Annotated in this window: 88 protein-coding genes and 2 pseudogenes; 43 read left to right on the top strand and 47 right to left on the bottom strand. The window is 64.9% G+C overall.

Features of this window, described 5'->3' with window-relative positions; genetic code table 11:
- Positions 1 to 81: 81 nt before the first annotated feature.
- The 3 genes and pseudogenes from F3J44_RS30350 to tam form a co-directional block, all read left to right on the top strand.
- Positions 82 to 318, top strand: a pseudogene (locus tag F3J44_RS30350) (hypothetical protein); the annotation flags it as partial.
- A gap of 68 nt (positions 319 to 386) precedes the next feature.
- Positions 387 to 1,445: pseudogene (locus F3J44_RS11285) on the top strand (TonB-dependent siderophore receptor); the annotation flags it as partial.
- A gap of 87 nt (positions 1,446 to 1,532) precedes the next feature.
- Positions 1,533 to 2,309, top strand: a complete 777-nt coding sequence (gene tam, locus F3J44_RS11280; RefSeq protein WP_167272380.1) for a trans-aconitate 2-methyltransferase — start codon at positions 1,533 to 1,535, stop codon at positions 2,307 to 2,309.
- Between the two features lie 92 nt (positions 2,310 to 2,401).
- On the opposite strand, the gene F3J44_RS11275 is transcribed toward tam, so the two are convergent.
- Positions 2,402 to 3,271, bottom strand: a complete 870-nt coding sequence (locus F3J44_RS11275; protein WP_167272379.1) for a LysR substrate-binding domain-containing protein — start codon at positions 3,269 to 3,271, stop codon at positions 2,402 to 2,404.
- 244 nt (positions 3,272 to 3,515) lie between these two features.
- Here F3J44_RS11275 and F3J44_RS11270 point away from each other — a divergent pair, with 244 nt between their 5' ends.
- The 5 genes from F3J44_RS11270 to F3J44_RS11250 all read left to right on the top strand — a co-directional run bounded on the left by F3J44_RS11270 (position 3,516) and on the right by F3J44_RS11250 (position 9,710).
- Positions 3,516 to 4,832, top strand: coding sequence for an MFS transporter (locus tag F3J44_RS11270; protein WP_167272377.1), 1,317 nt, complete (start codon positions 3,516 to 3,518; stop codon positions 4,830 to 4,832).
- Between the two features lie 14 nt (positions 4,833 to 4,846).
- Complete coding sequence (locus F3J44_RS11265) at positions 4,847 to 6,238, top strand: FAD-dependent oxidoreductase (RefSeq protein WP_167272374.1); 1,392 nt, start codon at positions 4,847 to 4,849, stop codon at positions 6,236 to 6,238.
- A 95-nt stretch (positions 6,239 to 6,333) separates the two neighbouring features.
- Complete coding sequence (locus F3J44_RS11260) at positions 6,334 to 7,044, top strand: YebC/PmpR family DNA-binding transcriptional regulator (protein WP_167272372.1); 711 nt, start codon at positions 6,334 to 6,336, stop codon at positions 7,042 to 7,044.
- Between the two features lie 121 nt (positions 7,045 to 7,165).
- Positions 7,166 to 8,110 carry a LysR family transcriptional regulator gene (locus F3J44_RS11255; protein WP_167272369.1) on the top strand — a complete coding sequence of 315 codons (945 nt, stop codon included), beginning with the start codon at positions 7,166 to 7,168 and terminating at the stop codon, positions 8,108 to 8,110.
- A 187-nt stretch (positions 8,111 to 8,297) separates the two neighbouring features.
- Entirely contained in the window at positions 8,298 to 9,710 is a 1,413-nt protein-coding gene (locus F3J44_RS11250; protein ID WP_167272366.1) for a DOPA decarboxylase, read from the top strand.
- A 120-nt stretch (positions 9,711 to 9,830) separates the two neighbouring features.
- Here the strand turns inward: F3J44_RS11250 and F3J44_RS11245 are convergent, their stop codons facing one another.
- Entirely contained in the window at positions 9,831 to 11,204 is a 1,374-nt protein-coding gene (locus F3J44_RS11245) for an MFS transporter (protein WP_167064989.1), read from the bottom strand.
- A gap of 480 nt (positions 11,205 to 11,684) precedes the next feature.
- On the opposite strand from F3J44_RS11245, the gene quiC reads away from it, so the two are divergent.
- The 3 genes from quiC to F3J44_RS11230 all read left to right on the top strand — a co-directional run bounded on the left by quiC (position 11,685) and on the right by F3J44_RS11230 (position 25,783).
- Positions 11,685 to 13,592: a 3-dehydroshikimate dehydratase QuiC gene (gene quiC / locus F3J44_RS11240; protein WP_167272364.1), complete on the top strand. Its 1,908-nt coding sequence runs from the start codon at positions 11,685 to 11,687 to the stop codon at positions 13,590 to 13,592.
- 1,673 nt (positions 13,593 to 15,265) lie between these two features.
- Positions 15,266 to 16,861 (top strand): ShlB/FhaC/HecB family hemolysin secretion/activation protein, encoded by a 1,596-nt coding sequence (locus F3J44_RS11235; RefSeq protein ID WP_167064983.1) that lies wholly within the window; start codon positions 15,266 to 15,268, stop codon positions 16,859 to 16,861.
- 39 nt (positions 16,862 to 16,900) lie between these two features.
- On the top strand, positions 16,901 to 25,783 hold the full coding sequence (locus F3J44_RS11230) for a filamentous hemagglutinin N-terminal domain-containing protein (protein WP_205299828.1): 8,883 nt from the start codon (positions 16,901 to 16,903) through the stop codon (positions 25,781 to 25,783).
- 144 nt (positions 25,784 to 25,927) lie between these two features.
- On the opposite strand, the gene F3J44_RS11225 is transcribed toward F3J44_RS11230, so the two are convergent.
- Positions 25,928 to 26,176 carry a CsbD family protein gene (locus F3J44_RS11225; RefSeq protein ID WP_167064978.1) on the bottom strand — a complete coding sequence of 83 codons (249 nt, stop codon included), beginning with the start codon at positions 26,174 to 26,176 and terminating at the stop codon, positions 25,928 to 25,930.
- Positions 26,177 to 26,278: 102 nt separating this feature from the next.
- Between F3J44_RS11225 and F3J44_RS11220 the strand changes: the two genes are divergently transcribed.
- Together F3J44_RS11220 and F3J44_RS11215 are read left to right on the top strand one after the other, a co-directional pair.
- Positions 26,279 to 26,872 (top strand): chalcone isomerase family protein, encoded by a 594-nt coding sequence (locus F3J44_RS11220; protein WP_205299827.1) that lies wholly within the window; start codon positions 26,279 to 26,281, stop codon positions 26,870 to 26,872.
- Between the two features lie 3 nt (positions 26,873 to 26,875).
- On the top strand, positions 26,876 to 27,397 hold the full coding sequence (locus F3J44_RS11215) for a DUF3833 domain-containing protein (protein WP_167272361.1): 522 nt from the start codon (positions 26,876 to 26,878) through the stop codon (positions 27,395 to 27,397).
- Between the two features lie 7 nt (positions 27,398 to 27,404).
- Here F3J44_RS11215 and F3J44_RS11210 read toward each other — a convergent pair whose 3' ends face one another.
- The 5 genes from F3J44_RS11210 to F3J44_RS11190 all read right to left on the bottom strand — a co-directional run bounded on the left by F3J44_RS11210 (position 27,405) and on the right by F3J44_RS11190 (position 33,107).
- Positions 27,405 to 28,631, bottom strand: a complete 1,227-nt coding sequence (locus F3J44_RS11210; protein ID WP_167272358.1) for an MFS transporter — start codon at positions 28,629 to 28,631, stop codon at positions 27,405 to 27,407.
- A 252-nt stretch (positions 28,632 to 28,883) separates the two neighbouring features.
- On the bottom strand, positions 28,884 to 30,104 hold the full coding sequence (gene glcF / locus F3J44_RS11205) for a glycolate oxidase subunit GlcF (RefSeq protein ID WP_167272354.1): 1,221 nt from the start codon (positions 30,102 to 30,104) through the stop codon (positions 28,884 to 28,886).
- A gap of 9 nt (positions 30,105 to 30,113) precedes the next feature.
- Complete coding sequence (gene glcE, locus F3J44_RS11200; RefSeq protein ID WP_167272351.1) at positions 30,114 to 31,166, bottom strand: glycolate oxidase subunit GlcE; 1,053 nt, start codon at positions 31,164 to 31,166, stop codon at positions 30,114 to 30,116.
- Positions 31,166 to 32,665 carry a glycolate oxidase subunit GlcD gene (gene glcD / locus F3J44_RS11195; protein ID WP_167272348.1) on the bottom strand — a complete coding sequence of 500 codons (1,500 nt, stop codon included), beginning with the start codon at positions 32,663 to 32,665 and terminating at the stop codon, positions 31,166 to 31,168. The genes glcE and glcD overlap by 1 nt, the downstream gene beginning before the upstream one ends.
- Positions 32,666 to 32,789: 124 nt before the next feature.
- The gene (locus tag F3J44_RS11190) at positions 32,790 to 33,107 is read right to left on the bottom strand and encodes a DUF2388 domain-containing protein (RefSeq protein WP_167064960.1); all 318 of its coding nucleotides are present in this window, start codon (positions 33,105 to 33,107) and stop codon (positions 32,790 to 32,792) included.
- Positions 33,108 to 33,547: 440 nt separating this feature from the next.
- Between F3J44_RS11190 and F3J44_RS11185 the strand changes: the two genes are divergently transcribed.
- The 3 genes from F3J44_RS11185 to F3J44_RS11175 are packed head-to-tail and all read left to right on the top strand — an operon-like array spanning position 33,548 to position 37,290.
- Positions 33,548 to 34,900, top strand: a complete 1,353-nt coding sequence (locus tag F3J44_RS11185; protein ID WP_167272345.1) for an MFS transporter — start codon at positions 33,548 to 33,550, stop codon at positions 34,898 to 34,900.
- A 16-nt stretch (positions 34,901 to 34,916) separates the two neighbouring features.
- On the top strand, positions 34,917 to 35,906 hold the full coding sequence (locus F3J44_RS11180) for a LysR family transcriptional regulator (RefSeq protein ID WP_167272342.1): 990 nt from the start codon (positions 34,917 to 34,919) through the stop codon (positions 35,904 to 35,906).
- Positions 35,893 to 37,290 (top strand): aspartate ammonia-lyase, encoded by a 1,398-nt coding sequence (locus F3J44_RS11175; RefSeq protein WP_205299826.1) that lies wholly within the window; start codon positions 35,893 to 35,895, stop codon positions 37,288 to 37,290. Before F3J44_RS11180 ends, F3J44_RS11175 begins: the two co-directional genes overlap by 14 nt.
- 190 nt (positions 37,291 to 37,480) lie before the next feature.
- Here the strand turns inward: F3J44_RS11175 and F3J44_RS11170 are convergent, their stop codons facing one another.
- From F3J44_RS11170 to F3J44_RS11160, 3 genes are all read right to left on the bottom strand, one after another.
- Positions 37,481 to 37,918 carry a hypothetical protein gene (locus tag F3J44_RS11170; RefSeq protein ID WP_167272336.1) on the bottom strand — a complete coding sequence of 146 codons (438 nt, stop codon included), beginning with the start codon at positions 37,916 to 37,918 and terminating at the stop codon, positions 37,481 to 37,483.
- Positions 37,919 to 37,951: 33 nt separating this feature from the next.
- Complete coding sequence (locus F3J44_RS11165) at positions 37,952 to 40,093, bottom strand: M60 family metallopeptidase (RefSeq protein ID WP_167272334.1); 2,142 nt, start codon at positions 40,091 to 40,093, stop codon at positions 37,952 to 37,954.
- Positions 40,094 to 40,169: 76 nt separating this feature from the next.
- A complete protein-coding gene (locus tag F3J44_RS11160; protein ID WP_167272332.1) occupies positions 40,170 to 40,712 on the bottom strand; it encodes a GNAT family N-acetyltransferase in 543 nt (180 codons plus the stop codon).
- A gap of 108 nt (positions 40,713 to 40,820) precedes the next feature.
- Here F3J44_RS11160 and F3J44_RS11155 point away from each other — a divergent pair, with 108 nt between their 5' ends.
- Positions 40,821 to 41,444, top strand: a complete 624-nt coding sequence (locus tag F3J44_RS11155) for a glutathione S-transferase family protein (RefSeq protein ID WP_167064939.1) — start codon at positions 40,821 to 40,823, stop codon at positions 41,442 to 41,444.
- Between the two features lie 98 nt (positions 41,445 to 41,542).
- Here the strand turns inward: F3J44_RS11155 and F3J44_RS11150 are convergent, their stop codons facing one another.
- The 6 genes from F3J44_RS11150 to F3J44_RS11125 all read right to left on the bottom strand — a co-directional run bounded on the left by F3J44_RS11150 (position 41,543) and on the right by F3J44_RS11125 (position 48,759).
- The gene (locus F3J44_RS11150; RefSeq protein WP_167272330.1) at positions 41,543 to 42,646 is read right to left on the bottom strand and encodes a sigma-54-dependent Fis family transcriptional regulator; all 1,104 of its coding nucleotides are present in this window, start codon (positions 42,644 to 42,646) and stop codon (positions 41,543 to 41,545) included.
- A 9-nt stretch (positions 42,647 to 42,655) separates the two neighbouring features.
- The gene (locus F3J44_RS11145) at positions 42,656 to 43,840 is read right to left on the bottom strand and encodes an acyl-CoA dehydrogenase family protein (RefSeq protein WP_167272328.1); all 1,185 of its coding nucleotides are present in this window, start codon (positions 43,838 to 43,840) and stop codon (positions 42,656 to 42,658) included.
- Between the two features lie 9 nt (positions 43,841 to 43,849).
- A complete protein-coding gene (msuE, locus tag F3J44_RS11140; protein ID WP_167272326.1) occupies positions 43,850 to 44,410 on the bottom strand; it encodes an FMN reductase in 561 nt (186 codons plus the stop codon).
- A 249-nt stretch (positions 44,411 to 44,659) separates the two neighbouring features.
- Positions 44,660 to 45,508: an ABC transporter permease subunit gene (locus F3J44_RS11135; protein WP_167272324.1), complete on the bottom strand. Its 849-nt coding sequence runs from the start codon at positions 45,506 to 45,508 to the stop codon at positions 44,660 to 44,662.
- Entirely contained in the window at positions 45,505 to 46,521 is a 1,017-nt protein-coding gene (locus tag F3J44_RS11130; protein WP_167272321.1) for an ABC transporter substrate-binding protein, read from the bottom strand. The genes F3J44_RS11135 and F3J44_RS11130 overlap by 4 nt, the downstream gene beginning before the upstream one ends.
- Positions 46,522 to 46,614: 93 nt before the next feature.
- A complete protein-coding gene (locus F3J44_RS11125) occupies positions 46,615 to 48,759 on the bottom strand; it encodes a methyl-accepting chemotaxis protein (protein WP_167272319.1) in 2,145 nt (714 codons plus the stop codon).
- Between the two features lie 359 nt (positions 48,760 to 49,118).
- Between F3J44_RS11125 and F3J44_RS11120 the strand changes: the two genes are divergently transcribed.
- The gene (locus F3J44_RS11120) at positions 49,119 to 50,438 is read left to right on the top strand and encodes a Na+/H+ antiporter family protein (protein WP_167272317.1); all 1,320 of its coding nucleotides are present in this window, start codon (positions 49,119 to 49,121) and stop codon (positions 50,436 to 50,438) included.
- Positions 50,439 to 50,441: 3 nt separating this feature from the next.
- Here the strand turns inward: F3J44_RS11120 and F3J44_RS11115 are convergent, their stop codons facing one another.
- Entirely contained in the window at positions 50,442 to 51,449 is a 1,008-nt protein-coding gene (locus F3J44_RS11115) for a FecR family protein (protein WP_167272316.1), read from the bottom strand.
- A gap of 258 nt (positions 51,450 to 51,707) precedes the next feature.
- Here F3J44_RS11115 and F3J44_RS11110 point away from each other — a divergent pair, with 258 nt between their 5' ends.
- The 4 genes from F3J44_RS11110 (at position 51,708) to F3J44_RS11095 (ending at position 55,909) form a co-directional block, all read left to right on the top strand.
- Positions 51,708 to 52,181, top strand: coding sequence for a MarR family winged helix-turn-helix transcriptional regulator (locus F3J44_RS11110; RefSeq protein WP_167272315.1), 474 nt, complete (start codon positions 51,708 to 51,710; stop codon positions 52,179 to 52,181).
- 30 nt (positions 52,182 to 52,211) lie between these two features.
- On the top strand, positions 52,212 to 53,405 hold the full coding sequence (locus F3J44_RS11105; RefSeq protein WP_167064894.1) for an HlyD family efflux transporter periplasmic adaptor subunit: 1,194 nt from the start codon (positions 52,212 to 52,214) through the stop codon (positions 53,403 to 53,405).
- Entirely contained in the window at positions 53,402 to 54,937 is a 1,536-nt protein-coding gene (locus F3J44_RS11100; protein WP_167064890.1) for a DHA2 family efflux MFS transporter permease subunit, read from the top strand. Before F3J44_RS11105 ends, F3J44_RS11100 begins: the two co-directional genes overlap by 4 nt.
- Positions 54,938 to 55,162: 225 nt before the next feature.
- Positions 55,163 to 55,909, top strand: a complete 747-nt coding sequence (locus F3J44_RS11095) for an SDR family oxidoreductase (RefSeq protein ID WP_167272314.1) — start codon at positions 55,163 to 55,165, stop codon at positions 55,907 to 55,909.
- A 10-nt stretch (positions 55,910 to 55,919) separates the two neighbouring features.
- On the opposite strand, the gene F3J44_RS11090 is transcribed toward F3J44_RS11095, so the two are convergent.
- The 6 genes from F3J44_RS11090 to F3J44_RS11065 form a co-directional block, all read right to left on the bottom strand.
- Entirely contained in the window at positions 55,920 to 57,983 is a 2,064-nt protein-coding gene (locus F3J44_RS11090) for a PAS domain-containing sensor histidine kinase (RefSeq protein WP_167272313.1), read from the bottom strand.
- An 87-nt stretch (positions 57,984 to 58,070) separates the two neighbouring features.
- Positions 58,071 to 60,137, bottom strand: coding sequence for a PAS domain-containing sensor histidine kinase (locus tag F3J44_RS11085; RefSeq protein WP_167272312.1), 2,067 nt, complete (start codon positions 60,135 to 60,137; stop codon positions 58,071 to 58,073).
- A 74-nt stretch (positions 60,138 to 60,211) separates the two neighbouring features.
- Positions 60,212 to 62,275 carry a PAS domain-containing sensor histidine kinase gene (locus F3J44_RS11080; protein WP_205299825.1) on the bottom strand — a complete coding sequence of 688 codons (2,064 nt, stop codon included), beginning with the start codon at positions 62,273 to 62,275 and terminating at the stop codon, positions 60,212 to 60,214.
- Between the two features lie 57 nt (positions 62,276 to 62,332).
- Positions 62,333 to 63,742, bottom strand: coding sequence for a GntR family transcriptional regulator MpaR (gene mapR, locus F3J44_RS11075; protein ID WP_167064878.1), 1,410 nt, complete (start codon positions 63,740 to 63,742; stop codon positions 62,333 to 62,335).
- Positions 63,743 to 63,781: 39 nt separating this feature from the next.
- Complete coding sequence (gene ccoG, locus F3J44_RS11070) at positions 63,782 to 65,152, bottom strand: cytochrome c oxidase accessory protein CcoG (RefSeq protein WP_167272311.1); 1,371 nt, start codon at positions 65,150 to 65,152, stop codon at positions 63,782 to 63,784.
- A 122-nt stretch (positions 65,153 to 65,274) separates the two neighbouring features.
- A complete protein-coding gene (locus tag F3J44_RS11065; RefSeq protein ID WP_167064872.1) occupies positions 65,275 to 65,514 on the bottom strand; it encodes a DUF3203 family protein in 240 nt (79 codons plus the stop codon).
- 214 nt (positions 65,515 to 65,728) lie between these two features.
- Here F3J44_RS11065 and F3J44_RS11060 point away from each other — a divergent pair, with 214 nt between their 5' ends.
- Complete coding sequence (locus tag F3J44_RS11060) at positions 65,729 to 66,247, top strand: MgtC/SapB family protein (protein ID WP_167064869.1); 519 nt, start codon at positions 65,729 to 65,731, stop codon at positions 66,245 to 66,247.
- 532 nt (positions 66,248 to 66,779) lie between these two features.
- Here the strand turns inward: F3J44_RS11060 and F3J44_RS11055 are convergent.
- From F3J44_RS11055 to F3J44_RS11045, 3 genes are all read right to left on the bottom strand, one after another.
- Positions 66,780 to 67,685 carry a hydroxymethylglutaryl-CoA lyase gene (locus F3J44_RS11055; RefSeq protein WP_304622149.1) on the bottom strand — a complete coding sequence of 302 codons (906 nt, stop codon included), beginning with the start codon at positions 67,683 to 67,685 and terminating at the stop codon, positions 66,780 to 66,782.
- Positions 67,686 to 67,698: 13 nt separating this feature from the next.
- Positions 67,699 to 68,097, bottom strand: coding sequence for a MerR family DNA-binding transcriptional regulator (locus F3J44_RS11050; protein ID WP_167064861.1), 399 nt, complete (start codon positions 68,095 to 68,097; stop codon positions 67,699 to 67,701).
- A gap of 184 nt (positions 68,098 to 68,281) precedes the next feature.
- Positions 68,282 to 69,160, bottom strand: coding sequence for a helix-turn-helix domain-containing protein (locus F3J44_RS11045; RefSeq protein WP_167272310.1), 879 nt, complete (start codon positions 69,158 to 69,160; stop codon positions 68,282 to 68,284).
- 130 nt (positions 69,161 to 69,290) lie between these two features.
- Here F3J44_RS11045 and pobA point away from each other — a divergent pair, with 130 nt between their 5' ends.
- From pobA to F3J44_RS11030, 3 genes are all read left to right on the top strand, one after another.
- Positions 69,291 to 70,478 (top strand): 4-hydroxybenzoate 3-monooxygenase, encoded by a 1,188-nt coding sequence (gene pobA / locus F3J44_RS11040; protein ID WP_167272309.1) that lies wholly within the window; start codon positions 69,291 to 69,293, stop codon positions 70,476 to 70,478.
- Between the two features lie 145 nt (positions 70,479 to 70,623).
- Complete coding sequence (gene ggt / locus F3J44_RS11035; protein ID WP_167272306.1) at positions 70,624 to 72,417, top strand: gamma-glutamyltransferase; 1,794 nt, start codon at positions 70,624 to 70,626, stop codon at positions 72,415 to 72,417.
- A gap of 58 nt (positions 72,418 to 72,475) precedes the next feature.
- Positions 72,476 to 73,366, top strand: a complete 891-nt coding sequence (locus F3J44_RS11030) for a LysR substrate-binding domain-containing protein (RefSeq protein WP_167068913.1) — start codon at positions 72,476 to 72,478, stop codon at positions 73,364 to 73,366.
- A 106-nt stretch (positions 73,367 to 73,472) separates the two neighbouring features.
- Here F3J44_RS11030 and F3J44_RS11025 read toward each other — a convergent pair whose 3' ends face one another.
- Positions 73,473 to 75,326 carry an ABC transporter ATP-binding protein gene (locus F3J44_RS11025; protein ID WP_167272302.1) on the bottom strand — a complete coding sequence of 618 codons (1,854 nt, stop codon included), beginning with the start codon at positions 75,324 to 75,326 and terminating at the stop codon, positions 73,473 to 73,475.
- Positions 75,327 to 75,451: 125 nt separating this feature from the next.
- Between F3J44_RS11025 and F3J44_RS11020 the strand changes: the two genes are divergently transcribed.
- Positions 75,452 to 75,943: a GNAT family N-acetyltransferase gene (locus F3J44_RS11020; protein ID WP_167068907.1), complete on the top strand. Its 492-nt coding sequence runs from the start codon at positions 75,452 to 75,454 to the stop codon at positions 75,941 to 75,943.
- A 111-nt stretch (positions 75,944 to 76,054) separates the two neighbouring features.
- Positions 76,055 to 77,956 carry a potassium transporter Kup gene (locus tag F3J44_RS11015; protein ID WP_167272299.1) on the top strand — a complete coding sequence of 634 codons (1,902 nt, stop codon included), beginning with the start codon at positions 76,055 to 76,057 and terminating at the stop codon, positions 77,954 to 77,956.
- 110 nt (positions 77,957 to 78,066) lie between these two features.
- Here the strand turns inward: F3J44_RS11015 and F3J44_RS11010 are convergent, their stop codons facing one another.
- Positions 78,067 to 80,259 (bottom strand): multicopper oxidase family protein, encoded by a 2,193-nt coding sequence (locus F3J44_RS11010; protein ID WP_167272296.1) that lies wholly within the window; start codon positions 80,257 to 80,259, stop codon positions 78,067 to 78,069.
- A 223-nt stretch (positions 80,260 to 80,482) separates the two neighbouring features.
- Here F3J44_RS11010 and F3J44_RS11005 point away from each other — a divergent pair, with 223 nt between their 5' ends.
- Positions 80,483 to 81,361 carry a LysR substrate-binding domain-containing protein gene (locus F3J44_RS11005; protein WP_167272293.1) on the top strand — a complete coding sequence of 293 codons (879 nt, stop codon included), beginning with the start codon at positions 80,483 to 80,485 and terminating at the stop codon, positions 81,359 to 81,361.
- A gap of 4 nt (positions 81,362 to 81,365) precedes the next feature.
- On the opposite strand, the gene F3J44_RS11000 is transcribed toward F3J44_RS11005, so the two are convergent.
- Positions 81,366 to 82,583, bottom strand: coding sequence for an amidohydrolase family protein (locus tag F3J44_RS11000; RefSeq protein WP_167272290.1), 1,218 nt, complete (start codon positions 82,581 to 82,583; stop codon positions 81,366 to 81,368).
- A 408-nt stretch (positions 82,584 to 82,991) separates the two neighbouring features.
- On the opposite strand from F3J44_RS11000, the gene F3J44_RS10995 reads away from it, so the two are divergent.
- The 8 genes from F3J44_RS10995 to F3J44_RS10960 all read left to right on the top strand — a co-directional run bounded on the left by F3J44_RS10995 (position 82,992) and on the right by F3J44_RS10960 (position 89,844).
- Positions 82,992 to 84,140, top strand: a complete 1,149-nt coding sequence (locus tag F3J44_RS10995; protein ID WP_167272286.1) for an MFS transporter — start codon at positions 82,992 to 82,994, stop codon at positions 84,138 to 84,140.
- A 62-nt stretch (positions 84,141 to 84,202) separates the two neighbouring features.
- The gene (locus F3J44_RS10990; protein ID WP_205299824.1) at positions 84,203 to 84,430 is read left to right on the top strand and encodes a hypothetical protein; all 228 of its coding nucleotides are present in this window, start codon (positions 84,203 to 84,205) and stop codon (positions 84,428 to 84,430) included.
- Between the two features lie 215 nt (positions 84,431 to 84,645).
- Complete coding sequence (gene pstS / locus F3J44_RS10985) at positions 84,646 to 85,674, top strand: phosphate ABC transporter substrate-binding protein PstS (protein ID WP_167272280.1); 1,029 nt, start codon at positions 84,646 to 84,648, stop codon at positions 85,672 to 85,674.
- Positions 85,675 to 85,745: 71 nt separating this feature from the next.
- Positions 85,746 to 86,711 (top strand): phosphate ABC transporter permease subunit PstC, encoded by a 966-nt coding sequence (pstC, locus tag F3J44_RS10980; RefSeq protein WP_167272277.1) that lies wholly within the window; start codon positions 85,746 to 85,748, stop codon positions 86,709 to 86,711.
- Positions 86,711 to 87,604: a phosphate ABC transporter permease PstA gene (pstA, locus tag F3J44_RS10975; protein WP_167272275.1), complete on the top strand. Its 894-nt coding sequence runs from the start codon at positions 86,711 to 86,713 to the stop codon at positions 87,602 to 87,604. The genes pstC and pstA overlap by 1 nt, the downstream gene beginning before the upstream one ends.
- Positions 87,605 to 87,654: 50 nt before the next feature.
- On the top strand, positions 87,655 to 88,440 hold the full coding sequence (gene pstB / locus F3J44_RS10970) for a phosphate ABC transporter ATP-binding protein PstB (protein ID WP_205299823.1): 786 nt from the start codon (positions 87,655 to 87,657) through the stop codon (positions 88,438 to 88,440).
- A 97-nt stretch (positions 88,441 to 88,537) separates the two neighbouring features.
- Positions 88,538 to 89,236 (top strand): hypothetical protein, encoded by a 699-nt coding sequence (locus tag F3J44_RS10965; protein WP_167068873.1) that lies wholly within the window; start codon positions 88,538 to 88,540, stop codon positions 89,234 to 89,236.
- Positions 89,236 to 89,844, top strand: coding sequence for a hypothetical protein (locus tag F3J44_RS10960; protein ID WP_167272272.1), 609 nt, complete (start codon positions 89,236 to 89,238; stop codon positions 89,842 to 89,844). Before F3J44_RS10965 ends, F3J44_RS10960 begins: the two co-directional genes overlap by 1 nt.
- A 121-nt stretch (positions 89,845 to 89,965) precedes the next feature.
- Here F3J44_RS10960 and F3J44_RS10955 read toward each other — a convergent pair whose 3' ends face one another.
- From F3J44_RS10955 to F3J44_RS10890, 14 genes are all read right to left on the bottom strand, one after another.
- Positions 89,966 to 90,586 carry a TetR/AcrR family transcriptional regulator gene (locus F3J44_RS10955; RefSeq protein ID WP_167068867.1) on the bottom strand — a complete coding sequence of 207 codons (621 nt, stop codon included), beginning with the start codon at positions 90,584 to 90,586 and terminating at the stop codon, positions 89,966 to 89,968.
- A 103-nt stretch (positions 90,587 to 90,689) separates the two neighbouring features.
- Positions 90,690 to 91,781 carry an endonuclease/exonuclease/phosphatase family protein gene (locus F3J44_RS10950; RefSeq protein ID WP_205299822.1) on the bottom strand — a complete coding sequence of 364 codons (1,092 nt, stop codon included), beginning with the start codon at positions 91,779 to 91,781 and terminating at the stop codon, positions 90,690 to 90,692.
- 15 nt (positions 91,782 to 91,796) lie between these two features.
- Positions 91,797 to 92,762 carry a S1/P1 nuclease gene (locus F3J44_RS10945; RefSeq protein WP_167272270.1) on the bottom strand — a complete coding sequence of 322 codons (966 nt, stop codon included), beginning with the start codon at positions 92,760 to 92,762 and terminating at the stop codon, positions 91,797 to 91,799.
- Between the two features lie 12 nt (positions 92,763 to 92,774).
- On the bottom strand, positions 92,775 to 94,016 hold the full coding sequence (locus F3J44_RS10940) for a phosphopentomutase (protein WP_167272267.1): 1,242 nt from the start codon (positions 94,014 to 94,016) through the stop codon (positions 92,775 to 92,777).
- Positions 94,013 to 95,335 carry a thymidine phosphorylase gene (deoA, locus tag F3J44_RS10935; protein ID WP_167272264.1) on the bottom strand — a complete coding sequence of 441 codons (1,323 nt, stop codon included), beginning with the start codon at positions 95,333 to 95,335 and terminating at the stop codon, positions 94,013 to 94,015. Before deoA ends, F3J44_RS10940 begins: the two co-directional genes overlap by 4 nt.
- Positions 95,335 to 96,111 (bottom strand): deoxyribose-phosphate aldolase, encoded by a 777-nt coding sequence (gene deoC, locus F3J44_RS10930; RefSeq protein WP_167068852.1) that lies wholly within the window; start codon positions 96,109 to 96,111, stop codon positions 95,335 to 95,337. The genes deoA and deoC overlap by 1 nt, the downstream gene beginning before the upstream one ends.
- Positions 96,112 to 96,143: 32 nt before the next feature.
- Positions 96,144 to 97,403, bottom strand: coding sequence for a NupC/NupG family nucleoside CNT transporter (locus F3J44_RS10925; protein WP_167272261.1), 1,260 nt, complete (start codon positions 97,401 to 97,403; stop codon positions 96,144 to 96,146).
- Between the two features lie 35 nt (positions 97,404 to 97,438).
- Positions 97,439 to 97,855 (bottom strand): cytidine deaminase, encoded by a 417-nt coding sequence (locus F3J44_RS10920; protein WP_167068847.1) that lies wholly within the window; start codon positions 97,853 to 97,855, stop codon positions 97,439 to 97,441.
- The gene (locus tag F3J44_RS10915; RefSeq protein ID WP_167272258.1) at positions 97,845 to 99,554 is read right to left on the bottom strand and encodes a bifunctional UDP-sugar hydrolase/5'-nucleotidase; all 1,710 of its coding nucleotides are present in this window, start codon (positions 99,552 to 99,554) and stop codon (positions 97,845 to 97,847) included. The genes F3J44_RS10920 and F3J44_RS10915 overlap by 11 nt, the downstream gene beginning before the upstream one ends.
- 16 nt (positions 99,555 to 99,570) lie before the next feature.
- Entirely contained in the window at positions 99,571 to 100,212 is a 642-nt protein-coding gene (locus tag F3J44_RS10910) for a MotA/TolQ/ExbB proton channel family protein (RefSeq protein ID WP_167068841.1), read from the bottom strand.
- Positions 100,213 to 100,276: 64 nt separating this feature from the next.
- On the bottom strand, positions 100,277 to 102,592 hold the full coding sequence (locus F3J44_RS10905; RefSeq protein WP_167272255.1) for a TonB-dependent receptor: 2,316 nt from the start codon (positions 102,590 to 102,592) through the stop codon (positions 100,277 to 100,279).
- 65 nt (positions 102,593 to 102,657) lie between these two features.
- Positions 102,658 to 103,413: an energy transducer TonB gene (locus tag F3J44_RS10900; RefSeq protein WP_167068835.1), complete on the bottom strand. Its 756-nt coding sequence runs from the start codon at positions 103,411 to 103,413 to the stop codon at positions 102,658 to 102,660.
- Between the two features lie 3 nt (positions 103,414 to 103,416).
- Complete coding sequence (locus F3J44_RS10895) at positions 103,417 to 103,824, bottom strand: biopolymer transporter ExbD (protein ID WP_167068832.1); 408 nt, start codon at positions 103,822 to 103,824, stop codon at positions 103,417 to 103,419.
- A gap of 368 nt (positions 103,825 to 104,192) precedes the next feature.
- Complete coding sequence (locus F3J44_RS10890; RefSeq protein ID WP_167068829.1) at positions 104,193 to 105,131, bottom strand: LysR family transcriptional regulator; 939 nt, start codon at positions 105,129 to 105,131, stop codon at positions 104,193 to 104,195.
- Between the two features lie 156 nt (positions 105,132 to 105,287).
- Here F3J44_RS10890 and F3J44_RS10885 point away from each other — a divergent pair, with 156 nt between their 5' ends.
- The 4 genes from F3J44_RS10885 (at position 105,288) to F3J44_RS10870 (ending at position 109,578) form a co-directional block, all read left to right on the top strand.
- Complete coding sequence (locus tag F3J44_RS10885; RefSeq protein WP_167272252.1) at positions 105,288 to 105,959, top strand: epoxyqueuosine reductase QueH; 672 nt, start codon at positions 105,288 to 105,290, stop codon at positions 105,957 to 105,959.
- Between the two features lie 179 nt (positions 105,960 to 106,138).
- On the top strand, positions 106,139 to 107,242 hold the full coding sequence (locus F3J44_RS10880; protein ID WP_167272250.1) for a polyamine ABC transporter substrate-binding protein: 1,104 nt from the start codon (positions 106,139 to 106,141) through the stop codon (positions 107,240 to 107,242).
- 36 nt (positions 107,243 to 107,278) lie between these two features.
- Positions 107,279 to 108,697: an aminotransferase gene (locus F3J44_RS10875; protein ID WP_167068820.1), complete on the top strand. Its 1,419-nt coding sequence runs from the start codon at positions 107,279 to 107,281 to the stop codon at positions 108,695 to 108,697.
- Between the two features lie 53 nt (positions 108,698 to 108,750).
- Positions 108,751 to 109,578 (top strand): helix-turn-helix transcriptional regulator, encoded by an 828-nt coding sequence (locus F3J44_RS10870; RefSeq protein WP_167272247.1) that lies wholly within the window; start codon positions 108,751 to 108,753, stop codon positions 109,576 to 109,578.
- A gap of 101 nt (positions 109,579 to 109,679) precedes the next feature.
- Here the strand turns inward: F3J44_RS10870 and F3J44_RS10865 are convergent, their stop codons facing one another.
- The 3 genes from F3J44_RS10865 to F3J44_RS10855 form a co-directional block, all read right to left on the bottom strand.
- Entirely contained in the window at positions 109,680 to 110,183 is a 504-nt protein-coding gene (locus F3J44_RS10865; protein ID WP_167272244.1) for a heme-degrading domain-containing protein, read from the bottom strand.
- Between the two features lie 124 nt (positions 110,184 to 110,307).
- Complete coding sequence (locus tag F3J44_RS10860) at positions 110,308 to 111,891, bottom strand: rhodanese-related sulfurtransferase (RefSeq protein WP_167272241.1); 1,584 nt, start codon at positions 111,889 to 111,891, stop codon at positions 110,308 to 110,310.
- On the bottom strand, positions 111,888 to 112,496 hold the full coding sequence (locus tag F3J44_RS10855; protein WP_167068808.1) for a cysteine dioxygenase: 609 nt from the start codon (positions 112,494 to 112,496) through the stop codon (positions 111,888 to 111,890). Before F3J44_RS10855 ends, F3J44_RS10860 begins: the two co-directional genes overlap by 4 nt.
- Before the next feature lie 297 nt (positions 112,497 to 112,793).
- Between F3J44_RS10855 and F3J44_RS10850 the strand changes: the two genes are divergently transcribed.
- Positions 112,794 to 113,729, top strand: a complete 936-nt coding sequence (locus F3J44_RS10850; RefSeq protein WP_167272238.1) for an ABC transporter substrate-binding protein — start codon at positions 112,794 to 112,796, stop codon at positions 113,727 to 113,729.
- Positions 113,730 to 113,809: 80 nt separating this feature from the next.
- Positions 113,810 to 115,129 carry an LLM class flavin-dependent oxidoreductase gene (locus F3J44_RS10845; protein WP_167272235.1) on the top strand — a complete coding sequence of 440 codons (1,320 nt, stop codon included), beginning with the start codon at positions 113,810 to 113,812 and terminating at the stop codon, positions 115,127 to 115,129.
- Positions 115,130 to 115,343: the final 214 nt, after the last annotated feature.

Here is a 115,343-nt window from a genome sequence, read left to right as displayed (position 1 = left end):
ATTTTCAAAGCGACATCAACTTTGCCAACGGGCCAACCGCCATCTCCATGAAGTCACTTGAATCGTTGAGATGGGGATCGTATGGGTAACTCGTTTTCACCGCTGGCCGTGCTGGCCAGCTGCCTGATGGCCAGCGTGGCGGCGCAGGCGCAGGAAGCCACATTCGCCGTGGACATTCCGGCGCAGCGCCTGGACCGCTCACTGAACGAACTGGCGCGCCAGACCGGCAGCCGCATCCTGTTCGCCACCGACACCGCCGAACGCCAGCAGGCCAGGGCGGTGCAAGGCCAGATGACGGTCGAGCAGGCGTTGCTGCACTTACTGGCCGGCAGCGGGCTCAGCGCCCAGCGCGCGGGCGAGGGTTACCTGGTGGGCTCGGCCGCGAGCATGAACTGGTGCTGGGCTATAACTTCTCCCGCTACCAGAACCACCACGACCCGCTGCGCGGCACCTCGATCGAAGGCAACCGCGTCAACTTCTACACCTGGGACAACTACTCCAGTGAACCCAATACCGGGGTCGGCAAGCTGTACGACGGCGATACCAGCATTTACCAGAGCGGCGCCTACCTGGCGACGCGCTTGCGGCCCACCGACAACCTGTCGCTGATCCTCGGCACCCGGGTCAGTAACTACCGCTATCGGTACGACTTGGAGTACGTGGTCAACCCGGCCCTGAACAAGGTCACCGCCAACCGCGACAGTGGCGTCATCACCCCCTACGCCGGCATCGTCTACGACCTGGATGACGTGCATTCGCTGTACGCCAGCTATACCAGCATCTTCAAGCCACAGACGGTCCGCGACGCCAGCGGCAGCACCCTCGACCCACGCGAAGGCGACAACTACGAGGTTGGCCTGAAAAGCGAATACTTTGGCGGGCGCCTGAACACCAGCATCGCCGCCTTTGAAATCAAGCAGGACAACCTTGCCGAAGTCGACCCCGGCAAGGTCGTGCCCGGCACCACCACCTCTGCCTACCGTGCCATTTCCGGTGCCACCACCCGCGGCTTCGAGGTCGAAGCCTCGGGCGAGTTGCAACCGGGCTGGAACCTCAGCGCCAGTTACAACCACAGCATCACCAAGGACGCCGACGGCGAGCGGGTCAACAGCGTGTTTCCAGCCAACATGGTCAAGCTGTGGACCACGTACCGCCTGCCAGGGGCGCTGGAGCCGCTGACCGTAGGCGGTGGCATGAACTGGCAGAGCGGGATTCACTTCACCGCAACCCCCGCGGACCAGGGCAAGACGGTCAAGGCCACCCAGGGCCAGTTCGCGGTGTTCAACCTGATGGCGCGCTACCAGTTCAACGAGCAGCTGTCGACCACGCTCAACGTCAACAACCTGTTCGACAAGAAGTACCTGAGCGCGTTGGATACCACGTTCTACAGCGGATACTACGGCGACCCGCGCAATGTCATGGTGACCACCCGCTGGGACTTCTAAGGGCAGGGCAGGAATTCTTCGCGGCATGCCCGCGAAGAGGCCCAAGTGGCTTATGCTCAAGCCATCGTCCGTCAACAGGAGCCGCCCATGGCCTGGTCCGCCACCCAGTATTCGCTGTTTGAAGATGAACGCACCCGCGCCGTGCGCGACCTGCTCGCCGCCGTGCCGCCACGCCCGGTGCGCCACGCCACCGACCTGGGCTGTGGCCCGGGCAATTCCACCGAAGTGCTGCTGCAGCGCTGCCCGGACGCCCAGGTAACGGCGCTGGACAGCGACAAGGACATGATCGACAAGGCCCGTGATCGCAAGCGCCTGCACATTCCGCGGGTGCGCTGCGAGATCGCCGACATCAGCGACTGGTCGGCCGCCGAGCCGCAAGACCTGATCCTGGCCAACGCCTCGCTGCAGTGGGTGCCTGACCACGGCTCGCTGTACCCGCACCTGGTGCGCCAGCTCAGCGAGGGCGGCAGCCTGGCCGTGCAGACTCCGGACAACCTGGACGAGCCAGCCCACCGACAATTGCGCGACATTGCCAGCCGTGGGCCCTGGGCGGAAAAATTCGCCGGGTTCCAGTTGCCGCCGCGGCATAACGCGGCGTTCTACTACGACCTGCTCAGCCCACTGTGTGCGCGGGTGGATGTGTGGCGCACCACCTACCACCACCCGCTGGCCGGCGGCGCCGAGGCGGTGGTGGAGTGGTTCAAGGGGTCGGCGTTGCGGCCTTACCTGGCCAAGTTGGATGCCGAGGATCAGCAAAGCTTCCTGCAGATGTACCTGCAGGCCATGCAGCAGGATTACCCGGCGGCCACCGATGGCAAGGTGTTGCTGCCGTTTCCGCGGTTGTTCGTGATTGCTACGCGTTGAGTCGTTTGCCTGTGCGGGCCCATTCGCGGGGCAAGCCCGCTCCTACAAGGGCGCGCTAGCGGGCTTGCCCCGCGAATGGGCCGGCACAGGCGCTAAAACGTTTCCTGCACCATCTGCAAAAAGGTCGCCACCACCCGCCGCGAACGCTGCTCGCTCAGGCACACCAGGGTTTCGGTCAGGTGCCGCTGGCAATCGATGATGGGCAACGCGCACACCCGCGCATCGGCGCCGAACTCGGCCGCCGACACCACCCCCACGCCAATCCCCACCACCACCGCTTCCCGCGCCGCCTCCCGGCCTTCCACCTGAATCGCTGGGCGAATCCGCAGCCCGGCCCGCTGCATCTCTTCCTCCAGCGTCTGGCGCGTCACCGACCCCGGCTCGCGCAGCACCAGCGGCGTGTCATCCAGGTCGGCCAGGCTGATCGCGCCACGGCTGGCCCACGGGTGGTTGTGCGAGACAAACGCCACCATCGGGTCGCGGCGCAGTGGCACGCAGTGCAGCCGCTCGTCATCCACATCCCGCCCCAACAGCGCCAGGTCGGCCTGGTAGCTGAACAGCCGGGCCAATGATTCGTCGGTGTTGCCGGTTTCAACCTTTACCTGGATGCCCGGGTAGCGCTGGCAGAAGCGGGCGATCTGCGGCAGCACGTGCACCGGGGCATCCACCGCCAGCACCAGGCTGCCGGTGTGCAGGGCGCTGGAATCCTGCAGCAGGTCGTGGGCCTCGGCTTCACAGGCGAACAGGCGCTGGCTGATGCCCAGCAGGCGTTCGCCCAGGTCGGTCAGTTGCACCGACCGCTTGTTGCGGTGAAACAGCAGCACGCCGAAGCGCTCCTCCAGCTTGCGCACCTGGTCGGACACCGCAGGTTGGGTAAGAAACAGCTTCTGCGCAGCGCGGGTGAAGCTGCCGTGCACGGCCACCGCGTGGAATGCCTTGAGTTGAGCGTGGGACACCGACATGACCACTCCAATAACAAGCTGAGCTTATGTGTGAAATACGATAAATCGATTTTATTTATCAGTCAGCAACTGTTTCCATACCTTTCAACCCACGGCCGCCGCCACAAGCAGCGGCCGGGCCATGGCCCGCACACCGGCGCCATCTGACCAGATGACGAGCCCCGTCATGCAGTGCGCAACACAACAACAAGACAGGCGTTTTTTCACAATCTGCCGGCACACATGAGCAAGAGGTCAGAGTCACATGAACCAATCCCTAGCCGCGTTCAAACGCTGGCGCATCCAGATTTTCGCGATTACCTGGCTGGCCTACGCCGCCTTCTACTTCACCCGCAAGGCCTTCTCGGTGGCCAAGCTCGGCATCGCCGAAGACCCCACCTTCATGCTCGACAAAGCCGCCATGGCCAACCTTGACGGCATCTACCTGGCCGCCTATGCCGTGGGCCAGTTCACCTGGGGCATGCTCGCCGACCGCTTCGGTCCGCGTGTGGTGGTGCTGGGCGGGCTGTTGATTTCCGCTGTCGCCGCCGTGGTGATGGGCAGCTACGCCACCTTCCCGATCTTCGCCACCTGCATGCTGATCCAGGGCCTGGCGCAATCCACCGGCTGGGCTGGGTTGTGCAAGAACATCGGCAGCTTCTTCCCCGCCTCCCAGCGTGGGCGGGTGCTGGGGCTGTGGAGTTCGTGCTACGCCTTTGGCGGCTTGGTCGCCTCGCCGTTCGCCGGCTGGTGGGCCTACACCCTGGTCGGTACCTGGCATGCGGCGTTCTTCTCCAGTGCCGCGGTGGTGGCCGCGGTGGCCGTGCTGTTCTTCCTCCTGCAGCGCAACAAACCCGAAGATGTCGGCCTGCCGGCGGTGGAGCCGGAACCCCAGAGCATGGCCCCGGCCGGCAACCTGTGCAGCGTGTGGGCGCCGCTGCGCGAGATCCTGCGCAACCGCACGGTGCTCACCCTGGGCATGGCGTACTTCCTGCTCAAGCCTGCGCGCTACGCCATCCTGCTGTGGGGCCCGGTGATCGTGTTCGAGCAGATGCCGTTGGTGGGCAAGGTGGGCGCGGCGATCATCCCCACCGCGTTCGAACTGGCCGGCCTGCTTGGCCCGATCATCATCGGCCTGGCCTCGGACAAACTGTTCGGCGCCCGGCGCATGCCGGCCTGTGTGATCAGCCTGGTGCTGCTGACCGTGACCCTGGCGGCGTTCATGGCGGCGATGCACAGCGGCAGCATCGTGCTGGTGGTGGCCCTGTTGTTCGTCATGGGCCTGACCCTGTACGGGCCAGACTCGATGATCAGCGGCGCGGCGGCGATCGACTTCGGCACGGCCAAGGCCGGCGCCACGGCAGCCGGCTTCGTCAACGGCTGCGGCTCGGTGGGGGCGGTGCTCGGCGGCCTGCTGCCGGGGTACTTCGACAGCGTCACGGTGTTCCTGGTGTTCGCCGGTTGCGCGCTGTTCTCGGCCCTGGTGCTGCTGCCGCACTGGAACAGCCGCCCGGCGCACGCGCCCCAGGCCAATGACGTGGCCCCCAACACCAGCATGGCGATCAAGCCACTGCGTACCTGAAGGAAAGCAAGCGAATGAGACCCTTTTGGCTGCAACAGGCCCTGGATTCGGAGCAGGACGCACTGTGCCCGCCACTGCAAGGCGATGCCCGCTGCGACGTGTGCATCGTCGGCGGTGGCTACACCGGGCTGTGGACGGCGCTGATGCTCAAGGAGGCGGTGCCAGCGCTGGACGTGCTGCTGATCGAGGCCGATATCTGCGGTGCCGGTGCCAGTGGCCGCAATGGCGGCTGTGCGTTGTCCTGGTCGGCCAAGTATTTCACCCTCGAACGCCTGTTCGGGGTGGCCGAAGCGGTGCGCCTGGTGCGTGAGTCCGAGCGCAGCATCGGGGCCATCGGGGCGTTCTGCGCGGCCAATGGCATCGACTGCGACTACCGCCTGGACGGCACCCTGTACACCGCCACCAACCAGGCCCAGGTGGGCAGCACCGATGCGGTGATTGCCGCGTTGCAGCAAAAGGGCATCAATTCCTTCGAGCGCCTGCCGCTGGGCCAGGTGCAGCGCCTGGCAGGTTCGGCGCGCCACCTGGAAGGCTGGTTCTCGCCGGCCGCCGCTACCGTGCAACCGGGCAAGCTGGTGCGCGGCCTGCGCCGGGTAGCCTTGCAGCGCGGGGTGCGCATCCATGAAGGCACGGCCATGACCGGCCTTGAACACGGCGCGCCGGTGCAGGTGCGCACGCCCCATGGCAGCGTGCGTGCCGACCGGGTGGTGCTGGGCCTCAACGCCTGGATGGCCCGGGCATTCCCACAGTTCGAGCGCAGTGTGGCGATTGTCTCCAGCGACATGGTCATCACCGAGCCGTGCCCGGCGTTACTGCGCGAGATCGGCCTGGATACCGGCGTAAGCGTGCTCGATTCACGGATTTTCGTGCACTACTACCACAACACCTCCGACGGCCGGCTGATGCTGGGCAAGGGCGGTAATACCTTCGCCTACGGCGGGCGCATGTTGCCGGTGTTCGACCAGCCGTCGCCGTACCGGCCGCTGTTGCGCGAACGCCTGGGCGAGTTCTTCCCGGCCCTGGCCCAGGTGCCGCTGGCGGCCAGCTGGAACGGCCCGTCGGACCGGTCGGTGACCGGGCTGCCGTTTTTCGGCAAGCTGGACGGGCAGGGCAACGTGTTCTATGGCTTCGGCTACTCTGGCAGCGGGGTAGGGCCCTGCCACATGGGCGGGCAGATTCTCTCGTCGCTGGCGCTGGGCATGGACAACCCATGGACCCGCTCACCCCTGGTCAAGGGGCCGTTGGGGCTGTTCCCGCCAGAGCCCATTCGCTACCTGGGCTCGCTGATGGTGCGCAATGCCATCCGCCGCAAGGAGCGCGCCGAAGACCGCGGTGTGCGGCCGCGCCGGCTGGATGTGGGCTTGGCGCGTTTTGCCGCTGCTGCCGGCAAGGCCGACAAAGCGTGAGATTACTTGTCGATCCGCTGCCCGAGGGCGTATAAACTGCTCCCACTTTTGGCCGGTCGCTTCCTGAACTGGCCGCTGAAACAAAGAGAGTCGACATGGGCGCACAGTGGAAAGCCAAACATAGAGAAACAGCTGCCAATGCCAAGGGCAAGATCATGGGCAAGCTGTCCAAGGAAATCCAGATCGCAGCCCGCTCGGGCGCCGACCCGGAGATGAACCCGCGCCTGCGCCTGGCCATCGTCCAGGCCAAGAAGGCCTCGATGACCCGCGAGACGCTGGAGCGCGCCATCCGCAAGGGTGCCGGCCTCGACGGCGACGCCGTGCAGTACTCGGCGGTGAGCTACGAGGGCTTTGCCCCGCACCAGGTGCCGCTGATCGTCGAGTGCCTGACCGACAACGTCAACCGCACCGTGGCGCAGATCCGCGTGCTGTTCCGCAAGGGCCAGCTCGGTGCCAGCGGCTCGGTGGCCTGGGACTTCAACCACGTTGGCATGATCGAAGCCACCGCCGAAGGCGATGCCGACCCGGAAATGGCCGCCATCGAAGCCGGTGCCCAGGACTTCGAAGAGGGTGAAGAAGAGGGTTCGACCCTGTTCATCACCGACACCACCGACCTGGACGCGGTGCAGAAGGCGCTGCCGGAGCATGGCTTCACCGTGACTTCGGCGAAGATCGGCTATACCCCGAAGAACCCGGTGAGTGCGGCCAGCCTCAGTGCTGAAGCGCTGGCTGAGGTGGAAGCGTTCCTGGAAGCGATTGACGAGAACGATGACGTGCAGAACGTCTACGTTGGGCTGACCGCTTAATCGTTGGGGCCGCTTTGCGGCCCATCGCGACCTGGCGGTCGCTCCTACCCGTCTCGTAGGAGCGACCGCAGGTCGCGAAGCGAGGGTGAAACCCTCGCCAGCACCCCAGGGCCGAACACCGATGAACCCCACCTTCGCTTCCCTCAGCCTCGCCCACCTGCGCACCCTCGACTGCCTCCTGCAGCTCAAGAACCTCAGCCATGCCGTCGACCGCCTGGGCGTCAGCCAGTCGGCCCTGAGCCGCCAGCTGGCCCACCTGCGCCAAGCCTTCGACGACCCGTTGCTGGTGCGCCAGGGCCGCGGCTACGTGCTCAGCGAGCATGCCGAAGCCTTGGTCGAACCCCTGCGCCAGGTGCTCGAAGAACTCCAGGCCCTGCGCCAACCCGCCACCTTCGACCCGGCCCGCTGCGAGCGCCGCTTCTGCCTGGCCGCTTCCGACTACGTGGCCGAGCACATGCTGCCGTTGCTGGTGGCGGCCCTGGAACAGGAAGCGCCCGGCGTGTGCATCGACTACCGCACCTGGCAGGCCGGGCAGTATGCCTTGCTGGCCAGTGGCGAGATCGACCTGGCGACCACCCTGTTCGATGAGTCGCCGCCCAACCTGCATGGCCGTCTGCTGGGTGAAGACCGGGCGGTGTGCCTGATGCGCCAGGACCACCCGCTGGCTGCCCTGGCGGTGCTGGGGCAGGACGATTACTTGTCCTGCAAGCATGTGCGCATTTCTGGCGGTGGCGACAAGGACAGTTTCATCGACCGCCACCTGCGCGCCCAAGGCTTGCAGCGGCGGGTCAGCCTGGAGGTGCCGTTTTTCTCGGCCACCGTGCAGGTGATCGGCAACAGCCAGGCCCTGGCCACCGTGCCTGAGCATATCGCCCGGCAATTGTGCCGGTTGCATGGCCTGGCGTGGCGGCCCCTGGGGTTTGTGGCGCATACCCAGCGCTATTGGGTGGTGTGGCACCAGCGCCTGCAGGCCTCGGCCGAACACCGCTGGTTGCGCAACCGGGTGTTCGAGCTGTGGCGCCAGTCGCAGTTCGGGGTGCAGGGCGGGGTTGCGGGTTTGCCATAGGAGGTATGCACGAAGCGGGGTTATTCGCCTGGCGCCAGGCGCCTAGACTGGGGGCATTGTGTTGCCAGTACCGGCCCTTTCGCGGGGCAAGCCCGCTCCTACAAGGGGAGCGCATGCCTTTGTAGGAGCGGGCTTGCCCCGCGAAAGGGCCGGTACAGGCAACAACCCACCCCCAGGAGCCCCGCACGTGACCCCAGAACAATTCCGCCAGTACGGCCACCAGCTGATCGACCTGATCGCCGACTATCGCCAGTCCGTGGGCGAGCGCCCGGTCATGGCCCAGGTCGAGCCCGGTTACCTCAAGGCGCAACTGCCGCAAGGCGCGCCGCAGCAGGGCGAACCCTTCGACGCCATCCTCGCCGACGTCAACCAGTTGCTGATGCCGGGCCTGTCGCACTGGCAGCACCCGGACTTCTACGGCTACTTCCCCTCCAACGGCACCCTGTCATCGGTGCTTGGCGATTTCCTCAGCACAGGCCTTGGCGTGCTCGGCCTGTCGTGGCAGTCCAGCCCGGCACTGAGCGAGCTGGAGGAAACCACCCTCGACTGGCTGCGCCAGTTGCTCGGCCTGTCGGGCCAGTGGAGCGGGGTGATCCAGGACACCGCGTCCACCAGCACCCTGGTGGCCTTGATCAGCGCCCGTGAGCGCGCCACCGACTACGCGCTGGTGCGCGGCGGCCTGCAGGCCGAAAGCAAGCCGCTGATCGTCTACGTCAGCGCCCACGCCCACAGCTCCGTCGACAAAGCTGCGCTGCTGGCCGGGTTCGGCCGTGCCAACATCCGCCTGATCGCCACCGATGCGCAGTTCGCCATGTGCCCGCAAGCGCTGCACGCGGCTATCGAGCAGGACCTGGCCGCCGGCAATCAGCCGTGCGCGGTGGTCGCCACCACCGGCACCACCACCACCACGGCCCTCGACCCGCTGCGCCCGATTGGCGAAATTGCCCAGGCCAACGGCCTGTGGCTGCACGTGGACTCGGCCATGGCCGGCTCGGCGATGATCCTGCCGGAATGTCGCTGGATGTGGGACGGTATCGAGCTGGCCGACTCGGTGGTGGTCAACGCCCACAAATGGTTGGGCGTGGCCTTCGATTGTTCGATCTACTACGTGCGCGACCCGCAGCACCTGATTCGGGTGATGAGCACCAACCCCAGCTACCTGCAATCGGCGGTGGACGGGGAGGTGAAGAACCTGCGTGACTGGGGCATCCCGCTGGGGCGCAGGTTCCGGGCGTTGAAGCTGTGGTTCATGTTGCGCAGTGAAGGGGTGGAGGCTTTGCAGCAGCGCTTGCGCCGGGACCTGGACAATGCCCGTTGGCTGGCGCAGCAGGTTGAGGCGACGGTGGGCTGGGAAGTGCTGGCGCCGGTGCAGTTGCAGACCTTGTGCATCCGCCATCGGCCGGCGGGGTTGCAAGGGGAGGCGCTGGATGCCCATACCCGGGCGTGGGCCGAGCGGTTGAATGCATCCGGGGTGGCGTATGTGACGCCGGCGACGCTGCAGGGGCAATGGATGGTGCGGGTGTCGGTGGGGGCGTTGCCGACCGAGCGGGAGCATGTGCAGAAGCTTTGGGTCAATCTGCAGCGCGTGGTTGCTGGCTGACATCGCAGGGGCTGCGTTGCAGCCCATCGCGACCTGCGGTCGCTCCTACGGGGGAATGCGAGCCCTGGTAGGAGCGACCGCAGGTCGCGATAGGGCCGCAAAGCGGCCCCATACGCACTCTCAGTGGCTCACCGCCTGAAAGCTGCCTTTACGGCTGGCTTCGAACGCCGCCTTCTCCATCGGCTTGGCCTCAGGGTTGCCCAGGTCTTCCATCGCCAAGCGGTGGGTTTCCGGTGCAATGTAAGCTGCCAGGGCACACACGCAGGTAATGAAGAACGCCAGCCCACCCACCACCAGCGGAATGTTTTCCGAACCCGGTGGCGCCACCAGGGCGAACAGTGCTGGCAGCATTGCGGTCAGCATGGTGCCGATGTTCTGGGCAATGGCCATGGCCGAAACGCGGTAGCGGGTATGGAACAGCTCTGGGTAGAAACTTGGGAATACCGCGTTGTAGCCCTGGTACACCATGCCCCACATTACGATCGAGGCGGCGAAGGCCAGCGGCACGTTCTGGATGCTGATCGCATACAGGTAGACGAAGGCCAGCAGGCCCGAGCCCAGGCAGCCGGCGATCATGGTCGGGCGACGGCCGATCTTGTCCGACAGGTTGCCCACGAACGGAATCACCAGCACCGCGACGATGTTGCCCACCACCGGAATCCACAGGTACACGCTCTTGTCGAAGCCGATGCCATAGGCCGGCTGTACCGCGTAGGCCGCGCCGAAGATGGTGGCAACCACCGGAATCACGTTCATCAGGGCCATGAACATCACCAGCACCATGTGCTTCCAGCTGTGGCGGAAAGCTTCGCTGATCGGCGACTTGGCCACCTTGTCCTGCTTTTCCTCCTTCACGAAGGCCGGGGTTTCATGCACTTCCTTGCGGATGATGAAGCCTGCGATCAGCACCACGGCGCTCATCAGGAACGGAATGCGCCAGCCCCAGTCGTTGAAGGCTTCACTGGGCATGAAGTAGGCCAGCGGCAGGAACACCGCCGCCGCCAGCACCTGGCCGGCCTGCACGCCCTGCAGGGTGAAGCTGGCGTAGTAGCCACGCCGCCCGAACGGGGCATGCTCCATGATCATGGAACTGGCACCGGAAATTTCACCGGCCACGGCAAAGCCCTGGACCAGGCGCAGCACCACCAGCAAGGCCGGGGCCAGCAGGCCGATGTCGTGGTAGGTAGGCAGCAGGCCGACGGCCATGGTCGACAGGCCCATCAGGAACATGCACAGCAGCAACACGTTCTTGCGCCCACGGGTATCGCCCCAGTGGCCAAGCACGAAGGCGCCGACCGGGCGTGCCAGGTAGCCCACGCCATAGGTGGCCAGCGAGGCAATGATGGCCATTTTCGGGTCGGTGTTGGGGAAGAAGATCTGCGGGAAAATCAGTGCCGCAGCCTGGGCATAGATGAAGAAATCGTAGTATTCGAGTGCCGAGCCAATCCAACCGCTGGCGGTCGCTTTCTTGGCTTGGGAGCTTGAGTGAGCCATCGTTGTCTCCGTTGTTCTTGTAGGTCGCCGCACGGCTGGCCTCGCCTGTGGGGGCGGGCAGTGGGGTGCGATCGCTTGTCGGGAGTAAGGCGTGCGTTATAGCGCGGGCGATCGCAGGCGGTGTCTGCAATGGATGGACGAACGAGCAGGTGCGGATCGCAAGGCGATGGAGGTGTGCATAGGTCGGTACCCGAATTTATTGAACTTATTATGTTGTGACGTTGGGCGAGTCTGCGCAGGTTCCGCCGAACGCCATCAGGGCAGAAAGGGGCGGTCGGTGTGCCTGCGTCTGGGTTCATGTTTGCCTAGGGATGACGCTGAATCAATTCGTCGAAATCGGTTTTGTGCGGTAATCGAACGCAAAACTAACCATTCCGTACAAACAGATTGCCGGGTCGACTTTACCCGCGAATAATCGACTGTGCCAGAAACCCATTGCGGTTTCGGCCCGTCGTCCGTCCAATAACAAGGAACTTCCCCATGCAGCGTTCGATAGCCACCGTGTCCTTGAGCGGCACCCTGCCGGAAAAGCTCGAAGCCATCGCCGCCGCCGGTTTCGACGGCGTCGAGATCTTCGAGAACGACTTGCTGTACTACGCCGGTAGCCCCCGCGAAGTGCGGCAGATGTGCGCCGACCTGGGCATTGCCATCACCCTGTTCCAGCCGTTCCGTGATTTCGAAGGCTGCCGCCGTGACCGCCTGCAGAAAAACCTCGACCGTGCCGAGCGCAAGTTCGACCTGATGCAAGAGCTGGGCACCGACCTGGTGCTGGTGTGCAGCAACGTCCAGGCCGATGCCTTGGGCGAAGAACAACTGTTGGTCGATGACCTGCGCCTGCTCGCCGAGCACGCCGGCAAGCGTGGCCTGCGCATTGGCTACGAAGCCCTGGCCTGGGGCCGTCACGTCAATACCTACCAGCAAGTGTGGAACCTGGTGCGCCAGGCCGACCATGCTGCCCTCGGTGTGATCCTCGACAGCTTCCACACCTTGTCGCTCAAGGGCGACCCGGCCGCGATCCGCGATATTCCCGGTGACAAGATCTTCTTCGTGCAGATGGCCGATGCGCCGATCCTGAACATGGACGTGCTGGAGTGGAGCCGCCACTTCCGCAACTTCCCGGGCCAGGGCGAAATGGACCTGGCCGGTTTCCTCGCGCCGATCCTCGCCACCGGCTACCGCGGCCCGCTGTCGCTGGAAATCTTCAACGATGGCTTCCGTGCAGCACCGCCACGGCAGAACGCCGCCGATGGCCTGCGCTCGCTGCTGTATCTTGAAGAACAAACTCGCCTGCGCCTGGCAGAAGAGGGCACCACCCTGGAGCCGGGCGTGCTGTTCACCCCACCGGCCGCCAGTGTCTACGACGGCGTTGAGTTCCTGGAGTTCGCTGTCGACGAGGCGGTTGGCGCCCGGCTGGGTAGCTGGCTCACGCGCCTGGGCTTTGCCGAAGCCGGCAAGCACCGCAGCAAGGATGTGCGCCTGCTGCGCCAGAACGACATCAATATCGTGCTGAACGCCGAGCCCTATTCCTTCGGCCACAACTTCTTCGAGGCCCATGGCCCTTCGCTGTGCGCCACCGCCCTGCGGGTGAAGGACGAGCACGCCGCCTTGCAGCGCGCCACTGATTTTCGTGGCCAGCCGTTCCGCGGCCTGGTTGGCCCCAACGAGTGTGAAGTGCCTGCCGTACGCGCACCGGATGGCAGCCTGATCTACCTGGTGGAGCAGGGCAAGGAGGGGCAATCGCTGTATGACACCGATTTCCGCCTGAACCCGGCTGCTGCGGCCAGTGGTGGCCTCAAGCGTATCGACCACATGGCCCTGGCGCTGCCGGCTGAGTCGCTGGACAGCTGGGTGCTGTTCTACAAGAGCCTGTTCGACTTCGCCGCCGATGACGAGGTGGTGCTGCCCGACCCCTATGGCCTGGTGAAAAGCCGGGCGCTGCGCAGCCAGTGCGGCAGCCTGCGCTTGCCGCTCAACATCTCCGAGAACCGCAACACCGCCATTGCCCATGCCCTGTCGAGCTACCGTGGTTCGGGCGTGCACCACATCGCCTTCGATTGCGAGGACATTTTCAGCGAGGTGGCGCGGGCCAAGGAATCGGGCGTGCCGTTGCTGGAAATTCCGTTGAACTACTACGACGATTTGGCGGCGCGGTTCGACTTCAACGACGAGTTTCTCAGTGAGTTGGCGTACTACAACGTGCTGTACGACCGTGATGCCCAGGGCGGTGAGCTGTTCCACGTGTACACCGAGCCGTTCGAGGAGCGTTTCTTCTTCGAGATCATCCAGCGCAAGGGCGGGTATGCCGGGTATGGCGCGGCGAACGTTGCGGTGCGCCTGGCGGCCATGGCCAAGCGGCGCAGTGGGGCACCGCGCAAGCCGGTGCTGTGAGGGTATTAGGCGCATGCCTGTAGGGGTGTGGCGCATGCCTGTGGTTGTAGGCGCATGCCTGTAGGGTTGTGGCGCCTGTGAGATCGAGCGCCGCCCGCGCGGCGCTTCGCGAGCTGCGCTCGCTCCTACGTTTGTTTCGGGCCAGTTATGCCTGTGACAGGTTCGCGCGACCGCCTGGTTTGTACGGCGCGATACCGTGCCATGCGCCAAGGCGTTCGCGCGCAAATCCCCCAGGCCCCATTGGCCCGAAACAAACGTAGGAGCGAGCGTAGCTCGCGAAGCGCCGCACGGGCGGCGCTCGATCTCGACCGCAACCCAAATCTCAAACCATGCCCCCCAGGCCCACCAAATAACCGCGACAACCCGCCTGGTGAAAAGTTTCAGTCACACTTAATTTCTTCTGATCTTCCCGATATTCGGTCACCGCAAAAGTGCAATTCTTTTGCCATCATCACAGAATGTCCGAGTGAGTACATTCCCGTGGTATGCCATATTCCCACCCCTCCCGCCTTCACACACTTCTTCACAATTGCTGGCAGCCTAATATCAAAATCTGTGAACCTCATCACTAATAACGATTTGGAATTACTGTAATAGCAACCCTGCATTCACAGAACTGAAGCAATCCATTTGCGTTCCTCTGGCCTGTATTGTCTGACAATCGAATGCCTGACATTGCCGCCACCTCTCCTCCAGGTGGTCGGACGACCCCGCCCAGGCCCGCCGGGCCGCAGCCATTGCTCCGCGCTGGGCAAGGCCATTCCATCCGCGTATCTAAGTGCTGCCTTGCCTTGGTATTACATGACTGCGCAAGATCACTCTCTCGCGGTCATTTTTATGAGTGAATGCGTTATGCGTTGCTTCAAGTTATACGCGGGGAAGATGGGCGTCACCTACCGCGATGCGCTAAAGGCGATTCATTAAGCCGAATAATTACCGTGTTGCGCGTGCCCGTAAAGATGCGAATGAATGAGTTGAAAATTAAGTTTAATAGGGTGGGTGATTTAAATGTGCTGTTGTATCGCAGTGTGTAAGTTTGCTTGTGCCTGCCGACCTATTACACACAAATACTCATATGAATTAACCACCACGCCGGACGCGCCCCCCAATCACCCGTATGTTTCAGATTTTTGACGGCAGCGAACTGCTCCCCCGCGCCGGCCCTGCCGCTTAAGCCCACACCCTGCAGGGGCTCAAGGCGTTACCCGGCAAAATGCTTAGTTACCTATCGAGTCGGTGCATTAATTGTTAGTGCGCTGTAAAAATGCGTCTCTTAAAGCGCGTCAAATAAACCGCGTCAAAAAATAGTTCACAACTAGTGATTGACCGTTATTACTAACAACGCTATTAATGCGGCGCTCACCCTAGACCATGCTATTGGTCACTGCTGCGATGGACCCGCGGGGGGAGTGCTAAAGAACTTTGCGTGCAAGCCTGGTTGAGGCCGCTTGTGTGTGCCCAACAAAAAAATTGACTGGCTGAGACTTTTCGGCCGGGGCGCGCTTTCGCCCGAAGTTTTAACAACGGTTTACCAAGGATTGTTCGGTCTCCCCAGAGAAGACCGTGCTCGCGTGTGCCTAGTCGCAAGAGAACCAAAAATGCCGGATGTAACTCGACCCTCGAATTACCGTCCCCACACATCTTCCTCGCCCCTCACTGACAGCAAGGTTCCCATGTTCAATTCCCACGTTCCGGCGAAGGCGCTGCTGTGCGCCCTCGGTTTTGCCGTGATGACAGCCAACGCGGCCATGGCCGCCGAAACCGCGGCCGCCGCCGCCCCGGCCCAGGCCGCCCAGGCCCGGGTACAGGTCAACGCCGTCGAGTTCAGCGGTAACCGCACCTTCAGCAACGAGCAGCTCAACGCGCAGATCGCCGGCGACTTGGGTCGTCCGATGACCCTGGTCGAGATGAAAGCCCTGGCCGCCAAGGTCGAGGCCTACTACCAGGCCGCCAACTACCGCCTGGTCAAGGTCGTGGTGCCGGCCCAGGACTTCGCCAACGAACCGGCCCTGAAGCTGGTGGTGCTCGAAGGCTGGCTGGGCAACGTGCAAGTCACCGGCGCCAAGCGCTTCTCCGCCGAGCAGGTGCATGACGCACTGGCAGCCGGCGGCGTAGTCGAAGGCAAGCCGTTCACCCTGGAGCAGGTCGAGCGCGCGCTGACCCACCTCAACCGCCTGTCCGGCATCGAGGTCACCTCCACCCTGCAACCAGGGCAGCAAACCGGTTCCACCGACCTGGTGGTCGATGTGACCGAAGCGCCTCGCATCCAGGGCGCGATGGAAATCAACAACTACGGCAGCAAGGACACCGGCGAAACCCGCCTGATGCCGAGCCTGAAGTTCGCCAACCTGACCGGCCACGGCGACGAGGCCAACGTGCTCGCCCTGACCTCCCTGGGCGCCGGCGACCTGTGGTACGGCTACGTCGACTACAGCCTGCCGCTGAACGCCACCGGCACCAAGGCCCGCGCCTACTTCTCCAAAGGTAACGTCGACGTCGGCAACACCTACCGCGTGCTGGAAATCGAAGGTGAGAACCAGAGTTGGGGCCTGGGCATGGCCCAGGACTTCGTGCGTTCGGCGCGCAGCATCGTTACCGCCGAAGCCTGGCTCGAAGCCCAGGACCTGGACCAGAGCATCCTTGGCGTGCGCACGGCCGAAGACAAGGTGCGCAAGCTGCGCTTCACCGTCAGCCTGGACAACTCCGACCTGTACGGCCGCACCCTGGCCACCATGGGCCTGCACTACGGCCTGGGCGAAGCACTGGGCGGCATGGACGACAACTCGACCATGTCCAGCCGCGCCGCCGCCAAGGCCGACAACAACTTCACCAAGGTCACCTTCGACGTGGCCCGCCTGCAACAGATCACCCCGCGCTTCCTGGTGATCCCGCGCATCGCCGGCCAGTACTCGTTCGATTCGCTGGTATCCAGCGAGCAGTGGGGCGTGGGTGGCTTCAACTCGGTGGCCGGCCACGCGCCGTCGACCTACTCCGGCGACAACGGCTTCACCGCCAGCCTCGAAGGCCGCTACGCGCTGTTCAAGGACAGCGACCGCTACCAGGCCACCGCGCGCCTGGACCACGGCCAGGTCTGGGTGAAAGACCCGCTGGTTGGCCAGGAAAAACACCAGGACCTCTCCGGCGCCGCCATCGGCCTGCTGGCGCGGCCACTGGACTGCGTCGACCTGCGGGTGGACTTCGGCGTGCCGATCGGCACCAAGACCGAGGACAACTCCTACGTCTACGCCCAGGCCCGTTACCACTTCTGAGTCGCGGAAACGACCCCCAATTTGCACAGGTAAGTACTCATGTCCCGCAAGAAGAAAGGCACGCAGACATTCATCAAGGCGGTTTCGGTTTCCGTCATCGGCGCTACCAGCTCGGTTGCCCTCGCGGCGCCAACCGGCGGTACCGTGGTCAGTGGCGGCATCACCATCAGTTCGATGAACAACAACGAACTGGTGATCACCCAGGCCCTGCAGAAGGGCATCATCAACTGGACCGACTTCAGCATCGACACCGGTGAGCTGGTGCGCTTCGCCCAGCAGGCCGGTAACGACTCGATCACCCTGAACCGGGTGCTCGGCAGCCAGGTGTCGAACATCCAGGGCGCCCTGCAGGCCAACGGCAACATCTTCCTGATCAACCCCAACGGCATCGTCTTCGGCGCCAACTCCAGCGTCGACGTGGCCGGCCTGCTGGCCACCACCTTCGATGTCAGCGATGCAAGCTTCCTCAACGGCGGCCAGCTGGAGTTCTCCCAGGTCGCCGGCAAGGACCTGGCCAGCATCGCCAACCAGGGCCAGATCACCACCGGCAGCGGCGGGTTCGTCTACCTGGTCGCGCCCAAGGTGGACAACACCGGCTTCGTCATCGCCAACGTCGGCCGGGTGACCATGGCCGCGGGTGACCGCTTCACGGTCAACCTGCAAGGCAGCAACCTGATCAACTTCAGCGTCAGCGCCGACACCCTGGCCACTGCCACCGGCAACACCGCCACCGGCGTCAGCAACAGCGGCACCGTAACGGCCCAGACCGTCCTGCTGCAGGGCAACTCCGCCAGTGGCCTGATGAGCTCGGTGGTCAACAACAGCGGCATCATCGAAGCCACCGACCTGACCATCGCCGCTGGCGATATCGTCCAGGCCGGCACCATCAAGGGCGTGGCCACCGCGGCGGCCAGCACCGCCAGCCTCACCGCCGGCAAGACCATCACCACCACCAGCACCAGCTCGACCCGCGCCAACACCCTGAATCTGGCCGTGACCGACGAAGGCGCTTCGATCGGTTCCGAAGAAGGTGCGCTGACCGTCGATGCCGATGTGCTCAACGCCAGCTCGCAAAGCGGCAACGTGCTGGTCACCGACGTCAGCGGCGGCGTCGCCCTGGGCGAAGTCAAGGCCGGCACTGCAGATGCAGGCGGCAGCGTGGTGATCACCGCGCAGAACGGCAGCATCACCTCGGCCGACAGCAGCAAGGCCAACGTCACCGGCTACTCGGCCAAGCTGGTCGCCGATGGCGCCGTGGGCAGCGACAGCACCGCGGTCAACACCAAAGTGGGCGTGCTCTCGGCCTCCACCCAGAACGGCGGCATCAACGTCAAGAACGACGGCGCGCTGATTCTCGGCGACGTCATTGCCCGCGAGCAGATCACCGTCAACGGCCTGAGCAGCAGCTCCGCCGCCGTGGACAACAGCGGTTCGATCACCCTGAGCAACGGCAGCACCGGCAGCAAGAACGTCAAGGTCCAGGCCAGCGAAGGGGTAATCCTCACTGGCACCGTGTCGGCCACCAACGGCCTGACCGTCACCTCCGACACCGGCAGCATCCTTGCCGCCCAAGCCGGCACCGCACTGGTTGGCCGCACCGTCAACCTCAGCGCCGGTGGCGAGATCGGTGACGCCGCGCAGTCCCTGAGCACCCAGAGCAACACCGTCAACGCGGCTGCCGGCAACGGTGGCGTGTACCTGAGCGAAAGCAACGGCCTGACCGTCGGCACCGTGACCGCGGCCGGCACCGACAACAACGTCGTGCTCAACGCCACCCAGGGCAACATCACCGTCGGCAGCATCACCGCCAACGGCGGCAACGTCGGCCTCACCGCCGGCAATGGCAGCATCATTGCCGCCACTGGCTCGACCACCAACGTCACCGCCAAGGGCCTGACCGCCAGCGCCAAGTCCGGTGTCGGCACCTCGGCCAAGAAGCTGGGCACCAGCGTCGACACCCTGAGCGCCACCACCACCGCCGCCCAGGCCGGTGTCTACGCCAGCAACGACAAGGCGCTGAGCGCACTGTCGGTGACCACGCCCAACGGTGACACCAACGTCACCTTCAGCGGCGGCGCGCTGACCTACAGCCGCAACACCAACGCGCTGGCGCTGACCCGTCTGCAGGCCATGGACGTTTCGTTCAGCAACACCGCTGCCGGCCTGAAGCTCAACGGCATCGACGCAGGCGCCGACAAGAGCGTGTCGCTGACCGCCGCCGGTGACATCACCCAAGGCAGCGGCAGCGTGGTCGGCAAGGATGTGGTCATCGACGCCACGGGCAACATCGGCAGCGCCGACACCGCCCTGCAAACCCAGGCCAGCGACCTCACCCTGACCAGCCGCAACGGCATCGCCAACGTCGCCAACACCTCGGCCGACCTGGCCCTGACAGCCACCGCCAACGCCACCAATGGCGCCGTGACGGTGAACCAGAGCGGCAACCTGTCGGTTGAGTCGATCAGTGCCAAGACGGCGGTGAAACTGACCGCAGGTGGCGCCGTGACGGCCGCCGACGACGCCTCGGGCACCGTGATTTCCGCAGGTTCCCTGAACGTCAACGCAGGCTCCATCGGCACCAGCAGCAAAGCCCTGTCGAGCAAGGTGGCAGGCGCTGTGAACCTGACCGCCAACAGCGGCGACGTGAATTTCTCCAACATCGGAGCCATCAGCCTGCTGGACGTGCTCGCCAGCAACGGCAAGATCGCCTTCCAGAACAGCGGTGACACCGTGGTTGGCCAGCTCAAGGCCAGCGGTACCATCGACTTCAAGGTGTCCGGCAACGTCACCGACGGCAACGGCAGCGCTGCCAACTTCGTCACCAGCGGCCTGACTGCAGCGGTGAAGTCGTTCGGCACCAGCGGCGACGCCCTGGAAATCCAGGTTGACGAACTGGTGATCGACGCCGCCAACGGCGGTATCTACGCCCGCCAGGCCAGCGGTAACCTGATCTCGCTCAAGCAGATCACCAGCGGCGGCAGCGGCAGCGATATCCAGATCGAAGCCGATGGCAGCATCAAGCTGGGTAACGTCGATGCCGGTGGCAACAACGTCAAGATCGCTGCCGGTGGCAGCATCGAAGACGGCCGTACCAGCACCAGCGCCGCCAACGTCGTCGCCCGCTCGCTGGACATCAGCGCGCCGAACGGCATCGGCCAACAGGGCGAACTGGCCCTGGACGTAAGCTTCCTGTCCGCTGCAGGCGGCACCGGCGGCGTCACCGCCACCAACGCCGGCGCCGTGGCCGTGGACGCCAGCTCGCTGACCGGCAAGGGCGCCAGCGCGATCAACATCGTCGCCACCGCCATCACCGTGCTCGACAACAACGGCGGCACCATCACCATGGATGGCGGCTCGCTGGTGCTCAAAGCCACCTCGGGCAACATCGTCTTCCTCAACCAGAACGACACCATCTACCTGCCAGGTGGCGGTAGCATCACCCTGATCGCGACCTCCAAATCCAGCAGCGAAGTGCCGGGCTACGACGGCGTGATCATCGCCGGTAACCTGAAAACCGACGGCGGCAACATCACCCTGCAGGCGCAGTCGAACATCACCATCGGCATGCTCGATGCCGGCGCCACCGGCGACGTCACCGTGGCCTCGGCCGGCGGTGTGATCCTCGACGGCAACGGCACCGCGCAGAACATCCGTGGCAACAACGTCAGCCTCACCGCCAGCACCCCAAGCAAGTACAACGCCGAGCTGACCCGCGACACCGCCATTGCCGAATACTCGGCACGCGATGCCGAGGCCGCCGCCAAGTTGCTGCAGCTGAACATCCTCATCCAGCAGCTGAAGGACTACGAGGCCCTGGTGACCTCGGCCACCCTGCAGAACAGCCTGGCCGAGCTCAGCCAGCGCCTGGCCGAAGTGGCTGCCAACGCCCAGTCGGCAAAAGTCGACAGCATGTCGGCCACCGCCGATGCGCTGAACACCGCGCTGAACGCCGCCACCGTGGTGCGCAACGCCGCTGCCGTGATCGCCGGTGCCGCCCAGGCCGTGCCGTTCTCCGGTGACGCCGGTGCCGACGCCGCCTTCGCCGTGGTCGACCTGGTGATGTCCGCAGCCTCCCTGGCCCTGGACAGCTACGAGCGCTACAGCCTGGCACCGCAGCAAGACCTGCTGGTGGAGCTGAACAACACCCTGGACGTGGCCAACGCGGCGATCTACACCGCTGCCACCAACCTGGCCACCACCACCGCCATCCGTGACACCACGGCCACCTCCAAGGCCGCTGCCGAGCTGGCCGTGTTCAAGGCCAACACTGCCCGCGACGCCGCCCTGCAGGTGCGCAAGCAGGCCGTGGCCGCCTACAACCTGAACCAGCAGATCGACAGTTCTGCCGAGAAGCCGCTGGGCATCACTGCCAACCGCCTGGACATCAACAACGGCGGCACCATCGACTCCAGCCTGTACCTGAACTCCACCGGCAGCCTGGGCCTGGGCGACATCACCGTTGCCACCGGCAAGCAGATCGTCGCCGAAGCCACTGGCAACGTCGGCGTGGTCGGCACCGTCTCCAGCGACACTGCCATCAGCCTCAAGGCTGGCCAGGCCATCCTTGGCCAGGGCGGCGTGCTGGTGACCCCAGACCTGAAAATGGTCGCTGGCAACGGCATCGGTGCCCTGCAGGCAGTCAACACCCAGACCGACCGCGTTGCAGCCGACGCCGGCACCGGTGGCGTGGCCATCGTCAACGCCAACGGCGGTGCACTGCTGACCATCGGCACCGAAGGTGCGGTGAAAGGCATCACCGGCGCCGGTGACATCAGCGTCACCACCGACGGTTCGCTGAAAATCGACCAGCTGGTCAAAGACAGCACCCACACCCACACCGTCAGCCTGACCGCCACCAACGGCGCGATCATCGATGGCAACACCGTCGAGCGCAACGTGCAGGGCGGCACCCTGGTGGCCAAGGCCGCAGGCGCCATCGACCTCGACAGCGAAGTCGACACGCTGAACGCCGAAGTCACCAACGCCGGCAACATCACCGTGCGTGAAGCGAACGCGGTGACTGCGCGTAACCTCAAGACCGCCAGCGGCAACATCGACCTCAAGGCCGGTGGTGCCATCGTGGTCGGCAGCGTCGATGCCGGTACGGGCACCGTCAGCCTGGAGGCCGACGGCGCGGTGGACGATGACCAGGACAACAGCACCCTGATCGTCGCCGATACCCTGAACATCCACGCAGCGGGCAGCGTCGGTGCCACCGGCAGCAACGCCAACCGCCACCTGGACACCCAGGTCAACACCGTCAATGTCACCGCCAGCGGTGAAGTCAACCTGGCCGAGGTCGACGACCTCACCGTCGGCACCCTGGAAACCGACCACGGTAACGTCACCGTGACCACCGGTGGTTCCCTGAACGTCGGCAGCATCAGCACCGACACCAGCGCCAGCGACACCGTCAGCCTGGTGGCCGGCAACCAGATCACCAACGCCAAGACCGACGGCACCAGCAACATCGATGCCGCCAACCTGTCGCTGTACGCCGGCAACGGTATCGGCAACGACAAGGCCCTGGACGTCAAGGTCGCCAAGCTGGAAGCCTACACCGACACCGGCAGCATCAAGGTCAACGACCTGGACGGTGACCTGGTCATCGGCGGCGTCACCCCGAACCTGGGCAACCGCAGCATCACTGGCCTGGACAACGCCGATGGCGACATCGAAGTCACCACGGCCGGCAACCTGACCGTCAACGAGCGCGTGCACAACTACGGCGACGGCGCAGCGCGCCTGAGCGCAGGTGGCAACGTTCAGCAGAACGCCGACATCAGCACCGACAACGGTGATATCGCGGTCAAGGCCGGTGGCGACATCGACATGTTGGCTGGCACCGCTGCCCGCTCTTCCGGCACCGGTAACGTGGCCTACAACGCGGGCGGCAATGCCAACCTGCGCACTGTCGTCACCGACACCGGCAACATCGAGCTGACGGCAGAGCAGGGCGACCTGACCCTGAACGAAGCTGTTCAGACCGAAGCGGGCAACATCAGCCTGAACGCAGGCGGCGACCTGGTGCAGAACGACCTGGTGCGCACCGCTGCAGGCGACATCGTGGCCAAGGCTACAGGCGACCTGACCACCCTGGCCGCGACCACCGTCGATGGCACCGGCAACATCGACTACAGCGCAGGCGGCAACGTCAGCCTGCAGCAGGTGACCACCGGCGCGGGCAACATCAGCCTGAACGCAGGCGGCGACCTGGTGCAGAACGCTCAGGTGCGCACCGCTGCAGGCGACATCGTGGCCAAGGCCACCGGCGACCTGACCACCCTGGCCTCGACCACCGTCGATGGCACCGGCAACATCGACTACAGCGCAGGCGGCAACGTCAGCCTGCAGCAGGTGACCACCGGCGCGGGCAACATCAGCCTGAACGCAGGCGGCGACCTGGTGCAGAACGCTCAGGTGCGCACCGCTGCAGGCGACATCGTGGCCAAGGCCACCGGCGACCTGACCACCCTGGCCGCGACCACCGTCGATGGCACCGGCAACATCGACTACAGCGCCGGCGGCAACGTCGACCTGCAGCAGGTGACCACCGGCGCCGGCAACATCAGCCTGAACGCAGGCGGCAACCTGGTGCAGAACGCCCTGGTGCAGACGGCAGCAGGTAACCTCACTGCGCACGCCAACGGCAACCTGACCACCCTGGCCGACAGTACCGTGGTCAATGCCGGCAACATCGACTACAGCGCCGGCGGCAACGTTGACCTGCAGCAGGTGAGCACCGGTACCGGCACCATCACCCTCACCGCAGGCAACAACCTGAACCAGCACGCGCTGGTGCAGACTGGCGCCGGCAACCTGGTGGCCAAGGCCGGCAACGACCTGACCATGGACGCCGGCACCCAGGCCAGCGTCATCGGCCAGGGCGATGTGAACTACAGCGCTGGCAACAACCTGGTGATCGACCAGATCGCCACCGGCAACGGCAAGGTGACCCTCAATGCCACCGCCGGTGACATCCAGGTTCAAGGCAACGCCGCGCGCAACGTCAGCGCCCAGCAGCTGATCGCCACCGCCGGCGGCAACATCGGCACCAACGATGCACTGCGCACCGCTGTCGACAGCCTCAGCGCGTCGGCCGCTAGCGGTTCGATCGTGGTCGACGAGGCCGATGCCGTCACCCTCGACAACGTCGCCGCGGCCAATGGCCTGGTGTCGGTAAGTGCCGGGGACATTACCGTCAAGCAACTGCAGGGCAGCAGCATCGCCCTGGACTCCACCGGCAAGGTGGTCACCGCCAACGGCGGCCTGGTCAAGGGCTCCAGCCTGAGCGTGGCCGCGCAGACCGGCGTCAACCTGCACACCGCAGTGGACAGCGCAACGGTAAGCAACGCCAGCGGCGACGTCACCCTGGCCGAAGATGACGGCATCACCCTGAGCCGTATCACCACCAGCAACGGCAATGTCAACGTCACCGCCGCTGGCGACATCGGCGTGAACAGCGTCGCTGCCAACAACGGCAACGTCACCCTGAGCTCCACCGGTGGCGCCATCGTCACCCAGCAACCGAGCCTGCTCGCTCGCCTGCTGACCCGTGTGGCCCAGGCCACCGGCATCAGTGCCGAGCGCATCGAGTTGAACGCGGCCAACGGCCTGGGCAATGGCGCGCAAGGTGCCCTGCAACTGCACGGCAACAGCGTGTCGGCCAGCACCACGGGCGGCGACATCAACCTGGCCCAAAGCCAGGCGGTGACCCTGGAGAACGTCAGCACCGGCAACGGCAACATCGCCGTGACCGTGGCCGACGGCAACGCCACCGTGGGCGCGGTAAGCGCTACCGGCAGCGTGGCCCTGACCACCGAGAACGGTGCACTGCTGGACGATGGCAACGGCAACACCCGCATCAAGGGCGACGCCGTGAACCTGACCGCCAGCAACGGCATGGCCGTGCAAACCCAGGCCAACAGCATCAACGCCCAGGCCACCGCCGGTAACATCACCGTGGATGAAGCCGACGGCCTCAACCGCCTGACCGTGAACAGCGGCAACGGCGACGTTGCGGTCACCAGCACCAGCGGCAACCTCGGCGTGGACGTGGTCAATGCCAGCGGCCACACCGTCAACCTGACCGCCAGCGCCGGCGCCATCGTCGACGCCAATGGCAATGCGCAGAGCAACATCAACGCGCAGAGCGCCAACCTGGTGGCGGCCAACGGCCTCGGCCAGCGCGGCAACGCCCTGGACGTCAACGTGCAGAACCTGGCAGGCAACGGCGGCAACGGCGGTGTCAACCTCAACAGCACCTCGGCGTCGGCACTGAACCTGTCGTCGCTGAGCGTCGCCCAGGGTGACATCACCCTGGCGGCGGCTGGCGACCTGAACGTCAACGGCACGGTGAGCAACGGCGGGGCGGGCAACATCACCCTGAGCGCTGCCAACATCCAGCAGAACGCCGACATCAACACCAGCGGCCGTGGCAATGTCAGCGTCACCGGCACGGGCGACGTGGTGATGGCGCCAACCAGCACCACCCGCACCGACACCGGTACCGTCAGCTACCAGGGTGGCAAGACCATCCAGGTGGCCTCGGTGCAAACCTCCAACGCCGCCGGCGGTGGCAAGGTGGTGTTCGTCGCGCCGCAGGTGCTGGACAACATGCCGGGCGTGGCCAACGTACGGGCCTGGCAGGTGTCGGTGAAGGCCGACAACGGCAACGCCACGCTGATCAAGGCGCTGATGGGCGACGTGAACGACTCGTCGCAAGTCGACCTCGGCAGCCGCGTGATCGGTGGTAGCCTGGCCGAAAGCCGCCGCTTCATGGAAGCGCTGCTGCAGCCAGCGGTGGTTCAGGCCACCGGGCCACAGAACCTGTTTGACGTGGGCCTGCTCAATGCGAGCCAGGTTACCCCGTTCAACGGCTTCGTGGACGGTGAAGATGGCGTGATGACTTACAACAAGTAAGCCAGCATGCTGTAGATGAAAAGGCCGCCGGGTTTTGCCCGGCGGCCTTTTTTTGCCTGAAAGATTGATCGCGAGCTGGCGCTCGCTCCTACGGGATGTTCGCAACCTTGGTAGGAGCGAGCGCAGCTCGCGATGCTTTTGCAGTCAGCGCCGCAGCAAGCGGCTGACCAGCAGCGTCAACCCGGCGGCCACCGCCAGCGACGTCAGCGGTTTTTCCCTGACGAACGCCGACACGTTATCCAGCGCATCACCGTAGCTTTTGGTGATCTGCCCCGACACCTGCCGCGCATCACCCTCAGCTTCCAGCTGCGGATCGTCCAGCCATTGGCCGGCCGCACTCTGCGCCTTGCCCGCCACTTTCTCTGCAACGCCTTCGATTTGTTCACGCTTCATGATTGATCGAACCTTCCTTTTAGGTAGCCATGGGCTTGTCGCACAAGGTTAGGGAGCTGCACGTCTGGATAAGTTCCAAGCAAACCCTGCAGGAACCTGTACGTGAAACTATTCTTGTACAACTATTCCGTTGCCGGTAACGCGCCTGTGGCCATCAGAACCCTGTTCATCAGCCTGCTCGCGGTGGCCACGCTCATGGCCCCGGCCCAGGCAGCACCGGCGAGCTGGCGCTCGGCACTGCCCGCCGCGCAGCTGGCGGGCAGCGGTGATTTCAGCTGGTTTGGCCTGCGCCTGTATACCGCCCGGCTGTGGCGTAGCGGGGCCACGTGGAACTGGGATACGCCCTTTGCCCTGGAGCTGAGCTACCACCGGTCGCTGTCGAGGAACACCCTGGTGCAGGCCAGCATCGATGAAATACAACGCCTGGCCAACGCCCCGCTGGCCGCCGACACCCGCGAGCGCTGGACGTCGGCCATGGCTGCAGCCTTCGTCGATGTACGCCCAGGCATGCGCATCACCGGCCTGTACCTACCGGGCCAGGGCTGCCGTTTCTATGTCGATGACCAGCTGCGCCTGGAAGTGCACGACCCGGCCTTCGCCCGGGCGTTCTTCGCCATCTGGCTGGACGCCCGCGCCCGCGATGGCCAGTTGCGCGAGCAGTTGCTCGGCGCTGCCGGGCGCGAACGAGGAGGCTGACCCATGTACAAGCCACTGCTGTTGATTGCCTGCCTGCTGTTGGGCAGTTGCAAGGTTGGCGTGGAGCACTACGCCCAGGAGCAGCCGCGCCTGGACCTGGTAGCGTTCTTCTCCCAGCCGGTGCAGGCCTGGGGCATGTTCCAGAAACGTTCGGGGGAGGTGGTCAAGCGCTTTACGGTGCGCATCGACAGCCGCCGTGAAGGTGAGCGGCTGATTCTCGACGAGCGCTTCGTCTACAGCGACGGCACCCGCCAACAGCGCATCTGGACACTCACCCCCAACGGCCCGGGCCGCTGGCGCGGAACCGCCGGCGATGTACTGGGCGAGGCCGAGGGGGAAGTGGCCGGTAACGCCCTGCGCTGGCGCTACCGGCTGGATTTGCCGGTCGATGGCCGGCACTGGGCCATGGACATGGACGACTGGATGTACCTGATGGACGAGGACACCCTGATCAACCGCACGCGCATGAGCAAGCTGGGCGTGGAAGTTGGGCAAATCACCCTGTTCTTCCGCCGCATGCCCTAGGCCGGCATCAGCCCGGCTGCACCGCCAGGCGGTTGCTGACGTTGCGCCCCAGCACCAGCACGGTGACGAAGCCACAGCCCACCAGCGCCGTGGCCAGGCTCAGCAGCACCGAGCTGCCCATCTGGTCGACGATGCGCCCGCCGAAGAACGAGCCCAGGGCAATGATTACCTGGAACATCGCCACGAACAGTGGCATGCCGCGTTCCACATCCTTCGGTGCCACCACGAACATCCAGATGCTGGAGCAGGCCGGGAAGGCGCCGAAGGCGAAGCCCCACAAGCCGATCAGCATGGCCGCGCCGGTCATGCCGGTGGCGAAGTAGGGGAACAGCGCGGTGCTGGTGGCGATCAGCAGGGCAACCAGCATCAGGGTGTGGCGCACGCTGCGGTTGGCGGCGAAACCGGCGAACAGGTTGCCGGCGACACCGGCGATGCCGTAGAGCAGCAGCAACGAACCGATGGTCGGCCCATCGAAGCCGGAGCGTTCCTTGAAGAACGGCGCAACGTAGGTGTAGGCGGCAAAGTGCGCCAGGCCAATCAGCAGCACGGCGATCAGGCCAACCCGCGCTTGCGGGTTGATGAACAGCGCCGGCAGGTCACGCACGCGGATGGCTTTGTCCGGGTCCAGCCGCGGCAGCAGGAACAGTTGTGCCAGCAGCACCGGCACGCCTACCAGGGCGGTGACCAGGAAGGTCATGCGCCAGCCCATCAGGTTGCTCAACCAGGTGCCGACCGGCACGCCGAGCACGGTGGCCAGGGTCACGCCGACCATGATGATCGACGTCGCCTGGGCCACGCCCACGCCCTTGGGCGCCAGGCGGCCGCTCAGGGCGATGGCGGTGGCCCAGAAGCCGCCGATGCTGATGCCCAGCAGCACGCGGCCGAGCAACAGCAGGTTGAAGTCGCTGGCATAGGCCACCACGGCGTTGGCGAGAATCATGATCAGCGTCAGGCCCACCAGCAGGTAGCGGCGGTCCATGGCGCCGATGCCCACCGACAGCAACGGCGCGGCGAGGGCGGCCATGATGCCGGGCAGGGTGACCATCAAACCGGCGTGGCCGGCACTGATGCCCAGGTCGCTGGCGACGTCGTTGAGCACGCCGACGGGCAGAAATTCGCTGGTCACCAGGGCGAAGGCGCCCACGGCAACGGACAGGATCGCCAGCCATTGCTGGAGCAGGCTGCGTTCATTGGGGGCGGGAAGGCCGCTAGGGGCCGGGCTGGCGCTTGGCATGGTCAAGGGTTCCAAAGGGGATGGCGCCTGTAGCAGGCGAGGGGAGCGGGGAGAAATTGCAGGCGATTATAAAAGTCGCTGCCGCGAAGTCGACAGGCGGGTCGTTCGATAGTAATCATCAGCGCGATTGATAAAACCCCCGCACCCCTTGTGTAGGAGCGGGCTTGCCCCGCGAACACGGGCGAAGCCCGTGCCATGCACCGCGGTGCATGCTTCGCGGGGCAAGCCCGCTCCTACAAAAGAACCGCGAAATCAGGCATTGAGGGCCGCTTCGACAATCTCGACCCAGTGCCGCACCGGTGTGCGCCCGGCGCCGTCCAGGTGCATCTGGCAGCCGATATTGGCCGTGGCGATGAGCTGGGGCTTGCCGCTTTCCAGCGCATTCAGGCGGTTGTCGCGCAATTGCTGCGACAGTTCAGGCTGGGTCAGCGAATAGGTGCCGGCCGAGCCGCAGCACAGGTGGCCGTCGGGCACCGGGGTCAGGGTGAAGCCCAGCCGGGCCAGCAGGCTTTCCACCTGGCCGCCGAGCTTGAGCGCGTGCTGCAGCGTACACGGGCAGTGGAAGGCCAGGCGCTGTTCGGCGCACAGGCCCAGCTGTTCGAGCGGTTCGTCACGCAGCACCTCGACCAGGTCGCGTGACAACGCACTGACCCTGGCCGCCTTGGCCGCGTAAAGTGGGTCGCGCGCCAGCAGGTGGCCATAGTCACGCACAAAGGCGCCACAACCGCTGGCGGTCTGCACGATGGCTTCGGCGCCAGCCTCGATGGCCGGCCACCAGGCGTCGATCGCGCGCCGGGCGCGTTCCAGGCCCTGTTCCTGGGCATTGAGGTGGTAGTCCACCGCGCCGCAACAGCCGGCTTCAGGTGCAGGCGCCACGCTGATGCCCAGGCGGTCGAGCAGGCGCGCAGTGGCGGCGTTGGTGTTGGGCGACAGCGCCGCCTGCACGCAGCCTTCGAGCAGCAGGATGCGCCGGGCATGGCGCACCGCCGGGCGCTGCCCAGGCGCTGCGATCCGCGCCGGCAACTTGCCTTGCAGGCTGGCCGGCAGCAGCGGGCGCAGCATTTGCCCGGTGCGGGTCAGCGCCTTGAACAGCGCAGGGTGCGGCACCACCGCGCGCAAGCCATGGCGCAACAGGCGCTGGCCGAGCGGGCGGGGCACCTGCTGTTCGACCACGGCGCGGCCGATGTCCAGCAGGTCGTGGTACTTCACCCCGGACGGGCAGGTGGTTTCGCAGTTGCGGCATGTCAGGCAGCGGTCCAGGTGCAGCTGCGTGCTGGCGCTGACCGGTGCGCCTTCGAGCACCTGCTTGATCAGGTAGATACGCCCGCGTGGCCCGTCCAGCTCATCGCCGAGCAACTGGTAGGTGGGGCAAGTGGCGGTGCAGAAACCGCAGTGCACGCAACTGCGCAGGATGCGTTCGGCCTCTTCGCCGCGGGCCAGGTGCTTGGCGCTTTCACTCAAGGTGGTTTGCATGGCGTGGCCCTACAGTTGCGGGTACAGGCGGCCAGGGTTGAACACCCCCTGGGGGTCGAGTTGCTGCTTGAGCGCGCGGTGGTAGCGCAGCAGCGTAGCCGGTAACGGCGCGCTGCCTTCAGCCCCCGCGCCATAGCCGATGGCGTGGCCGCCGACACTGGCCGCCAGCGCATGAATGGCCTGGGCGGGCGCATCAGACTTGAGCCAGCGCTGCGCGCCTCCCCAGTCGACCCATTGCTGCCCGGGCAGGTCGAGCTCGCCGCTGGCGCTGGGCACCGACAGCCGCCACAACGCTGCCGGCCCGCTGAAGAAGGGCAGGCGCTGTTCACGCAGGTCGCTCCAGAACCGGTTGTCGAGCACTTCGCCGCCCAGGCGCTGGCGGGCCGACTGCACCGAGCCTTCGCCGCCTTCCAGGCGCAGGTAAAGCGCTTCGCCGTCGTGGCAGGCGGCGCTGATCGGCAGCGGCTGCTGGCCCCATTCGGCCAACGCTTGCAGCGCCTGATGGCGCGCCATCGGCAAGCACAGGCTCAGGCACTGGCGTGGGCGTGGCAGCACCTTCAGCGACACCTCGGTGAGCAGCCCCAGGCAGCCGAAGCTGCCGGCCATCAACCGCGACAGGTCGTAGCCGGCGACGTTCTTCATCACCTCGCCGCCAAAGCGCAGCAGCTTGCCGTGCCCGGTGATGACCCGGGTGCCCAGCACGTAGTCGCGCACCGACCCGGCCCACGGCCGGCGCGGCCCGGACAGCCCGGCGGCGACCATGCCGCCGACGGTGGCTGCGCTGCCCAGGTGCGGTGGTTCGCAGGGCAGCATCTGCCCGGCCTCGTGCAGCGCCGCCTCGATGTCTTGCAGCGGGGTACCGGCGCGGGCGGTGAGCACCAGCTCGGTGGGGTCGTAGCTAAGGATGCCGCGATGGCTGCGGGTGTCGAGAAGCTCGCCGGCCACCGGCCCGCCGAGTAGGGCCTTGCTGTTGCCCCCCTGAAGACGCAGCGGCGTGTTCTGCTGCAGTGCCTGGTTCACCTGCTCCAGCAGGGCCTGGCTCATGTCGCGGTCCATGCTCATCAGAAACGCTCCAGCTCAGCAAAGGGCAGTTGCCCGTGGTGCACGTGCAGGGCACCGAACTCGGCGCAGCGGTGCAGGGTGGGAATGTTCTTGCCGGGGTTGAGCAGGCCCTTTGGGTCGAACGCGGCCTTCACCGCGTGGAACAGGGTGATTTCATCGCTGTTGAACTGGGCGCACATCTGGTTGATCTTCTCGCGCCCCACGCCGTGCTCGCCGGTGATACTGCCGCCCACCGCCACGCACAGCTCCAGGATGCGGCCACCGATGGCCTCGGCACGTTCCAGCTCACCGGGCAGGTTGGCATCGAACAGGATCAACGGGTGCATGTTGCCGTCACCGGCATGGAACACGTTGGCCACGCGCAGGCCGTATTCCTCGGACAGCGTGCTGATACCCCTGAGCACCCTGGGCAACTCGCGGCGGGGAATGGTGCCGTCCATGCAGTAGTAGTCGGGGGAAATGCGCCCCACCGCCGGGAAGGCGTTCTTGCGTCCGGCCCAGAACCGCGCCCGTTCGGCTTCGTCGCAGGCCAGGCGTACCTCGCGCGCCCCGGCTTGCGCCAACACGGCGGCGACCCGTTGGCAGTCATCCTGCACATCGGCCTCCACGCCATCGAGCTCGCACAGCAGGATCGCCGCCGCGTCCACCGGGTAGCCGGCGTGGATGAAATCCTCGGCGGCGCGAATCGCCAGGTTGTCCATCATCTCCAGGCCACCGGGAATGATGCCGGCGGCGATGATCTCGGCCACCGCCCGGCCGGCGTCCTCGACGCTGTCGAAACTGGCCAGCAGCACCCGCGTGACCTGGGGCTTGGGCAGCAGCTTGACGGTCACCTCGGTGACGATGCCGAGCATGCCTTCGGAGCCGGTGAACAGCGCCAACAGGTCGAAGCCAGGGCTGTCCAGGGCGTCGCTGCCCAGCGTCATGCGCTCGCCTTCGATGGTCAGGATTTCCACCTTGAGCAGGTTGTGCACGGTCAGCCCGTATTTCAGGCAATGCACGCCGCCTGCGTTTTCCGCCACGTTGCCGCCGATGGAGCAGGCGATTTGCGAGGAAGGGTCTGGGGCGTAGTACAGGCCGTAGGGCGCGGCGGCCTGGGAAATCGCCAGGTTGCGCACCCCCGGCTGCACCCGGGCGAAGCGGCCCTGCGGGTTCACTTCAAGAATGCGTTTGAAGCGCGCCATTACCAGCAGGATGCCCTTGGCCAGGGGCAGTGCACCGCCCGACAGCCCGGTGCCGGCGCCCCGGGCCACCACTGGCACGCCGCGCTGGTGGCAGAGCTTGAGCAAGGCCTGCACCTGTTCCAGGCGCTCGGGCAGCACCACCAGCAGCGGCACCGTGCGGTAGGCGGACAGCCCGTCGCATTCGTAGGGTTTGAGGTCTTCTGGGCGGTGGAGGATTTCAAGGTCCGGCAGCGTTTCGCGCAACGCCTGCAGCAGGGCAGGGCGGTCGACGTCGGGCAGCGTTCCATCGATGCGTTCGTCGTAAAGAATGTTCATCTAGCTCACTCGGCGGCATTGTTCTTATTAGTCGCCGCCCTTTCGCCGGGCACACCCGCCCCCACAGCACCTTTGTGTAGGAGCGGGCTTGCCCCGCAAAGAGGCCGGTCCTGCCGTCAACCAATCAATGCTGGGCCAGCGGGTCTTCCTGGGACAGGATGGCCTGAGCCAGTTCTTCGTCACTGGCCTGCAGGCCAGGGTGGTCCTTGCGGACCTGCTCCAGCGCCGACTCGACGTAGGCGCCACGAATCGCACCGTTGCTGGCGACGAAGGCAGACAGCTCGTCACGGGCGGGAATGATGCGTTTATCGTCTTTGAAGGTCGAATACAACGAAGCGGAAACACCGGCCGAGGTGGCGACGTCGCCCGCATCGACGCGGGCCAGCGCAGCACCGGCAGGCAGCAGAAGCAGCAGCGCAGGGGCGATCAGTAGGTGGCGCATGTCGTGTTCTCCAGTAGCGTGAAGCACAAGGAAATTAACCACTCAGTGCTTAAGAAAGCGCCACTGTGCGGGTAGTTCCATCGGCTGCCTTAAAGCATAGACGCTGCGCTGCGATACAACCGTCGCCCCAGCACGCAATCCCCCCGTAGGAGCGAGCGCAGCTCGCGATGGGCTGCACAGCAGCCCCGGCGTTCAAAGCCGCGAAGCTGGAATCCTGGGGCCGCTGCGCGCCCCATCGCGAGCTGCGCTCGCTCCTACCGGGGTGGCGCCAGCATGAGGATGACCAACGCACCCTGCATCACCATTCCCGGCAGCTAGTATCAAGCATTCTGATACTCCATCGGCACCTGCTGTTTTGCTGATGCTTGCGCCGTAGACTCGTTCGTAACCGGCCACCCAGGCCGGCCCACAACTACTACAAGAAGCAAGTGGAGACACGAATGAGTAGCCCAGTTTCGTTCGAAGACCTCCCCCTGAGCCGCTTCCATATCCGGACGGTTTTCAGTGGCACCGGCGGTCAATTCAGTGACGGATTCGTGCTAGGGATCATTGGCATCGCGGTCAGCATGGCGGCAGGGCCGCTGCAATTGAATGCCCTGTGGATGGGCTTGCTCGGCGCGGCGTCATTGGCCGGCCTGTTCCTTGGCAGCCTGTTCGCAGGGCCATTGGCCGACCGCTATGGCCGGCGCACCATCTTTGCCTGGGACATGCTGCTGTTCGCGGTGATCTCAGCCTCGCAGTTCTTCGTAAGCTCTGCCGAACAGCTGCTGGCCCTGCGCCTGCTGTTGGGCCTGGTGCTGGGGTTCGACTACGTGGTGAGCAAGTCGCTGGTCACCGAATTCGCCCCGCGCCGCTATCGGGGGCGGCTGCTCAGCGTATTGGCGGCGGCCTGGGCGGCGGGCTACGTGGCGGCCTACCTGGTGGGCTTCGCCATTCGCGACATCGGCCCCGATGCCTGGCGCCTGATGCTGGCGCTGAGCGGCTTGCCGGCGCTGCTGATCCTGCCGCTGCGCCTGGGCGTGCCGGAATCGCCGATCTGGCTGATGGCCCGTGGTCGCACGGCTGAAGCCCTGGCCATCGTGCGCAGCAAGTTCGGCCCCCACGTGACCTTGCCATCAACCCCACCCATGACCCACAAGCGCGGCAGCCTTGGCGAGCTGATGAGCAAGCGCTGGCGGCGCAATACCTTGGTGGGGTGCGTGTTCTACACCTGCCAGGTGATCCCGTTCTTCGCCCTCGGCACCTTCTCGCCGCGGGTGCTGGAAGCGCTGAACGTGCAGGACAAGTTCGTCGGTGGCCTGGTGTACAACGTGCTGCTGATGTTCGGCGCCTTGCTCGGCCTGATGATCATCGACCGCATTTCCCGCCGCGCCTTCCTGGTCGGCACCTTCTACCTCAGCGCCGTGGGCCTCGCGGTGCTGGCCTGGGGCAGCTTCGGCGCGCTGGGGACCATCCTGGCCTTCGGCTTTTTTGCCTGCGTGCTGGCGGCGGCGGTGAACCTGGAATTCGTCTACCCCGGCGAACTGTTCCCAACCCACCTGCGCGCCTCGGGCATCGGCCTGGCAGTGGCGGCCAGCCGCTTTGGCTCGGCCTTCGCCACCTTCCTGCTGCCACTGGCGGTGCAGCACCTGGGCGTACACGCCGCGTTGGGTGTGTGCGTGGGTGTGCTGGTGTTCGGCGGGGTGTTCTGCCACCTGTTCGCCCCGGAAACCAGCCAGGAACAGCTGGCCGCCGTCAGCCCCGACGATAGCGCCGAGGCTGAGCCTGGCAAGCGCTCGCTCAACGCCCATTGAAACCAGGAGACTGCCCATGGCCACCCCCCGCCCCATCGACATGCACGCCGTGCAGGTGTTCATTGCCGTGGCCGAAACCGGCAGCATGTCGGGCGCGGCCAACCGCATGGGCATTTCCCAGTCCGGGGTCTCGCAACTGGTGCGCCAGCTGGAAGACGAGCTGGGCGTGGTGCTGGTCGACCGCACCACCCGGCCCTTGACGCTGACCTCGTTCGGCCTGGCGCTGCGCAACCGCGGCGCCTTGCTCAGCGAGGAACTGGCCAACCTCAAGGCCCAGGTGCTGGATGCCGGGCGCGGGGTCAAGCCCGACCTGCGCCTGGGCCTGGTGGACTCGTTCGCCGCCACCTGTGGCTCGATGCTCACCCGCCAGTTGCTTGGCCAGGTGGCGCAGCTGTCGGTGCGCACCGGGCTCAGCCCGCAGCAGGGCGAGTCGCTGCTGCGCCGTGACCTGGACCTGATCGTCACCAGCGACCCGCTGCTCGATGCCAACGACGTGATCCGCTACCGGCTGTTTTCCGAACGCTACTTCGTGATCACGCCAAACGCCCTGGGCAAGCCCCTGGCCAGCCTGGACGACGTCCGTGCCCTGGCCAATGTGCTGCCGGTGGTGCGCTTCAACCGCACCTCGCAAGTCGGCCTGCAGATCGAACGGCACCTGCGTGGCCTGGGGGTGCGGGTGCCCAACCGCCTGGAACTGGACAACGCCGACGCCCTGACCGCGATGGTCGCCGAGGGTATCGGCTGGGCCGTGACCAGCCCGATGTGTTTCCTCCAGGCCTTGCCCTGGGTGGACAACGTCACCGCCCACCTGGCCCCTGAACTGAGCCTTGAGCGCTCGCTGTACCTGGTGGCCCGGCGCAATGAATACAGCGCCTTCTTCGCCGATGCCTGCGAAGCGGCGCGAACCGTCATCCTCGACTCCTTCCTGCCACGGCTCAAGGCGCTGGGCAAAGGCGTCGAGGCTCTAGTGAATGTGGATGAGGGAGATACCCGTGAGTACTTTTGACCGCGTTGAGCAGGATTATGTAGGCGAGGTGCGCATTGCGGCCGACAAGCTGTACGGCGTGAACAGCGTGCGTGGCTTCGACAACCTGAGTGTTTCGCCGCTTACCGTGGCCCACTACCCGGCGTTTCGCGATGCCTTCGCCCTGTGCAAGTGGGCTGCCGCCCTGGCCAACCGCGACTGTGGCGTGATTGCCGGGGCCCAGGCCGAAGCCATCGCCCTGGCCTGCCAGTCGGTGATGGCCGGTGAATGCGACGACTCGTTGATCGTCGACCTGCTCGAAGGCTCCGGCGGCACCTCGACCAACATGAATTTCAACGAGGTGATCGCCAACCGTGCCCAGCAGGTGCTGGGCCACGCCGCCGGCAGTTATGAGGTGGTGCACCCCAATGACCACGTGAACATTTCCCAGTCGACCAACGATGTGTATCCGGCGGCGCTGAAGATCGCCACCTATCGCTTGCTGGGCGGTTTGATCGAGCAGGTGCGCCAACTGGCGCAGGCGTTCGACGCCAAGGCCGCACAGTTCGCTGACATCCTGCACTTGGGCCGCACCTGCCTGCAGGACGCCCAGCCCATGCGTCTGGGCCAGCTGTTCTCCGGCTACGCCTCGCTCAGCCAGCGCCTGGCGGATGAGCTGGTGGCCGTGCGCGACAAGCTGCGCACGCTGCCCTTGGGCGGTACGGCGATCGGCACCGGCTTCGGTGCCCCGGCAGCCTACCGCGCAGCGGTGTACCAGCACCTGGCGCAGGTGAGTGGCGTGGACTACCTGGCCCCGGCCAACCCCTTCGATGCGATGCAGAACATGGACGTGTTCGGCCGCGTTTCGGGTGAGCTGCGCACCTGCGCGGCGGCCCTGGCGAAGGTCGCCGCCGACCTCACCAAGCTGTCCTCGGGGCCGGTGGGCGGGCTGGGCGAGTTGCAGCTGCCAGAGGCCCAGGCCGGTTCGTCGATCATGCCCGGCAAGGTCAACCCGGTGTTGCCGATGGCGATGATCCAGTTGAGCTTCGCGGTGATCGGCAATGACACGGCGGTGGCCCAGGCGGTGCAGTATGGCGAGCTTGAGATCAACCACTTCGAGCCGGTGGTGGCGTCGCGGGTATTCGACAGCATCACCTTGCTGACCCAGGGTATCCAGCGTTTCCGTGAGAAGTGCGTGCAGGGCATCGAAGCGGATGCCGGGCGCAACCTTTCGCACCTGACCGGCTCGATGGCGGTGGCCACGGCGCTGGTGCCAAGCCTGGGCTATGCCAAGGTCAGCAAGCTGGCGCGCCAGTCGGTGAACGAAGGGCGCTCGTTGCTGGCGATCCTGGCCGAGTCTGGGGTGATGAGCGAGGCCGAGGCGATGGCGGCGATCGAGCAGGCGTCTTACCCGGTGTTCGGCTGAGCCCCCTCCTATGGAACAAATCTTAACTATCTGATTCAACTGGTATTTCTGTAGGAGCGGGCTTGTCCCGCGAAGCAGGCGACGCGGTGTATGGCACCGGCTGCGCCGGTGTTCGCGGGGCAAGTCGGGTCGCCGCACCGCCGCTCCTACAGGGCATTGCGGCGCGGCTGCTGTGTGCCTTCAAGGTCGATCAAGGTTTGGCAACAATCACCGTCATCGACTGAGTCACCCGCGAGTCGGCGAGGCGCAAACGTACTTCGAGGGTTTCCTTGCCATCGCGCAGGTAAGCCGTTGTGAGGTTTTCATTGATGAACCCACCGTCAGCCCCAACCGACTGAATACCTACCCAGTTTCCTGCACTGTTAAGGGCCTCGACTGTTGCGCCTGGCGGTGACGCTTTACCGCTTACAACCAAGCGCTCCTCCCCAACCAACTGGCCGTGCAGTTCAAGCATTTGCGAAACCGTGGCGCTGTAGCGTTCGGTGAACTTGCGGTCTTGATAATCCATGCGCACCGTGAGGGTGGTTTTGCCATCGGCCAGGTGACGGTTGGAAAGGTGGTCATTGCCAAAACTGCCGTCGCGCGCGACAGTGGCGACAATTGGCCAGGAGCCGTCCTGGTTGCCCACTTCGATGTAGGCTCCAGGGGGCGTGGCGCTTCCTTAGACCCATATCTGGTTGTCAGGCTTACGAATGGCGGAAATCTCCATGACTGCCGGGCGGTCCACGACCGTAAGTTCAAGTGTATCGGTTGTGCCCTTCACCCGAGCTTCAAGCTGTTGCTGGCCATCTGCCAGGTAGTATTCGTCGAGGTGATCGTTGCTGAAGTACAGGTGCGGGTCGACACCGGCGATTTCGGGCCATTGATCGTCTCGGCTGTGTACCTGGATGTGAGCGCCCACAGGTGTCGCGTATCCGTCGACGTGTACCTTGTCATTGGGCAACCTGAATGCCCACAGGCGCAGCAGCCGGTCTTTGTTACTGCCCTTGAACACCGGGACCGTGGTGGGGTCGACCTCAGGTTTGTTCAGGCCCAGCGCCTTGATCGCCGCCAGGGTCTGCTCATCGGGGCGCAGGCCCCAGCGAATGAAATAGTCTGACAGGTCGGCGTTCGCGGCCCCGCTTGCCTCCACCTGGAACAGTTGCTTGCGTGGGCCAGGGGAGATCGGATCCGCGTACTGGCGAATGGCCTGTTCCAGTTTTGGGTAGAACCCATCACCGAATGCCCGGCGCATCTGCTCGAACATCGAACCGGTGATGTCGCTTCCGACTTTCTCCAGGTTCTCGAAATCTCGGTCCTCATCCGCTGCCGCCAGGTAGACCACTACCTTGTCCCAGTACGCAGACGTTGGCCCGCCCAAGGGGACGGGGAAGTCGTCACCGAACCAATGGCGAAGCGCTGCCAGTGTGTAGACGTTCACCGTCACTTCCCCCAAGACCCCAGGATTCCAGGTCCAGATTGGCGACTGGCGTTGGTGCCCCAGTTCGTGCCAGATCGACCATTTACCCCGCACATTTTCGGCGTTGAACGCATAATCTGCGGGGTACGGGAGCCCTGCGATGTAATTGCTAGCGAACGGGTTGGCGCCTTGTCTGGTTTCGACCACGAGCGGGCGTAGGCTACTCGGATCGTTGGGTGGCGTGCAGGCATTGAGCCCGGCGCTGCGGTTCTGGGCATCGATGCCCTGTTGATAAATGTCGAGCAATGCCCACGGGTAGTTTTCATTCGCCTTGCGCACGCTTTCAAGCGTGCCGACAAGCACCACCTTGTCGCTTACCAGCTGGGCCAGTGGAATGGTCGACGCTTGCAGCATGTGCTGCCATTGTGCGTCGTTGGTCGTGCCCAACTGATAGAACGGGATAGGCTCAGCTTGTGGCCCAAGGGTCAACTCGACGGCCGACGCCGGCGAGGTATCCTTGACGAAGCGTACGGAGAGCAAGCCATTTTTAGGTGAAATGACGGTGTTCTTCCCTGGATGGAGCTTCTGTGTGATGAAGGCTTGTTCCGCTTCATTGTGCCGCCATGGCAACACCAGCGAGGGTGTGCCAACCACCATCTCCAGCACTGCGCCCTGGGGGTCACCGGTCACTGTCACTTCCAGGCCGGTGTAGGCATTGAGGTGAAAACCCAGGGGCTGCCAATCGGACCAGAGCATGTTCTGCTTCAAACGGTCACGCTCATGGGTGGCTGAAGGCAAGGAAGTGATGCGCAAGGCGCGAGGTTGAGGAAACGCCTCAGGATTGGCTTGCCGGTATTCGGGGTCACGGGGCATGCCGTCGGTGGACCATCGTTCAGCGTTTTGGGCTTGCGCTTGGCAGCTTGCGAGGGAAATGGCGCTGTGGTCGTTGAGCAGGCAACGTTGCTCGGTTGGGTATGCATTCTGCAGGCGGCCGTAACCGGGTACCAGGTCTCTGCCTGTCCAGTGGGATTCGGACCGGCTGGCGTCACAGGCGGCCATCTTCGCTTGCCACCCAACGTTGAACAGGCAGCGCTGCGGGTTTCCCGGCGTTTGATAGGCATTGACCAGCATCACGCCAAGCGGGCCGCTACGTGCTGCCCATTCGGCAAGCGGGTCGTCAGCCTTGCCAGATGGGCAAGGCCCAAGGTGTAACGTGTCGTCGATGGGGGATGCGCGCAGGCAGGCGTCTGCATCACCCTGCTCGATGGCAGCCAAATTGCGCAGGGGCGTGAACGTTTCATCGCCAGTGGCGGCCTTGAGCGGGCCTGCAACCAAGAGTATCAGGAGTGCCGCCGCTAGCGCCGGCAGCCGATACCACGTTGGGTTGTTGGTATTGTGCTTCATTGTCGCGTACCCCTGCTGGCCTGTGCTTCAGGGCCATTGAACGGTACGTGTGCAGCGCGGACAACTGGCAGAAATATCAGGTATGCGCGTGCCCAGGCTCGGCGGGCACGCGCCGATACAGCGGCCGCGGCGTGCTGGGGTCCTGCTCGGTAAGCTGGCTACCCGCGGCCACGAACCCCGCCCGTTCGGCCAGGCGCTGGCTGGCCAGGTTGTCGATGTCGGTGGTCAGCCATACCGGCGCCTCGACGGCGTCGAGCAGGCAGGTCAGCGCTTCGCGCATCAGGCCCTGGCCGCTGCTGGCCTGGTTTGCCCAATAGCCCACTTCGTACTCGCCATTGCCTGGGCGCAGGCCAATGCAACCGACCACCTCCCCAGTGCTGGGGGCGAGTACGAAATAGCGTTTTTCCTTGGCCGGGTCGAGAAATTCCTCGGCGCTCAGTTGCAGGGTTTCGCGCACCTCGTCCAGGGTCCAGTCGGGCTTGGCCCAGGCCAGGAACGGTTGGTGCAGGGCATAGCTGTCGAGCAAGGCCTGTTGCAGTTGCTGGGCGAACGCCGGCGCAGGGCGAACCAGCAAGGTACGCGCAGTAGACAGGGTGCGGGGCAGTGTGGGGTAGGGCATTGCAGGCCTTCCTGGCGGGTTGATCGACGCATATAAGCATACTTTTGTGTAGTCTGTGTTAGCCCCTGCGTGGGTGCCCGATCATTCAAAGGAAACTGAAGGTCTACCATGCCCGACTACAAGCTGCATTGCTTCGCAGAATCCGGTAACGCCTACAAGGCGGCGCTGATGCTCGAACTGACTGGCCAGGACTGGCAGCCGGTGTTCGTCGACTTCTTCAACGGCCAAACCCGCGACCCGCAGTGGCGCGACGAGGTCAACGAGCAGGGCGAGGTGCCGGTATTGGAGCACGCCGGGCAGACCATCACCCAGTCGGCCTTGATCCTTGGCTACCTGGCCCAGCGAACCGGCCAGTTCGGCCCCCGCAGCGAAGAGGAAAAGCGTGAAGTCTGGCGCTGGATTCTGTTCGACAACCACAAGTTCACCAGCTACTACGCAGCGCTGCGCTTTTTGCTGTGCCTGAAGAAAACCGGGGAGACGGAGGTGACGGGCTTCTTGCGCGAACGCGCCACCGCGGCCTATCGGATCGTCGACGCGCACCTGGCCAAGACGCCGTTCATGGTCGGTGAGCGGCTGACCATCGCTGACCTGTCGTTGGCGGGGTATGTGTTCATGCCGGAGGACACCGGGATCGTGCTCACCGAGTTCAGCCATATCGAGGCGTGGAAGCAGCGGCTGCAGGCGGTGCCGGGGTGGAAGCATCCCTATGACCTGATGCCTCGATCTGCTTGAGCCCCTACCGGCCCTTCGCGAGCTTTGCTCGCTCCTACGGGGGATGTGCAATTCCCGTAGGAGCGAGCAAAGCTCGCGAAGGGCCGGCACAGGCAGCATCAAATGGACAGGCGCATCACCCGGCTATCCAGCGGCTGCTCATGCGCCTGGCACCGGCGCTTGTTCACCACCAGCTCGCCAATGGCAATCAGCCGTGTGCGCGTGACATTGCGCGACAACCCCAGCAATTGCGCAGTGTGCACCTGGTTGTAATGGCAAAAATGATACGCCGAACGCAACAGGGCGTTTTCGACCTTCTCGTACAAGTCCCCTGGCTGTTCCTCGTACAAGCGGCTGAACGCCTGCTGCAGCAGATCCTCCACCCCACCCCCCAACGGCGCTTGCTCCTGGCGTTCCAGGCGCAGGTTGGACAAGCGCAAGTCCTGCGCCTGCACCCACCCGTCGCCGCAGGTCAACAGGCTGTGGTGAATCACGTTCTCCAGTTCGCGGATGTTACCGGGCCAGCCGTATTCCACCAGCTTGGCCTGGGCGCTGGTGCTGAGCTCCACCGGCCCGTAGCCCAGCCGTTCGCTGTAGCTGCGAATGAAATGCCGGGCCAGCGGCAGGATGTCCCCCGGCCGGTCACGCAACGGGTGCAGCTGCAGCGTCACCACATTCAGCCGGTAGTACAGGTCTTCGCGAAAATGCCCGGCATTGATGGCTTTCTCCAGTTGCACGTTGGTGGCCGCCAGCACCCGCACATTGATCGGGATGCTCTTGCGCGAACCCAGGCGCACCACCTCGCGCTCCTGCAGCACACGCAGCAGCTTGACCTGGATCGGCAACGGCAAGTCGCCGATCTCGTCAAGAAACAGCGTGCCGCCATGAGCCTCCTCGAACCAGCCGGCCTTGGCCGCCAGGGCGCCGGTGAAGGCGCCTTTTTCATGGCCGAACAGCTCGGCCTCGACCAAGGATTCGGAGAACGCGCCGCAGTTCACCGCAATGAACGGGCCGTTGCGCCGGCCGCTGAGGTTGTGGATATGGCGTGCGACCAGCTCCTTGCCCGTGCCGGTTTCGCCAATGATCAGCACGCTGGCCTCGCTGGGGGCGACCTGTTGCAGGTGGGCGAGCAGTGCCTGGGACCGGGGGTCTTCGAACACCTGTGCGGTCGCCCGGATCGAGGTCGCCAGTGAGGGGGACGGGGGGAGGGTCAGCAGTTGCATGGGCGATCCTCAGGAATAGAAAGACGGGGCAGGGCGCTTGCCGCCAAGGGCCCACTCGCCGAGTTCGTGGATACGGTAATCCACCGGGTCGTGCAGGGTTTGCGTGCGCAAGTTGCGCCAGTGCCGGTCGAAGCGCAGCGAGGCATGGGTGGCGCGGGCGCCGGTCACCTCGAACAGGCGGTTGCAGATGTCCAGGCCGTGGCGGGTCGCCGCAACCTTGGCCGTGCCGATGGCCAAGGCCAGCTCGCCGCGTTCCTCGGCGCCCAGCGCCTGTTCCTTGGCCCAGGCACTGTCGAGCTGGCGGGCAGCGCGCTCGATCAGCAGGCGCACGCTCTCCAGGCCCACCCAGAATTCACCGTAGTGGCGCAGCACGTAAGGGTCTTCGGCGGAGCTGGCGGCGGGTGAGCGGAACCAGGGCCGGCTTTCCTTGAGGGTGTACTGGCGCGCTTCGTCGAAGGCGCCTTCGGCGATACCCAGGAACAGGTTGGCGAAGTGCAGTTGGGCGATCAGTGGGCGCAGGGCGGCGAACGGCGTGCTCAGGGGGCCGGGGTCGAGCAGCAGCTCACTGTGCTCGACCCGCACCCGTTCGAAGGTGGCGCTGCCACTGTCGGTCTGACGCTGGCCGATGTTGTTCCAGTCCTTGTGCAGGGTAATGCCGGTGCGCCCGCTGGGAATCGCGGCAATCAGCAGCTTGCCGCCGGCGCGTTCGTCCAGCGCCGAGGCGATCAGCATTTCCGAATCGCTGGCGCCGGAGCAGAAGCTTTTCTTACCGGAAAACTCGCACCAGCCGTCGAAGTGCTTGACCCGTGTGCGGGTGTCCAGCGGGTTGAGGGCGTTGCCCCAGAACCACTGCTTGCGCGCGGTCTGTTCGAACCACGGCTGCCATTGGTCGGGGCGGGCGAACAGGCGCACGGTGGCCAGCATCAGGTGGTGGAAGCCGAACACGTGGGCAACGGCGCTGTCGACCCGGGCGAACTCGCGCACCACCTCGAAGGTGTCGTGCCAGTTCGCCCCCTGGCCGCCAAATGCCTGGGGAATCACCAGCGACAGCAGGCCGCTGTCGCGCAGCGCATCGCGCTCGGCCTTGGGCGTGCCGCCGCGTTCGTCACGCTCCACGGCAGTTTGGGCGAACTGCGCGGCCAGCTCGCGGGCCACCGCCAGGGCCGGGCGAGCCGCGTTCACAGGTGCATTCATGGCCGCTCCTCAGGCGCTTTGACGCAGGGCGTGGTGGGCGCCGAACAGGGGCACGGCGCGCTCGGCGGCCAGGCGAATACGGGCGTGCAGGGCCTCGCTGGAAACCCGGTAATCGGCCAGCTCCGCCTGGCTTGCGTAAACGCCGATCGGCAGGGTCAGGGCCTGCAGGAAGCTGAACAGCGGGCGCAGCTGGTGGTCCAGCACCAGGGCATGGCGTTCGCTGCCACCGGTGGCGGCCAACAGTACCGGGGTATCGACCAGCGCGTCCTGGCCGATCAGGTCGAACAGGTGCTTGAAGTGGCCAGGGAAACTGCCGCGGTAAACGGGGGTGGCGATCACCAGCAGGTCGGCCTTTTCCACCAGGCGCAGCTGTTGCTCCACCGTATCGGGCAGCTCGCTGCGCCACAGCGCCGCGCCCAGTGGCCGGGCGATGTCACCCAGTTCGATCAGGTGCGGTTTGATATTCAGGTGCTCGCCCAGCTCGGCGAGAATCGCTTCGATCAAGGTCAGGGTGCGCGAAGGGCGGGTGGTGCCACCAGACAGGGCGACAACGTTCAAGGGGGTGCTCATGGGCAGGTCTCCGGTTCGGGGTGAGCGGGGGACTTTGCTTGAGCAATCGTCGTGCCGAATTGAAAATATCCGTTGGATCAACAGGTTGCGCCATTCATTGGCGCGGCCGGTGTTGCCCTGTAGGCGCCGGTTGTTGATCGGCTGTTGCGCTGCAGACAGTTGGCCCGGTGTTGGCGGCTGTACAGTGAGGAGCGTTATAGCGGATCCTGGGTAGCATGGAAAAAGAATAAGAATTCATATTGTTATACTCTATTTCTTTGTACGGCCGTAGGCCTGGCTGATGCGGTCGATCACCATGGCCAACGCGACGATGGCAAGCCCTGCCTCCACCCCCTGGCCAACGTTGAGCGTCTGGATACCGGCCAGCACATCCTCGCCCAGCCCGCGGGCGCCGATCATCGAGGCCACCACCACCATCGACAGGGCCATCATCACCGACTGGTTGAGCCCGGCCATGATGCTGGGCAGTGCCAGCGGCAAGGCGACCCGCCGCAACCGCTGCCAGCGGCTGGCGCCCAGGCCGTGGGCGGCCTGGAGCAGCGACGGGTCGATCTGGCTCAGGCCCAGTTCGGTCAGGCGCACCAGCGGCGGCAGGGCGTAGATCAAGGTGGCGAACACTGCCGGCACCTTGCCCAGGCCGAACAGCATCAGCACCGGAATCAGGTAAACGAAGGCGGGCAGGGTCTGCATCACGTCCAGCACCGGCATCAGCAGGCGCCGGGCCAGCGGGCGGGTGGCCAGGAGAATGCCCAGCGGCACGCCAATCAACACGCACAGGCCGGTACTGACCAGCACCAGGGCCAGGGTCTGCAGCAGCTTGTCCCACAGCCCGAGCATGCCGATGAAGGCCAGCAGCGCCACCAGCACGGCGCTGCGCAGCAGGCGCCGGCTGGCGTGCCAGGCCAGCAGGCCGACCAACGCCAGCAACAGCCACCAGGGCATCAGGCGCAGCAGGTTCTCCAGGCCCACCAGCAATTGCAGCAACTGCTCGGAAACCGCTCGCAACTGGTCGCCGTAGCGCACGACCAGCCAGTCGACCAGGCGGTTGATGGTGTCGGCGAAAGACAGTTGCAGGGCATCGGGGAAGCCCGCGCTCACAGGCTGGCCTCGACCTTGGCCGCTACTTCGGTGGGCAACCAGGCTTTCCACACCTCGGGGTTGGCGCGCAGGAACGCCTTGGCGGCATCGGCCGGTGGCTGGCGTTTTTCATTCATGTCGGCCAAGGCCTTGTTCAAGGTGGCGATGGGCAGGTCGACTTTCTCGAACACCGCGACCAGCTCCGGGTGGCTGTCGCGAAACGCCTTGGACACGCCAATCGACAGCTTTGCCGGCAGCGATGCGCTGCCCTGCGGGGCGGGGTTCTTGGCATCGGTCAGGGTGGCCCAGGCGGCGGCATTGAACGCCGGTTCCTGCAGGCGTACCAGGTCGTAGCGGCCAATCAGCGGGGTGGGGCTCCAGTAGTAGAACAGCACCGGTTGGCCACGGCGGATGGCCGAGCCGATTTCCGCGTCCAGGGCTGCGCCGGAGCCGCTGCGAAAGTTGCTGTACAAGGTGTCCAGGCCATAGGCCTTGAGCTTCTGGCTATTGACGGTTTCGGAGGTCCAGCCGCTCGGGCTGTTGAGGAAGCGGCCTTTTTCCGGCGCTTCGGGGTCGCGGAATACTTGCGGGTAGCGTTTCAGGTCGTCGACGCTGCGCAGGTCAGGGGCCAGCGGCTTGAGGCCCCGGGCCGGGTCGCCCTTTATCACGTAGGCGGGCACCCACCAGCCTTCCTCGGCATTTTTCACCGTGTCGCCCAGGGCGAACACCTGGCCGGCCTGCTCGGCCTTGACCCAGGCGGGGCTGCGCCCGGCCCATTCTTCGGCGATCACCTGCAGGTCGTTGCGCGCCAGCGCCACTTCCATGCTCACGGTGCTGCCGGGGAGGGTGTCGGTGGGGTAGCCGTAACCGTGCTCGACGATCAGGCGCAGGATTTCCGTGGTCAGGGCGCCGCTTTCCCAGCCGATGGCGCCGAAATGGATGGGGGTGGGTTGTTCGGCCGATGCGGCGCTGTCGGTGCTGGCCAGGCCGAAGGTGAGCATCAGGCCGGCCAGCAGCGCAGGGATTTTCTTCATGGGAGGCCTCGTCGGTTGCCTTGCCTTTAGGGTTGCGGGCAAGTGTAGACGACGAGGCTTTGGCTATTTTTCAGCAGGTTGCGGGGCCTGCGCCTACACGCGGAACTGGTCCATCAGCGCCTGCTGCTGGTTGGCCAGGCTGTTCAGCGACTGGCTGACCCGCGCCGACTCGTTGGCCTGGCCCGACAGCGATTCGGTGACATCGCGAATGGTCGCGACATTGCTGTTGATCTCCTCGGCCACCGCGCTCTGCTCCTCGGCGGCCGAGGCGATTTGCAGGTTCATGTCGGTGATCACGCTCACCGCCTGGCCGATGCGCTGCAGCGCCGTCACTGCCTGGCCTACCTGCTCGACGCCGCCCTGGGCCTGGCGGTGGCTGTGGTCCATGCTGCCCACCACGTCGCGGGTGCCGGTTTGCAGGGCCTCGATCACCTGGCGGGTTTCTTCCACCGACTCCTGGGTGCGCTGGGCCAGGTTGCGTACTTCATCGGCCACCACGGCAAAGCCACGGCCGGCTTCCCCGGCACGGGCCGCTTCGATGGCGGCGTTGAGTGCCAGCAGGTTGGTTTGCTCGGCGATCGAGCGGATCACCTCCAGCACCGAGCCGATCTTCTCGCTGTTCTGCGCCAGGCCTTCGACCTCGGCCATGGCCTGGCTCATGTTGGCGGCCAGGGCATCGATGCTGCTGGTGGTGCGGTCGATCACCGCCAGGCCTTCGCGGGTGGCCTGGTCGGCATCGCGGGCGGCCTGCGCAGCCTGGGCGGCGCTGCGGGCGACGTCCTGGGCGGTGGCGCTCATTTCGTGGGATGCGGTGGCTACCTGGTCGACCTGGCGGTACTGCTGCTCCATGCCGGCGCTGGTTTCGCTGGCGATGGCCGAGGACTGGTCGGCGGTGCCGCGCGCGGCCTGCACCGAGCGCTTCACTTCGGCGATGGTTGGTTGCAGCTTGTCGAGGAAACGGTTGAACCAGCCGGCCAGTTCGCCCAGTTCGTCGCGCTTGTGGTAGGTCAGGCGGCGGGTCAGGTCGCCTTCGCCGCTGGCGATGTCCTTGAGCATCGCCGCCACGCCAAGGATCGGCCGGGTCACGCCACGGGCCATCAACCACACCAGCAGCAGGCCGGCGATGGCCGCCGCCAGGCCCAGGCCCAGTTCCAGCAGGGTGCCGCTGGTGTTGAGTGCGTCCAGTTCCTTTTTCAACGCCTCGGCCGGCCCGGTCAGGGCGCTTTCCGGCACATCCAGCAGCACGCCCCAGGGCTGTGCATCCGGGGTCGGTTGGAACGCCGCGAGCACTTTCAGGCGCGCCTGGTCGTGGAGGATGCTCAGTTTGCCATCGGCCAACTTGCGTACCAGCTCGGCGCCCTTGGCCGGGTCAACCTGGTCGAAGCGCTGGGCCAGCTTGCTGGCGTCGGTGCTGTAACCGGCCAGCAGGCCCGCCGGGCTGAGGATGCCGACCGTGGTGCGGCCTTCGTAGAGGCTGCGGCTGGCGTCCTGGCTCAGGGCCTGCAGGCTGTTGAGGTTGATGTCGATGGACAGGGTGGCGAGGGTTTTGCCGTCGACCTTCAGCGGGAAGACGATGCTGGTCATCAGCACGCGCTGGCCGTCGATGTCATAGAAGTACGGCTCCACCACGCACACCTTGCCGCTTTGGTGCGGGCACACCCACCAGGTGTTGGCCGGCTGGCCGCTGGGGCCGATCTCGGTGTTGGCCAGGTCGTGCTCGGGCAGGGCCATGGCCGTCAGCTGGCCTGCACGGGGCTGCGACCAGTACAGGGCGAAGCGCCCGGTTTCGTTGCTGCCCAGTTCCGCCTTGCCGGCGAACAGGGCGTCCTTGCCGTCCAGGGCGTTGTTTTCGAACACCAGCGACAGGCCCAGCAGGTCGGGGTTGGCCTGCAGGGCGGCGCGTACCTGGCGGGTGAGGTCTTCGCGCAGGTCGAAGGCGTCGAGGAAGCGCTTTTGCGCCTGTTCGCGCAGGAACAGCACCTGGCGGGAGAACCCGGCGCCGTATTGATAGGCGTCCATGAACTGGCGGCGGATGTTCAGGGCCTGCACTTCACCTTGCGACTCGATACGCGCCTGCGCGGCCTGGCTGAGCATCTGCATGCTGCTGGCCTTGACCAGGTCGGAGCTGTGGTCCATGCGGTACAGCGAAAGGCCGACGAGCAGGGTGACGATGCTGGCCAGGCATAGACCAGCGAGCAGGGTGATTTTCCACTGGATGGAAAGTTGTCGCAAAGGCATGGGGGTGGATCCCTTGTTGTAGGCAGGGTTTTTCGGGGGGGCTCTGGGAGGTTTGGCTTTGGCGGTGGGTTGGCCGTGCGATCGAGCGCCGCCCGCGCGGCGCATCGCGAGCTGCGCTCGCTCCTACATCCATGTGCAGGCGTAGCGTCAGCGGCGCTCGATCGCACAACCAACACACCCCCCAAGCCGAACCCCATCACCCCACACCCCTATCGGCCCCAATCCATTTTTCTTTATTCAAACGTTCAATTAAAAATAATTCACCGGCGAAACACGCCGAAATATGGCGTTTTTGACATCCGGCCCCCACTCCGTCACAGTGCGCGCTTTTTTGTCTGCCACCAGGGGAACCCCACACCATGAACGCAGTGATCGCCGCCGTCGGCATCATGCTCATCCTCAGCCTGTCCCGCGTGCACGTGGTCATCGCCCTGATCGTCGGTGCGCTGGTCGGTGGCCTGGTCGGAGGGCTGGGCGTCGAAGGGACGCTCAAGGCATTCAATGGCGGGCTGGGCGGCGGGGCCACGGTGGCGTTGTCCTATGCCCTGCTCGGGGCGTTCGCCGTGGCCATTGCCAAGTCCGGCATGGCCCACGCCCTGGCCGACCGCGCCCTGGGCATGATCGACCGCCAGGGCCACGCCGAGGGCGGCAAGGTCAAATGGCTGTTGATCGGCCTGATGCTGGTGGTGGCAGTGTCCTCGCAGAACCTGCTGCCGATCCACATCGCCTTCATTCCGCTGCTGGTGCCGCCGCTGTTGTACGTGCTGACACGCCTGCGCATCGACCGCCGGCTGATTGCCTGCGTGATCACCTTCGGCCTGATTACCCCGTACATCTTTCTGCCGGTGGGCTTTGGCAACATCTTCCTCAACCAGATTCTCCTGGCCAACGTGGCGCGGGCCGGGGTCGACGTGAGCGGGGTGAATGTCACCCAGGCCATGGCCATTCCCGCCGCTGGCATGTTCGCCGGCCTGCTGCTGGCGGTGTTCGTCAGCTATCGCAAGAAGCGCGACTACGACCTGGCGCGCATCGAACAAGTGGAGCAGGTGAGCGTGCAGTACAACCCGCTGACCCTGGCCGTGGCAGGGCTGGCGGTTGCCGCGGCGTTCATCGTCCAGCTGTGGCTGGACTCGATGATCGTCGGCGCCATGGTGGGCTTCCTGATCTTTTCGTTGTCGGGCATCGTGCGCTGGAGAGACACCGACGACCTGTTCACCGAAGGCATGAAGATGATGGCCATGATCGGCTTCATCATGATTGCCGCTTCAGGCTTTGCCGAGGTGATGAAGGCCACCGGTGAAGTCGGCAGCCTGGTCGAGGCGGCGGCGCAGTGGATCGACCACAGCAAGGGCGTGGGTGCCTTGCTGATGCTGCTGGTGGGCTTGTTGGTGACCATGGGCATCGGTTCGTCGTTCTCGACGGTGCCGATTCTTGCAGCGATTTTCGTGCCGCTGTGCGTGCAGCTGGGCTTCGACCCGCTGGCCACGGTGTGCATCGTCGGCACTGCAGGTGCCTTGGGCGATGCCGGTTCGCCAGCGTCGGATTCGACCCTGGGGCCGACCTCGGGGCTTAACGTGGACGGCCAGCACCACCATATCTGGGACACCGTGCTGCCCACCTTCATCCACTACAACCTGCCGCTGCTGGCGTTCGGCTGGCTGGCGGCGATGACGCTGTAGGGCTCAGCCCTTGTCGGGCGGTGGCGAGATGCGGTTGAGCACGGTGCTGCCGTCCTTGCTGCGGGTCAGGTACACCGGCAGCACCTTGGGCAGGTTGTCCACCAGGCGGGCGACCTCGCGGGTGTTGTAGATGCCACTGATGCGGATGCGCCCGGTATTGGCATCGGCCAGCAGCAGCGGGGCGGCCAGGTAGCGGTTGATTACCGGCAGCGCCTGCTCAAGGCTCAGGTTGTCGAGCACCAGCTTGCCGCTGCGCCAGGCCAGGCTGTTGCCGCTGTCATCGCTTTGCGCCAGTTGCGGCTCGAAGTCACCGGCCTGGTAGCTGGCCTGCATGCCAGGGCCCAGGCGATAGCCGCCGCCGTTGCCGTTGCTGCTGACCAGCACCGAGCCTTCCACCAGGGTGACCTTGACGTGGTCCTGGTACTTCCACACGTTGAACTGGGTGCCGGTGACGCGCGTCTGGCCATGGCCGGCATGCACGATGAACGGGTGGTTGCTGTCGTGGGTGACCTTGAAGAACGCCTCACCCTGCTTGAGGGTGACCTTGCGTTGGTCCTTGAAGTTGAAATAGCTCAGCTCGGTATTGAGGTTGAGCTCGACCGTGCTGCCGTCGCTCAGTTGCACGGTGCGGGTGCGGTCGCTGGCGGCGTAGTGCTCGTAGTGGTTGGGCAGCCAGCCTTGGTCCCAGCCCACCCACCCAGCCAGCGGCAGGGCCAGCAGCGCCAAGGCCGCCGCCGAGGCCAGCGGGCGCCAGTTGCGTTTGCGCAGGCGCGGGCGGGGCGGGGCATTGAACTCGATCACCGTGGCCGTGCGCGGCAGCAGGTCGGCGGTTTGCCAGATTTCCAGCATGGCCTGGTATTCCCCGGCATGCCGCGGGTCGGCCGCCAGCCAGCGGGCGAATGCTTCACGTTCATGCGCGGTGCAATCGTCGGCGTGCAGGCGCATGCACCAATGCGCGGCGGCGTCGGTGATGGCATCGTCTGGGCTGGGATTGAGGCGGTCGTGGTTCATTGCGGCTCCGGGTTTTGCGCATTCTAACCCCGCAAGGGGCTCCCGAGAACCGAGGTAATGGCGAATGACTATCAGTTATCGGTGATTTTCGTCGCTTTCGCAAGGGAATTCCCGCGTTTGAGAACGCTTCGCGGCCACCCGTGTCCCACTGTAGAAGCGGGTGTTCTGGATGAAATTTTTGATAGCTGGCTAATCAAGGCTTTGACATTCACTGCCTAGGCAGTAATATTTTCATACAATTGCCCGAGCAGACCCTTGATGTCCCATTTCACCCCGGAAAACTTCCAGAGCTGCGCCATCGGCATGCTGCTGGGCCGCGCGGCGATCCTCAAGGACCGCATTCTCGATTGGCACCTTGAGCCGGAAGGTGTCACTGCCGCGCAGTTCAAGGTGCTGATCATCGTCACCCAGTACCAGGTGGATACACCGGCTGAACTGTGCCGCTACCTGGGCCTGGACAGCGGTTCGATGACCCGCATGCTCGACCGCCTCGAGCAAAAGGGCCTGATCCTGCGCAACCGCTGCGCCGATGACCGGCGCCAGGTGCGCCTGGCCCTGAGTGCCGATGGCCAGCGGCTGGCCGACCGCCTGCCGGAGATTGGCGCAGCGGCCATGAACGAACTGGTCGGCGTGCTTCAGGCTGACGAGCTGAAAACCCTCGAAGGCCTGCTGGCCAAGGTGCTGCTCAGCGCCGGCGACCCCCTGGCGACGCGCCGTTTCGGCGATCGCTGAACCCTGTTACGCATTTTCCAAGGTATTCCCATGGCCACTCCCGCAGACACCTCAACTCCCTCCGCCGACGCGCCAGCGCCGGGCAAGCGCAAGGCCTTGCTGCTTGGCCTGTTGCTGCTGGTGCTGCTTGCCGGCGCTGGCGCCTGGGCCTGGTACAGCCTGATCGGGCGCTGGCACGAAAGCACCGACGACGCCTACGTCAATGGCAACGTGGTGGAAATTACCCCGCTGGTGACCGGGACCGTCACCAGCATCGGCGCCGACGATGGCGACCTGGTGCATGCTGGCCAGGTGCTGCTGCAGTTCGACCCGGCCGACAGCCAGGTGGCGCTGCAGTCAGCCGAAGCCAAGCTGGCGCGCACCGTGCGCCAGGTGCGCGGGCTGTACAGCAACGTCGACTCGCTCAAGGCGCAGTTGCAAACCCGCCAGGCCGAGCTGCAGAAGGCCCAGCAGAACTACAACCGGCGCAAGGTGCTGGCCGACAGCGGGGCGATTGCCGCCGAGGAAATCTCCCACGCCCGCGATGACCTGACCGTGGCCCAGGCCGCCGTCAACAGTGCCCGCCAGCAACTGAACACCAGCACCGCGCTGGTCGACGACACCGTGGTGTCCTCGCACCCCGAGGTCATGGCGGCCGCCGCCGACCTGCGCCAGGCCTACCTCGACCATGCCCGTACTACCCTGGTGGCGCCAGTCACCGGCTACGTGGCCAAGCGCACCGTGCAGCTCGGCCAGCGCCTGCAGCCGGGCACCGCGACCATGGCGGTGATTCCGCTGGACGAGGTGTGGATCGACGCCAACTTCAAGGAAACCCAGCTGCGCAACATGCGCATCGGCCAACCGGTGGAAATCAACGCCGACCTGTACGGCAGCGAAGTGAAGTACAGCGGCACGGTCGACAGCCTGGGCGCCGGAACCGGCAGCGCCTTCGCCCTGCTGCCGGCGCAGAACGCCACCGGCAACTGGATCAAGATCGTCCAGCGCGTGCCGGTGCGCATCCACCTCAGCCCCGACCAGCTCAAGGACCACCCGCTGCGTATCGGCCTGTCCACCGTGGTCGAAGTCGACCTGCACGACCAGAGCGGCCCGACCCTGGCCCAGCAACCGCCGCAGCAGGCCAGCTACACCACCCAGGTGTACGACCGCCAGCTGGGCGATGCCGATAACCTGATCGCCCGGCTGATCCACGAAAACAGCGCCACCGGCAAGACGGCCGAGCGATGAGCAACAACGCCCCGGCCCAGTTCACGCCGCCGAGCCTGCTGCTGACCACCATCGGCCTGTCGCTGGCAACCTTCATGCAGGTGCTCGACACCACCATCGCCAACGTGGCGCTGCCGACCATTTCCGGCAACTTGGGGGTGAGTTACGAGCAGGGCACCTGGGTGATTACCTCGTTCGCGGTGAGCAACGCCATTGCCTTGCCGTTGACCGGCTGGCTGAGCCGGCGCTTTGGCGAGGTGAAGCTGTTCATCTGGGCCACGCTGCTGTTCGTGCTGGCCTCATTCCTGTGCGGTATCGCCCAGTCGATGCCGGAACTGGTGGGCTTTCGCGTGCTGCAGGGGGTGGTGGCCGGGCCGCTGTACCCAATGACCCAGACCTTGCTGATTGCCGTGTACCCGCCGGCGAAACGGGGGATGGCCTTGGCGCTGCTGGCGATGGTCACGGTGGTGGCGCCGATTGCAGGGCCGATCCTGGGAGGCTGGATCACCGACAGCTACAGCTGGCCGTGGATCTTCTTCATCAACGTGCCGATCGGCCTGTTCGCCGCTGCCGTGGTGCGCCAGCAGATGCGCACGCGCCCGGTGGTGACCAGCCGCCAGCCGATGGACTACATCGGCCTGCTGACGTTGATCGTGGGCGTGGGGGCATTGCAGGTGGTGTTGGACAAGGGCAACGACCTGGACTGGTTCGAGTCGTCGTTCATCATTGTCGGCAGCCTGATTTCGGTGGTGTTCCTGGCGATCTTCATCATCTGGGAACTGACCGACCGCCACCCGGTGGTCAATCTGCGCCTGTTCGTGCACCGCAACTTTCGCGTCGGCACCATCGTGCTGGTCGGCGGCTATGCGGGCTTTTTCGGCATCAACCTGATCCTGCCACAGTGGCTGCAGACGCAGATGGGCTACACCGCCACCTGGGCGGGCCTGGCGGTGGCGCCGATCGGCTTGCTGCCGGTAATCATGTCGCCGTTCGTGGGCAAGTACGCGCACCGCTTCGACCTGCGCGTGCTGGCTGGGCTGGCGTTTCTGGCCATTGGCAGCAGCTGCTTCATGCGCGCCGGGTTCACCAGCGAGGTGGACTTCCAGCACATTGCCCTGGTGCAGTTGTTCATGGGGATTGGCGTGGCGCTGTTCTTCATGCCGACATTGAGCATCCTGCTGTCGGACCTGCCGCCGCACCAGATCGCCGATGGTTCGGGGCTGGCGACGTTCCTGCGCACCTTGGGCGGCAGTTTTGCTGCTTCCCTGACGACCTGGATCTGGATTCGCCGGGCGGACCAGCACCATGCCTACCTGAGCGAGCACATCAGCCAGTTCGACCCGGCCACGCGGCACACCCTGGAACAGCTGGGCGGGGCCAGTGCGCAGAACTATGCGCAGCTTGAGCAGATCGTCAACGCCCAGGCGTACATGATGTCGACGGTGGATTACTTCACACTGATGACCTGGGTGTTCGCCGGGTTGATCCTGCTGGTGTGGCTGGCCAAACCGCCGTTCACGGCCAAGGCCGGCCCGGCGTCGTCCGGCCATTGACGACACCTCCCGCCACAATTCCCGGTAGGAGCGAGCGCAGCTCGCGATGGGGCGCGCAGCGGCCCCAGGGTTTCAGCCTCGCGGCTCATAGTGCTGGGGCTGCTTTGCAGCCCATCGCGAGCTGCGCTCGCTCCTACAGGGAACTGCGCGGCGCCAGAACACCTTGCCCCACCCCATGGCAATCGCCTATCGTCGCTGCTCCCTCCCCAAACGATTGGCCGTTTCATGCACAAAGTCATCGTCATCACCGGCGCCAGCCGTGGCATTGGCGCCGCCACCGCATTGCAGGCCGCCCGCGAAGGCTACCGCATCTGCATCAACTACCACGCCGACGACCAGGCCGCCGGGCACATCCTTGAGCAGGTTCGCGCCCTGGGCGCCGAAGCGATCGCCGTACGTGCCGATGCCAGCGTCGAAGACGAAGTCGTGCAACTGTTTCACCGCGTCGACCAGGAACTTGGCCCGGTCACTGCGCTGGTCAATAACGCGGGCACCATCGGCCAGCAGAGCCGTGTCGAGGACATGTCCGAGTTCCGCCTGCTCAAGGTGATGAAGACCAACGTCGTCGGCCCGATGCTGTGCGCCAAGCACGCCTTGCGGCGCATGGCCCGCCGCCATGGCGGCCAGGGTGGGGCCATCGTCAACGTGTCGTCGGTCGCTGCGCGCCTGGGTTCACCCAACGAATACGTCGACTACGCCGCCTCAAAAGGCGCGCTCGACACCTTCACCCTTGGCCTGGCCAAGGAAGTGGCGGGCGAGGGCGTGCGGGTCAACGGCGTGCGGCCCGGCTACATTCATACCGGTTTCCACGCCCTCTCTGGCGACCCCGAGCGGGTGGCCAAGCTTGAGCCAGGCCTGCCCATGGGCCGTGGCGGGCGGGCAGAAGAGGTGGCCGAGGCGATCCTGTGGCTGCTGTCGGACAAGGCCTCCTATTCCACCGGCAGTTTCCTCGACCTCGGCGGCGGGCGCTGAGCGCGGGCGCTCAGGGCTGTTCGTCTTCCAGCAACTGGCGCACGCACTCGGCCAAGGCCTCAAGTTCGAAAGGCTTGGTCAGCACCCGGGTGCCCTGCAGCAACTGGCCGTCGCTGAGCGCCGCGCTGGCATCGTAGCCGGTGACGAACAGCACCTTCAGCGCTGGGTAGCGTAGCCGGCAGCGCTCGGCCAACTGGCGGCCGTTTAGGCCACCGGGCAAGCCGATGTCGCTTAGCAACAGGTCGGGGCGCGCATGCTGCTCAAGGTAAGCCAGTGCATCGGGCCCGTTGGCGAAGGCCACCACCTGGTAGCCCAGTTCCTCCAGCACCTCGCCCACCACCAGGCGCAAGCCGGCCTGGTCCTCCACCAGCAGGATGCGTTGCCCGGCCCGGGCGCTGCGTTCCAGTGCCGGGTAGCTGGCGGGAGCGGCCGGGGCAGCGGGCTGCTGGTGATGGCGCGGCAGGTACAGCTCTACCCGAGTGCCTTGGCCGGGGGCTGACAGCAGCCGCACGTGCCCGCCCGACTGGCGCACGAACCCGTAGGTCATCGACAGCCCCAGGCCCGTACCCTGGCCCATCGGCTTGGTCGAGAAGAACGGGTCGAAGGCGCGCGTCATCACCTCATCGCTCATGCCGCAGCCGTTGTCCTTGACCACCAGGCACACATAGTCGCCGGCCGGCAGTTGCAGCGTTCGCGCCTGTTCGCTGCCCAGTACCGCGTTGTAGCCCTGGATATCGATCACGCCCCCCTCAGGCTGGGCATCACGGGCATTGATGCACAGGTTGAGCAGCGCGCTTTCCAGTTGCGGCGGGTCGATGAAGGTGGGCCACAGCGGCGTGGGGAAGTGGCTGTGCAGGGTGATCGACTGGCCGATGGTGCTGCGCAGCAACTCCTCCATGCCCTGCACCAGCTCGGCCACCTGGGTGGGCTGGGGTTGCAGGGTTTGCTGGCGAGAGAATGAAAGCAACCGGTGCACCAGCGACGAGGCACGCTGCGCCGAGCTGCTGGACAGGTCGAGCAGCGATTCGAGGCCCTCGTAGCGCTGTTGCAGCAGGCGCTGGCGCATCAGCTGCTGGGCGTTGAGGATGCTGCCGAGCAGGTTGTTGAAATCATGGGCGATGCCGCCACTGAGCAGGCCCACCGCTTCCATTTTCTGCGCCTGGCGCAACGCCTGCTCGGCGGTGGCCAGGCGCTCTTGCTCGCGCACCCGCTCGCTGATGTCGTAGGCGAACAGGTAGGCGCCCAGCGGTGTGCCGTCGTGGTCGAGCAGGGTATTGAAGCGCAGTTCGTAGTGGCGATTGCCAAAGGCGCCGATCTCGGTGAAGTGCTCGCCAGCCAGGGCTCGCCGCCACAGGGGCAGGACCTGTTGGCAGTCCTTGGGGAAATCGTCGAGCAGCAGGGGCAGGCTGTCGCCTACTTCCGGTGTTCTGCCGTACAGGGTGTGGAAGTCGTCCTTGGCCTGGCGGTTGATTGCCAGCCAGCGCATCTGCGGGTCGAGTGCATGCACGTTGACCACGCTGTGCTCGACCATTTCGGCGAACAAGCGCCGTTCGGCCAGGGCGGTGCTCACGCGCTGCTCAAGTTCGGTATTGAGTTGCTGCAGTGCTCGCTCGGCGTTGCGCCGCTCGGTCACGTCCTTGAACAGTACCGCCACCTGGCGGCGCTGCGCCGGCTCGATGCGGAAGGTGGTGATCTCCAGGATATGGCCGGTGGCGACCAGTTCCTGCTCGAACTGCAACGGCTCGCCGGTGCGCAGCACACTGCCGTAGCGCGCCACCCAGTCATCCGCCTCATCGGGCACCATCTCGCGCAGCTTCTGGCCGACCACATCGGGAATCCCGGCGTGCTTGGCGTAGGCCGCATTGGCCAGCACGTGCACGTAGTCGCTGAGCGGGCCGTGGGGGCCATCGAAGAATTCGATGATGCAAAACCCTTCGTCCATGGTATCGAACAGAAAACGGTACACATCGTTACCCAGCGCGTGCTGGTGGGCCAGCGTCGTCTCGAGTTCGCCCACGCGCTGTTGCAGCGCGGCGATCTGTTGGTGCAGACGAGGCAGTTCGCGGTGAGGCATTGGGCTATCCGGCTTGAGGCAGTGAGCAACTTTAGCGTGAGCGTCCCGGCCACGGCCAGTGCGATAGCCAGGCCCGAGCCGCGTTCATCAGGGTTGCAGCATCTGCGCCACCCGGTCGGTCAGTGCCGACAGTTCGAATGGCTTGGTCAATAGGGTGGCATTGCCCAGCGGTTGGCCGCCGCTCAAGGCGGCGCGCTCGTCGTAGCCGGTGACGAACAACACCCTCAGCCCTGGAAACAGGGCCTGGCTGCGCTCGGCAACCTGCACGCCGGTAAGCCCATCGGGCAGGCCGATATCGCTGATCAGCAGGTCTGGGGGCGCGTTTTTGGCGAGAAAGGCAAGTGCCGCCGGGCCTGACTCGAATGCCTCCACCCGGTGCCCCTGGTCTTCGAGGGCTTCGCACATCACCAGGCGCAACGAGGCCTGGTCCTCGACCAGCACGATGTGGCGCGTGCCTGTGTAGGTGCTGACCGGCTTGGCCACAGGCTTGGGTGGCGCAGGCGGCATGGCGGGCGCCAGGTGGCGGGGCAGGAACAGCTCGACGTGGGTGCCCTCGCCGGGGCTGGAGGTGATGCGCAGCTGGCCACCGGACTGGCAGACAAAGCCGTAGACCATCGACAGCCCAAGGCCGGTGCCTTGGCCGATGGGCTTGGTGGTGAAGAAGGGGTCCAGCGCACGGGCCAGCACCTCGGGGGGCATGCCCTGGCCATCGTCCTTGACGCCCAGGCGGATATAATCACCCGGCGGCAGGCACAGGGCCTGGGCCTGTTCTGGGTCCAGGTTGACGTTGTTGCCATGCACCGTGAGCGTGCCGCCGTCGGGCATCGCATCGCGCGCATTGATGCACAGGTTGAGTATGGCGCTTTCCAATTGCGGCGGGTCGATGAAGGTGGGCCACAACCATTCGGTAAACTCAGTGTGCAAGGCAATCGCCGGGCCGATGCTGCCACGCACCAGCGCTTCCATGCTGCGCAGCAGCGAGCAGACCTCGGTGGGGTAGGGTTGCAACGCTTGCTGGCGTGAGTAGGCCAGCAGGCGCTGTACCACTGAAGAGGCGCGCAGGGCCGAGCCGTTTGCCACTTCCAGCAACTGTGGGAGTTGCTCGAGCCGGCCCTGTTGCAAGCGCTGCTGCATGAGCTCCTGGGCGCCGAGTATGCCCCCGAGCAGGTTGTTGAAGTCGTGGGCAACGCCGCCGCTGAGCTGCCCCACGGCTTCCATTTTCTGCGACTGGCGCAGGGCTTGCTCGGCAATGTGCAGGCGTTCCTCGGCGGCCACCCGGTCGCTGATGTCGTAGGCGAACAGGTAGGCACCGGCCATGCTGCCATCGCTGGCGCGGAAACTGTTGAAGCGCAACTCGTAATGACGCTTGCCGGCGCCCTCACCGAACACGTCGCTGATGATGAACTGCTCGCCAGCCAGGGCGCGTTCCCACAGGGGCATGATCAAGTCGCGGTCGCGGGGGTTGGACACCATCAGCGCGGGCATGTAGTCGCCAATGGCGGGGGTGATGCCGTACAGGTGGCAGAAGTCCAGCTTGGCCTGGCGGTTGATCGCCAGCCAATGGAAGCCGCTGTCGATCATGTGCACGTTGGCAGCGCTGTGATCGACCAGTTCGGCAAACCAGCGGCGCTCGGTCATGGCCTGGCTGACCCGCTGTTCCAGGGCCAGGTTGGTGCGCTGCAGTTCGCGCTCGTTGTCGCGCCGGGCGGTGACATCCTTGAACAGCACGGCCACCTGGCGCCGCTGTGCAGGCTCTATGCGAAAGCTGGTCACCGACAGCACGTGGCCGGTGGCGACCAGCTCCTGCTCGAATTGCAGCGGCTGGCCGGTGCGCAGCACTTCGGCATAGCGGCTGACCCAGGCATCGGCCTCCTCGGGCACCACCTCGCGCACCTTCTGCCCTATCAAGCGGGCAATGCCGGTGTGTTTGCTGCAGGCCGCGTTGACCAGCACATGCACATAGTCGCTGAGTGGGCCTTGCGGGCCGTCGAGGAATTCGATGATGCAGCAGCCTTGGTCCATGGTGTCGAACAGAAACTGGTAAACACTGGGGTCGTGCTCCTGGTTGCACGCCAGGCGCAGTTTCAATTGCGCATTGATGTGCTGCAGGTCATCGATCTGCTGCTGCAAGGCAACCAGCTCGCAAGAAGGCATGTTGACGTCCAACGGTTAGGCGAATGATCCAGGCGCAACCGGCGCTGGGCTTGTGATGTACCGAAGGTCGGGGGCTAGGGCAGGTTCTTCTCCAGTAGCAGTTCGATGCGCTGTTTCAGTGTAGCCAGCTCGAAAGGCTTGAACAGGATGTCGTCCAGGCTCGACGAAGCGGCCCGGGCCATGGCTGAGGCAGGGCTGTAGCCGCTGATGAACAGCGTTGGCAAACCGCTGAACAGCCGCCGGAACTCGGCGGCCACCTGGTGGCCATCGAGGCGCCCGGGCAGGCCGATGTCGGTGATCAGCAGGTCGGGCTGCAGCCCTGCGTGCAGCGCCGCAAGCGCCTGGTGGCCATCGGCGAAGTCGTGTACTTCATGGCCGCAATCCTCCAGCACGTCGCAGATGATCTGGCGCAGTACGTCCTGGTCTTCCACCAGCACCGTGCGCAGGTTCGCCATGGGCCTTGGCTTGGCACTGGCTTGGGCTGGGCATGGCAGCTGCGCAGGCGCGTCAGCGCTGTGCCTGGGCAGGTACAGGTCGACCTCGGTGCCTTTGCCGCAGGCACTGTTGATGTGCAACTGCCCGCCTGACTGGCGCATGAACCCGTACACCATCGAAAGCCCCAGGCCAGAGCCCTGGCCCAGTGCCTTGGTGGAAAAGAACGGGTCCACGGCGCGCTGGGCGATTTCGCGGGTCATGCCGACACCGTTGTCGCGCACCTGGATATGCAGGTAGTCGCCCGGTTCCATGTCCAGGCTGCGCGCAAGCTCTGGGTTGATGGTGAGGTTGCTGCTGGCGATGCGCAGCAGGCCGCCCGAGGGCATGGCGTCACGGGCATTCAGGCTGAGGTTGAGCAAGGCGCTTTCCAGCTGCGGCGGGTCGACCAGGATCAACCACTGGCCCGGCAGGGTTTCGTTGACGAACTCGATGCTGCTGTCGATCGAGCTGTTGATCAGGTCGCGCATGCCGGACACCAGCGGGTGCACATCGACGGCCTGGGGCTTCAGGGTTTGCTGGCGCGAGAAGGCCAGCAGCCGCTGCACCAGCGAGGCGGCGCGCTGGGCGCTGTGGCGGGCGACACCGATCAGGCGCGCGGTTTCCTCGTGGCGCTGCTGGTCCTGGCGTTGTTCGGCCATCTCCAGTGCCGCCATGATGCTGCCCAGCAGGTTGTTGAAGTCGTGGGCGATACCGCCGGTCAACTGGCCGACCGCTTCCATCTTTTGCGACTGGCGCAGGGCCTGTTCGGTTTCGCGCAGGCGCTCCTGTTCCCTGACCCGTTCGGTGATGTCGTAGGCGAACAGGTAACCGCCCTGGATGCACTGCTGGGCGTCGCGCAACGGGTTGTAGAGGATTTCGTAGTGGTGCATTTCGTTTTCTGGGCCGAAGGCCAGGGTTTCGGTGAAGGCCTCGCCGGCCAGCAAGCGCGGCCACACCGGTTCCAGCCGGCTCATGAGGTCGGGATAGCGGGCCAGGAATTGCGGAATGAAGTCGCCCACCTGGGGCGCGAACCCACGCAGGCGCTTGAAGGTTTCCTGGGCCGTGCGGTTGATGGCCAGCAGGCGCAGGCTACGGTCGGCGGCGAATACATTGGCCAGGCTATGGTCGACCAGCTCACCCAGCAGCTTGCTGTTGGCCTGGGCCTGGTCAACCCGTTGGCTCAGTTCCTCGTTGCGCTCCAGCAGGCGGTCGCGTTCGGGTTGCCCTTGCCGCAGGGCAGTGAAGTGGATGGCAATGCGGTTGAGCTGCGCCGGCTCCAACCGATGCACTGACAGGTTGAGCTGGCGGTTGGTCGCCTGCAGGCATTTCTCGAAGCTGACCGAGCGCCCCGTGCGCGCCACCTCGGCGAAATACGCCAGCCACCCGTCCACTTCGTCGGGAATCACCTCGCGTGCCGTCTGGCCCATTTTCTTCGGGTGGGCGGTGTGGTGCAGGCAGGCGCCGTTGGTCAACAGATAGCGGTAATCGTGAAATTGACCCTGGGCATTCTTGATCAGTTCGACCACGCAGAAGCCTTCCTCCATGCGCGCCGACAGCAGCTCGAAGCAGGTGGCCTTCAAGCGCTGTTCCTCTAGCTGCTCCTGGAGTTCGGCTATCCGTTGGCGCAGGCTGAGCTCATGGGCAGATGGGGCATCTGATGGCATGACAAGGGCTCGGGTCTAACTCGAAATAACTATAGAAAGCCACCCGGGGAACTGCCATCAGAAGGAGCGAACAATTTTGCCGAGGATTTCCATGGCGTTATCGGCGCCGGCATGCCAGGGCGTGCCGTAGTTCAGGCGTAGGCAGTTGCCGAAGCGACGGGTGGGCGAGAAGATCGGCCCGGGGGCGATGCTGATGCCTTGGGCCAGGGCCATGTGGAACAGTTTCAGGGTATCCATCTGTTCGGGCAGCTCCAGCCACAGGAAATAGCCACCACTGGGCTGGCTGACCCGGGTCTGTGCGGGAAAATGCCGGGCGATGGCGGCGAGCATGTTGGCCTGCTGGCCTTCCAGGGCATAGCGCAGCTTGCGCAGGTGGCGGTCATAGCCACCGTGTTGCAGGTAGTCGGCGATGGCCGCCTGGGCGGGCATCGAGGCGCACAGCGAAGTCATCAGCTTGAGCCGTTCTATTTTCTGCGCGAAGCGCCCGGCGGCCACCCAGCCGATGCGGTAGCCGGGGGCCAGGCTTTTGGCGAAGGAGCCGCAGTGCATCACCAGGCCCTGGGTATCGAAGGCCTTGGCCGGCTTGGGCGCTTGCTGTGCGTAGTACAGTTCGGCGTAGACATCGTCTTCGATCAGCGGCACCTGGTGGCGGCGCAGCAACTCGACCAGTGCCTGCTTTTTCGCCTCGGGCATGCTTGCGCCCACCGGGTTCTGGAAGTTGGTCATGCACCACACAGCCTTGACCGGGTGCTTGTCCAGGGTTTGCGCGAGTACCGCCAGGTCCATGCCTTCACGTGGGTGTACCGGGATTTCCACCGCCTTGAGCTTGAGCCGTTCCAGCACCTGCAGGCAGGCATAGAAGGCCGGCGCCTCGATGGCCACCAGGTCGCCGGGTTCGGTCACGGCCTGCAGGCACAGGTTCAGGGCCTCCAGCGCACCATTGGTAATCAGCAGCTCCTCCATCGGCAGCATCAGCCCGCCCACCATGTAGCGCAGGGCAATTTGCCGGCGCAGCTGGGGGTTGCCCGGCGACAGGTCGGTGACCACCATGCGCGGGTCCATGGCCCGGCTGGCGCTGGCCAGCGAGCGTGAAAGGCGCTGCAGCGGGAACAGCTCGGGGCTGGGGAAGGCCGAGCCGAACGGCACGGTGTTCGGGTCCTTCATCGAGTCGAGGATGGAAAACACCAGGGCACTGACATCCACCTCGGTCGATTCGCTCAGGGGCGCCAGCGTCTGCGGCTCGCTGAACGGGCGTGGCGCGTGGGCATTGACGAAATAGCCCGAGCGCGGCCGGGCGCGAATCAGGCCGCGGCGCTCCAGCAGGTAATACGCCTGGAACACCGTGGACGGGCTTACCCCATGGGTTTGGCTGGCATAGCGCACCGAAGGCACGCGCTGGCCAGGGCCGAGCACCCCGGAGCGGATCAGTTCGGCAATGTCGTCGGCAAAGCGTTCGTAGCGTTTCATGGGGGCTCGGCAGGCAAGGTGATCGGGCAGTGTAAGGGATCAGCGCTGGGTCGGCGCCACGAAGCGGCTACGCGCCACGCTGTGGATCGCCGGCTGGTCGCGGTCCTGAATCTCGAAGGCCAGTTCGCGCGAAGCGTTGCTGGCACGTTCGGCGAGTATCGCCACCGATACCGGCCACTCGGCCATTTCGCCGGCGGCAATGACCCGCTCGGTATCGCCCTGCAGGGCGAAGCCCTCGGCATCGAGCAGGCGCAGGCGGTAGCGCTGGGTGGCATTGGTCTTGTTGATGACCTTGAGCAGGTAGATGTTCTCGATCTGGCCCTGAGCGTTTTCGCGGAACAGGCCCCGGTCCTTGAGCACGTCCAGCGACACCATGGGGCGCAGTTGCAGGGCCAGCACCAGTGCCACGCCCATTACCAGCAGCGCGATGGCATAGCCGACCAGGCGCGGGCGCAGCCAGTGCTGGGCGCCACCCTGCAGGCTGTGCTCGGACTTGTAGCCGATCAGGCCGCGGGCATAGCCCATCTTGTCCATCACGTTGTCGCAGGCGTCGATGCAGGCGGCGCAGCCGATGCAGGCCATTTGCAGGCCATCGCGGATGTCGATGCCGGTCGGGCACACCTGCACGCACAGGCTGCAGTCCACGCAGTCGCCCAGGCCCTGGGCGCGCGGGTCGCTGCCTTTGCGGCGGGCACCGCGCGCCTCGCCACGGCGGGGGTCGTAGGCCACGGCCAGGGTGTGCTGGTCGAACATCACGCTCTGGAAGCGCGCATAGGGGCACATGTGCAGGCACACCGCCTCGCGCAACAGGCCTGCATTGATATAGGTCGCGGCAGTGAAGAACAGCACCCAGAACAGCGCCACGCCACCGAGTTGCAGGCTGAGCAGTTCCTGCGCCAGGGGTCGGATGGGGGTGAAGTAACCGACGAAGGTCAACCCGGTGGCCAGGCCGATCAGCAGCCACAGGCCATGCTTGAGCGTGCGCCGGGCCAGCTTGTTCAGGCTCCAGGGGCCGCTGGCGAGCTTGATGCGCTGGTTGCGGTCACCTTCGGTGACCTTTTCGCACCACATGAACAGCCAGGTCCAGGTGCTTTGCGGGCAGCTGTAGCCGCACCACACCCTGCCGGCGTAGACGGTGATGGCGAACAGGCCGAAGGCGCAGATGATCAGCAGCGCCGACAGCAGGATGAAGTCCTGCGGCCAGAAGGTGGCGGCGAAGATATGGAATTTGCTGTTGGCCAGGTCCCACAGCACGGCCTGGCGGCCATTCCAGTCGAGCCAGGCGGTGCCGAAGAACAGTGCGAACAAGGCGCCGGCGAAGGTGATGCGCAGCGAACGGTACAGGCCGGTGAAGCTGCGGGTGTGAATGCCGGGGGTGGCAATCTGAAGGGCATGGATTCTGTCGGTCATGGTGTCGGTGCTCTGCTGGCCTCGATCAGGCAGCTGCACTATGGCCTGCGTGCTGTTTTCAGCACAGGCTCAGGTTGGCCGATAAAAACCGTATCAGATTACCGCCGACAGCCCTGCAGGCCTCAGATCACCGAGCCCGGCGTGCTGGCCTTCAGGTGCCTGCGGCTATCTACCGCACCGATCACGGTCAGGGCATCGGCCTCTGCTTCGGTGATCGGGAAGCGCTCGCCGGCCAGAATGGCCACGGACATGCGCAGGTGTTCGTCGGTGACGATCTCGACTTCCCGGCCATTGCCCTCGATGCGCAAGGTATCGCCGATAAGGGTGCAGTGGCCGGTGGATTCTTCGACTTCGATGGGCATGGTGGTGTCCTCCGTGGGGTTAATGGTTGTGACCACGGGGGCGAGAAGGTTGCTGCATCGGGGGCACTCTGCGGGGTGTGCAGGGGTCAATGGTTTAGGTGCCTGTGCCGGCCTCTTCGCGGGGCAAGCCCGCTCCTACACCCTGTTGTAGGAGCGGGCTTGCCCCGCGAAGAGGCCGGCACAGGCTAAAACACGCCTCCAAGGAAACCACGCGATGGACGTCATCTGGCAAGCCATCCAGGCCGAGTTCGCCGACATCACCGACACCCGCGAGGTCGTGCAGATTCTCGTACGCCTGGTGATGGCCGCCGTACTTGGGGCGGTGCTCGGCTTCGAGCGCGAGCACAAGGGTAAATCCGCCGGTGTGCGCACGCATATGCTGGTGTCGCTGGGCGCCGCGCTGTTCGTGTTGGCCCCAAGCATGGCCGGCGCCGATGAGCAGGCGCTGAGCCGAGTGATCCAAGGGATCGTCGCCGGTATCGGTTTTCTCGGTGCAGGCACCATCCTCAAGGGCAATGGCCAGGACACCAGCCATGTCAAAGGCCTGACCACGGCGGCGGGGTTATGGATGACCGCGGCCATCGGCACGGCGGCAGGCATGGGGCGTGAGGCCACGGCGTTGATCAGCACGGTGTTGGCGTTGTTGGTGTTGGGTACGATGCCGCTGCTGGTGGACAGGGTAGAGGGGCAGAGCGAGGAGAAGCGCAAGGAGGAGGAGGGCAGGAAGCACTGAGGGGAGCCGAAGCTCCCCCCAAAGCGTTGTTGCCTGCTCTTTTTTTATTATTGAGGCCGGCCTTTTGTTGTTTTTGTAGGCTTGCCTTGATGTCACGTGCGACCCCCATTCGGGGTCAAGAGCAAACGTATTTTTTTGAGCGCTGACCTGCTTTCACCCTGTGGGTCCGAACCTGACTGCCGCTACCTTGAGGTAGTTTTATTGTTCTGTGCCAGATCGCGGGGCGAACCCCTGAAAAGCTTGTCGACTCCAAAAAAATCTGCTTGCTGCGCCTCTGCCGTGTTGTTCTTGTTATGTCAGAGCCGTTACATGTTGTTTTTATTGGGTGTCACGTTTTTCTTGTTGTTGTACCAAAGATATAGCAGGTGCCGTGCCAACTTTTGAAAATCCTTTAAAATCAATTGATTGAGAGAAAACGACAAAACCTATGGGCCTGAAATTCTGTCGATTTGTTTCCCTGTTACCCGATTTTTTCTCGGGATGTGTGGGGGCGGTAACACTCACCCACACTCATGTGACACCCGAATGAAATTCAGTGTGCGCTGCGCGCACGTGCCACCCGCGAGCCATTGGCCCGCCCCAGCACGCTGCTGATGCGTTGCCCGGCGGCGATTAGCCGATCAAGGTCGATACCGGTCTCGATACCCAGCCCCTGCAGCAGGTACAGCACGTCCTCGGTGGCAATGTTGCCGGTAGCGCCCTTGGCGTAGGGGCAGCCGCCCAGCCCTGCCACCGAGCTGTCGAACACGCTGATGCCTTCAAGCAGGCTGGCATACACATTGGCCAGGGCCTGGCCATAGGTGTCGTGGAAGTGCCCGGCCAGCTGCTGGCGCGGCACCACGGCCGCTACCACCTCGAACAGCCGGCGGGTGTTGCCGGCGGTGCCGGTGCCGATGGTGTCGCCCAGCGACACCTCATAGCAGCCCATTTCATGCAGGGCCTTGGCCACCGGTGCTACCTGCTCGGCGCGCACCTCGCCCTCGTAGGGGCAGCCCAGCACGCAGGACACATAGCCGCGCACTCGCACGCCGTGGCTACGGGCGGCCTGCAGAATGGGCTCGAAGCGCTGCAGGCTTTCGCTGATCGAGCAGTTGATGTTGCGCTGGGAGAACGCCTCGGAGGCCGCCGCGAACACCGCCACTTCCTTCACCCCGGCGGCCACGGCGTCTTCGAAGCCGCGCAGGTTGGGGGCCAGTGCGGCATAGGTAACACCTTCGCGCTGACGGATGCCGGCGAACACCTCGGCCGAGCCTGCCATTTGCGGCACCCATTTGGGCGAAACGAAGCTGCCGACTTCGATGTAGCCAAGCCCGGCGTCGGTCAGGTCGTCGACCAGGCGCACTTTGTCGGCAACGCTGATGGGCTGGGCTTCGTTCTGCAGGCCGTCGCGGGGGCCGACTTCGACCAGGCGAACGTGGGTGGGCATGGGCATGGGCATGGTGGGGATCCTGTCAGCGGTTGTCTTTGTTGTTCAGGGTGGCGGCCAGGGCCTGTTCGCAGCGTTCCTGGGCGGTGTCCAGTTCCAGTTGCATCTGGTGAATGTCGAGCATTTGCTGTTCCAGCTGGGCGCGGCGCTCGGCGATTTTCGCCAGCATGCTGTTGAGCTGCTTGAGGTTGCCGCTGGTGGGGTCGTACAGCTCGATCAGTTCGCGGCACTCGGCCAGGGAGAAACCGATGCGCTTGCCCCGCAGGATAAGCTTGAGGCTAACCTTGTCGCGGGCCGAATAGATGCGCTCCAGGCCACGGCGCTCCGGGCTCAGCAGGCCTTGTTCCTCGTAGAAGCGGATGGCGCGGGTGGTGATGTCCAGCTCGCGGGAGAGGTCGGAGATGCTGTAGGTCTGGCTGCTCATGCGTGGGCTCGGGGTGGTGGATGGGGGTATCCTGAAGCCAGGTTTACGTATACGTCAAGCAGGCATATGACCAAGGCCCCTGTAGGAGCGGGCTTGCCCCGCGAACACCGGCGAAGCCGGTGCCATCCACCGCGGCGCTTGCTTCGCGGGTCAAGCCCGCTCCTACAAAATGATGTTCCACGCCTCATTCAGGCTGCACCGACCGCCGGTAGGCATTGGGCGTCTGCCCACTCAACCGCTTGAAGAACCGAGCAAAGTAGGTCGGGTCGCTAAAACCCAGGCTGTCCGACAGCTGGCCGATACTCATGCGCGTGTACACCAGGCTGCGCCGCGCCTCCAGCAGCAAGCGCTGGTGAATCACCTGCAGCGCGCTTTGCCCGCTCAGGGCCCGGCACAGCTGGTTGAGCTGCAGGCTGGGAATATTCAGGCGTGTGGCAAAGTCCTCCACCGACAGGTGCTCGCGGTAGTGCGCCTCCACCAGCCGCAGGTACCGCCCCAGCAGCTGGCGATCGCGTTCGTCCCGGTTGCGTGGGGTTTGCCCCAGCTGTTGCCGGCGGTTGATCCACACCATCAGCGCCGTCACCAACGCTTCGAGCAGCGGTGCCCGCCCCGGCGCGCTGCCCTGGTATTCCTGCTGCAAGGTGTCGATCAGGCCACGCAGGTGCACACGGTCCTTGCCCAGCGGGTAGCACGCCGCCTTCGCCAACACCCCCAGCGGTGCCCCCAGGCGCTGCTCCAGCTCTGCCACCAGGGCCGGGCCAAAGGTCAGCACATGGCCCTGGATATCGGCGCTGAAGCAAAAGCCATGCACGGTCAAGGGCGGCACCACCTGAATCGCCGCTTCGGTGATGGTGCTGCGCACCCCTTCGACCTCCACCTGGGCCTGGCCACGTTGCACGTACAACAGCTGGAACAACTCGGCATGCTGGTGCGGCTTGATCTCCCAGTGGTGCAGGCGGCTGCGCGCCGGGATCGATTCGCAGTGCAGCAAGTCGGTGCCGGGCCAGTGCTGGTTTTCGCCGTACAACTGGAACAGCGGGACGCCGGGGAGGGTGGATTTCATGCCGTGAACACCTGTCCGTTAATCGAACGTTTTTTGTAAAAGTGCAGTTTTTGTATGGGATAGCACAGTTAATTGGCCGTTATTGCCAGTAAAAATGCAAGGGCTAACCCCAAAAACAGAGACAAGAACAATGAACACTCAGGTTGCAATCATCGGCGCAGGTCCGTCTGGCCTGCTGCTCGGCCAACTGCTGCACAAGGCTGGCATCGACACGGTCATCCTCGAACGCCAGTCCCCCGATTATGTGCTCGGGCGCATCCGCGCCGGGGTGCTCGAACAGGGCACCGTCGACCTGTTGCGCGAGGCCGGCGTGGGCGAGCGCATGGACCGCGAAGGCCTGGTACATGAAGGCGTCGAGCTGTTGGTAGGCGGGCGCCGCCAGCGCCTGGACCTCAAAGCCCTGACCGGCGGCAAGACGGTCATGGTCTATGGCCAGACCGAAGTCACCCGTGACCTGATGCAGGCCCGCGAGGCCAACGGCGCGCCGATCATCTATTGCGCCAGCGACGTGCAGCTCCATGAGCTCAAGGGCGAGCGCCCCTACGTGACCTTCGAGAAGGACGGCCAGGTCCAGCGCCTGGACTGCGACTACATCGCAGGCTGCGATGGTTTCCACGGCGTATCGCGCAAGAGCATTCCCGAAGGCGTGCTCAAGGAATACGAGCGGGTGTACCCGTTCGGCTGGCTGGGCATGTTGTCCGATACCCCGCCAGTCAACCATGAGTTGATCTACGCCCACCACGAACGCGGGTTCTCGCTGTGCAGCCAGCGTTCGCAGACGCGCAGCCGCTACTACCTGCAGGTGCCGCTGGGTGAGCAGGTGGAAGACTGGCCCGACGAGCGCTTCTGGAACGAGCTGAAAGCGCGCCTGCCCGAGGACGTGGCGCAGCGCTTGGTGACTGGCCCTGCGCTGGAAAAGAGCATCGCGCCGCTGCGCAGCCTGGTGGTGGAACCGATGCAGTACGGCCACCTGTTCCTGGTGGGCGATGCCGCGCACATCGTGCCGCCCACCGGGGCCAAGGGGCTGAACCTGGCGGCGTCGGACGTCAACTACCTGTACCGGATCCTGCTCAAGGTGTACCGCGAGGGGCGTACCGACTTGTTGGCGCACTACTCACCCCTGGCCCTGCGCCGGGTGTGGAAAGGCGAGCGCTTCAGCTGGTTCATGACCCAGTTGCTGCATGATTTCGGCGCGCATAAGGATGCCTGGGACCAGAAGATGCAGGAGGCAGACCGCGAGTATTTCCTGTCGTCGCCAGCAGGCTTGGTGAACATTGCCGAGAATTATGTGGGGTTGCCTTACGAAGAGGTGGTGTAGGAGGCGGGCGCTCGGGGGGCTGTGCCTGTAACATCGAGCGCCTGCGGCGCATCGCGAGCTGTGCTCGCGCCTACCGAGGCGTGCCGGGCCTGGGCGATGTGCCGCAGGCGCTCGACCCCATTGCGGCCCAAAAGGATGCAAGCCCATGCCCTCGTCCACCTCCCTCCTGCTCGGCGCGCTGTGCCTGGCTGCCACCCACCTGGCCTGGGCCGACCAGCCAGTGCTGCCCACGCCACCGGAGCTTGCCTCCGGCTACCGCAGCGGCCTTGAACCCACCTACGCCAGCCGGCACATGGTCGCCGCCGCCAACCCGCTTGCCAGCGAGGCGGGGCGGGCGATGCTGCGCGCAGGTGGCAGCGCCATCGATGCTGCCATCGCCATGCAGATGGTACTGACCCTGGTCGAGCCCCAGTCCAGCGGTATTGGCGGTGGCGGTTTCATCCTGTACTGGGATGGCCAGCACCTGCAGGCCTATGACGGCCGTGAAGCCGCGCCCTCTGGGGTGACCGAACGGCTGTTCCTGCAAGCCGACGGCACGCCGATGGCGTTCCGCGCAGCGCAAATCGGCGGGCGCTCGGTGGGCGTGCCGGGTGTGTTGCGGGCGTTGAAACTGGCCCATGACCAGCATGGCAAGCTGGCGTGGCGGGACTTGTTCGCCCCGGCCATCGCCCTGGCCCGTGAGGGGTTTCCGGTGTCCGAGCGCCTGCACGCGCTGGTGGCAGGCGATGCGGACATCGCCCGCTCGCCGGCGATGGCGCGCTACTTCCTGGATGAGCAGGGCAGGCCGCTGGCCGTTGGCACGCGCCTGCGCAACCCCGCGCTGGCGCGCACCTTCGAGCGCATTGCAGAAGAGGGCATCGATGCCTTCTATGGCGGCGAGGTCGCCGAGGCGATGGTGGCCGCAGTGCGCAACCACGCCAATGCCGGCTATTTGTCGCTGCACGACCTGCAACACTACCAGGCCCGGGAGCGCTCGCCCGTCTGCGGCCCCTACAAGGCCTGGACCATTTGCGGCATGCCGCCGCCCTCGTCGGGCGGGGTGGCCGTGCTGCAGACCCTGGGCATCCTCGATGCCCTGCAACGCCGCTCGGCGCAGTACGATCTGGCGCGCCTGGTGCCGCGCAAGGTGAACACCGTGGCGGGGCTGGAACCGGCGCCGCTGGCCGTGCACCTGCTGGCCGAGGCCGAGCGGCTGGCCTATGCCGACCGTGCCCAGTACCTGGCCGACAGCGACTACGTGCCGGTGCCGGTCAAGGCATTGATCGCCCCAGGCTACCTTGCCGAGCGTGCCGCGCAGGTGGGGGCGCACAGCATGAAGCACGCCCGCCCAGGCACGCCCCAGGGCGCCAACCTGGCCATGGCACCTGACCGCTCGCCGCTGCGCATCTCCACCTCGCACCTGTCGGCGGTGGACGAGCGCGGACAGGCCCTGGCCATGACCACCTCGGTGGAGTCGGCCTTCGGTTCGCACGTGATGGTCGGCGGCTTCATGCTCAACAACCAGCTCACTGACTTCTCATTCGTGCCATCGGAGAACGGCCAGCCGGTGGCCAACCGGGTGGCGCCTGGCAAGCGCCCGCTGTCGGCCATGGCACCGACCCTGGTGTTTTCGCGCAGCACCGGCGAGCTGCTGGCGAGCCTGGGCTCGCCGGGTGGCTCGCAAATCATCGAGTACGTGAACAAGGCTCTGGTTGGCCTGCTGGACTGGCAACTGGACCCGCAGCAGGCCAGCAACCTGCCCAACTTCGGCAGCCGTAACGGCGGCACCGAAGTGGAGGCTGGGCTGGCCAGCCCGGCGCTGATCCGCCAGCTGGCAGCCTGGGGCCACGAGGTTACGCCGATGACCATGACCAGCGGCATGCAGATCATCCAGCGCACGGCACACGGCTGGGCCGGCGGCGCCGACCCGCGCCGCGAAGGCGTGGCGCTGGGCGACTAGCGCGTGCTGCAGGGGCGTGGTAGAACTCAGGCTTGTCATTTGGCAGTTGAATACCAAGATGTCCATCAGCGTTAAATCGAATAGGGCCCTGTTCGACCTCGACCTGCTGCGCGCCATTGTCGTGGTGGCCGATTGCGGCAGTTTCACCACGGCGGCCGCGCGCCTGCACTCCACCCAATCGACCATCAGCCAGAAAGTGCGCCGCCTTGAAGACATGGTTGGCCACCGCTTGCTGGTGCGCGGCAACCGCGACGTGCTGCCCACCGACGCCGGGCAGACCTTGCTCGGCTATGCCCGCCATATGCTGGCGCTGAACGACCAGATGCTCGAAGCCTTGGCCGGGGCCATGGTCGGCGTTACCGTGCGCCTGGGCGTGCCCGAGGATTTCGTCGGTGGCCGCACCACCAACGCGCTGTCGGCGTTCAGCCGCCTGCACCCGCAGGTCAAGCTGGAGGTCACCAGTGGCCTGTGCCGCGACCTCAGCCAGGGCTACGACAACGGCGAGCTGGACCTGGTGCTGCTCAAGCAGCGGCGCAACAGCCGCGAGGGCGTGGCCTGCTGGCCGGAGCGCCTGCAGTGGATCGACAGCGCCCGCTTGCCGGCCTTCGAGCTCGACCCGATCCCCCTGGTGACCTTCCCGCCGCGTGGGTTGTACCGTGAAGACATGATCAGCGCCATCGAAGGCATGGGCCGGCGCTGGCGCATCAGTTTCACCAGTTCCAGCCTCAGCGGCATCCAGGCGGCGGTGGCCGACGGCATGGGCATCAGCCTGCTGCCGCCGCGCGCGGCCACTGGCGAGCACCGGGTGTTGGGGCAGGCGCAGGGGCTGCCGGAGGTCGATAGCTACGAGATCGTCATCGTGCACAAGCCGACGGCGGATGTGATGGTCAAGGCGCTGGCCGAGGTGATGTCGCAGGTGCTGGCTGATGGCGAATCTTTAATGATTTGAATCCTATTTGTGTAGGAGCGGGCTTGACCCGCGAACACCGGCGAAGCCGGTGCCAGGCACCGCGTCGCCTGCTTCGCGGGGCAAGCCCGCTCCTACAAGGGGGGCATCATTCCAGGGCTTGGGCAAGCCCCTGGTCTTCGCCGAGGAAACCCCCGCTCTGGTGCTGCCACAGCCGTGCATAGGTGCCGTTCTTTTCCAGCAGCTCGCTGTGGGTGCCCTGCTCGATGATGCGCCCCTCGTCCATCACGATCAGCCGGTCCATGGCGGCGATGGTCGACAGCCGGTGGGCAATGGCGATCACGGTCTTGCCTTGCATCATGTTGTCGAGGCTTTCCTGGATAGCCACCTCGACTTCCGAGTCGAGCGCACTGGTGGCTTCGTCGAGCAGCAGGATCGGCGCGTTCTTGAGCATCACCCGGGCAATGGCGATGCGTTGGCGCTGGCCGCCGGACAGCTTGATGCCGCGCTCGCCCACCAGGGTGTCGTAGCCACTGTGGCCCTGGCGGTCGCTCAACTGGCGAATGAAACCATCGGCCTGGGCATTGGCCGCCGCCCGCTGGATCTGCGCCTCGGTCGCCTCCGGGCGGCCATAGGCAATGTTGTCGCGGATCGAGCGGTGCAGCAGCGAGGTGTCCTGGGTCACCATGCCGATGGCGCTGCGCAGGCTGTCCTGGGTCACCTTGGCGACGTTCTGCCCGTCGATGCGGATTTCCCCCTGGTCAACGTCGTAGAAGCGCAGCAGCAGGTTGATCAGCGTCGACTTGCCCGCACCCGAGCGGCCCACCAGGCCAACCTTCTCGCCAGCACGGATGTGCAGGCTCAGGCCGTCGAGCACCTGGCGTTCACCGTTGTAGTTGAAGCTCACGTTGTCGAAGGTCACCGCGCCGCCGTGGGTCTTGAGCACACCGGCGTCGGCGGCATCCTGCACCTTCGGCCCCTGGGTCAGGGTGGCCATGCCGTCCTGCACGGTGCCGATGTTCTCGAACAGCGAGGTCATCTGCCACATGATCCAGTGCGACATGCCATTGATGCGCAGCGCCATGGCCGTGATCGCCGCCACTGCACCGGTGCCCACGTCACCCTGGTGCCACAGCCACAGCGCGTAGCCACCCGCGGCCATGATAAGGGCCGCCACCAGGGCCTGGTTGACGATCTCGAACTGGCTCACCAGGCGCATCTGGCGAAAGCCGGTTTGCTTGAAGTCCTCCATTGCCGCACGGGCGAACTGGGCCTCGCGCCGGGAGTGGGAGAACAGCTTGACCGTGGTGATGTTGGTGTAGGCATCCGATACCCGCCCGGTCATCGACGAGCGCGCATGGGCCTGTTCCTGGCCGACCTTGCCCAGGCGCGGCACGAAGTACACCAGGGCCAGCCCGAACAGCACGATCCAGGCCAGGAACGGCAGCATCAGCTTCAGCGCGAAGCCCCCGGCCAGGGCGATGATCGCCACGAAGTACACGCCGATGCCTGGTGCGATTTCGATCAGGGTGAACAGCACCTCGCGCACGGCCAGGGCCGTCTGCATCACCTTGGTGGTGACCCGGCCAGAGAACTCGTCGGAAAAGAACGACAGGCTCTGGCGCAGCATCAGCCGGTGGAAGTCCCAGCGCAGGCGCAGCGGCAGGTTGATTGCCAGCACCTGGTGCTGCACCAGGGTGCGCAGGGCCACCAGCACCACGCTGGCCACCAGCACCAGGCCGATGCCCCACAGCACCTGGCGTTCCTGCTCGCCCACGCCGGCACCGGCCTGCCAGCTGCCCAGCAGGTCGACGACCTGGCCAAGGAAGGCGAACAGCCAGGCCTCGTAGATCGACACCCCGGCACTGAACACCGCCAGTGCCAGGATGTAGCCGCGGGCACCCCGGGTGCAGGCCCAGAGGAAGCGCAGCAGGCCCATGGGCGGTGGCGGGGCCTCGTCGGGCGGGAAGGGGTCGAGCCAGCGTTCAAAGGCACGAAACATGGTGGTCTCCGAAAAAGGCAGGTGAAGCCGATTTTGCCATCTATCGGCAAGCTTGCGGCGTTTGTCGGCCGTGGCGGGGGCATTTATCATGGCGCTCGCCTTCTTTTCCTTTTGGAGCCTGACCCATGAGCAACCTGCATTTTCGCCAGCCCGTCGCCCAGGATGCCGAGCGCTGCTATGCGATCGAGATCGGCGCCTACGAGGGCGATGAGGCCGCCACGCTGGAAAAGATCCGTACCCGCATCGCCCAGTATCCGCAGGGTTTCCTGCTGCTTGAAGGGCCCGGCGGCATTGTGGGTTTCATCAACAGCGGTTGCGCCCACGAGGTGGTGATGTCGGATGAGGCGTTCAAGGAGCTGGTCGGCCACGACCCGGTGGCGCCCAATGTGGTGATCATGTCGGTGGTGGTGGATACCGCGCACCAGGGCAAGGGCTATGCCAAACGGCTGATGGACGAGTTCGTGGCGCGCATGAAGGGGCAGGGCAAGCAGAGCATTCACCTGATGTGCAAGGAGCAGCATGTGGCGCTGTACCGCAACATGGGGTACCGGTATGTGCAGCCGTCGCCGTCCGAGCATGGTGGGATGGCCTGGCATGAAATGGTGATGGAGTTCTGATGGGCCCAGCGGCACCGGGCGCCGCGGCCTTGAAAACTTTTACGCACTCTTTACGACGGGTTCCAAGGCCTGGCGCGATACTGACCGCGCACAACCCAGGAAACCCATCGCGTGAGCCAGTCCGTCACCGCAACACACCCGCCCCAAGCCCATAAATCCTCTGCCGCCGGCCTGCTCGTCGCTGCCGTTGGCGTGGTGTATGGCGATATCGGCACCAGCCCGTTGTACACCCTCAAGGAAGTGTTCGCCGGGCACTACGGCGTTCAGGCCAACAGCGCCGGCGTGCTCGGGGTGCTGTCGCTGGTGTTCTGGTCGTTGCTGTGGGTGGTGTCGTTCAAGTACGTGCTGTTCATCCTGCGCGCCGACAACCAGGGCGAGGGCGGCATCATGGCCCTGACGGCACTGGCACACCGGGCCGCCGCGCCGTACAAGCGCCTGGGCCGGGTGCTGGTGCTGCTTGGCCTGTTCGGCGCCGCGCTGTTCTATGGTGACAGCATGATTACCCCGGCGGTGTCGGTGCTCTCGGCCGTGGAGGGGCTGCAACTGGCCTTCGACGGCATCGACCACTGGGTGGTGCCGTTGTCGGTGCTGTTGCTGGTGGCGCTGTTCCTGATCCAGAAGCATGGCACCGCGCGCATCGGTATTTTGTTCGGGCCGATCATGGTGCTGTGGTTCGTGGTGCTCGGCGTGCTGGGCATCCACGGCATCGTCCAGCGGCCCGAGGTGCTGCAGGCGCTCAACCCGGCGTGGGCGGTGAAGTTCTTCGTGCTGCACCCGGGCATGGGCGTCGCCATCCTGGGGGCGGTGGTACTGGCGCTGACCGGCGCCGAGGCGCTGTACGCCGACATGGGCCACTTCGGCCGCAAGCCGATTGCCCGCGCCTGGTTTCTGCTGGTGCTGCCAGGGCTGGTGCTGAATTACTTCGGCCAGGGCGCGCTGATCCTCGGCAACCCGGACGCGGTGCGCAATCCCTTCTACCTGCTGGCGCCGGACTGGGCCTTGCTGCCGATGATCGGGCTGGCCACGCTGGCCACCATCATCGCCTCCCAGGCAGTGATCTCCGGGGCATTCTCCATGACCCGCCAGGCCATTCAGCTGGGCTATGTGCCGCGCATGTTCATCCAGCACACCTCCAGCGAGGAGCAGGGGCAGATTTACGTTGGCATGGTGAACTGGGCGTTGATGGTGGGGGTGGTGCTGCTGGTGATCGGCTTCGAGTCGTCCGGGGCACTGGCGGCAGCCTATGGCGTGGCGGTGACCGGCACCATGCTGATCACCACCTTGCTGGCCTCGGCGGTGGTGCTGTTGTTGTGGAAGGCGCCGCGCTGGCTGGCACTGCCGATGCTGTTGGCGTTCCTGCTGGTAGACAGCCTGTTCTTTGCTGCCAACGCGCCGAAGATTCTCCAGGGTGGCGCCTTTCCGGTGATCGCCGGGGTGGCGCTGTTCGTGCTGATGACCACCTGGAAGCGCGGGCGCACGATCATCGTCGAGCGCCTGGACGAGCATTCGCTGCCGCTGGAGCTGTTCATCGCCAGCCTGCAGGCGCAGCCGCCGTACCGGGTCAGCGGCACGGCGGTGTTCCTCTCGGCGCGCCCCGAGGCGGTGCCCCATGCGCTGCTGCACAACCTGCTGCACAACCAGGTGCTGCATGAGCAGGTGGTGCTGCTGACGGTGGTGTTCGAGGACGAGCCGCGGGTCGCTGCCGGCAAGCGCTTCGAGGTCGAGGATTTTGGCGACGGTTTCTACCGGGTGACCCTGCATTTCGGTTTCATGGAAGAACCCAACGTGCCCCTGGCATTGAGCCGCTGCACCCATGCGCAGCTGGCCTTCGGGCCGATGCGCACCACCTACTTCCTCAGCCGCGAAACGGTCATTGCCGGCAAGCAGAAAGGCATGGCCCGCTGGCGCGAGCACCTGTTTGCCTTCCTGCTGAAGAACGCCAACAGCAACCTCAAGTACTTCCAGCTACCGCTGAACCGGGTGATCGAGCTGGGTACCCAGGTTGAGATGTGAGGTGGGGCTGCTCTGCAGCCCATCGCAGGCAAGCCTGCTCTTACAGGTACAACGCAGACCTCTGTAGGAGCAGGCTTGCCTGCGATGGGCCGCAAAGCGGCCCCAATACATCAATGGCCCGCGTGCCCACCTTCCTTCGCAACGGCCGGGTCTGCCGAATCCCCTGCAAGGTAAACATTGACCCGCTGCATCATGCCGTTGTCCTCGTGGTCGAGAATGTGGCAATGCAGCACGTAGCCGCCGATATAACGCTCGTAGCGCGTGCGGGTGTACACCTTGTAGCCCTGCTTGACGAACAGCGTGTCTTTCCACACCCCCTTGAGGTCGACGTACTGCGTGTCGCCCTTTTCCCATTTCAGGCGCTGCTCGCGGGGGTAGGCGGGGTTGGTGACATCCAGGCAGCCGTCGTTCGAGGCGGCCAGGGCCTTGTCCTGCTCGGAGTCGGCGTCACTGACGGTTTTGCAGATGCGGCTGACCATGAACGGGTTGACGTGAATGTGGAACGGGTGGTTTATCAGGGCCGGCGAGCCTGGGATTTCATTGTGCGCCTCCAGCACCCATTCTTCCGCCGTGCCCAGTTTGAGATTACGGGCGGGCATGGTCTGGTCGCCGAAAGACTTGCCGTCGATCATGTAGGTGTTCTTTTTCGGGTTCTTGGCATCGACGCCGATGGCAAAGGCCAGGTGCTGGCGCTCTGGGAGCAGTTCATCGTCGGCAACCGGCTTGTGCTTGACGAAATGGCTGAGCGCAATGTCGTCCTGCTGCAGGTCGCTGACCACCGCGCCGGCGATGTCCTCGGGCAGGCGCTTGGCCGCCGCCACCAGGGTTTGGCGGATGATCGCCTTGCTGTCCTGGCCTTCATCGGCAGCGCCTGCCTTGACCTCGACGAAGCCCAGCAACGCGCTGGGCGTCTGCAGGTTTGGCTTGTCAGCGTTGATCGAGGCGGCCGAGATGGTTTTCTTGTCGATCACGCAGTACTGCCCGGCGCTGGGGAACACGGTGAGGAATTCGCTGCGGTAGCCTGGCTGCAGCACGTTGCTGCGAATGGGGGTCAGGTGCGTCTGGGTCAACCCGTCAGCGGCGTACTGCCACTGCACTTGCGCGGCGCAGGGTTCATCCTTGACCTGATCGTTCAACCCCTCGCAGTTTTCCTGAATCCACAGGGACTCGGCGCCGGGCTTGTCGGGGAAGGGCGCAGCGTCTGCCTTGACCTTGTAGAACTGCAGGTCGACCGTGTCGCGAATACCGGCATGCACCACGCGCCAACGCTCCACCTGCCCGGCCACGGCATCGTCGAAGCGCGGTTGTACCTTGCCGTTGAGGGTGGTGTAGCGGTTGGACTGGTCCCAGCTGCCAGGCGACAGGTCTTCGAGCTCGTTGATGACCCCGATATCCCCTTCGTCGCAGGCCCAGCCGATCACTTGCTGGTCCTTGCCCTCGCCGATGGTGGTTTTCTTGATCTTGCCCGCCTTGTCGCGGCAGGCGTACTGGATTTGCTGCAGCACCACCACCCGCTCTGGCAGTTTTTCACCGTTTGCGGTCTTGAGCAGGGTGTCGAGGTCGCCGGGCTTGTCCAGGGTTGGCACACGGTTGCCTTCGATGATCAGCGCACCGCCCATGCCACCGGACACCTGGATGGCGGTGGAACCGTGGGTGTGCGGGTGGTACCAGTACAGGCCGGAGGGGTGATCGAGGGGCAGGTTGTATTCGTACTGGAACTTGACCCCGGGCTTGATGCTCAGCAGCACGTTGTCGCTGTTGCCGGCTGGCGACACCCAGAGGCCGTGGCTGTGCAGGTTGGTGACGTTCAGCACCGGGTTGTCGTGTTGGCAGTGCTTGGGGAATTTGGCCTGGGCGCAGTCCAGCTGGTTGTCCACGTTCATGCGCACCGTGTCGCCTGGGTGAACCCGCAAGGTTGGGGGCAGCAGTTCGCCGTTGTAGGTGCGCACCTGCAGGTGGTCCAGGCGGCCCGACATGGCGTTGCGCACCAGGGTTTTGTCCGGGTCGGAGAAGGTGAGTTTCAGGTCGATTTCGGTTTCGTTGCCAACCACGTCGATGTAGGGCTGGTTTGCCTTGGTCTCTTGCTGAACGCCGGGCTGGGCCAGGCCAGGGGTTGCCTGGACGCGGTAATGGGTGCGTTCGCCGGTGAGTTCGACCGGGTTGCCGACCTCGGGGATGCGCTCCTCGTTGAGGGCAAGGGCCAGTGCTGCCGAGGGGCTGAGCATTGACAAGGTCAATGATGCCGACACGAAGCCGGCGAGGCGGATACGGCCCGGGCGGGCCTCCTTGTTGATACGGATCATCCTGATACCTTCCTTGTGCGCGCCGGGCGCAGGGGTGCGCCAGTTTTCGCTGCTGTGCAAATGTAGACTGGATTGTCCTGCGATGCTGGCCTTGAACAGAGCCTGCGCAAACGCCGTCGGCGCGTGCGAAGCGGCGGCACCTGCGTGCACCCGTGCAAATCCCCTGTGGGCTCGCCTTCTGGCATCATGCACCTAGCCCCTGACCGTAAAGCCGAACCCCGCCATGCCCGAGAACGCCAAACCCAACCGCGCCATCTATGACCTGGACATGCTCCGCGCCGTGGTGATGGTGGCCGACTGCGGCAGTTTCACCACCGCTGCCGCCCGTTTGCACTCCACCCAGTCCACGGTCAGCCAGAAGGTGCGCCGCCTTGAGGAAATGGTTGGCCACCAGTTGCTCGACCGCAGCAACCGCGAAGTGCACCCAACCGACGCCGGCGAAACCCTGCTGGGCTTTGCCCGGCACCTGCTGGCGGTGAGCAACCAGTTGAGCGAAGCCATGTCGGGCGGGGTGACGGTCACCGTGCGCATCGGCCTGCCGGACGATTTCGTCGCCGGCAAGACCATGCAGGCACTGGCTGCCTTCAACCGGCGCAACCCCACGGTCAAGCTGGAAATTACCGGTGGCCTGAGCCGTGACCTGATGAACGCCTATGACCGTGGCGAGCTGGACCTGGTGCTGGTCAAGCAGCGCCGCCACAGCCGCGAAGCCAACGCCTGCCAGCCAGAGCGCATCGAGTGGATCGACAGCGCCCAATACCCCTGTTTCGCCCAGGAGCCAATCCCGCTGGTGACCTTTCCGCCCCGGGGCCTGTACCGCGATGACATGATCAGCGCCGTCGAGGCCATGGGGCGTAGTTGGCGCATCGGCTTTACCAGTTCGAGCCTGGCCGGTATTCAGGAAGCCGTGGCCAATGGCCTGGGCGTCAGCCTGCTGCCGTCGCGGGTGGTGACGCCTGGGCATCGGGTGCTGGGGGTGGAGGAGGGGTTCAAGCCCATCAAGGTGTTCGAGGCGGCGATTTTTCACCGCCCCACGGCCGATCCGCTGGTCCAGGAACTGGCCGAGATACTGATCGGCATTCTCAAGGCCGAGGTGGCGTAGCTCGTCAGCGCGGCGCGGCTTCGTTGAACTGTGCAGCCTGCAGCTGCAACCGTGGCGGGCCACCCCAGAATGCGCCGTGGCGCACGATCACCCGCTCGTGCAGCGCGGCCGCCACGGCGGCGGCCGCGTTCGCTGCCCTGAACAGCACGAAGCTCGCCTCGTTGCCGACCTGCAGGCCATAGCCCTGCTTGCCCATCACGCCAGCGCTGGCCACCGTGGCCATGTCCAGTGCCACGCGCAGTTCTTCGTCAGTGTTGAAACCCGAGCGGTAGCTGACCAGCATGGCCCGCTGCAGCATGTCGCCGTTGCCGTAGGGCCACCAGGCGTCCTGGATATTGTCGTTGCCGGTGAACACCCGCACGCCACCGGCGCGCAGGCGCAGCACGGGTGGGAAGGCGTGCTCGCCCGGGGCGTTGGTCATGATCGACACACCGGCCTTGGCCAGCACCTGCGCCGTGCGGTCGACCACGCTGTCGGCGACATCGCCCAGGCCATAGGCATGGCTGACCGCCACCAGGCCTTGCATGCCCAGTGCCTCGGTGCGCGTGGCAATGCGCTGAAGCTGGGCAATGCAGATATCGCCGGGCTCGTGCAGGTGGATATCGACCTTCACGCCATGGCGCTCGGCAATGCCGAAGACGATGTCCAACTGGGCTTCGGCGTCGCCGTCCAGGGTCGTTGGGTCGATACCGCCCACCACCTGCACGCCTTCACGCACGGCCGCTTCCATGACCTGGGCGGTGCCGGGGCAGGTGACCACACCGGCCTGGGGGAAGGCCACCAGTTCGATGTCGATCAGGTCTTGCCATTTTTCCCGCACCTGCAACAGGGCTTGCAGGTGGGTCAGGCCGGTGGTGGCGTCCACGTCCACATGGCAGCGCATGGCCATGGTGCCAAACGATGCAGCCTGGCGGATCAGCGCATCGGCGCGCTCGACGATGGGCGGGGCACTGGCCAGTTCGCGCTTTTCCACCGCCAGGCGCTCGCGCAGGCTGGCCACGGGCTGGTGCGGGCGCCAGCGGTCGCCGACGAAGCTCTTGTCCAGGTGAATGTGGCCGTCGACGAAGCCTGGCAGGGCCAGCAGGCCTTCCAGGTCGATGGTTTCACGGGCCGGCTGGTTGGCGCGCTGGGCGCCGATATGGGTGATGCGCCCGCTGTTGACGGCGATGTTGAGGGGCAGGCCATCGGCGTCGATGGCATTGATGAACTCACGGTCGTTCATGACAGGGCCTGTGTAGGGTCGTTAGGCCGCTACGGTAGGGAGGATCGCGGGCTGCCTCCAATTAATTATCAGGATCGACGGCAGTGCGTTTGTGGATGCACGCGCACTGCGCGTTTTCCAGCACGGCCGCGCGCCGTGTACGCGCACTACGTGTTTCCAGCACGGGCGCCGTGTAGGAGCGAGCGCAGCTCGCGATGGGCTGCAAAGCAGCCCCGGCATAATGAGCTGCGAGTCTGAAACCCTGGGGCCGCTGCGCGCCCCATCGCGAGCTCCGCTCGCTCCTACCCGGGCCGCCAATACCCATTAAAAAGCCCACTGCCAGGGAGTTCGATTCTTAACTGTGCAAGCCTGCGCCCACGCCCCAGGATTGGCCACACCAACAATAAGAACAACCTTGGGGGCCTGCCCATGCTCAACGATTCCAAGCGGCTGCGTGCCGCGCTGATTTTCATCGCCTGTACCGCCTTCATCGTCTGTGGTGTACAACCGATTTTCATGGGCTTGGTCAGCGAACAGCTGAACCTGTCGCTCGACCAGCAGGGCTGGGTGGTGTCGGTCGAGATGATCGGCATGACCCTGGGCACCTTGCTGTGCCCACCGCTGATGAAGCGCCACGGTGGGCGCAGCCTGTGCCTGGTGGTCGGGCTGCTGTGCGTGGCCCTGAGCCTGGCCACGGCGTTGGCCAGCACCAGCACGCTGTTGCTGGTGGTGCGCCTGGCAGCCGGCACCTGCGCGGGGCTGGTGTATGCCTACGCGGTGTCGACCCTGGGCCGGCTGCCCAACCAGGACCGCTCGTTCGGGCTCATGCTGTTACTGCAAACCCCGGAGTATTCGCTGTTCTCCGCCGCGCTGCCGCTGCTGGCCGCGCAAAGCGGCACGGTAACGGCGCTCAGTGCATTCGCCTTGTGGTACGTGCTGATCTGCGCCGCCAGCCTGGTACTGCCGCGCCGCCCGGCAGCCGCGCTTGCCCTGGGCGAGGCCTCGCCAGCCCAGGGCGGTTCGGCGCGTACCGGGCGCAGTGCGCTGGTGGGCATGCTGTTCATGCAGATCGCCATCTATTGCGTGTGGGGCTTCATCGACCAGTTGGCCCGCGACCAGGGCATTGGCGGTGTCGACATCGGCTGGGCCTTCGGCCTGTCGGCCATCGGCGGCCTGCCCGGGGCCGGGCTGCCGAGCCTGCTGGGCGCACGGGTCAACCGCCAGTTGATGATTGCCGTGGGGCTGCTGGCAGTGTTCGTCTCCATTGCCATGCTCACTGGCCACACCCGCACGTCGATGCAACTGTTCGTTGCCCTGTTGCTGATCAACTTCGGTTGGGTGCTGTCGCTGTCGTACTACATGGCGCTGATTACCACCAACGACCCCACCGGCAAGCTCACCCCGCTGGTCAGTATCACCCTGATGGGCGCGGCAGCGGTGACGCCGGCCTTGATTGCCCTGTTGGTGCAGGGCTCCAACCCGCAGTTGATCTTCCTGTTGGGCAGCGCTGCGCTGGTGATCGCCTTTGCCGTCACCTGCCTGGGCGCAGGGGGCAGGCGCAAACGCAGTTTTGCATGAGCCAACTTGATGCTTTCACATAGTCGGACTAATACTTAAGCACTGCTGAAAGAGGGATGATCATGCAGACTCGCTTTGTAGTGGTTCCCGCTGTGCCCCTGACCAAAGAAATCCTGCCCCGGCGCCCTGGCTTTCCCGCCGTACTGGGGGAGGGCTACGACCTCTACGACACGCAGGACAAGGTGCGCCTGAGCCTGAGCTTCCCAACCCGGGCCGAAGCCGATTTCTACTGTGCGAGCCGCAACTGCTGCCGCGACGCGCCCGCGCAGGAGATGACCGGGAGCGGCTGAGCCCGGCAGGGCAAGCCCCTGCTTTATAAAGATTTCCCACCTTTTCGGGCGGCCAGGCCATGGCCGCCCCAGCGTCGTGCGTGCCTGAGAACGCTATCCATCTGCCTCTGCGCCCCGCCCTAGAGGGCACGAACGAATGCTTTGCCACTCAACAGTCACAAAGCTGTAACACAGCTGATGCAAAGTGTGCCGGCCATCACAAGGAGCGCTTTTCGATGATTCGCCTGATGAAGTCTGCTGCACTCGCCGTTGCCGTTTCGCTTTGTGCCTCGGGTTCCTTCGCTGCAGAGAACGTTCGCCTGACCGGTTCCGGCGCAAGCTTCCCAGCCCCGATCTACACGACCTGGTTCAAGGACTTCAGCAAGAAGACTGCTGGCGTCACCGTTGACTACCAGTCCAAAGGGAGCGGCGCTGGTGTTCAGGACTTCCTGAACAAGACCGTCGACTTCGCCGCCAGCGACTCGGCCATGAGCGAAGCAGACATCGCCAAGGTCGCCGAAGGCGTCCAGCTGCTGCCGATGACTGCCGGTGAAATCGTCCTGGCCTACAACCTGCCGGGTAACCCGAAAGGCCTGAAGCTGCCACGCGATGTTTACTCCAACATCTTCCTGGGCAAGATCACCAAGTGGAACGACCCACAGATCGTCAAGGCCAACCCAGGCCTGAAGCTGCCTGAGCTGCCGATCACCGTGGTCGTGCGTGCCGACTCCAGCGGCACCAACGCCGTGTTCACCAAGCACCTGTCGGCCATCAACGCCAACTTCAAGCAAGAGCTGGGTGAAGGCAACACCGTCAACTGGCCGGCCACCGACAAGTTCATCAAGTCGCCGAAGAACGATGGCGTGACCGCCACCGTGCGCCAGACCCCGGGCGCCATCGGCTACATCGAGTACGGCTTCGCCAAACTGGCCAAGGTCGACTTCGCCGAGCTGGAAAACAAGGCTGGCCACTACGTCGTGCCGAACGCCGAGAGCGGTGCCGAAGCCCTGGCCGCGGTGAAAATGCCAGAAAACCTGGTCGCCACCCTGCCGGACCCGGAAGGTGCCAAGTCCTACCCGATCACTTCCTACACCTGGATGATCTTCCGCAAGGACAACGGCAACCCGGCAAAAGCCAAGGCCATGCGTGAAATGGTCGAGTACGGCCTGACCACAGGTCAGACGATCGCCGACTCGATGGGCTACATCCCGCTGCCGCCTTCGGTTGTCGAGCAAGTGCGCAAAGCGTCGGAAAACATCAAGTAACACCCCAGGCGCTCCCGGCATGGATTCACGGCCATGCCGGGGGTGTTTGTCCTCTGTCCCGGAATTAGCCCATGAACACACCTTTTGCCATACCGGATAACCCCGATTCCGCGTGCAGGCCACCGTCCACGAAGGATTTTCTGGTAGATCGCACCTTCCGTGCGCTTGCCCGAATCGGTGTGGTGCTGGTGCTGGCGCTGGTCTTCGCGCTGGTATATGAAGTAGGACGCAAGGCACTTCCAGGTATGGAAAAACACGGGCTGGACGTACTGTTCGGCAGCGTGTGGGACGTCAACCAGGGCAAATACGGCATTCTGCCGGCTATCTGGGGCACCCTGTACAGCGCGCTTATCGCCCTGTTGATTGCTGGTTTCTTCGGCATCAGCATGGCCATCTTCCTCACCCAGGATTTCCTGCCGGCCCGGCTTGCCGCGGTGTTTCGCACCATCGTCGAGTTGCTGGCCGCCATCCCCAGCGTCGTCTACGGCCTGTGGGGTATCTACGTGGTAATCCCGGCCATTCGCCCGTTGACCGCCTGGTTGAACAGCGAACTGGGCTGGATCCCGTTCTTCGGCACTTCCCTCAGCGGCCCCGGCCTGCTGCCGGCAGCTTTGGTACTGGCAATCATGATCCTGCCGACCATTGCCGCCGTGTCCCAGGACGCCCTGACCAGCGTGCCGATGAAAACCAAACAGGCCGCCTACGGCATGGGCACGACCCACTGGGAAGCCATCCTCAAGGTCATGGTGCCGTCTGCGGCCACCGGTATTTTTGGCTCCCTGGTACTGGGCCTTGGCCGTGCACTGGGCGAAACCATGGCCCTGGCCATGCTGGTGGGTAACGCCAACACCATTACCCTGTCCCTGTTCGCCCCGGCCAACACCCTGGCAGCGCTGCTGGCGCTGAACTTCCCGGAAGCCGGCCCGAACGAGATCGAAGTGCTGATGTACGCCGCACTGGTCCTGATGTTCATCACCTTGCTGGTGAACGTGTTCGGATCGCTGATCATGCTTTACGCCCAGCGGGGTAACAAATAATGACTGACATCACAGCCCCAGCGAACCCGCTGCCGAGCCTGCAACGCCGCTTCGAAGGCCGCGCCCTGCGCAGTGTCGTGCTGACCACCATGGTCTGGTGCGTCGCCTTGCTGGCCAGCGTGCCGCTGATTTCCGTGCTGTACATGCTGATCACCCGTGGCGGTGCACGCCTGAACCTGGAAGTGTTCACCGAGCTGCCACCGACCGGTTTCGAAATGGGCGGCGGCTTCGGCAATGCCATGGCCGGTACCTTCGTGATGGTGGGCATCGCCGCCGCCATCGCGGTGCCGGTCGGTATCCTGGCCGCCGTGTTCCTCGCCGAGCTCGGCCCGGAGAGCAAGCTGGCCAATGCCTCGCGCTTCGCTGCCAAGATGCTCACGGGCCTGCCGTCGATCCTGGCCGGTGTGTTCGCCTACGCCCTGGTGGTAATGACCACCGGCACCTACTCGGCCCCGGCAGGCGGTGTGGCACTGGCCGTGCTGATGCTGCCGATCGTCGTGCTGACCGCCGAGGAAGCCATGAAGATGGTGCCCAAGATCATGAAGGACGCGGCCTACGGCATGGGTTGCACCCGCGCCCAGGTGGTCTGGAAGATCGTGCTGCCAACCGGCATGCCGGCCATCCTCACCGGCGTCATGCTGGCCGTGGCCCGCGCCGCTGGCGAAACCGCGCCCCTGCTGTTCACCGCGCTGTTCAGCAACTACTGGATCTACCACGAAGGTAGCCTGGCGGTGATGAACCCGACGGCGTCGCTGGCGGTGCTGATCTACAACTTCTCCGGCATGCCGTTCGACAACCAGCTGGAGCTCGCCTGGGCGGCCTCGCTGGTGCTGGTCATGATCGTGCTGGTCGTCAACATTCTTAGCCGTGTATTCGGCAAACCCAAGTATTGAGAAAGGGAGCATCCAACTTGAACGTATCCACTGCGCAGCGAGTCGCTCCCATGGTCGATCAGACACCCGTAGTCATGGACTGCAAGCTCGACAAGATCTTCTATGGCAACTTCATGGCCGTGCGTGACAGCCATGTGCCGATCCGCAAGAACGAGATCACCGGCTTCATCGGCCCTTCCGGCTGTGGCAAGAGTACCGTGCTGCGCAGCCTGAACCGCATGAACGACCTGGTGAAGGGCTTCCGTTTCGAAGGCCACGTGCACTTCCTCGGCCAGGATGTCTACGGCAAGGGCGTGGACCCGGTCGTGGTGCGCCGCTACATCGGCATGGTGTTCCAGCAGCCCAACCCGTTCTCCATGAGCATCTTCGACAACGTGGCCTTCGGCCTGCGCCTGAACCGCTACAAGGGCGACCTGGGTGACCGCGTGAAGCACGCGCTGCAGGGCGCCGCCCTGTGGGACGAGGTCAAGGACAAGCTCAAGGTCAGCGGCCTGGCCCTCTCCGGTGGCCAGCAGCAGCGCCTGTGCATTGCCCGTGCCATCGCCACCGAGCCGGAAGTGCTGCTGCTCGATGAGCCGTGCTCGGCGCTGGACCCGATCGCCACCCGTCGGGTAGAAGAGCTGATGGTCGAGCTGAAAAAGGACTACACCATCGCCCTGGTGACCCACAACATGCAGCAGGCGATTCGCGTGGCCGATACCACGGCGTTCTTCTCGGTCGATATTTCCCAGGGCACCCGTACCGGCTACCTGGTGGAAATGGGCCCGACCACGCAGATTTTCCAGAACCCGCGCGAACAACTGACCAGTGACTACATCAGCGGCAAGTTCAGCTGATTGCACGGCAGGCGCGAGGCAGCCGGGCGCTTGCACCGAAAAGGTGCGAGCGCCTGGCTGCTTTACCTTCCATCGAAAGTGTTACTCAGGATTTCCAATGCGTGCCACGCGTCGACTTGACCTGCCAGCGATAGAACGCGCACTGCGCGAGGTGCAGGGCCGTTTTGCCGAGCTGAGCCGGCATTTCACCGAACCGCGTGACCCGTTTACCGACGAGGTGCTGCACAATGTGGTTGAAGGCTACGCGCTGATTGACGACTATGTCGCACGGGGCGTTGACTTGTTCGACCTGCAGCAGCTGAACCTGATGCTGGAGATCAACGCCACGGTACTGTGCGGCAGCGACCCGGCCCGCCGGCGCGAATTCGCCCAGCACCTTGCAGCGACCGAGGCGCACTTTTTCAACAACGTGGAAGGTGGCATCAAGGACCTGTACAACTGGTACTGCTCGTACCGCAGCGACTCGATCTGGAAGCGCGCGGCGGGTGTGTATGTACGGATCCTCAGCAAGCCACAGCTGTTCATCGAAGGCAACAACCGCACGGGCTCGCTCATCGTCAGCTACCTGCTGATGCGCGCCGGGTTGCCGCCATTCGTGCTGACGCTGGACAACGCCGAGGGTTATTTCAACCCCTCCTCGGTCATACGCAACTCCGCCAAACACGGTGTCAAGGCATTGTACGAATTGCCCAAGATCAAGAAAAAATACGCGGCCTTTCTCGAAGCGAAGGCGCCTGAACCCGATCAGTTCTTCCTGGGTTGCACGGCGCTGCCTGTTCATCGGGGAGGCCACTGATGGCCGGTTCATCGATGCCCGGGCACGGGCGCAGAACGTGGCAGGGCATTGGGCGCAAGGCCCGGCGCCCGCAAGTGCGCATTTCGTTCGATATCGACGACACGCTCGCCTGCCTGCCGCACCACAGCCCCGCCGAGCACAGCAAGCTGCCGGAATGCATTCATCGCTGGTTGGGTGAACCGCTGCGCATCGGTACTCGCTCGCTGATCCGCGAGCTGCGCCGCCAGGGCTGCAGCATCTGGATCTACACCTCGTCGGGGCGCACGCCGTCCTACATTCGGCGTTGGCTGATGCTCTACGGCATTCATGTGGATGGCGTGGTCAACAGCGACCGTCACCACCATGTGGTTTCGGCCCACGGGCTTGAAAATGCCCCGTCGAAGTACCCTCCGGCATTCGACATCGACCTGCACGTGGACGATTCCGAAGGCGTTGGGATCGAGGGCGACGACCATGGTTTCCGCGTGGTAGTGGTAGACCCTGAGGACCAGGCCTGGGCGCAGAAGGTCATGGACGCTGCTGCCCAGGTGCAGGCCCAGCTGAACTGGCAGCAGTCGATGCGCCATGAGGCCCCGGCACCACGCCGCGCCGAAGCCCAGGTTTGCTGAGCGAGTAGCCCTTCGCGAGCTTTGCTCGCTCCTACCGGGCGGATCTTGCGCCGCCCCCTGGTAGGAGCGAGCGCAGCTCGCGATGGGCCGCGCAGCGGCCCCAGTTTCCCAGCACTCGAAATCAGGGCTCCAGCCCGATCCCCCGTAACACCACCGCGGTAATCGTCTGCACCGCCTGCTCGAACTGCTGGTCGCTGAGCGGTTCGTGCCCGTTCAATGCCCGCACCTGGTAATCGAAGTCGGCATAGTGCTGGGTCGATGCCCAGATCATGTACAGCAGGGCGAAGGGCGCGATCGGGCTGATGCGCTTTTCCTCCACCCACTGGCGGATCTTGTCTTCCTTGAGCTTGGCACCGGCCAACAGGTGTTCCTCGATGATGTCGCGAAACAGCGGCGCACCGTGCATGATCTCGTTGGCCCAGAGCTTGGAGCCATGGGGGCGGGTGCGCGAGTGGGTCATCTTTTCCCGCACGTAGCTGGTCAGCACCACCCGTGGGTCATCGAAATGGCTGAAACAGGCACCTTCGCGTTCCCAGTCGCCCAGCAGGTTGACCAGCACTTCCCGGTACAACTCGTCCTTGGTGGTGAAGTAGTAATGCAGGTTGGAGCGCGGCAGGTCGGCGCGCTTGGCGATATCGATCATCGAGGTGCCAGCGTAACCTTGTTCGGCAAAAACCTGCTCGGCCGCGAGCAGGATCTTCTCGACGTTCTTGCGGCGAATCTTGATCTTGTGGTTACTCATTCCATTTCCGACACTGGTGCTTTTGGCAGTAAACATCTGACGCCCTTGCAAAGGTGGGCGCCACATCCTGTGGCGCCCGTTGGCAGGATCCTACACCCAAGGCTCAGGGCGCGAGGAGGTAGATTTGTGCGTACATCGGCCAATGGTCAGACACGCCTTCGGGGTACTGGCCGCCGTTGAAGCGCGCCGGCGTGCCCCATTTGTTCACCTGGTAGGGGCTGGCCTTGGGCATGTGGATACTGGCGCTGTCCACCTTCCAGCCGTTGAAGCCTGCGCCGCTCATCGCCTGGGGGAACAGCAGGATGTCGAAGAACGACCACTGCCGCTCGCGCGGGTAGTAATAGCTGCCCTTGCAGCCGTCGCAGCCGATCAGGTGCGACACGCTCCAGGTGCTGGCGAGGGTGTCGGCGATGTAATGGTGCTTGGCTTCTTCACCGGCGTTGATGTTGAAGTCACCGCCCACGATCGGCAGCACATCAGCCGGCAACTGCCGCTTGAGCTCGGCCAGGTATTCCACGGCCTGGCGGCGCAGGTAGCCAGGGCCGCCACCGGAGGGCAGGTGCACGGCGAACACCGAGGCTTTCTGGCCGCCTGGCAGCAACAGGCGAACTTCGAGGATGCCGCGGGTCTTGCCGGTCTTGTCCGAGGTATTGCCTTGCTCGTCGTGATAAGGCACCCGGTGCAGAACCGGCGCGCCCCATTGCGGCAGGCGGCTCAGCACGGCCGTGTCGATACCGCGCTCGTCCCAGCCCTCCAGCAGCACCCGGGTCTGGTAGGCGGATGCGCCGAGGTGGCCATTGAGCCGCTCCAGTACCGCGCGGTTTTCCACTTCTTCAAGCAACAGGATATCCGGCCCGCGGCCGCCATCGGTCTGGCTGATAACACTGGCCAGGCGGGTGAGCTTCTGCTCCAGCCGAGCCTCGGTCCAGTCATTGCTTTCGCATTCCTGGCGCCAGGCCGGCACGCTGATGCGCGTGCAGGTGGCCAGGTACTCGGGGTGCGCCTGCTTCACGCTCAGGGGCAGGTAGGCGTAGTCGTCCTTGCCCGGGTCATGGGCCGTGTCGAACAGGTTTTCGACGTTGTAGGCCATCAGCGAAACGCGCGTTTCAGCGTGCTCGGCAACCGGCGCGGTGGCGCAGCCGGCAAGGCCCAGGGCCAACAGCAGCGGCAGGTGCCGCAAACGGGGAGTGTGCATGGCGATTCTCGCGTGTCAGGAGCCAGGGCGGCCGGCGACCAGCGCAGCATTGAGCAACTGCGCCAGGCGCACCGAGGCCAGTTGCACCTGCTGTTCGGCGACGGGCACGAAGGTGCTCATGTAGCTGGCATCGAAGCCGCCGGTGCGGGTGGGTTTTTCATTCATCAGCTTGTCGCCACGGCTGTATTCCTTGCCGGTGCGGTTGTAGGCCAGGGTCTTGGCACTGTAGTCGGTGTCGCCCCCGTCATCGTCGTCCATGCCCTGCTTGCTCGGCAGCTTGCGCTTGCCGGCGGCCTTCTGCGGGTAGATGTTGTCGTCACGCACGATGCGGCAGGCTTGTTGCGACCACTGCGCCGGGTTGCTGGAGTCGGCGGCGGGCAGGCCTTGCTGCAGCTTGTCGGCATAGGCCTTGACGTCGAGGCGGGCCGCGCCCAGCAGGAAGTCATCCCACACCTGGCGCAGGTTGTAGGACTTGCCGGCGGCCTGTACCGGGTAGTCGTAGCCGCCACGGTCATCCTTGAAGCTGTTGTTCAGCGGCGAGCTGGCATCGCTGACGTGGTGGATGAGAAACAGCATGGCCATCAGCCGGGCTTGGTTCGGTGCCTTGGGGTCGGCCAGCGCCGTGCGGTTCTGCTCGATGGCGGCCACGGTGCAGGCGCCATCGGGGCAGTCGCGGGTCAGTTGGAAGGTGCAATCGTCACTTTTGTAGACCACCATGCGCTGGTTGCGGGTGTTTTCCCACAGCACGCGGTTTTGCGGGTTCTTCTCCAGGTTGCCGGCCCAGTTGGCGACCACGGCCAGGTCGTTCTGCTTGATCTGGCCGAGCAGGCGCAGGGCTTCTGCCTTGGCCTCGGGGGTGAGCTGGCGCTGCGCCAGTTCACCCACCAGGGCTGTGCCTTGCTGGCCCCAGGCCAATACCTGGCCAGCCCACAGGCTGGCAGCCAGCACCAGGCCATTGTTCAGGCATTTGCGTAACGTCACGTGCAGTTCTCCTTATTGCAGGTTGGGGTATAGGGCATCGAGGAATGCTTGCCCGTGGTCACAGGGGGGCAGGGCGAAAAACTGCGCCAGGGTCTGGCCGATGTCGGCAAAACTGCCCCGGGCACCGAGGCAGGTGCTGTGCAGGCCTGGGCCCCATACCAGCAGCGGCACGTGCTCGCGGGTGTGATCCGTGCCGGGCGCACTGGGGTCGCAGCCATGGTCGGCGGTGATGATCAGCACATTGCCTGGCTGCAGGCGTGCCAGCAGTTGCGGCAGGCGCCGGTCGAAGGCTTCCAGGGCAGCGGCGTAGCCGGCGATATCGCGGCGATGCCCATACAGCGTGTCGAAGTCGACGAAGTTGCTGAACACCAGGGTATTGCCCGGTGCCTGGGCCAGCGCGGCGAGGGTGGCGTCGAACAAGGCGTCGTTGCCTTCGGCCTTGAACTGCCGGCTGATACCACGCTGGGCGAAGATGTCGCCCACCTTGCCCACGGCGAACACCTGGCCGTCGGCGGCGCACAGGCGGTCGAGCAAGGTTGGCGCCGGGGGTTGCACGGTGTAGTCGCGGCGGTTGCCGGTGCGGCTGAAGTTACCGGCGTGCTCGCCAGTGAAGGGGCGGGCGATGACCCGGCCAACGCCATAGGCGTCGCACAGTTCGCGGGCCAGCGCGCACAGGCTGTACAGCCGCTGCAGGCCAAAATGCTGTTCATGGGCGGCAATCTGCAGCACGCTGTCGGCGCTGGTGTAGACGATCGGCTTGCCGCTTTGCAGGTGCGCCTCGCCCAGCTGGCTGATGATCTCGGTGCCGCTGGCGTGGCAGTTGCCGAGCAGGCCGGGCAAATGGCCGCGGGCGATCAGGGCGTTCAGCAGCGCGGGCGGGAAACTGTTATGCCGTGCCGGGAAGTAGCCCCAGTCGAACAGCACCGGCACCCCGGCCATTTCCCAATGCCCCGAGGGGGTGTCCTTGCCGCTGGACAGCTCCTGGGCATAGCCCCAGGCACCTTCGGCCACTGTGTCGGCGCTGAACCCTGGCGGTAGCACCCCGGCGCTGAGCGCCGCAGCATGGCCAAGGCCAATCCGTGCCAGCGTGGGCAACTGCAGCGGCCCCTGGCGGCCATTGCCGTCGGCCTCGCCACGGGCGCAGGCCTGGGCGATATGCAGCAAGGTATTGGCCCCGGCGTCGCCAAAGCGCCCGGCATCGGCGCTGGCACCAATGCCCAGGGAGTCGAGCACCAGCAACAAGGCGCGTTTCATGCAGGCTCCAGGCACACGCCAGCGAACAGCGCGGGCGCCTCGACCGGCGCGCTGGCGATGCGGTACGCGGCCTGCACCGCGGCAACCGCACGCTCGGCCTGGGCCAGGTCCTGGGCATGCACCCTTGCCAGCGGTTGCCTGGCCGCCACGGCCTCGCCAGGGAAGCACAGCTGGCTTAGCCCCACGGCCGGGTCGATGCGGTCTTGCGGGGTGCGCCGGCCGCCGCCGAGGGCAACCACTGCCAGGCCGATTGCGCGGGTATCGATGCACTGCACGATACCGGCTTGCGGTGCCGGCACCGGAATCACCAGCGGGGCCTGGGGCAGGTGGCGGTGCGGTTGCTGCACCAGGTCGCCCGGCCCACCCAGTGCCTGCACCATGTGGGCAAAACGCTGCAGCGCCGCGCCACTGTGCCAGGCTTCAAGCAGCTGCTCGCGGGCATGCTCAAGGTCGCGCGCCAGCCCGGCGCACACCAGGGCCTGCTCGGCCAGCGCCAGGGTCACCTGCCACAGGCGCGGGCTGCGCACTTCGCCGCGCAGCAGGGCGATGGCTTCCTCCACCTCCAGGGCATTGCCTGCCGAGCGTGCCAGTGGCTGGCTCATGTCGGTGATCAGCGCCCGGGTGCGCACGCCGCTGCCATTGGCCACGGCCACCACGCTGCGGGCCAGGGCAGCGGCGTCGTCGGGCGCGGCCATGAACGCGCCGTTGCCGACCTTGACGTCGATCAGCAGGGCATCCAGCCCGGCCGCCAGTTTCTTGCTGAGAATCGAGGTGACGATCAGGTCGATCGACTCCACCGTGCCGGTGACATCGCGAATGGCGTACAGCCGTTTGTCCGCCGGGGCCAGGTCATGGGTTTGGCCGATGATCGCGCAGCCAACGCGCTCGACCACCTCGCGCAGCCGGGCCATGCTGGGCTGGCTGTCGTAGCCCGGGATACTGTCGAGCTTGTCGAGGGTGCCGCCGGTATGGCCCAGGCCACGCCCGGAGATCATCGGCACGTAGCAGCCGCATGCCGCCAGCAGCGGGGCCAGCACCAGGCTGACCAGGTCGCCGATGCCGCCGGTGGAGTGCTTGTCCACCACCGGGCCTGGCAGGTTCCAGCGCAGCACCTGGCCGGAGTCGCGCATGGCTGTGGCCAGGGCGACCCGTTCCTCGACATTCAGGCCCTTGAGCAGCACGGCCATGGCGAAGGCAGCAGCCTGGCCTTCGCTGATGCTGAGGTCGGTGATGCCGTTGACGAAGCGGCGGATGTCGGCATCGTCGAGTACCTTGCCGTCGCGTTTGCGGCGGATCACTTCCTGTGCCAGCCACGCCATCAGTAGGCCCCCCCGGCGTTGTTGCCTGGCGCACCGTGCAGGTGCCCGAGCAAGTCGCCCAGCAGGCTGGAGGCGCCAAAGCGCAGGTGCCGGGGCGATACCCATTGGGCGCCGTTGATACGCTCGGCGAGGTCCAGGTAAACCTGCGCATCGGCCAGGGTCTTCATGCCCCCAGCTGGCTTGAAGCCCACGTTGGCATCCAGGCTGGCGATGCATTCGAGCATGATCTGCGCCGCACCCACGGTGGCGTTGACGGTCACCTTGCCGGTGCTGGTCTTGATGAAGTCAGCGCCTGCGGCAATGGCCTGCAGGCTGGCCTGGCGGATCAGCGCAGGCTCGGCCAGCTCGCCGGTTTCCAGAATCACCTTGAGCAAGGCGCGGCCACTGCACAGCTGCTTGCATGCCTGCACCAGGGCCGCGCCGCTGTCGGCATCGCCGGCCAGCAGGGCACGGTAGGGGTAGACCACGTCGATTTCATTGGCGCCATCGGCCAGGGCCTGGCGGGTTTGTGCCAGCACCTCGGGCAACGCGGCGTTACCGCTGGGGAAGTTGGCCACGCAGGCCACCGCGATGGCCTGCCCGCCAAGCGCATCGAGGGTACGCCGCGCCAGGGCGGCGAAGCGTGGGTAGACGCACACCGCCGCCACCGGCCCTGCCGGGGTCATGGCGCGCTGGCACAGCGCCTGGATCTGCGCGTCGTCGTCATCGTCATTGAGGGAAGTGAGGTCCAGCAGCGCAATCAGCGTGCGCGCGCGTTCAGCGTCGATATCAGTCATTTCAAGTTCACGCAAAGGCTGTGGAAGGAGTGTCAGAGGGCCAGGAAAACCCCGGCCAGTGCCGCGCTCATCAGGTTGGACAGGGTGCCGGCCACGACCGCCTTGAGCCCCAGGCGGGCAATGTCGGCCCGCCGTTCGGGGGCCATGATGCCCAGGCTGCCCAGCTGGATGCCGATCGATGCCAGGTTGGCAAAACCGCACAGGGCGAAGGTGACGATCGCCTGGGCCTGGGCGCTGAGCACCGGCACGCCTTTGGCAGCGGCCTGGGCCGGGTCGAGGTGGCGGGCGAAGTCGGCGTAGGCGACGAACTCGTTGAGCACCAGCTTTTCGCCGATCAAGCCACCTGCGGTGATCGCCTCGTGCCAAGGCACGCCCAGCACGAAGGCCAGCGGTGCCAGGCCGTGGCCGAGAATCAGCTGCAGGTTCAGTTGCGGCAGGCCGAACCAGCTGCCGGTCCAGCCGAGCAGGCCGTTGAGCAGGGCGATCAGGCCAATGAAGGTGAGCAGCATGGCGCCGACATTCAGCGCCAGGTGCAAGCCTGCGGAGGCACCGATGGCGGCGGCATCGATGACATTGGCCGGCTGGCCTTGCCCATGCCCCGGCGCCTCGTGCGCCTGCTCATGGGGCTGTTCGGTTTCCGGCTCCATCAGCTTGGCCATCAGCAGGCCGCCCGGGGCGGCCATGAAGCTGGCGGCGATCAGGTACTTGAGCTCAACGCCAAGGCTGGCGTAGCCGATCAGCACGGAGCCGGCCACCGAGGCCATGCCCCCGGCCATCACCGCGAACAATTCCGAGCGGGTCAGGCGGGCGACGTAGGGGCGAATCACCATGGGCGCTTCGGTCTGGCCGACGAAGATGTTCGCCGTGGCGGCCATCGCTTCGGTGCGGCTGGTGCCCAGCAGGCGCTGCAAGGTGCCGCCGATCACTTGGATGACCACGCGCATGATGCCCAGGTAGTAGAGCACGGCGATGAAGCTGCTGAAGAACACGATCACCGGCAACACGCGAATGGCGAACACGAAACCACCGCTGCCGAACACCTCCGCCATGCGCGTGCTGCTCAGGCCACCGAAGATGAAGTCGATGCCCTGGTTGGCATAATCCTGCAACGACGCCACCGAGGCGGAAATGCCGCCCAGGGCGCTTTGGCCCCAGGGCACGTAAAGGGCAAAGGCGCCCAGCCCGGCTTGCACGGCGAAGGCGGTGACAACGGTGCGTAAACGAATGGCCTTGCGGTTGCTGGACAGCACCACGGCCACCAGCAACAGCACCACGATACCGATCAAGCCCATCGAACAGTTCCTGAAAAAAGGTCAGCAGGTTGGCTTCAAAACGCCTGGAAGGCCCCGGGCAGCAACTGCCCGGCGGTCCAGTGCCGCGTCGCCGTGGCGTCGTGGCCCACGCAAATCACCGGGCAGCCGGGGGGCAGCAGTTCGAGCATCACCTGGCGGCAGGCGCCACAGGGCGAGATCACCGGCACCTTGGGTGCATACACCAGCATGGCCTTGAAGCTGCCGGGGGCCAGGCCCTGGCTGATGGCACTGAACAGCGCGCTGCGTTCGGCGCAGTTGGTCAGGCCGTAGGACACGTTCTCCACGTTGCAGCCGCGGATCACCCGGCCATCGTGGGTCAGCAGCGCGGCGCCGACCGGAAACGCCGAGTGCGGGCACCAGGCACTGTCGGCAGCGGCCATGGCCTCTGGCAGCAGCAGAGCCTGCAGGGCCAGCCCGTGTTCATGGCGCATGGCTGAGCACCTGTGCGGAAACGTTGCGGATGCGCTGCTGGGCCTGGTCAAAACCTGCGGGCTGGCCTGCACGGTCCTGGGCCTGCAGGTAGGCGATCATCGACTCCAGGTCGTTGATGCCGGTGTCGAGCCGGTCGGTCGCCTGCTTGAGCACGGTGAAGTTGTCGCCGCCTTCGGCCAGGAAGCTGTTCATGACGATGCGGTAGGGTTGCTCGGGCTGCACCGGTTGGCCATCGACCTTGAGGCTGTCGACAAGCACGCGCTGGCCCTTGGGCAGGCTGCCATCCCACTGGTAGCTCAGCGACGCCGAGGGCTGCAACGGGTAGAAGCCCATGCCGCCGTCCTGCCATTGCTGCTCCAGCAGTTCACGCAACTGCGCGCCGGTGAGGGTTAGCAGGGTGAGGCTGTTGTTGAACGGTTGCACCGTGGCCACCTGGCCGTAGTTGACCTGTTCCTGGCCGGGCTGCAGGGTCAGGTCCATGCGCATGCCGCCCTGGTTCATCAGCGCCACCTGGGCGCCGAGGTCACGGGTGGCGGCCAGTTGCGAGTCGGCGATCAGGTCGCCCATGGGCGACTCGCCGGCCTCGTTGGTAACCCGCAGCACCTCGCGGGCCGCCAGGCGCGCCACCGGCTTGCCCAGCCGGGCCTGGCTGCGGGCCTCAACCTCGGCCAGCAGCGGGGCGATCTCGGGGCTGGCGCTGTAACGGGCGGCGTCCACCACCAGGTTGTTGGCTTTGACTGCCAGCAAGCGGTGCTGGGTGGTGTCCACGGTCAAGGTCAGCTGGGTGAGCAGGCGGCCGAAGGAGGCGCCCTGGGTCACCAGCTTGTCGCCCAGGCGGCACAGGTAGCCTTCGTGGGTGTGGGCGGTGACCACCACCTTGATTTGCGGGTCGAGGCGCTTGGCCACGTCCACCACGTCGCCCTTGAGCTGGCTGCAGTCTTGTTGGTCGAAGCGCTCGGGGGTGTTGCCGCCCTGGTGGATCACCGCGACGATGGCGTCGACCTTCTGCTGGCGCAGTTCCGGCAGCAGGGCATTGATGGCCTCGGCCTCGTCCAGGGTGGCCAGGCCTTCCATGCTGCGGGCACTGACGTAGGCATCGACATTGCGCAAGGTGGCGCCCACGAAGGCAATGCGGGCACCGTGGGCCTGTTCGATGCGGTAGGGGGCGAACAGCGGTTTGCCGCTTTGTTTGTCGATCAGGTTGGCGGAGATGTACGGAAAGCCCGCGCCCTTGTAGGCCGTGTCGAACTGGCAGGCCTGTTCGCGGCTGGACTGGCAGCCACCGTCGATCTGGCGCAGCAGCTCGGCCTTGCCGTGGTCCAGCTCATGGTTGCCGACCACCGAGAATTTCAGCCCCAGCAAGTGCAGCGCTTGCAGGCTCGGCTCGTCCGCCCACATCGAGGAAATCGGCGGGCTGCCGCCGACCATGTCGCCTGCGCCAATCAGCAGCAGTTGCGGGTCTTGCTGGCGCAACTCGGCCAGCGCGCCGCTGAGCGGCCCCAGCCCACCGGCCTTGAGTTTCACCGGGCCGTTGGCATCAGGGTACTGGAACGGGCTGGCCAGCAGGTTGCCGTGGAAGTCGTTGAGGGCGGCAATGTGAACATCGACCGGGGCCGGGGCTTTCTGGCAACCGCTGGCCAGCAGCACGGCGGCCAGCAGCAGGGGGAACGAGCGTTTGGCGAAAGGCGCGTACGACATGGGGGCTCCCGGGGGTTCAGGCAGGTTGCAGGGCAGTGGCAGGGGCGCCGGCCGGCTTGGCGGCGAACGCGGTGCCCATGCCGGCGCGCAGCAGAAGCATCTTCAGGTGGTCGGTGATCAGTTCCAGGCGGTCTTGCAGGTGGTTGTTGAACACCAGGCCCACCAGGGCAATGGCAATACCCAGGGCGGTGGCGTACAGCGCAGTGCCGATACCGCGCGACACTTCGCCAGGGTCGGAAACGCCCGCCTCGGCCAGCGCCTTGAAGGTGTCGATGATCCCCAGGATGGTGCCGAGCAGGCCCAGCAGCGGCGCGCCGGCCACCACCGCTTCAAGAATCCACAGGCTGCGCGAGAGCCTGCCGCGCATGCCGATGTAGATGGCCTGGCCAAGGTCTTCCAGCTCCGCGTGCGAGTGCAGTTGGCCACGGCCTTCGAACAGTTGGCGCAGCAGTTCCAGCGGCAGGCTGTCGCGCTCACGCAGCTCGGCCGGCAGTTCGTTGAACTGGCGCACTTTCTTGTGCAGGGCCGCTTCCAGGGCGCGTGCCTTGCGCAGGTTGTAGGCGAAGAAGATGCCCCGTTCCACCACCACGAAGGCGGCGAGGGCGGCAGCGCCGTACATGATGTAGAAGGTGATGTCGTGCAGCAGGTCCATGTTCATGGCGGGTTACCTCGGTTCAGCGCAGAAAGGGCGGGGCCGGCCCAGGGCTGGCCCCGGTTCAGGGTCAGAATTCAGCTTCGAACGACACCGCGACGGTCTGCTCTTCGCCGATGTTGTAGTACGGCGTGCCGATGGTGCTGCGGTTGTTCGCGCCACCGGTGCCAAAGCCTGGGTTGTACTGCGCGGAGGTGAAGGCCACGCTGTCGACGCCGCTCAGGTACTCGCGGTTGAACAGGTTGCTGACCGACAGGCGCACGGCGGCGCTCTTCATGTACTGCTTGTTCACCGGCAGGCGGTAGCCCAGGTTCAGGTCCACGGTGGTGAAGTGCGGAATCGACTGGTCGTTGGTCATGTCGCCGTACTGGTTGTCGACGAACTTGCCGATGACGTTGCCGTAGAAGCGCCCGTCGTCGTAGCCCAGGCTCAGGTTGAACATGTTCTTCGGCACACCGGCCACCTGCTTGCCCTTGGTGGGCAGGTCGATGCCGTAGTAGCTGATGGTGTCCTGCTGCTCGGCCTCGGTGTAGGTGTACGAGGCGTAGTAGTTGAAGTTGTGTGGCAGCAGCCCGCTCCACTCCAGCTCCAGGCCACGGTTTTTCACTTCACCGACGTTGAGCATCTCGTAGTCGCCGGTGATCTGGTTGCGGCTGGAGATCTGCCGGTTCTTGAACTGCAGGTAGAACAGGGTGGCGCTCAGCGCCATGTCGTCGCTGGCATAGCGCCAGCCAAGCTCGTTGTTCCAGCTCAGCTCAGGCTTCAGGCTCATCGAGTCGCCGCCGTTGTACAGCACATAGTTCGGTGGCGTGCGCATGGCGCGCGAGACGCTGTAGAACACCGAGTTCTCGGTATCGAGCTGGTACTTGGCGTTGAAGCTCGGCAGGAATTCGTGGTACGTGGCATCACGTTTGGCCGGCGTGTCGTAGAGGCTGGCACGCAGGTTGCCATCACGCTCGGAATGCTCGTAGGCCACGCCGCCGCTCAGGGTCAGGTCGGAGGTGACGTTCCAGGTGTCCTGCACGAACAGCTTGTGCGACGGGGTGATGGTGAAGTAGTTGCGGCCCTGCACCACGTTGCCATTGGCATCGCGCACCTGGTTGGAGTCGTTGTATTCGGCCCACAGGTCGGTTGGGCTGCCATCGGCGTTCAGCGGTACGAAGGGCTGGCTCTGGCGCTGGCGGGCGCGCTCGTACCAGTAGCCGACGTCCAGGGTGTGCTCGTCGTTCACCGCCCAGCTCAGCTTGGTGTTGATGCCAGGGCGCCAGGTTTCGGTCCAGGACGGGCGGTAGTAACGGCCGCTGACCGGGTTGCCATCGGCGTTGTACTGGGCCGAGGTTTTCAGGTTGCTGAGGTCGTAGTTGCCGCTGGAGCTGGTGGTGCTGAACAGGGTGGCCGGCGAGCCGAAGGCGCTGTAGCTACCGCCGTTGGCATAGTAGTAATAGGGCTGCACGGTCAGTTGCAGGTCGTCGCGCAACTGGAAGCGCCCGGTCACCGTGGCGCTCATGGTTTCGAACGGGTTGACGCTGGTCTTGTAGCTGGCGGTGGTCAACTTGCCGGTGGTGGGGTTGTAGGTCGGTGCGTTGGGGAAATCGTAGTCGTGGTCCGAATGGTACTGGGCCAAGCTCGGCTTCACGTATTTGAAGTTTTCCTGTTTGTGGTATTTGATCAGGGCATTGATGCTGTTGCCTTCACCAAACTTGTACAGGCTGTTGAGTTCGAACTTTTCGGCGTCGAGGTCGCCTTTGCCTTTCCATTTGTCGCTGTTGGTCTTGGACGCGGAAATGTAGTTGCTCAGGCCGTTGTATTCACCGGTATTCAAACGGACGAACGTCTTGTCCAGGTTGTTGCTGCCGATGGTTTGCTTGATGAACACGCCGGCGTCTTTGCTCGGGGCCATCGACACCAGGCCAATGTTGCCGCCGCTGGCGCCGATATGCGGCGCGTCGAGTTCCGAGGAGCCCTGGGTGAGGAAGATTTCCTGCAGGTTCTCCGGGTCGCCCAGCAGGTTGGGGTACATGGAGAAGTCGCCGGAGTCGTTGATCGGAATGCCGTCCATGGTCACCCCGACCTGGCTTGCCTGCATGCCGCGCATGGTGAAGGAAAAGCCGCTGAGGCCGGTGCTGTCGTCGCTGGACACGTTGACGCCAGGGGTGTACTTGAGCTTGTCGATACCGTTGCCGGTGGGCGACATCTTCTCCAGCGCTTCCTTGGTCACGGTGGAGCGTGCCTTGGCCGCTTCTTCCTGAACCATCATGCCGTTGCCCAGGGTTTGCCCGGTGACATTGACGTCGCCGATATCCACCGAGTCTTCGGCAAACGACGCAGCCGTCCAGCCACCACACCCGACCGCCAGCAAGGTAACAAACAACTTATTCAACTTCACCACACATCCCCTTTGTAAAAAGTCCAGGCGGCACGGTTCGCACGCGCCCACGTAGAAGGCAGGTTTTAATTTTCGATGTTGTAAACAAGTGTCGCGGTAAATCGGTACTTATCCTTGCCCTCGAATACCGCCTGGGGAAAGGGCCTTACTTGCTCGATGCGCCGCAGGCTGGTTTGCGCTGCTTTATTCAGCAACATGCTCGCGGCCTTCTTTTCAATGCCCGAATCGAGCACGGCACCACTGCGGTCGACCAGCAACCAGATCACCACGTTGCCGACCGGGCGTTGCAGCGAGGCCTCACGGCCACGCGGGTACTGCTTGTATTTCTCCAACTCCGCCAGCAGGGCGGCGATGTAGCTGTTTTCCAGTGCCGCGGTGTTCACCGCCGGTGGCGCCGGGGGCGGTGCGGCCTTGGCCACTGCCGGTGCCGGAGCCGGTTTGGCCGGCGCCGGGTTGCTGGCAACCGGTTGCGGCGCAGGCATTGGCGCAGGTTTCGCCAACTGGGGTTTGGGCTTGGGTGGCTGCGGCTTGGGCTCAGGCGGTTTCGGCTTGGGCTTGGGCGGCGGCTCCGGCACCTGTACCACGGGCTCCGGGTCCGGTTCGGGCAGTGGCTCTGCTACCGGCTCGGGCGGTGGTGGTGGCGGCGGTTCCGGTTCCGGTTGCAGCTCGGCCGGGTCGATCAACGCCACCTCGACGGTGCTGTCATCGTATTTCGGGGTAATTTTCAGGTCCGCTTTCATGGCGCTGTGAACAGCCACCGCCAGCAGGCAGATCGCCGGCAGGCACGCGAGTACTTTTCGCGATTTGAACAGGGCCGACATGGCTTACAACTTGCGCGTGGCGATGGAAACGGAGGCGAAGCCATTGCTCTTGAGCAGGTCCATCACTGCCACAAGCCGGCCCACTTCCACGCCCTGGTCGCTGTTGAGGATGATCACCAGCTTCTCACTGCCGGTTTCCAGCGACTTCAGCTGCCGGACCAGTTCATCTTCAGGCAGGTCCTGGCCGTCGAGTTGCAGGCGCGCGTCCAGGCCCAGGGTAATCACGGCCTTGTTCTGCGGCTTGAGCTGCTGGGCGTGCGCGGCGCCGGGCAGCTGGGTCTTGATGCCCAGGGCCGGAATCACGTTCAGGCTGATCAGCACGAAAAACACCAGCAGGAACATCATCACGTCGATCATTGGAATGATCTCGATGTGCAGGCGTTTTTTCTTCGGTTCTTCCCAACTGCGCATTGCTCTGGCACTCCCCGTTTCTACGTCGGTCGAGCCGGTCGGCACGACTGTTTCGACCTGAAGTGAGAGCCCCGTCGTGGAATCTTCGAAAGCTGTCACCGATGTCAGGAACGACACCCTAGGGGCAGTTGGTTACAATTTGATTAAGTGGCGAAAGGCCATTTGGGGTTTGTTGGCTGAGGGGGATTTACGCGAGAAGGGGGGTAAAAACCTGAAATACACGCGCAGCTGAACATCCCATGCGCCGTTTTTAACTCAACGGCGTGGAATAGTTCACAGTGCAGGAAGAAGTCGCTACGTTGACATATAACTGACATCGCTGTCAGGTATTAACCTTCGCCAGGGTTTTGGCTGGCACCTGCAGGGGGTCAGGGCTTGGCCACGTTCAGGCCCGATACCACGTTGACGCCTTCGAGCGTGGCAAACGAGATGTCTTTGGCGGTGAGCAGGAAATCGCTCACGTAGGGCACTTCCAGCATGTCACTGCGAATGGCGGCATACAGCGTGGCCTGCAAGCCTTGCTCACCCAGGCGCTTGGCTGTCACGTAGCCGCGTGAGCTGTACTCGTGCACGGCCCAGTTGGGCAGGCAGCAGACACCACGCCCAGAGGCCACCAGTTGCATCATCATCACCGTGAGTTCCGAGGTGCGGACCTGGGCCGGCTCGATGTCGGCGGGGTCGAGGAAGCGGGTGAAAATATCCAGGCGGTTGCGCTCGATGGGGTAGGTGATGAGGGTTTGGTTGGCGAGGTCGGAAGGGGCCAGATAGGGCTTGGCGCGCAGGGCATGGTGGTTGTCGATGGCCAGCATCGCCTCGTAGCCAAACAGCGGCACGTAGCTGATGCCCGGCAGCGACACCGGGTCGGAAGTGACCACCAGGTCCAGGTCGCCGCGCTCCAGGGCTGGCAGCGGCGCGAAGGCGAAGCCTGAGGCGAGGTCCAGTTCGACCTCAGGCCAGGCACCGCGAAATTCATCCACCGATGGCATCAACCATTGGTAGCAGCTATGGCATTCGATCGCGATGTGCAGGCGGCCGGCGGTGCCGCTGGCCAGCTTGCTCAGTTCCCGTTCGCTGCTGCGCACCAGCGGCAGCACCTGCTCGGCCAGTTGCAGCAGCTTCAGCCCGGCGCTCGTGAAGCGCACCGGCTTGGACTTGCGCACGAACAGCGCCATGCCGATACGATCTTCCAATTCACGGAACTGGTGCGACAACGCCGACTGGGTCAGGTGCAGGCGCTCGGCTGCTTCGAGCAGGCTGTCGGTTTCGCGCAGGGCATGGATGGTGCGCAGGTGCCTAAGGTCGATCATGAGTAGAATTGGAGATCAGTTGGAGAAAAATGAGTTTGTCTCATAGCGGCGAATGCCTGACAATCCCCTTCTCGAATTTTTACGTCAGGGAACAGGGCACCGTGGTACAGGCGCAAACGTCTCTCCCTGGCGTTCACGTTTCCAGGGAAAACACCCATGACCCCCATCGATCGACCGAAACTGACCCTGCCCGACGGCGCCGACCGCCTGCTGCTGCATTCCTGCTGCGCGCCGTGCTCCGGCGAAGTGATGGAGGCCATCACTGCGTCGGGCATCGACTACACGATCTTCTTCTACAACCCCAATATCCACCCCGAGCGCGAGTACTTGCTGCGTAAAGACGAGAACATTCGCTTTGCCGAACAGCACAATGTGCCGTTCGTGGATGCCGACTACGACACCGACAACTGGTTTGCCCGGGCCAAAGGCATGGAGCAGGCGCCCGAGCGGGGAGAGCGCTGCACCATGTGCTTCGACATGCGCTTCGAGCGCACGGCGCTGTATGCCTACGAGCATGGCTTTTCGGTCATCAGCAGCTCGCTGGGTATTTCGCGCTGGAAGGACATGCAGCAGATCAATGGCTGCGGCCACCGCTCGGCGGCCAAGTACCCAGGAATCAAGTATTGGGACTACAACTGGCGCAAGGCCGGGGGCGCTGCGCGGATGGTCGAGATCAGCAAGCGTGAGCGCTTTTATCAGCAGGAATATTGCGGTTGCATCTACTCGCTGCGTGACTCCAACCACCATCGCAAGGCGCAGGGGCGGGACATCATTCGTATCGGCGTGAAGTACTACGGGGATGAAGAAGACGGGCAGGGGATGGTTTGAGTCATCGCAGGTGATACCAAGGCTGGCTTCTGTCAGTTCGGATGTGATGACATCGAACTCGATCGCGCAGCCCCACCTCCGGCACACCCCCATTCGGGGTATGGCCCTGCGTCACCAACCCACCGATAGTGGCTCCATCCGCTCTGCCGAGCCGATCCTGATCACACGATGGAGTTGCTATGCGCGAAACGCTGAAGGTGATTTCCAGCCTGTTGCTGTGTTGTACCGCCGGCGCCACCCTGGCCGGTGAAGCAGACACCGGCAACACGCTCAGGTTGTACAACTGGACGGACTACATCGGCGAAAACACCCTCGCCAATTTCGAAAAGCAAACCGGCATCAAGGTGATCTACGACACCTTCGATGGCTACGAGACGGTTCAGACCAAACTCCTGACCGGGCGCTCCGGCTACGACCTGGTGATGCTCAACGGCTCGTTGGTGCCGCCGTTGATAAAGGCCGGAGTGTTCCAGCCGCTGGACAAATCCAGGCTGCCCAGCTGGGCCAACCTCGACCCGCAGGTGGTGCAGAGCCTGCAGGCCTTCGACCCCGGCATGCGCTATTCGGCGCCCTACACCTGGGGCAGTTCCGGTATCACCTACAACGTCGACAAAATCAGGCAGCGCATGCCTGATGCGCCCATCGGCTCGCTGGCCATGCTGTTCGACCCGAAAATCGTCTCGCGCTTCGCCGACTGCGGGGTCACCGTGATGGACGCGCCCAGCGAAGTGATCCCGCTGGCCCTCAAGTACCTGGGCAAAGACCCGCAAAGCGCAAGGCCCGCCGACCTCAAGGCTGCCCAGGACGTGCTCATGGGCATTCGCCCCTACATCAAGAAATTCGACTCGGTGAACTACCTCACCAGCTTGCCCAACGGCGATGTGTGCATGGCCCTGACTTGGTCTGGCGACTACGCCACCGCCCAGGCCCGTGCGGTGGAGGCGAAAAAGGACATCACGCTTTCGTTCTTCATTCCCAAGGAAGGCTCGCTGATCTGGTTCGACAGCCTCTACCTGCCCAACGACGCGCCCCATGTGGCCAACGCCCACCGCTTCATCGAGTACCTGCTGCAGCCCAGCACCATGGCCGAGGTCACCAACTACATCCACTACGCCAACAGCAACGCTGCCGCCACGCCCTTGGTGCAGGCCGACATTCGCAACGACCCGGCGATCTACCCCGACGCGCAAACCCGCGAGCGGCTGTTCACGCAAAAATCCCAGGACCCCCAGGCCATGCGCGCCATCACCCGGGTCTGGAGCACGGTCAAGACCGGCATCTGACACTTTTCACCGTACCGATCCGACAAGGAACCGCTTATGGCTACCCCGACTCGCCCATTGGCCGCCACCCCGCGCAACGACCTGCTGGTGAAAGCCGACAAAGCCCACTACATGCATGGCTACCACATGTTCGACGAGCACGCCGAGCAAGGCGCGCTGAACATCGAAGCCGGCGAGGGCGCCTACATCACCGATACCCAAGGCAACCGTTTCCTCGATGCCGTTGGCGGCATGTGGTGCACCAACATCGGCCTGGGCCGTGAGGAAATGGCCCTGGCAATCGCCGACCAGGTTCGCCAGCTGGCCTACTCCAACCCGTTCTCCGACATGGCCAACCCCAAAGCCATCGAGCTCTGCGAAAAACTCGCAAGCCTGGCGCCGGGCGACCTCAACCATGTGTTTCTCACCACCGGCGGCTCCACCGCCGTGGACACCGCCTACCGGCTGATCCAGTACTACCAGAACTGCCGCGGCAAACCGCACAAGAAGCACGTGATCGCCCGCTACAATGCCTACCACGGCTCCACCTGCCTGACCATGTCGATCGGCAACAAGGCTGCCGACCGGGTGCCGGAATTCGACTACGCCCACGAGCTGATCCACCACGTCTCCAACCCCAATTTCTACCGGGCGGCGGACGACATGGACGAGGCCGAATTCCTCGACTTCCTGGTCGCCGAGTTCGAGGACAAGATCCTTTCCCTGGGCGCCGACAACGTCGCGGCGTTCTTCGCCGAGCCGATCATGGGCTCGGGCGGCGTGATCATTCCACCCAAGGGCTACTTCCAGCGCATGTGGCAGGTATGCCAGACCTACGACATCCTCTTCGTCGCCGACGAAGTGGTGACCTCGTTCGGCCGGTTGGGCACCTTCTTTGCCTCCGAGGCCCTGTTCGGGGTGGTGCCCGACATCATCACCACCGCCAAGGGCCTGACGTCGGCCTACCTGCCGCTGGGTGCCTGCATTTTCTCCGAGCGCCTGTGGAAGGTGATTGCCGAGCCCGGCAAGGGCCGCTGTTTCACCCACGGCTTCACCTACAGCGGGCACCCGGTGTGCTGCGTGGCGGCGCTGAAGAACATCGAGATCATCGAGCGGGAAAACCTGCTGGCCCACGTCAATACGGTCGGCGCCTACCTGGAGCAGCGCCTGCAAACCCTGGCCGAGTTGCCGCTGGTGGGCCAGGTGCGCTGCATGAAGCTGATGGCCTGCGTGGAGTTCGTCGCCAACAAGCGCACCAAGGCGCTGTTTGCCGACGCGGTGAACATCGGTGAGCGCATTCACCTCAGGGCCCAGGCCAAGGGCTTGCTGGTGCGGCCGATCATGCACCTGAACGTGATGTCGCCGCCGTTGATCATCACCCATGCCCAGGTCGACCAGATCGTCGACACCCTGCGCAGCTGCATCCTGGAGGCGGCGCAGGAGCTGACCGAGCAAGGCCTGTACCACGGCCAATGACCCACCTGCACGCACAGGTGCGCGCGCGTGCCCCGGCCGGTAGACTGCGGGGCATGAGCCGAGCACACCAAGACACCACAATAAACCTGCCGTTTCATGCCCTGCAGCAATGGCACAGCGCCCTGCAACAGGCCTTCGCCCACAGCGAGGGCCCGGACGCACTGGCCTGGCTGGCGTCCGCCATCAGCCAGCTGGTGGCCGTCGAGTCGATGCTGATCAGCCACGAGCGCAAGGGCCACCCGCCGCAGTTGCTGTATCAGCAGGGCATTCCAGCGCGTTACCACGAGGCCGTGCTGGAGCGCTATTACGCGGCGGGCTACCTGCTCGACCCGTTCTGCCTGGCCGTGGAGAAAGGCCTGGCCCAAGGGTTCTACCACCTTGAAGACATCGCCCCCGATCACTTCTTCGACAGCGACTACTACAAGGCCTATTACCTGGGCACCGGCTGCAGTGAAGACAGCTATTTCATCGTCGACCTGGGTGACGGCAGCAAGCTTTCCCTGAGCCTGTTCCAAGGCTGCAGCGGCGCACGCCTGGGGCTGGCGCAACTGCACCTGTTGCAGGCGGTGGAGCCAATGGTGCGTGAGTTGCTGATGCGCTTCGCCCGCCATGGCCTGGCGCAGGCGCCCCAGGCCAATGGCAACGTGCAGGCGGCATTCGACAGTTTCGGTTGCGGGGTGCTGACCGAGCGCGAGCGCCAGGTCGCGCAGATGGTGCTGCAGGGGCATTCGGTGAAGTCCACCGCCCATGAGCTGGGCATTTCCCCGGAGACGGTGCGCATGCACCGCAAGAACCTGTACCTGAAGCTGGCGATCAACTCGCAATCGGAGTTGTTCGCCCAGTTCATCAGCTGGCTACGGCAGGCGCTGGCCCCGGCTTGAGGCCCCATCGCGAGCTACGCTCGCTCCTACCAGGGCCTGCGCACGCCCCCTCCCGTAGGAGCGAGCGCAGCTCGCGATAGGCTGCAAAGCAGCCCCGGCACTCAGAGCGCTTCAGGTGGCAGGCCCAGGGAGGCCAGCGGCTGGTTGAGCACGCTACACAAGGCCTCAACGACTATCTGGTGATCCTGCCGGTGGGGCAGGCCGGACACGGTCACGCAGCCGATCACCCCCGCACCGCGCACGCTGATGGGAAAGCCACCGCCAAAGCCTGCGTAGTCCGCAGCAGGCAGGTGATAGCGCTGGGTGATGTCCTTGCCTTCGAGTTTCAGCTGCAGGGCAATGCGGTAGGTACTGCGCAGAAAGCGCTGCACACTGTTGGTCTTGCGCCGCACCCAGTCATGGTTGTCGGCGGTGACGCCGGGCGTGGAGGCCAGAAACAGCGGGCGATCGAAGCGCCGTACATCGATCACCAACGGCCATTGCTCGGCAACTGCCTTGTTGTACAGCAGCGAACCCAGTTTCCAGGCGACGTGCTCGTCGAAGTGCTCGAATTGCAGGGCTTGCTCCTGACGAACCAACAGCGCCAGTTCTTCCTTCAGATCCATGTCCGACCTCATGCCTTTTTTATTTGAACACTAGCCCGAGCATATGCCATGTACGCTGCCAGCGTATACGCCCTCGGGCCAGCCATGCGGGTCAGGAAGGGAAGGCCGAACAGGATGCCAGGCGTCAGATCACCTTGAAGCCATGGGTGCCATCGCGCTCCAGCTGCGCAATCAGGCCGAACTCCCAATCCAGGTAGCCCTGCATGGCCTCGCGCGGGTTGTCGGTGCCCTCGTAGGGGCGCCGGTAGCGGTCGCTGCGCGGCACGGCCAAGTGGGTTTCGCCGCTTTCCAGCGCCTGCCCGGCAGCGATCCAGCGGGCGGTGCCGCCCTCCAGCAAGTACACCGGGGTGCGCGTCAGGGCTTGCAGGTCGCGGGCGGCAAAGCGCGCCAGCAGGCTGCTGCCGCACGTCAGTACATAGCGGCGAGCCTCGGGCAGGTGCTCCAGGGCCTCTGCCAGCTGGGCGCGGATCGCCCAGTGGGCACCGGGGATATGGCGCTTGACGTAGTTGGCGCTGGCGGTGAAGTCCAGCACCACGGTGCCGTCCTCGGCCAGCCAGCTGGCCAGCTGTTGCACATCCACTTCATTGGCCGCCGGCAGGGCGGGCACCTGCGCCTGCCAGTCTCCGCTGGCGCTGAAGTCCGCCGCGCCCAGGCCGTCGAGCACCGCCACCTGCCAGCCCATCTGGGCCAGCCAGGATGCACTCATGTTGGCGCGCACGCCGTCATCGTCCACCAGTACGATGCGCGCCCCGCGCACGCTGGCGACGTGGTCGGTTTCCTGCACCAGTTGCCCGCCAGGCACCGAGCGGCTGCCGGGCAGGTGGCCGGCGCTGTATTCCTCGGGGGTACGCACATCGAACAGGTAGGTGGTGCGCCCGGCCTCGGCCTGCCAGCTGGCCAGGCCCCCACGCTCTATACGGACCACGCCGGCGCGGTCCGCCACCTCGCGGGCCTGCTGCGCGGCGTTGGCGCGGGTTGCGTCGCTGACCGCGGTAAAGCGCCGCTCCTGGCCGTGGGCCAGTTGCTGGCCGGCCAGGGTCCAGCCGATGGTGCCATTGCGCAGCGCCGCCACCGGGTTGCGGATACCGGCGTTGACCAGTGACTGGGTGCCAATGATGCTGCGGGTGCGCCCGGCGCAGTTGACGATCACCTGGGTGGTCGGGTCCGGCGCCAGTTCAGCCACGCGCAGCACCAGCTCGGCACCGGGCACGCTGATGCCGCCAGGAATGCTCATGGTCTGGTATTCGTCGAAGCGGCGGGCGTCAAGCACCACCACGTTGGCGTTGTCGTCGAGCAGCGCCTGCACCTGTTCGGCGGCCAGCGACGGCGTGTGGCGCACGCTTTCCACCAACTCGCCAAAGGCCTTGCTCGGCACGTTGACGTCGCGGAACAGCTCGCCGCCGGCTGCACGCCAGCCGGCAAGGCCACCTTCGAGCACGGCCACGTCGCTGTAGCCCAGGGCCAGCAAGCGCTGGGCGGCCACGGCGGCGAGCCCTTCGCCGTTGTCGTAGACGGTGATCGCGGTGCTGCGCCGCGGCACCCGGTCGTAGACCTCCAGCTCCAGTTTCGACAGGGGAATATTGGCAGCGAACAGCGGGTGTTCCTGGGCGAACGGGTCTTCTTCGCGCACGTCGATCAGGGCCAGTTCCTGGTGGGCCAGCAAGGCGCTGCGGATAGCGTGGTAATGGCGGGTGGTGACGGTCGTCATGGGGCAGGGTTCTCTTTGGACAGGTCCCAGATATTGGGCAGGCGGGTATTGGAATAGCCTGAGATGAACGGCTTTTCGCTGCCGTCCACGGCGTACACCGCGCGTTTCACCGCGCCGATGTTGCCGCCGTAGACATGAATGCTGATCGACACCTGGTCGGCGTAGGCATTGCTGACCTGGTGAATATCGCCAATGCGCGGCGATACCGCTTCCACCTGGCCGGGTGCCAGGCGCACCGGGGCGCCGTGGGGCAGCAGCGCGCCGTGGGCGTCGCGCACGAAGCCCTGCGAATGTTCGGCGCCGCGCAGCATGCCGATCAGGCCCCAGACCCGGTGGTCGTGAATCGGCGTCTGTTGCCCGGGGCCCCAGACGAAACTCACCACCGAAAAGCGCTGGCGCGAGTCGCAGTGCAGCAGAAATTGCTGGTAGCGCTGCGGGTCGGGCTGCGCGAGCTCGTCGGGCAACCAGTCGTCATGGGCCACCAGCTCGGCCAGCCAGTGCTGGCCATGGTCGAGGAGGGCGGCTTCATCGGGGTGCTGGTCGAGCAACCCGGCTAGGCGGTCGATGAAATGGCGCAAGCGCTCCGGGCGCAGGTTCTGGCTCATGGTTCAGGCTCGGCTTACAGGTTTCGGTTAACCCTAGCAAACCTGCTTTCTATTCTCAAAATGCAAAATACTCATAAGCTAATATGCAAATAACGCATTTACAGCCGCGCGGTTTTGTTTTGAAATTGCCATACCTGAAAGCATGAGGTTATGCCCAATGTGCATTTCACAGGTCGCTTATCGCGTTATAGATTATAAAAAACATCTAATTAATGCCTTTGGGCTATAAATCAACCAAAGACGAGACCGCACGCGCGGATCGGCTCATGTGCCCCCAGCGGGTATCTGGAGACGAACGTGCGCTACATCAAACAATTGGCCGCCACGCTGCTGGCCACCACCTTCAGCCTTGCCGCCGCCGCCCAGACCCTGGTGGTCGGTGACCAGAGCTACAACGCCCGTGCCGTGATGGAAGCGGCCGGGGTGCTCGACGACCTGCCCTATACCCTGGAATGGAAGCAGTTCACCGCAGGCTCCCCGGTGGCCGAAGCGCTCAACGTCGGCAGCCTCGACATCGGCCTGCTGGGCGATGCGCCGCCGTTGTTCCTCGGCGCCCTGGGCGCGCCGATCAAGGTGATTGCGGTCAGCCGGCAGAGCCTCGAAGGCGTGGCCATCCTGGCGCGCAAGGACTCGAACATCCACAGCCTGCAGGACCTGCGCGGCAAGCGTGCGGCGATCTGGAAGGGCTCGTGGAGCCAGCAACTGTTGTTCAGCGCCCTGGACAAGGCCGGCGTGCCACGTGATGCGCTGGAACTGCGTTACCTCAGTGCACTGGACGCCTCCCACGCCCTGGACGGCGGCTCGGTGGACGTGATCGCCACCTGGGAGCCCTATGTCACCCAGCAAGAGCGCCAGGGCGCACGGGTGCTGGCCACGGCCGAAGGGGTGATCCCGGCGCAGAGTTTCGTGGTGGCCAACAGTACCTCGGCCGAGCAGAAGCGCGCGCAGATTGCCGACTTCCTGCAGCGCCTGAAAAAGGCCCGTGACTGGACCCTGAGCGACCCGGCCCACACCCAAGCCTACGCCGATGCTTGGGCCAAGCGCACCCGCGCCGACGGCGACATCGCCCGCGCCTGGTTCGCCCGGGCGCGCACCGACCTGGCGCCGCTCAACCCACAAGTGATTGCCGATGCGCAGAAGACCGTGGACTTCTTCGCCGGCCTCGGGCTGATCAAGGCCTACCCCGCGGCAAGCTTGTTCGACACCTCGTTCGGCGCCGCCATCGAACATTGAGCCAACCCCTACCGGCCCCTTCGCGTGCAGGCACGGGCTTGCCCCGCGCAGGGGCCCACACCCATTTCAAAGGACTTCCCATGAGCAAACGACAGATCAAACTCGGTGCCCTGACCATGGGCTGTGGTGGCCCGGGCCGGCACAACCTGTGGCTCGACCCTGAGCTGCCCGCCGACGCCAGCGTCAACATCGACTGGTACATCGACATCGCCCGGCAAGCCGAGGCGGCGCTGTTCGACCTGATGTTCATCGTCGACAGCCAGTTCATCACCCCCGGCTCGCCTTCGCATTACCTGAACCGCCTGGAGCCCTTGACCCTGCTGTCGGCCTTGGCGGTCAGCACGCGCCATATCGGCCTGGTCGGCACCCTGACCACCTCGTACAACGCACCGTTCAACGTCGCCCGCCGGCTTGCCTCGCTGGACTTGATCAGCAAGGGCCGGGCCGGCTGGAACGTGGTCACCAGCGGCGACGCCGGCACCGCGGGCAATTATGGCCTGGACGAGCACTACGACTACGACACCCGCTACGGCCGTGCCCAGGAGCATGTGGCGGTGGTGCAGGGCCTGTGGCATTCCTATGAAGACGATGCCTTCCCCCGTGACCGGGCCACTGGCCGTTTCCTCGACCCGGCCAAGCTGCATGCGCTGGCGCACAAGGGCGAGCACTTTGCCGTGGTCGGCCCGCTGAACATCCAGCGCTCGCCCCAGGGCCAGCCGGTGATCTTCCAGGCCGGCGATTCCGAACAGGGCCGCGCGCTTGGCGCTGCCACCGCCGACGTGGTGTTTACCCATGCCGCCAGCCTTGAACAGGGGCAGGCGTTCTACCGCGATATCAAGGCGCGCGCCGAGCGCCTGGGGCGTGACCCGGAGCAGTTGCTGGTACTGCCGGGGGCGGAGATCTACGTGGGCGATACCGACGAGCAGGCCCGCGAAATCGAGCGCCATTACCATCAGGCCGACCACAGTTTCGAACTGGCGCTGAAGGAGTTCGGGCGTAATTTCGGCTGGCATGACTTCAGCCAGTACGACCTGGATGCACCGTTCCCGCAAGAAAGCCTGGAGTCTGCCCGCAGCAGCTTCTTCACCAATGCCAAGCGCATCGCCGACCAGGCCAGGGACAAGGGTTTCAGCTTGCGCCAAGCGGTCGAGTTCGGGCGCCAGTTGCGCCCTGGGGCTTTCGTTGGCTCGGCCGGGACGGTGGCGGCGAAGATGGCCGAGTGGTTCGAGGCCAGGGCGCTGGATGGGTTCAACATCTATATTGGCCACCCTGGGCAGTTCCGCCGGTTTACCGAGGAGGTGGTGCCGTTGCTGCAGGAACGTGGGGTTTATCGCACGGCGTATGAGGGCAACACCCTGCGTGAGAGCCTGGGGTTGCCGATTCCGCGTTTCAGCCGGTAGATCAGCTCCTCCCCCTTGTAGGAGCGGGCTTGCCCCGCGAAGCAGGCAACGCGGTGCCTGGCACCGGCTTCGCCGGTGTTCGCGGGGCAAGCCCGCTCCTATGTATGGACTCGCCAACATTGTCTAGCTGCTTTTGAACATGGTTACCCGGTTGCATCTATGTATCAGGCCTGTTCGAGGAAGCTATTCGCTTCTGGCCATCATCGGGGTGAGC

The sequence above is a fragment of the Pantoea sp. Tr-811 genome (genome assembly GCF_011752535.1).
Taxonomy (GTDB): domain Bacteria; phylum Pseudomonadota; class Gammaproteobacteria; order Pseudomonadales; family Pseudomonadaceae; genus Aquipseudomonas.
Note: the sequence above shows the minus strand (reverse complement) of the source record. Positions and strands in the feature narration are given on the sequence as shown.

Excerpts from the sequence above, each read along its gene's own strand:
- F3J44_RS11030 (WP_167068913.1), top strand. The coding sequence starts at position 72,476 with ATGTCCATCAGCGTTAAATCGAATAGGGCCCTGTTCGACCTCGACCTG.
- F3J44_RS10885 (WP_167272252.1), top strand. The coding sequence starts at position 105,288 with ATGACCCCCATCGATCGACCGAAACTGACCCTGCCCGACGGCGCCGAC.
- glcD (WP_167272348.1), bottom strand. The coding sequence starts at position 32,665 with ATGAACATTCTTTACGACGAACGCATCGATGGAACGCTGCCCGACGTC.
- F3J44_RS11125 (WP_167272319.1), bottom strand. The coding sequence starts at position 48,759 with ATGCCTTTGCGACAACTTTCCATCCAGTGGAAAATCACCCTGCTCGCT.
- F3J44_RS11095 (WP_167272314.1), top strand. The coding sequence starts at position 55,163 with ATGCACAAAGTCATCGTCATCACCGGCGCCAGCCGTGGCATTGGCGCC.
- F3J44_RS11005 (WP_167272293.1), top strand. The coding sequence starts at position 80,483 with ATGCCCGAGAACGCCAAACCCAACCGCGCCATCTATGACCTGGACATG.
- F3J44_RS10965 (WP_167068873.1), top strand. The coding sequence starts at position 88,538 with ATGCGTGCCACGCGTCGACTTGACCTGCCAGCGATAGAACGCGCACTG.
- F3J44_RS11245 (WP_167064989.1), bottom strand. The coding sequence starts at position 11,204 with ATGGCTCACTCAAGCTCCCAAGCCAAGAAAGCGACCGCCAGCGGTTGG.
- F3J44_RS11045 (WP_167272310.1), bottom strand. The coding sequence starts at position 69,160 with ATGAAATCCACCCTCCCCGGCGTCCCGCTGTTCCAGTTGTACGGCGAA.
- F3J44_RS11265 (WP_167272374.1), top strand. The coding sequence starts at position 4,847 with ATGAGACCCTTTTGGCTGCAACAGGCCCTGGATTCGGAGCAGGACGCA.
- msuE (WP_167272326.1), bottom strand. The coding sequence starts at position 44,410 with ATGAGCACCCCCTTGAACGTTGTCGCCCTGTCTGGTGGCACCACCCGC.
- ggt (WP_167272306.1), top strand. The coding sequence starts at position 70,624 with ATGCCCTCGTCCACCTCCCTCCTGCTCGGCGCGCTGTGCCTGGCTGCC.
- F3J44_RS10845 (WP_167272235.1), top strand. The coding sequence starts at position 113,810 with ATGAGCAAACGACAGATCAAACTCGGTGCCCTGACCATGGGCTGTGGT.
- deoA (WP_167272264.1), bottom strand. The coding sequence starts at position 95,335 with ATGGCGTGGCTGGCACAGGAAGTGATCCGCCGCAAACGCGACGGCAAG.
- F3J44_RS11050 (WP_167064861.1), bottom strand. The coding sequence starts at position 68,097 with ATGAGCAGCCAGACCTACAGCATCTCCGACCTCTCCCGCGAGCTGGAC.
- F3J44_RS11150 (WP_167272330.1), bottom strand. The coding sequence starts at position 42,646 with ATGCAACTGCTGACCCTCCCCCCGTCCCCCTCACTGGCGACCTCGATC.
- F3J44_RS10900 (WP_167068835.1), bottom strand. The coding sequence starts at position 103,413 with ATGTCGGCCCTGTTCAAATCGCGAAAAGTACTCGCGTGCCTGCCGGCG.
- F3J44_RS11080 (WP_205299825.1), bottom strand. The coding sequence starts at position 62,275 with ATGCCATCAGATGCCCCATCTGCCCATGAGCTCAGCCTGCGCCAACGG.
- F3J44_RS11145 (WP_167272328.1), bottom strand. The coding sequence starts at position 43,840 with ATGAATGCACCTGTGAACGCGGCTCGCCCGGCCCTGGCGGTGGCCCGC.
- F3J44_RS10860 (WP_167272241.1), bottom strand. The coding sequence starts at position 111,891 with ATGACGACCGTCACCACCCGCCATTACCACGCTATCCGCAGCGCCTTG.
- F3J44_RS11065 (WP_167064872.1), bottom strand. The coding sequence starts at position 65,514 with ATGCCCATCGAAGTCGAAGAATCCACCGGCCACTGCACCCTTATCGGC.
- pstA (WP_167272275.1), top strand. The coding sequence starts at position 86,711 with ATGACTGACATCACAGCCCCAGCGAACCCGCTGCCGAGCCTGCAACGC.
- deoC (WP_167068852.1), bottom strand. The coding sequence starts at position 96,111 with ATGACTGATATCGACGCTGAACGCGCGCGCACGCTGATTGCGCTGCTG.
- F3J44_RS11010 (WP_167272296.1), bottom strand. The coding sequence starts at position 80,259 with ATGATCCGTATCAACAAGGAGGCCCGCCCGGGCCGTATCCGCCTCGCC.
- F3J44_RS11275 (WP_167272379.1), bottom strand. The coding sequence starts at position 3,271 with ATGTCGGTGTCCCACGCTCAACTCAAGGCATTCCACGCGGTGGCCGTG.
- F3J44_RS11235 (WP_167064983.1), top strand. The coding sequence starts at position 15,266 with ATGTTCAATTCCCACGTTCCGGCGAAGGCGCTGCTGTGCGCCCTCGGT.
- F3J44_RS11215 (WP_167272361.1), top strand. The coding sequence starts at position 26,876 with ATGTACAAGCCACTGCTGTTGATTGCCTGCCTGCTGTTGGGCAGTTGC.
- F3J44_RS11060 (WP_167064869.1), top strand. The coding sequence starts at position 65,729 with ATGGACGTCATCTGGCAAGCCATCCAGGCCGAGTTCGCCGACATCACC.
- F3J44_RS10995 (WP_167272286.1), top strand. The coding sequence starts at position 82,992 with ATGCTCAACGATTCCAAGCGGCTGCGTGCCGCGCTGATTTTCATCGCC.
- F3J44_RS11230 (WP_205299828.1), top strand. The coding sequence starts at position 16,901 with ATGTCCCGCAAGAAGAAAGGCACGCAGACATTCATCAAGGCGGTTTCG.
- F3J44_RS10870 (WP_167272247.1), top strand. The coding sequence starts at position 108,751 with ATGAGCCGAGCACACCAAGACACCACAATAAACCTGCCGTTTCATGCC.
- glcF (WP_167272354.1), bottom strand. The coding sequence starts at position 30,104 with ATGCAAACCACCTTGAGTGAAAGCGCCAAGCACCTGGCCCGCGGCGAA.
- F3J44_RS11100 (WP_167064890.1), top strand. The coding sequence starts at position 53,402 with ATGAGCAACAACGCCCCGGCCCAGTTCACGCCGCCGAGCCTGCTGCTG.
- F3J44_RS11105 (WP_167064894.1), top strand. The coding sequence starts at position 52,212 with ATGGCCACTCCCGCAGACACCTCAACTCCCTCCGCCGACGCGCCAGCG.
- F3J44_RS11160 (WP_167272332.1), bottom strand. The coding sequence starts at position 40,712 with ATGCCCTACCCCACACTGCCCCGCACCCTGTCTACTGCGCGTACCTTG.
- F3J44_RS11165 (WP_167272334.1), bottom strand. The coding sequence starts at position 40,093 with ATGAAGCACAATACCAACAACCCAACGTGGTATCGGCTGCCGGCGCTA.
- F3J44_RS11110 (WP_167272315.1), top strand. The coding sequence starts at position 51,708 with ATGTCCCATTTCACCCCGGAAAACTTCCAGAGCTGCGCCATCGGCATG.
- F3J44_RS11260 (WP_167272372.1), top strand. The coding sequence starts at position 6,334 with ATGGGCGCACAGTGGAAAGCCAAACATAGAGAAACAGCTGCCAATGCC.
- F3J44_RS10990 (WP_205299824.1), top strand. The coding sequence starts at position 84,203 with ATGCAGACTCGCTTTGTAGTGGTTCCCGCTGTGCCCCTGACCAAAGAA.
- F3J44_RS10880 (WP_167272250.1), top strand. The coding sequence starts at position 106,139 with ATGCGCGAAACGCTGAAGGTGATTTCCAGCCTGTTGCTGTGTTGTACC.
- mapR (WP_167064878.1), bottom strand. The coding sequence starts at position 63,742 with ATGAAACGCTACGAACGCTTTGCCGACGACATTGCCGAACTGATCCGC.
- pstC (WP_167272277.1), top strand. The coding sequence starts at position 85,746 with ATGAACACACCTTTTGCCATACCGGATAACCCCGATTCCGCGTGCAGG.
- F3J44_RS10855 (WP_167068808.1), bottom strand. The coding sequence starts at position 112,496 with ATGAGCCAGAACCTGCGCCCGGAGCGCTTGCGCCATTTCATCGACCGC.
- F3J44_RS11000 (WP_167272290.1), bottom strand. The coding sequence starts at position 82,583 with ATGAACGACCGTGAGTTCATCAATGCCATCGACGCCGATGGCCTGCCC.
- F3J44_RS10925 (WP_167272261.1), bottom strand. The coding sequence starts at position 97,403 with ATGGGCTTGATCGGTATCGTGGTGCTGTTGCTGGTGGCCGTGGTGCTG.
- pstS (WP_167272280.1), top strand. The coding sequence starts at position 84,646 with ATGATTCGCCTGATGAAGTCTGCTGCACTCGCCGTTGCCGTTTCGCTT.
- F3J44_RS10865 (WP_167272244.1), bottom strand. The coding sequence starts at position 110,183 with ATGGATCTGAAGGAAGAACTGGCGCTGTTGGTTCGTCAGGAGCAAGCC.
- F3J44_RS10920 (WP_167068847.1), bottom strand. The coding sequence starts at position 97,855 with ATGCGCCATGAACACGGGCTGGCCCTGCAGGCTCTGCTGCTGCCAGAG.
- F3J44_RS11115 (WP_167272316.1), bottom strand. The coding sequence starts at position 51,449 with ATGAACCACGACCGCCTCAATCCCAGCCCAGACGATGCCATCACCGAC.
- F3J44_RS10910 (WP_167068841.1), bottom strand. The coding sequence starts at position 100,212 with ATGAACATGGACCTGCTGCACGACATCACCTTCTACATCATGTACGGC.
- F3J44_RS11255 (WP_167272369.1), top strand. The coding sequence starts at position 7,166 with ATGAACCCCACCTTCGCTTCCCTCAGCCTCGCCCACCTGCGCACCCTC.
- glcE (WP_167272351.1), bottom strand. The coding sequence starts at position 31,166 with ATGAGCATGGACCGCGACATGAGCCAGGCCCTGCTGGAGCAGGTGAAC.
- F3J44_RS11130 (WP_167272321.1), bottom strand. The coding sequence starts at position 46,521 with ATGAAGAAAATCCCTGCGCTGCTGGCCGGCCTGATGCTCACCTTCGGC.
- F3J44_RS11210 (WP_167272358.1), bottom strand. The coding sequence starts at position 28,631 with ATGCCAAGCGCCAGCCCGGCCCCTAGCGGCCTTCCCGCCCCCAATGAA.
- F3J44_RS10950 (WP_205299822.1), bottom strand. The coding sequence starts at position 91,781 with ATGCACACTCCCCGTTTGCGGCACCTGCCGCTGCTGTTGGCCCTGGGC.
- F3J44_RS10955 (WP_167068867.1), bottom strand. The coding sequence starts at position 90,586 with ATGAGTAACCACAAGATCAAGATTCGCCGCAAGAACGTCGAGAAGATC.
- ccoG (WP_167272311.1), bottom strand. The coding sequence starts at position 65,152 with ATGACCGACAGAATCCATGCCCTTCAGATTGCCACCCCCGGCATTCAC.
- F3J44_RS11190 (WP_167064960.1), bottom strand. The coding sequence starts at position 33,107 with ATGCGCCACCTACTGATCGCCCCTGCGCTGCTGCTTCTGCTGCCTGCC.
- F3J44_RS10960 (WP_167272272.1), top strand. The coding sequence starts at position 89,236 with ATGGCCGGTTCATCGATGCCCGGGCACGGGCGCAGAACGTGGCAGGGC.
- F3J44_RS11055 (WP_304622149.1), bottom strand. The coding sequence starts at position 67,685 with ATGCCCATGCCCATGCCCACCCACGTTCGCCTGGTCGAAGTCGGCCCC.
- F3J44_RS10940 (WP_167272267.1), bottom strand. The coding sequence starts at position 94,016 with ATGAAACGCGCCTTGTTGCTGGTGCTCGACTCCCTGGGCATTGGTGCC.
- F3J44_RS11180 (WP_167272342.1), top strand. The coding sequence starts at position 34,917 with ATGGCCACCCCCCGCCCCATCGACATGCACGCCGTGCAGGTGTTCATT.
- F3J44_RS10895 (WP_167068832.1), bottom strand. The coding sequence starts at position 103,824 with ATGCGCAGTTGGGAAGAACCGAAGAAAAAACGCCTGCACATCGAGATC.
- F3J44_RS11270 (WP_167272377.1), top strand. The coding sequence starts at position 3,516 with ATGAACCAATCCCTAGCCGCGTTCAAACGCTGGCGCATCCAGATTTTC.
- F3J44_RS10915 (WP_167272258.1), bottom strand. The coding sequence starts at position 99,554 with ATGTCGTACGCGCCTTTCGCCAAACGCTCGTTCCCCCTGCTGCTGGCC.
- F3J44_RS11120 (WP_167272317.1), top strand. The coding sequence starts at position 49,119 with ATGAACGCAGTGATCGCCGCCGTCGGCATCATGCTCATCCTCAGCCTG.
- pstB (WP_205299823.1), top strand. The coding sequence starts at position 87,655 with ATGGTCGATCAGACACCCGTAGTCATGGACTGCAAGCTCGACAAGATC.
- pobA (WP_167272309.1), top strand. The coding sequence starts at position 69,291 with ATGAACACTCAGGTTGCAATCATCGGCGCAGGTCCGTCTGGCCTGCTG.
- F3J44_RS11155 (WP_167064939.1), top strand. The coding sequence starts at position 40,821 with ATGCCCGACTACAAGCTGCATTGCTTCGCAGAATCCGGTAACGCCTAC.
- quiC (WP_167272364.1), top strand. The coding sequence starts at position 11,685 with ATGCAGCGTTCGATAGCCACCGTGTCCTTGAGCGGCACCCTGCCGGAA.
- F3J44_RS10890 (WP_167068829.1), bottom strand. The coding sequence starts at position 105,131 with ATGATCGACCTTAGGCACCTGCGCACCATCCATGCCCTGCGCGAAACC.
- F3J44_RS11185 (WP_167272345.1), top strand. The coding sequence starts at position 33,548 with ATGAGTAGCCCAGTTTCGTTCGAAGACCTCCCCCTGAGCCGCTTCCAT.
- F3J44_RS11225 (WP_167064978.1), bottom strand. The coding sequence starts at position 26,176 with ATGAAGCGTGAACAAATCGAAGGCGTTGCAGAGAAAGTGGCGGGCAAG.
- F3J44_RS11085 (WP_167272312.1), bottom strand. The coding sequence starts at position 60,137 with ATGCCTTCTTGCGAGCTGGTTGCCTTGCAGCAGCAGATCGATGACCTG.
- F3J44_RS11090 (WP_167272313.1), bottom strand. The coding sequence starts at position 57,983 with ATGCCTCACCGCGAACTGCCTCGTCTGCACCAACAGATCGCCGCGCTG.
- F3J44_RS10875 (WP_167068820.1), top strand. The coding sequence starts at position 107,279 with ATGGCTACCCCGACTCGCCCATTGGCCGCCACCCCGCGCAACGACCTG.
- F3J44_RS11020 (WP_167068907.1), top strand. The coding sequence starts at position 75,452 with ATGAGCAACCTGCATTTTCGCCAGCCCGTCGCCCAGGATGCCGAGCGC.
- tam (WP_167272380.1), top strand. The coding sequence starts at position 1,533 with ATGGCCTGGTCCGCCACCCAGTATTCGCTGTTTGAAGATGAACGCACC.
- F3J44_RS11025 (WP_167272302.1), bottom strand. The coding sequence starts at position 75,326 with ATGTTTCGTGCCTTTGAACGCTGGCTCGACCCCTTCCCGCCCGACGAG.